Source organism: Bradyrhizobium sp. 153 (assembly GCF_023073835.1).
GTDB lineage: Bacteria > Pseudomonadota > Alphaproteobacteria > Rhizobiales > Xanthobacteraceae > Bradyrhizobium.
The window spans coordinates 1-113,827 of record NZ_JADPKH010000074.1 but is presented as its reverse complement, the minus strand read 5'-3'; the positions used below and the strand labels follow the sequence as shown (position 1 = coordinate 113,827).

Below are 113,827 nucleotides of genomic sequence, written 5' to 3'. Positions count from 1 at the left end.
GTCGCATCGGGGCAGGGGCCTCGGCAAGGCGCTGCTGGTCTATCTCGCGAAGGAATGCGTCGACAACGGCTGGTCGCGCCTGCAATGGGCGGTGCTCGACTGGAATGCGCCGTCGATCGCGTTCTACAAATCGCTCGGTGCCGTCATGATGGACGACTGGACGCTGTGTCGCGTCACCGGGCCAGCGTTGACACGGCTTGCCGGGAGCGCGACCTGATGGAGATCGTCTTCGTCGTCGCGATCGCCGAGAACGGAATCATCGGCGCGGGCAACACCATGCCGTGGCGACTGAAATCCGACATGGCGCGCTTCAAGGCGCTCACGATCGGCAAGCCCGTGATCATGGGCCGCAAGACCTTCGAATCCCTGCCCCGGCCGCTGCCGAACCGCACCAACATCGTGATCACGCGCGATGCGGGTTATCGCGCCATCGGAGCCATCGTCACGACATCGGCGGCTGATGCGGACGCGGTTGCGCGGGGCGACGCCCTGCGGCGTTCGGTCACTGAGATCGCGGTGATCGGCGGCGCCGAGATCTTTCGGCAATGGATCGATCGCGCCGATCGGCTCGAAATCACCGAAGTGCATGCGCGGCCCCAAGGCGACACGTATTTCGACATCGACAAGGCCGAGTGGGACGAGGTGGCGCGCATCCGTCATCCTGCCGGCCCCGACGACAGCGCCGACTTCTCCTATGTGACATATCGTCGGCGGGCGGGCCATTAACCGCATTCGCCAATGTTTACATTGACTTTTTCGCGCCCGAGCATAGCTCGGAGGACGGTCAGGGCTGCGTTGTAAGGGACCTGCCTGTCCCCTATAAAGCCGGACCGGACAAAGCGGGCGGGGGCAATGCCACCCTGCCGAGGAGAGCGTCGAATGCCGTGGAAGAATCAGGGCGGTGGCCCATGGGGCTCGGGTCCAAAGGGACCATGGGGCTCCGGCCCGCAACCGGTCGGGCCGAGGCCGCCGGATCTGGAAGACCTCCTGCGGCGCGGCCAGGACCGCCTCCAGCAGATCATGCCGGGCGGCTATTTTTCCGGCGTCGGCATCACGCTGATCATCCTGCTCATCGTCGCGTTCTGGCTGCTGTCGGGCTTCTTCCGCGTGCAGTCCGAAGAGCGCGGCGTCGTGCTGCGCTTCGGCAAGCATGTCCGCACCGTCGATCCGGGCCTGAATTACCACCTGCCCTATCCGATCGAGACCGTGCTGCTGCCGAAGGCGCTGCGCGTCTCCACGACTTCCATCGGCATGACGGTGATCGAGGATCCGGCGCGGCGCGGCCGCTCCATTCGCGACGTGCCGGAAGAGAGCCTGATGCTGACCGGTGACGAGAACATCGTCGACGTCGACTTCACCGTGCTCTGGCGCATCAAGCCCGACGCCGGCGGCGTGGGCGATTTTCTGTTCAACATCCAGAACCCCGAAGGCACCGTGAAAGCGGTCGCCGAGAGCGCGATGCGTGAGGTCATTGGCCGTTCGCAGATCCAGCCGATCCTGACCGGTGCCCGCAATACGATCGAGCAGGGGGTGCAGGAACTGATCCAGAAGACTCTCGACAGCTATGGCGCAGGCATTCTCATCACCCAGGTGCAGATGCAGAAGGTCGATCCGCCGGCGCAGGTGATCGACGCCTTCCGTGACGTGCAAGCGGCGCGCGCCAATCTGGAGCAGCTGCAAAACGAAGCGCAGACCTACGCCAACCAAGTGGTGCCGCAGGCGCGCGGACGTGCAGCGCAGATCCTGCAGGCCGCCGAAGGCTACAAGGAGCAGGCGGTCGCCGAGGCCAAGGGCCAGAGCGCGCGCTTCCTGAAAGTGTACGACGAATACAAGAAGGCGCCCGACGTGACGCGTGAACGGATTTATCTGGAGACGATGGAGCGCGTGCTCGGCGGCGCCGAGAAGCTGGTCTATGACGGCGGCCCTGCGGGTCAGGGTGTCGTGCCCTATCTGCCGCTTCCCGAGTTGACGCCCAAGCGGCAGCCTACGACCGGTCCGCAGTCGAGCGGAGGCAACCGATGAGGTCTCCGGTTACAGGTTTCGTCTCGCTGCTCGGACTCCTGCTGGTCGTGATCGTCGGCTACATGTCGCTGTTCACGGTGCAGCAGACCGAGCAGACCATCGTGCTCCAGTTCGGCAAGCCCGTCGACGTCGTCACCGCACCCGGCCTGCATTTCAAGGCGCCGTGGAATTCGGTGATCAACATCGACAAGCGGATCCTCGACCTGGAGAACCCGTCGCAGGAAGCGATCGCCTCCGACCAGAAGCGGCTGGTGGTCGACGCTTTCGCGCGTTACCGCATCAAGGATGCGTTGCGCTTCTATCAGAGCGTCGGCTCGATCCAGGCCGCCAACATTCAGCTGACCACGCTCCTCAACGCGGCGCTGCGCCGCGTGCTCGGCGAGGTCACCTTCATCAACGTGGTTCGCGACGATCGCGAGAAGCTGATGCAGCGCATCCGCGACCAGCTCGACCGCGAGGCCGATGGCTACGGCATTCAGGTCGTCGACGTCCGGATCCGCCGTGCCGACCTGCCGGAGCAGAACAGCCAAGCGGTCTACCAGCGCATGAAGACCGAGCGCGAGCGGGAGGCCGCTGAGTTCCGTGCACAGGGTGGCCAGAAGGCCCAGGAGATCAAGTCCAAGGCCGATCGCGAGGCGACCATCATCGTCGCGGAGGCCAATTCGCAGGCTGAGCAGACCCGCGGTGCAGGCGATGCCGAGCGCAACCGCCTGTTTGCGGAAGCCTACAGCAAGGACGCCGATTTCTTCGCCTTCTACCGGTCGATGACGGCCTATGAGAACGGGCTGCGTTCGAACGATACCCGTTTCCTGCTGCGGCCAGACTCGGATTTCTTCCGGTACTTCAGTAACCCGTCCGGCAAGATGGCAACCGAGACGCCGGCGAAGCCGTAAGCTAGACAGGGCGGCCGGCTTGGCCGCCCTTGCCCAGACAAGAACAGCATAACGGGAGGTTCCATTCCGATGAGGTCCATTGCGTTTGCCGACTTCCTCATCGGCCTAGGCATCCTGTTCGTGCTGGAAGGCTTGATGTTCGCGGCCAGTCCCAACTGGATGCGCAAGGCCATGAAGAGTGCTATCGCCACGCCGGACAACATCCTGCGGGCTGTCGGAATCGGTTCGGCCGTGGCCGGCCTGATCCTGATCTGGGTGATGCGGCGCCCGGTTTAAGCATCATGCCAACGCCAAAGTGAAGGCAATCGACCGGTTTTTCGCCGTATTATCGGGGTGTTGAGACCCGTTAAGCTCTGCGCTTGCGCCGTCCCCCCGTTCGAGCGCAGGCTGGCGCCGAACCCTATTCTCTGGAGATCACAATGACCGCTGCCACCATTGCCCCGTCCCGCTTGCGCCATTGGGTGCGAACTGGGCTGGCCGCGCTCGCCATCGGTGCTTTCGGCGCGTTCGGCACGCCGGCCCATGCGCGTGGAGCGGACGGCATCGCCGACGTCGCCGAGAAGGTGATCGACGCGGTCGTCAACATCTCTACGTCGCAGACCGTCGAGGCCAAGGGCGGCGGCAGCAATACCATGCCGCAACTGCCGCCAGGTTCGCCGTTCGAGGAGTTCTTCGACGACTTCTTCAAGAACCGCAGGGGTCCCGGCGGTGGCAGCAAGGGCGGCGACAACAACCCGCCGCGCAAGACCAACTCGCTCGGCTCCGGCTTCATCATCGACACAGCAGGCGTGGTCGTTACCAACAACCATGTCATTGCCGATGCCGACGAGATCCATGTCATCCTCAACGACGGCACCAAGATCAAGGCCGAGCTGGTCGGCGTCGACAAGAAGACCGACCTCGCCGTGCTCAAGATCAAGCCTCCGAAGCCGCTGGTCGCGGTGAAGTTCGGCGACTCCGACAAGCTCCGGCTCGGCGACTGGGTGGTCGCGATCGGCAACCCCTTCAGTCTCGGTGGCACGGTCACGGCCGGTATCGTCTCGGCCAAGAACCGCGACATCTCCTCAGGGCCATATGACAGCTATATCCAGACCGACGCCTCCATCAACCGCGGCAATTCCGGCGGCCCGCTGTTCAACCTCGACGGCGACGTCATCGGCGTCAACACGCTGATCATCTCGCCCTCCGGCGGCTCCATTGGCATCGGCTTCGCCGTGCCGTCGAAGACGGTCGTTGGCGTCGTCGACCAGCTCCGGCAGTTCGGCGAGCTGCGCCGCGGCTGGTTAGGGGTGCGCATCCAGAGCGTCACCGACGAGATCGCCGAGAGCCTCAACATCAAGCCGGCGCGCGGCGCGCTGGTCGCCGGCGTGGACGACAAGGGTCCGGCGAAGCCCGCCGGCATCGAGCCTGGTGACGTCGTCGTCAAATTCGATGGCAAGGACGTCAAGGATCCGAAGGACCTGTCCCGCGTCGTCGCCGACACGGCGGTTGGCAAGGAGGTCGACGTGATCATCATCCGCAAAGGCCAGGAACAGGCCAAGAAGGTCACGCTCGGCCGGCTCCAGGATCCCGAGAAGGTGCAGGCCGCGGTGAAAACCGACGAGCCCGCACCCGAGAAGCCGGTGACGCAGAAGGCGCTCGGTCTCGATCTGGCAACGCTGAGCAAGGATCTACGCACGCGCTACAAGATCAAGGACACCGTCAAGGGCGTGGTCGTCACCAATGTCGAGGCCAATTCCGACGCCGCCGAGAAGCGGCTCTCCGCCGGTGACGTCATCGTCGAGGTGGCGCAGGAGGCGGTGTCGAGCGGCGCCGACATCCAGAAGCGGGTCGATCAGCTCAAGAAGGACGGCAAGAAGTCGGTGCTGCTGCTCGTCTCCAATGCCGACGGCGAGCTGCGCTTCGTGGCGTTGAGCGTGCAATAGGAAGGGCTGGTCGTCCTACCATTCATTGTCATTCCGGGTTCGATGCTTCGCATCACCCGGAATGACGCAGAGAACGTTACCCCTCCACGAACTCCTCGCGCCGATACCCTTGCGCATACAGCAGCGCGGTGAGATCGCCGTGATCAATCCGCGCTGCCGCGGCCGCGGCCACCGCCGGCTTGGCGTGATACGCCACACCGAGCCCCGCCGCCTGGATCATCCCAAGGTCATTGGCGCCGTCACCGACCACGATCGACTCGAGGTCGTCGAGATCAAACGATTCCATCAGATCCAACAGTGTCGCGAGTTTCGCGGCGCGGCCCAGGATCGGTTCCTTCACCTCGCCGGTGAACTTGCCGTCGCGCACGACGAGTTCGTTGGCGCGGTTTTCCTGGAAGCCGATCTTGGCGGCGACCGCGTTCGTGAACAGCGTGAAGCCGCCCGAGACGAGGCAGGTGTAGGCGCCGTGCGCGCGCATGGTCGCGACCAGCTCACGGCCGCCGGGGGTCAGCGTGATGCGTTTGGCCAGTACTTCGTCGACCGCGCTGGCGGGCAGATCCTTGAGCAGCGCAACGCGCTCGCGCAGCGCCGGCTCGAACTCGATCTCGCCGCGCATCGCGCGTTCGGTGATGGCGGCCACATGCGCCTTCACCCCGACCAAGTCGGCGAGTTCGTCGATGCATTCCTGGCCGATCATGGTGGAATCCATGTCGGCGAGAAAAAGCTTCTTGCGCCGGAAGCCGACTGGCTGCACGACGATGTCGATGGGCAGGTCGCCGCGAAGCTCGCGGAGCCGCTGTTCGATGGCGTGGCGGTCGCCTTCGAGGTTACTTTCGGCGCCGAAGGGAATGTCGACCGCAACCCCTTCGAACAACCAGTGCGCGGGAGCTGCTTGTGGCAGCACAGCGCGGGCGCCGTCGACGATGGTAGAGTCGAGCGCAGGATTGTCGGGATTGCAGATCAGCGTGGCGACGAGGGACATTTGAGGTTTTCGTGAGCGAGGGGCAAGTCAGCGGAAGGCGTGTTGGCAAGGCCGTGCTTATCGCAGGCCCGACCGCCAGCGGCAAGTCGGCGCTGGCGCTCGAGCTTGCGCTCGCCACCGGCGGCATCATCATCAACGCCGATTCCATGCAGGTTTACCGCGATCTGCGCATCATCACGGCACGGCCGACAGGGGCTGATGAGGCGCTCGTGCCGCATCGTCTCTATGGCCATGTCGATGCGGCCGTGAATTTCTCGGCCGGTGCCTGGGTGAGCGACGCGGCGAAGGCGCTCGAAGCGGCGATGGCCGAACGCCGCCTGCCGATCTTCGTCGGCGGCACCGGGCTCTATTTCAAGGCACTGACGGCGGGCCTCTCCGTAGTGCCGCCAATTCCTGCCGAGGTGCGCGAGGATGTGCGCGCGCGGCTGCAGCAGAACGGCGTCGAAGCGCTACACGCGGAACTCGCGCACCGCGATCCGCGTGCGGCCGAACGATTGAATCTGCGCGACCGCACCCGGATCGCGCGCGCGCTGGAAGTAGTCGAAGCGACCGGCCGTTCGCTGCTCGACTGGCACGGCGAAGGCCAGCCGCCGTTGCTGCCGAAGGACAATTTTCGCGCGGTGTTTCTCGCCCCCGCGCGCGACGAACTCTATGCCCGCATCGATGCGCGCTTCGATGCCATGTTGAGCGCCGGCGCGCTCAGGGAGGTCGAGCGGCTTGCCGCCAGACACCTCGATCCGCTGTTGCCGGCCACGAAGGCCCACGGCGTGCCGGCGCTGATCCGGCATCTGCGCGGCGAGCTCAGCCTGGAAGAAGCTGCCACAATCGGCCGCGCCGACACCCGCCACTACGCCAAGCGCCAGTTCACCTGGTTCCGGCATCAATTGCCTGAGTTCGAATGGGTGAAGCCGGAGGAGGCGAGGGGATGGCTCGCCGCGATCGTGGACGCGACACGGGATGCGAACTGACGAGCTTTTGTACCCGGTTCCCGAATTTACCGCTCGCCGAACCCGGGGAACACCGCTACACTGCCAAAATCGCGCGGGAACGGCCACATTGCCTTGACATCCGGGCTTTGGCCGCTATGTTTCGCGCAACCTTTGGGAAGCCGAGCGCCTGCCATGCGTAACATTATTACCAAACTCCTTATCGCCGTCGTACCCAGGCACACCGCCGGGGGTGGCTAGCTGCCATCCACAAGACAGGCGGTGTGCGTGGGCCCTCTTCGGGGCCTTTTTTATTTCCCGAACCCGACACGAACGAAGCCGCTGACAACAGCGCATCCGGAGCAAGCCAATGAGCGAGAAGAGCCACGATCCGAACCAGATGACCGGCGCCGCGATGATCGTCCGCGCGCTCATCGATCATGGCGTGACCGACATTTTTGGCTATCCCGGCGGCGCGGTGCTTCCCATCTATGACGAGATCTTCCAGCAGAGCGAGGTCCAGCACATCCTGGTCCGCCACGAGCAGGGCGCCGGCCATGCCGCCGAGGGCTATGCGCGCTCGACCGGCAAGCCGGGCGTCGCGCTGGTGACCTCCGGTCCCGGCGCCACGAACATGGTGACGCCGCTGACCGACGCGCTGATGGATTCGATCCCGCTGGTGTGCATCTCCGGCCAGGTGCCGACGCATCTGATTGGCAACGACGCCTTCCAGGAATGCGACACCGTCGGCATCACGCGCCCCTGCACCAAGCACAACTGGCTGGTGCGCGACGTCAACGATCTCGCCAAGGTGCTGCACGAGGCTTTCTACGTCGCGACCTCCGGCCGTCCGGGTCCGGTGCTGGTCGACGTTCCCAAGGACGTGCAGTTCGCGACCGGTACCTATCATCCGCCGCGCAAGTCCGACGTGCACCGCTCCTATGCGCCGCGCGTGAAGGGCGATGCCACGCAGATCCGCAAGGCGGTGGCGCTGCTCGCCAACGCCAAGCGTCCGGTGATCTACAGCGGCGGTGGCGTCATCAATTCCGGTCCCGAGGCGACCAAGCTCTTGCGCGAGCTGGTCGAGGTCACTGGTTTCCCGATCACCTCCACGCTGATGGGCCTCGGCGCCTATCCAGCTTCGGGCAAGAACTGGCTCGGCATGCTCGGCATGCACGGCACTTATGAAGCTAACATGACCATGCATGATTGCGACGTCATGCTGTGCGTCGGCGCGCGCTTCGACGACCGCATCACCGGTCGCGTCGATGCGTTCTCGCCGGGCTCGAAGAAGATCCATATCGACATCGACCCATCCTCGATCAACAAGAACATCCGGGTTGACGTGCCGATCATCGGCGATTGCGGCAACATCCTCGGCGACATCCTCCAGGTGTTCAAGGCAGAGGCGAAGAAGCCCGACATCAAATCGTGGTGGCAGCAGATCGCGCAGTGGCGTGCCCGTAATTCGCTGTATTACAAGAAGAGCAACGACGTCATCCTGCCGCAGCATGCGATCCAGAGCCTGTTCGAAGCGACGCGCGGCAAGGATACCTACATCACGACCGAGGTCGGCCAGCACCAGATGTGGGCCGCCCAGTTCTACGGCTTCGAGGAGCCGCATCGCTGGATGACGTCGGGCGGCCTCGGCACCATGGGCTACGGCCTGCCGGCCGCGATCGGCGTGCAGGTTGCCCACCCGGACAGCCTCGTCATCGACATCGCGGGCGATGCCTCGGTGCAGATGACGATGCAGGAGATGTCGACGGCCGTGCAGTACGAGCTGCCGATCAAGATCTTCATCCTGAACAACCAGTACATGGGCATGGTGCGGCAGTGGCAGCAGCTGCTGCATGGCAACCGCCTGTCGCATTCCTACTCGGAGGCGCTGCCGGATTTCGTCAAGCTCGCCGAAGCCTATGGCGGCATTGGCCTCCAGGTGCACAAGCCTGGCGATCTCGAGGGCGCCATCAACGAGATGATCGCGGTCAAGCGCCCGGTGCTGTTCGACTGCCGCGTCGCTGCGCTCGAAAACTGCTTCCCGATGATCCCCTCCGGCAAGGCGCACAACGAAATGCTGTTGCCGGAGCAGGCCAACGACGCGGCCACCGCAAAGGCATTCGCCGGCGGCAAGGCGCTGGTGTGAGCGCAATGGTCACAAGCTCCGCTGCCATCGCCCGGCTCGACCGGCCGATCCAGTACGCCGCTCCCTGTGTAGGGATCTCAGGCCGTGGCAATTACTGGCGGCCCGCCTTCGCGGACATGACGAAAAGGATTTGAGGGGACGACAATGAACCAGCCGGCATCCGCCTACTTCATCGAGGACCGTCACGATCCCAACGAGACGCACACGCTCGCCGTGCTCGTGCAGAACGAGCCCGGCGTGCTTGCGCGCGTCATCGGTCTGTTCTCGGGCCGCGGCTACAACATCGAGAGCCTCACGGTCTCGGAGACCGAGAGCCAGAAGCACCTCTCGCGCATCACCATCGTCACGACGGGCACGCCAATGGTGATCGAGCAGATCAAGCACCAGCTCGATCGCATGATTCCGGTCTATCGCGTCGTCGACATGACGCAGACCAAGCGCTCGATCGAGCGGGAGCTCGCGATGGTGAAGGTGCGCGGGCAGGGCGAGCACCGGGTCGAGGCGCTGAGGCTTGCGGATGCGTTCCGCGCCCGCGTGATCGACGCCACCACCGAGAGCTTCGTGTTCGAGATCACAGGCAATACGGACAAGATCAATCAGTATATCGACCTGATGCGCCCGCTCGGCCTCGTCGAGGTGTCGCGCACCGGCGTTGCCGCGATTGGTCGCGGGCCTGAAGGGATGTGAACCATGCTGGCGCGCGACTGGTACTATAATGAGCGGAACCGGATGGGGATCGAGCCCGCAGTGGCGTTGATCTATGACAGCCATGACGATGCCGACCTGCGGGCGCGCGCCGCGCTGAAAATGCTCGGGGTCCAGCGCGGCTGGCGCATCGCCGATATCGGCTGCGGTAACGGCGTGCTGGCCACCGAAGCGGCGCTAATGGGCGCCGAGGTCGATGCTATCGACATCTCGCCCGCGATGCTGGCGCTCGCCGAGATCTATGCACGTGACCGCAAGGCGCCGGTCCGCACCCAATCGGCCGGCCTGCTGAGCTTCTCCTACCATCCGGAATCCTACGATTTGATCGTCAGCGAGTTCACGCTGCACCATCTGCCGGACTTCTGGAAGGCGGTGGCGATGTCGCGGATCTATCGCGCGCTGAAGCCGGGCGCGAGCTTCTACCTGCGCGACATCGTCTACACTTCAATGCCGGACGCCATTGAGCGCGACGTCGAGCAATGGGCCGACTTCCAGATCAAGAACCACGACTTTTCGCGTGAAGGTGTCGTCGCGCACATGCGCGACGAATATTCCACCTTCGGCTGGGTGATGGAACGGATGCTGACCGACGTCGGCTTCAGGCTGGTCTCGGCCGACTATCACGCCCCGATGCACGGCACCTATCTGCTGCGGAAACCGAAAGCCGGCGAGCAAGGCTAGATCAGAACAATAACAGGGACTGCACGACAGGGCAGGACCGGGAACAACAATGAAGCCGGCCGACATCCTCATCGCCGTCCTGGTGGCGATCATCTGGGGGCTTGCCTTCGTGGCGAGCCGGATCGCGCTCGACGAGTTCTCGCCGGAGCTGATGACGGCAATGCGCTTCACCATTGCTGCAGTACCGTGCCTTTTCATTCCCAAGCCGAAGGTCGCCTGGCCGCTCCTGATCGCGATCAGCGTCACGCTGTTCCTCGGCCAGTTCCTGAGCCAGGCCTATGGCATCGCCCACGGCGTGCCGGTCGGCCTGGCCAGCGTGGTCGTGCAGAGCCAGGCGCTGTTCACGATCGGCTTCGCCGCTGTCGCATTCGGCGAACGCCCGACGCCGATGCAGACGCTCGGCATCGTCATCGCAGCAGCCGGCCTTTTGATGATCTGCGGGACCGTCGGCTACGATTTCAGCGTCGGCGCCTTCGGGGTGCTGATGATCGCGCCGGTCTGCTTTGCGGTCGGCAATCTGCTGCTGCGGGGCGCCCGTGGTGCGCCGATGTTCGACCTGTTCGCCTGGCTGTGCCTTACTGCCGCGGTGCCGCTGTTCGCGCTCGCGCTGGTCGTCAACGGGCCAACGCCGACCTGGCAGTCGCTGATCCACATGTCTCTGACAGGCCTGATCTGCCTGCTGGTGATCGGCGCCGTCTCCACCAGCATCGCCTACTGGCTGTGGGGACGATTGCTGCGCGATTATCCGGCGGCGCAGGTGGTGCCGTTCGCGCTGCTGGTGCCGTTCGTGGGATCGGCCGCCTCCAGCATCGTGTTCGGCGAGCGGTTCGGACCCCTGCGCCTCGCCGGCATGCTGACCGTGATCGGCGGTATCGCGGTGATGGTGCTGGCGCAGCGGCCCAAGGCATCGCCCAAAGAGCCGCTGCCGAAAGTCGCGTGAGGCGAACATGTCCCAGTCGCTGTTCTATGCCTTCCTCACCTTCATGGTCGTGATGTACTTCACGCCTGGGCCGAACAACATCATGCTGCTGTCCTCGGGCCTGACCTACGGCTTCCGGCGCACCATCCCCCACATCGTCGGGATCGTCATCGGCTTCGCCTTCATGGTCGCCGCGGTCGGCCTCGGGCTCGGCTCCGTGTTCCTGGCCTATCCGGTCCTTCAGACCATCTTGAAATATGCCGGTGCCGCCTACCTGATCTATCTCGCCGCCGCGATCGCCATGTCCGGGCCGACCAAGCCGGGCGACGGCGCCGCCCGCGGCCCGATGACCTTCTGGGGCGCGGCGATGTTCCAATGGATCAACGCCAAAGGCTGGGTGATCGTGATCGGCACCATTACCGCCTACGCGGCGATCGCCCAATTCCCGCTCAACATCGCAATCCAGACCCTGATCAGCCTGCTCGTAGGCACGGTCTCGACCGTGGTCTGGGCTCTGTTCGGCTCCGCATTGCGGCCGGTCCTGACCTCAGAGCGGCTGGTCCGTGCCTTCAATGTGCTGATGGCCGTCCTGCTGCTCGCTTCCCTCTACCCCGTCTTCATGGATGCATGATGCCGCAGATTTCCATGCAGAAACGGGTTTCCCAGCGGCCCTAAAATGCTCTAGACAGCCCCCGAAATCCGTCAATTCACCTTCGAAATATCTGACCATCGGCCGATTTCCGGCCCCGAACGAGGAAACGAACTATGCGTGTTTATTACGATCGCGACGCCGACCTGAACCTGATCAAGGGCAAGAAGGTCGCCATCGTCGGCTATGGCAGCCAGGGCCACGCCCATGCGCTGAACCTGAAGGACTCCGGCGTCAAGGAGGTAGCGATTGCGCTGCGCAAAGGGTCGGCCTCGGCCAAGAAGGCGGAGAACGCCGGCTTCAAGGTGATGGAAGTCGCCGAAGCCGCCAAATGGGCCGACCTCGTCATGATGCTGACCCCGGACGAGCTTCAGGGCGACATCTATCGCGAGCACCTGCACGACAACATGAAGAAGGGCGCCGCCCTCGTGTTCGCGCACGGCCTCAACGTCCACTTCAATTTGCTCGATCCGCGCGCCGACCTCGACGTGCTGATGATCGCGCCGAAGGGCCCCGGCCACACCGTGCGCTCGGAGTACCAGCGCGGCGGCGGCGTGCCCTGCCTGATTGCGATCGCCAAGGACGTCTCGGGCAACGCCCACGACCTCGGCCTGTCCTATGCCTCCGCGATCGGCGGCGGCCGCGCCGGCATCATCGAGACCACCTTCAAGGAAGAGTGCGAGACCGACCTGTTCGGCGAGCAGGTGGTGCTCTGCGGCGGCCTGGTCGAGTTGATCAAGGGCGGCTACGAGACCCTGGTCGAAGCCGGCTACGCCCCGGAGATGGCCTATTTCGAGTGCCTGCACGAAGTGAAGCTGATCGTCGACCTGATCTATGAAGGCGGCATCGCCAACATGAACTACTCGATCTCCAACACCGCCGAGTACGGGGAGTATGTCACCGGTCCGCGCATCATTACCGACGAGACCAAGAAGGAGATGCGGAAGGTTCTCGCCGACATCCAGGGCGGCAAGTTCGCGCGCGACTGGATGCTCGAGAACAAGGTCAACCAGACCTCCTTCAAGGCGACCCGCGCCAAGCTCGCCGCACACCCGATCGAAGAGGTCGGCGCGAAACTGCGCGACATGATGCCCTGGATCAAGAAGGGTGCGCTGGTCGACAAGAGCAAGAACTAAGCCGTTGTGCCCCGGACGCAGCGCAGCACCTTGGTGATGCCCTGCTGATCCGGGGCCAAGCGGCCTCTGGATCCCGGCTCCGCGACGCATTGCTTATGCGCTGCGCCTTGTCCGGGACACGCGAGCGAAAGCTTCGCTCGCCAAACAAATCTTTAAGCCTTCGCGACTATGTTCGAGCCAGATCGCAAACGCGATCTTTCTCTTCCTTCTCGCGCGAAGCATAGTTGCTTCATTCAAATTCTTCGCGAGTTGATGCGCTGCTTGAACGCCAAGAACTGACGCTTAAACCACATTCTTGATCTCGCGTCCCTTTTCAAAAATTTCTAGAACTCCCTGATCGTGAAAAGGGCTGCGTCGTCAGAGTGAAAGATTCGGCTCTTCATCCGCCTTTTCAAGGTGCCTTCGACCTCATGTCGCAACGTTCGCGCGCCGCTTCATCTTAACAACCGACACCTGCTGCGCGGACTTGCGCGCTGGGCGCCATTTGCACACAGGCACCTTCCTCCTGCATGATCACGGCAACCCGAGGTGGAAAGACCATGCGATCTGTCGTCGTTACCGGGGCGTCTACGGGCATCGGCTGGGCCGTTGCGAAATTCCTGATCGGGCGCGGCTATCGCGTGTTCGGCAGTGTCCGCAAGCAGGCCGACGCCGACCGGCTGCAAGGCGAGTTCGGTGCGAACTTTGCCCCGCTGCTGTTCGACGTCACCGACGAGGCAGCAGTCCTCGCCGCCGGGCGAAAAGTTCGCGGAGCGTTGGGCGGCGAGACGCTGGCCGGTCTCGTCAACAATGCCGGCATCGCGGTTGCCGGTCCCGTGCTCGAATTGTCGGCCGATGATTTCCGCCGCCAGATGGACGTCAACGTCATTGGCCCTGTCATCGCGACGCAGGCGTTCGGGCCGCTGCTCGGCGCAGACCCCTTGCTGAAGGGGCCGAAGGGCCGGATCGTGATGATCAGCTCGGTCGCTGGCAAGAGCGGCAATCCGCTGTCGGCGCCTTACAGCACCTCCAAGCACGCCATCGAGGGCCTGTCGGAGAGCCTGCGCCGCGAGCTGATGCTGTTCGGCATCGACGTCATCATCGTCGCCCCCGGCGCGGTGAAGACGCCGATCTGGAGCAAGGCCGAAGAGATCGACCTTTCCGTCTACCAGAACTCGCCCTATCTGCCGGCGCTGAACAAGGTGATGGCGTTCATGATGGACATCGGCGCCAAGGGCCTGCCCGCCGAGCGGATCGCCGAGATCGTGTTCGAGGCGCTGACGGCGCCAAGCCCGAAGGTGCGCTACCAGATCACGCCGGACCCGCTCCGCCACCTGATTGCGGCCGTGCTACCGAAACGGACGCTCGACCGCATCATCGCCAAGCGGCTCGGATTGCTGCCGCAGTGAGTTTGGGCGTTTTCAGCCCGCGGCGACGGTTTGCCTGCGCGGGTGGCGGGCCATCGCTATCATGCGCAACGTCAGCACGATCAGCAGCGGAACGAGGAATGCGGCGTAGAGCGGCATGGCCGGCACGCGCTTGCCGAACGACACCATGAACTGGAACCAGAGATAGTAGCCGCCCGCAACGTGCAGTATGCGCCAGGTGCGCAATCCGAGCAGCGCGGCGGTGCGGTCGAACGAGGTCGCACTCATCGCGATGATGAAGCCATAGCCGATGCCGCCAAAGATGTAGGAGGCGGCGGAGGTCGCCTGGGCAAAGCCGGCCGGATCCATCCTGGCGAACGCGACGATCGCCGCCGCGTGGATGGCGTGGGAGGCCGCGAAGCTCAAGCCGAGATAGCGGCGGTTACGGTGCTGCCAGCGCGTCCAGGCATTGGGCGAGAGCCGCGCCAGCGCCGCGGCACTGAAGGCGAGGCAGAACAGCAGCAGCGAACTTCGCGCCGTGAAGCGGATCACCATACGAACGCCCTCAACCTCGAACAGCCGCATCGAGGCGATCCACAGGCTCAGGGCGATCAGACTGAGCGTTAGGACGGCAAGCTGCCGCCAGCCTTCGAGCCAGCTTTGACGTTGTGACATGGCGATCTCCTCAAGGATGTAATCAATGATTACATATAGAGCAACAAAATCGTCAATAGTGTAATCGCTGCTTACATTCACGTTCGGGTGATGCTAGAAGACGCTATGCCCGCCCGTCAGACGTCCAAACCGCGTGCCCGCCGAACACCCGAAGCCCGGCCGTATCACCACGGCGACCTTCGCCGTGTGCTGATTGACGCTGCGCTGCAATTGGCGGCCGAAGGTGCGGAGGTCTCCGTCCGCGAGGCGGCGCGCCGGGCCGCGGTGTCGCCGGGCGCGCCGTTCCGGCACTTTCCGAACCGCGATGCCTTGATGGCGGCGGTGGCCGAGGAGGCGCAGCGGCGTTTCCGCGCTGAGATCGAGGCGGCGCTGGGCGAGGAGCCGCCCAAGGGTCCACTGGAGCGTTTTCGCGCCTTTGGACTCGCTTACTTGCGCTGGGCCATGCGCAATCCGGCTCATTTCGAGATCATCTCCACCGGGCGCTACTTCGCCCATGGCAGCTCGGCGGACCTGACCCGCGACAATACCGAGCTGATCGCGCTGTCGGAACGGATGCTGACTGATGCGGCCGAGCAGGGCCTGCTGAGGTCGGCGGATCTGAAGCGCATCCAGATCGCCAGTCGCGCGTTGGTCTACGGTTTTGCCCGGATGAATCTCGATGGCCACTTTCCGCGCTGGGGCATCGAGGACGGCCAGATCGAGCGGATGGCGGAGGGGGTGATCGACCTGTTCATCGCGGGGATCGCCCAACCCTGACGTTGAGCAGCTGCCTGCCGGCTGCGGCCCAACCCGTCTTTCGCCAACAATAAGCGATGTCGGATCGCCGGACGCGTTGCCTGACGTTGACCGTTCCGTTACAGTTTTATGACACGGCGCAGGCTTCCGGCTGCGCCGGGCGCCGCCAGCTGTCTCGATGCCGGCCAAGCGGCTTGGCATCACCGCGCCGGACCAAAAGTTGCGTGTCGTCGATGGCGTCCGCGCCCAATCCAGGTCCTTCTGCCACCACCGCCGTGCTTGCGAGCGTCGCCGCGCTCGGCATCTGGCGGCTGCTCGCGGTCACGGCGCCACATTTCGCAGCGCTGGCGCTGATGTACGAGACCGAGACCGATTTCGGCTCGCGCCTCTCCTTCGCCCTGGCCTGGGGCATCCTCAACTTCTTCTGGATCACGCTGCTGCGGCGCCCGGCGCTGTCGGGCGCGCTGTCCCTGACCATGGTCGTCGTGCTGGTGCTGCTGTCGCGCCTCAAGCACGAAGTCGTGCAGATGACAGTCAACTTCATCGATCTGATGATGATCGACCGCGACAGCGTTGCGTTCCTGTTCACGATCTTCCCGAATCTGCGCTGGTCGGTGATCCTGGCCGGCCTCGTCACGTTGCCGCTGATGTATGCGCTGTGGTGGCTTGATCCGTTCCGGATCCGCCGGCTGCCGGCGCTCGCCTGCAAGCTCGCCTGCGTTGCCGCATTGGTCGGCTATTCGCTTTATCATCCTGACCAGGCCTGGCGCGGCTATTACGACGACGGCTATCTCTCGAAATTCTTCCGCTCCGGCGTCACCGCGGTCGCCGACTTCGTGCAGTACGGTTTCATGGAATCCGCAGCCTCAACCAACGAGCGGCTCAACGTGCCGCTGGTGGACGCCTGCCATCCTGCGGGCCGCCGCCCTAATATCATCATGATCCATGATGAATCGAGCTTCGACATCCGCGCCGCGCAGGGCATCAAGGTGCCGCCGCGTTACGGCGACCATTTCACGTCTTGGGACGGCAAGCAGCGCACGTTCCTGGCCGAGAGCAATGGCGGGCCGAGCTGGTTCACCGAATACAACGTGCTTGCGGGGCTCTCGTCGCGTTCGTTCGGCCGCTTCGCCTATTTCGTGACGCGCATCGCCTCGAACCGCGTCGAACGCGGCCTGCCATTGGCACTGCGCCGTTGCGGCTACGACACCCTGTCGCTTTACCCCGCCCATGGCGGCTTCATGGGCGCGCGCAGCTTCCAGATGACGACCGGCATCGAACGTTTCCTCGATTCGGAGGATCTGGGCGCCAAGGACGTCGAGCCGGACTCCTTCTTCTACGACAAGGCGCTTCAGCTGATGGGGCAACAACCGCCGAACAAGCCGCTGTTCACCTTCATCTATCTCGGCGCCAATCATTTCCCCTGGGAGACGCGCTTCCGTCCTGATCTGCTGCCGAACTGGCGCGCGCCGGGCAACTTGCCGTCCATCGACGAATATCTGCGCCGCCAGGTGATGAGCGCCGAGCAGTACAAAGCTTTCGTCGCCGGTCTGAAGAAGAACTTTCCCGGCGAGCCTTTCCTGATCGTGCGCTACGGCGATCACCAGCCGGAATTCGCGCCGAACCTGCTTGAGCCCGGCCTCGACGAGGGCGCCCTCGGCAAGAAGCTCGACGCTTACGATCCGCGTCTCTACGCAACCTATTATGCGATCGACGCCGTCAATTTCGAGCCGGTGAAGAGCGATGCCGTGATGGACACGATCGACGGTCCCTATCTGCCGCTAGTGATCCAGGAAGCCGCCGGCATCCCGCTCGATCCGTCCTTCGCCGAGCAGAAGGAGATCATGCTCCGCTGCAAGGGCATCTTCTATGGCTGCAGGGATGGCGCCGAGGCGCGGCGGCTGAACCGGCTGCTGATCAACGCGGGGATGATCCGGGGGCTGTAGTGTCTTTCAGCTCTTTGCGAGGAGAGCGCCGGTGGAGCACACATGCCCCTCCAACGTCGTCCTGGCGAAGGCCCATGGGCGAAAGCCATGACGACGCTGAACCAGTCGCGCCAGCCTACCTATTGCTCACCTTCTCCCACAGCCACTTCGCCACTGCGTCGGGCGATGAATTCGCATCGTTGCCGCTCGCGCGCAGATTGGCTTCGCGCATCGTCGCGATGTCGATCCTGCCGAGCAGCGGCCTCAGCGCAGCCTGCAACCGCTCGTCACCGGCTCGCATGGGCGCGAGCAGCAGGATCGCATCGTAAGGCGGGATGGCGTGCCTGGGATCATCGAGCGCGACGAGATCGTATTTCGCGATCAGGCCGTCGCTGGTGTAGCCGGCGATCACGTCGACCTCGCCGCTCGCGACCGCCGCGTACATGAAGTCCGGCTGCATCTGGCGTTGGGTGCGGAACGAAAGCCCATAGGCCTTTTGCAGCGCGGCCCATTCGGGGCGCGAGAAGAACTCGTAGTCGCCGGCGATCGACATGGTCGATGCGTGCGCGGCGAGATCGGCGATGCTGCGGATGCCAAGCGCCTCGGCGCGCTTGCGCGGCATCACCAGCGCATACGCATTCTCGAAGCCGAGCTCGCCGAGCAAGGTGATGTTCTCTTTCGCGAGGGCTGTCTTCAGCTCTGCGAGCAATTCCGCGCGCGGCTTAATGTCGGTGCGATGCAACTGATTGGCCCAGAGTGTACCGGAATAATCGACATAGAGATCAATGTCGCCGGCCTTCAGTGCCTCGAAGATCACGCTGGAGCCGAGGCCGGATCGCGCCGTCGCCGACAGGTCAGCCGCCTGGAGGCGGTCCCTGAGCAGGGCCGACAACACATATTGCTCGGTGAAAGTCTTGGCGCCGATGACGTAGCTCTGGGACGAACGCCCCATCGTCGGCACCAGCGTTGCGGCGACCAGTGCCGCGATCCCGATCGCGCCGAGCCCGGTGCGCATGCGGCTGCGCTGGCGCAGGCCGGTCTCGAGCAGGCCGAGCAGTTGGTCGACGGCAAGCGCGAGCAGGGCCGAGGCCAGGCAGCCGAACAGCACGAACACCCAGTTCTGGGTCTGAAGCCCTGCGAAGATGTAGTTACCGAGGCTGGTCTGGCCGATCGGTGTCGATAGCGTCGCGGTGCCGATCACCCATACCGCGGCGGTGCGGATCCCCGCCATCATCACCGGCAGCGCCAGCGGCAGCTCGACCATCACCAGCGATTGTCGCGCGGTCATGCCGACACCTTTGGCGGCTTCGATCAACGCGGGATCGATGCCGTTGAGGCCGGTGATGCCGTTGCGCAGCACCGGCAGCATCGAATAGAGCGCGAGCGCCAGCACGGCCGGCAGGAAGCCGAAAGCGGAAAAGGAAAAGCCGAACCAGGCGAGCGTAACGGAGGCCAGCAGCAGCAGGAGCGGATAGAACAGCGCAAGAAGCGCAAGTCCAGGGACTGTCTGCACGATGCTGGCAAGCGCAAGCAGGATGCCCCGGGGCGCCGGGTGGTTGCGTGTGAGGAGTGCCAACGGCAGGCTCGCAATCAGGCCCAGCGCAAGCGCGGCGAGACTCACCCGCACATGGTTGCCGAGATAGTCGGGCAAATGCGACAGCGCCTCGCCCCAGCGCGGATCGGTGAAGAGGCTCATGCCGCACCGCTCGTTGGCAGCCGCGCATTCAATCGCTCGACCTGGCGCCGCGGCGTGCGCAACAATTCCAGCACGTAGGCGTCGCCGCTTTTCGACAGCTCTGCCGGCGTGCCCTGTGCGAGCAGCTTTCCAGCGCGCATCACCGCAATGCGGTCGGCGAGCAGAATGGCCTCCGTCATGTCATGCGTAATCATGACAGAGGTCAGGCCGAGCTTGCGGTGCAGGTCGCGAAAATCCTCGCCGAGCGCATCGCGGGTGAGGGGATCGAGCGCGCCGAACGGCTCGTCCATCAGCACGATCCGAGGTTTTGCCGCGAGCGCCCGCGCCACGCCGACGCGCTGGCGCTGGCCGCCGGAGAGCGCCTCCGGCAGCCGGTCGCGATGCGCGGCGCGGTCGAGCTGCACGAGCTCCAGCAGCTCGTCGACGCGCACGGCAATATCGGCAGCCGAGACGCCCAGCAGCTTTGGCGTGACACCGATATTGTCGGCAACGCTCAAATGCGGAAACAGCCCACCGGCCTGGAACACGTAGCCGATCCGCCGCCGCAGCGCGACCGGATCGACATTCTGCACGTCCTCGTTCTCCACCGTGATCGTGCCGCTGTCCGCCTCGATCAACCGGTTGGCGAGCCGCAGCAGGGTGGTCTTGCCGGAGCCCGAGCCACCCACGATGGCCAGAAACTCGCCCTCGGCGATATCGAGCGACACGTCGTCGACGGCTTTGAGCGGGCCGAAGCTCTTGGTGACACGTGCATAGCTGATCGCCAGCTTGGAGGGCATCGCGGGTAAGCTCGCTCTTACCTTCCCCTGCAGCGGGAGGGTGAAGGGGATAAGAGCTCCATGCGTAGCACGCTTGGCGCCTTGATTGAACTTGGTCGCGCGAGCGGCTAAGGCATCGGTCCAGGTTTGGAGGAAGCACATGACGACGCCCACGGCAGTGGCGCTGGAAGATGCCAAGGTCGCGTTCCACCTCCGGGACGGACGGGTCTATACGGCGGTGGAGAAAGCCCATCTCACGGTGGCGCAGGGCGAGTTCGTCGCCATTGTCGGCCCGACCGGCTGCGGGAAATCCACGCTGCTCAACGTCGCCGCCGGGCTGCTCAAGCCGGCAGCCGGCAGCGTCAGGATATTCGACCAGCCGCTCGCGGGGCTGAACCGGGATGCCGGCTACCTGTTCCAATCCGATGCACTGTTCCCGTGGAAGACCGCGCTCGACAATGTCGCGATCGGGCTCGAGATCAAGGGCACGCCGCGCTCCGAAGCGCTGCCGCGGGCGCAGCAATGGCTGACCTCCGTCGGCCTCGGTGCGTTCGCAGGCCGCTATCCACACATGCTCTCGGGCGGCCAGCGCAAGCGCGTGGCGCTGGCGCAGGTGCTGATCCGCGATCCAAAAATCCTGCTGATGGACGAGCCGTTCGGGCCGCTCGATGCGCAGACGCGCCAGGTCATGGGCAATCTGCTGCTCGATCTCTGGAATGCCGACCGCAAGGCTGTGCTGTTCGTCACCCACGATCTCGAAGAGGCGATCGCACTCGCCGATCGCGTCGTGATCATGTCGGCGGGGCCGTCCTCGCGCATCATCGGTGACTGGCGCGTGCGCTTGCCGCGCCCGCGCGACATTTTTGAGGTACGGCTCGATAAGGAGTTTCATTCACTGCATCGCGAGATCTGGGGCGTGCTCAAGGACGAGGTGATGAAGGGTTATATGCAATCCACGCAGGCGGCGGAGGCGGTCTGATGTCGCGCCCGATGCTGCTTGCGCTGCAAGTCCTGGTCGCGGTCGTCTGCATTGTGCTGTGGCAAGTGCTATCGACCGTCCCCGTCTTCGGCAAGATCCTGCTGCCGCCGTTCTTCTTCTCCAATCCGTTCGACGTGTTCAGCCAGATCGTGAAGTGGTTCGCGTCCGGCGTGATCTGGAAACATCTCGGAATCACGCTTGCGGAATCGATCCTGGCTTTCGTGATCGGCTCGACCGGGGGCGTGCTGGTCGGCTTCTGGTTTGCGCGCCAGCCACTGGTCGCAGCCGTGTTCGACCCTTACGTCAAGATGGTCAACGCGCTGCCGCGCGTCGTGCTGGCGCCGATCTTCGCGCTGTGGCTCGGCCTCGGTATCTGGTCCAAGGTCGCGCTCGGTGTGACGCTGGTCTTCTTCATCGTCTTCTTCAACGTCTATCAGGGCGTGAAGGAAGTCAGCCGCACCGTACTGGACAATGGCCGCATGCTCGGCATGAGCGAGCGCCAATTGATGCAGCACGTCTATTGGCCGTCGGCGCTGTCCTGGATGTTCTCCTCGCTGCATACGTCGGTCGGCTTCGCCGTGGTCGGCGCGGTCGTCGGCGAGTATCTCGGATCGGCGGCCGGGCTCGGCTATCTCATTCAGCAGGCCGAAGGCATCTTCGACGTCGCCGGCGTTTTCGCCGGCATGTTCGTGCTGTCGGCCTTCGTGATCCTGATCGACTTTGGCGTCACGCTGGTGGAGCGGCGGCTATTGGTTTGGCGGCCGACGGCGTCGGACGGTCGCGGCTAGGGCGCAAGGGGCCGCGCGTTGGCGCGAGCCCCGATCGCGAACGTTCAATCCAGCAGCTTGGTGTCGTCGGGTGCCTGCGGCGGCGTCTTGATCGCGATCGCCTTGACTTGGCCGCTGATCGGCTTGGTGCCGCCATGCGGCGTGCCCTTCGGGATGATCACGAGATCGCCGGGCTTCACCGTCACCTCCTTGTCGCCGAGCCAGATCGTCCCGGTGCCGTCCAGGATGTACTGAATCTCGTTGGTGTTGGGATGCATGTGCTTGGGCACGTTGCCGACCTGGGTCGAGACGGTGGCACCGTCCGCGCTCGCGAACATCTTGGAGCGGTAGCCGACAGCGTTTGCGGGCCCGAGCGCATCGCCCTCCATCTCGCCGGTATGGATGATCTGTGCGGTGATGTTTTCGGCGGCGAGCGCCGGCCGGAGCAGGTGGGTGGCGCCGCATCCGGCGGCAAAGGCGGCGGTGATCGACAGCCCGGCAGCAAGGCGATTCATGGATGATCCTCCCCATCAAGAATTGTTCTTGTTTGGGCATGCTATTGCGCCGCAGGGCCGATGGCCAGCCCACTTAGGCGGTGCTTCTCAAGCCAGCCCCGCTGCTCTATGGTGCCGCCGGCCGAACGGAGGAAACCAATGAAGAACACGATTGCCAGGCTCGCCGGCGCGCTGCTCGCGCTGACGCTCACCATCGGTCTTGCCGCGGCGCAAAGCAAGGTGACCATCGCGGTCGGCGGCGGCTCTTGCCTGTGCTACCTGCCCACCGTGCTGGCCAAGCAGCTCGGCGAATACGAGAAGGCCGGCGTCAGTGTCGAGCTGGTCGACCTCAAGGGCGGGTCGGACGCACTCAAAGCCGTGCTCGGCGGCAGCGCCGACGTCGTCTCCGGCTATTTCGACCATTGCGTCAATCTCGCCGCCAAGAAGCAGGAGCTTCAGGCCTTCGTGGTCTATGACCGCTATCCCGGTCTCGTGCTGGTGGTCGCGCCCTCTCGGACCAACGACATCAAGTCGGTCAAGGATCTCGCCGGCAAGAAGGTCGGCGTGAGCGCCCCTGGCTCCTCCACCGACTTCTTCCTGAAGTACATGCTCAAGAAGAACGGCCTCGATCCCGCCGGCACCGCCGTGATCGGCGTCGGCCTTGGCGCCACCGCGGTCGCAGCCATGGAGCAGGGCCAGATCGACGCGGCCGTGATGCTCGATCCGTCCGTCACCGTGCTTCAGGGCAACCACAAGGATTTACGCATTCTTTCCGACACCCGCACCCAGAAGGACACGCTCGAGACGTTCGGCGGCGAATATCCGGGCGGCGCGTTGTACTCGACGGCAGCCTGGGTCAACGGTCATGAGAAGGAGACACAGGCGCTTACGAATGCGATCCTGGCAACGCTCGCCTGGATCCATTCGCATTCGCCCGAGGAGATCATGGCGAAGATGCCGGAGGAGACTGTCGGCAAGAACAAGGATCTCTATCTCGCTGCGCTGAAGAACACGATCCCGATGTTTTCCGAAACCGGCAAGATGGACCCGAAGGGCGCGGAGGCCGTGCTTGCGGTGTTCAGCGTCGGTTCGCCCGAGGTGGCGAGCGCCAAGATCGACGTCAGCAAGACGTTCACCAACAAGTTCGTCGATCAGGCCAAGAAGACGACGGGGACTGCCAAATAAGTGACGCGAAGGCGTAGTGGTCAGGCGTCATGACGTCACCGGTCATTCATCGCGTCACGGCGCTTGATCTTGCGGTGCGGCCGGTCGTGTGGCCGTTCGCCGAGGAGCGTCGCGCCGAGATCGCGGCGCATTTTGCCGAGAAGCAGCGCGAGCGGCCGAAGATCTGGAACGGTCGCGTGCTGCTCGGGCGCGACGCCGTGTTCACGGACGGGCATTTCGCCGCGACCTATTTCGAGACCGATTTCGCCAGCTTCCTCGCCTGGCGCGACTGGGGCTTTCCTGATCCGGCCGTGTTCAACGGTTTTGGCATGGGCGCGCTGCGCACGTCCGACGGCGCCTTCGTCCTGGGCGAGATGGCGCAGCACACGGCCAATTCGGGCCGCATCTATTTCCCTTCGGGCACGCCCGACCTCGACGACATCAGGGACGGCGCTCTCGACATTCCCGGCAGCGTCGTCCGCGAGGTCGCAGAGGAGACGGGGCTGACCGCCGACGACTACGCGGCGGAGGCGGACTGGCACTGCGTGGTCTCCGGTCGTGTGATTGCGATGATTCAAGTCCTCAACCTGGACATGCCGGGCGAGGTGGCCCGCGCCCGGATCGAAGCCAATCTCGCGCGCGAGGCCGAGCCCGAACTGTCGGCCATTCATCTCGTGCGCGGGATGAGCGATCTCACGCCGTCCATGCCGCGATTTGTCACGGCCTTTATAGCGCAGCGGCTCGCCTCTCGCTGACGCGCGAGGCTTGACATCGCTTCGCTCAGCCCATGTGATGGGCGAAAAAGCAAGAGCAACAAGAATGCGATGCACAATCGTCCAGGGAGGTTCTGATGCGCCTGCGCATGGCTACCCGTTTGGTACGTGGGCTGTTGGTCGCGATTGCCGCGGCGGGCTTGGCGGTGTCCGCCCAGGCTCAGGAGAAGAAGATCAAGATCGGCGTCGTCTTCGATTTGACCGGACCTCTCGCCGGCGGCGGCTCCGAGCTCGGCTATATCGGCGCAAAGATCATCCTCGACCATTTCGCCAAGACCGGGGTCGAAGGTTACAAGGTCGAGGCGGTCTACGCCGACGCGCAAAGCAAGCCTGACATCGCCATCAACGAATCTGTCCGCCTGCTCGAGCAGGAGAAGGTCGACATGGTGCTCGGCTTCTTCTCCTCGGCGCAATGCGTACCGGTCGCCGCCCGCGTCGAGCAGCTCAAGAAGTTCATGTGGATCACGACCTGCATCTCGTCGGCCGTGTTCAACGACAAGGGTTACAAATACGTGTTCCGTCCGCAGGCGAGCGGCGACCAGTTCGGCATGATGACGATGGATTTCATCGCGCAGAACGCCAAGGAGAAGTTCGGCAAGGAGCCGAAGGACCTGCGCGTCGCCATCATTCACGAGGACGGGGCCTATGGGGTCGATGTCTCCAAGGGCAACGAGGCCGGTGCGAAGAAGGCCGGCTTCAACATCGTGCTGAAGGAGGGCTATTCGGCGACCGCACCGGACCTCTCCGCGCTGGTGACCAAGCTCAAGCGCGCCAAGCCCGACGTGATCTTCCACACGGGCTACAATCCCGACATTACGCTGCTGCTGCGCCAGGCCCGCGAGCAGGGCCTGAAGTTCGGCGCGTTGATGGGGCATGGCGCCGGTTATGGCGTCTACGAGAAGCTGAAGGAAGGCATGGGCGCGGACGCCGCGTACATCTTCAACACCGACCCGATATCGATCTGGCTCGCCAACCAGAAGACCATGGATCCGAAGCTCCCGCCCGTGATCAAGATGGTCGGCGACGAATTCGACAAGATCAGGCCGGGCGTCGCCATCCGCTCGGCCCATGTCGGCATCGGCGCGTCCAACACGTATGTATTCATGAGCGACGTGCTGCCGCGAGCGATCAAGAAGTATGGCGGTGTCGATCCCGACGCGCTGCGCAAGGCGGCGCTCGACACCGACATTCCCGAGGGCGGCACCATGCTCGGCTTCGGCGTGAAGTTCTACGGTGAGGGCACGCCGATGGCCGGGCAGAACGAACGCTCGTTTCCCGTGGTGATCCAGTACATCGACGACAAGTCCTCCGTGGTGTGGCCCAAGAGCCAGGCGCAGCGCGAGGCGGTGCTGCCGCTGCCGAAAGGCACCACCTACAGCAACCAGTAGCGGCGGAGTGCTTCGGTGTTGGAAGTCAGCGGGCTGGTGAAGCGGTTTGGCGGCTTCACAGCCGTCAACAACGTCTCGTTCAGGGTCGAACAGGGCGAGATCCTCGGCCTGATCGGACCCAACGGCTCGGGCAAGAGCACGATCTTCAACATGCTCTCGGGCACGCTGGCGCCGACCTCCGGTTCGATCTTGTTCGCCGGGAATGAGATCGCAGGCCTTGCGCCGCACCGGATTATCAACCGCGGCATCGGCCGCACCTTCCAGATTCCGCGGCCCTTCCGTCGACTGACCATCTTCGAGAATGTCGCGCTCGCCGGCTTCTACGGCCAGGGCCGCCACAGTCGAGTCAAGGCCGAGGAAGCGGCCGAGCGGTCGCTGGCGATGGTCGGCCTGCCGATTGATCGCCATGCCAGTGTCGATGGACTTGGCGCAGCCGGCCTGAAGAAGCTCGAGCTTGCGAAGGCGCTCGCCACCGCGCCAAAGCTGTTGCTGGCGGACGAAAGCCTCGGCGGCCTCGACGAGACCGAGATGGACCAGGCCGCCGACATGCTGCGCAACATCCGCGACGAGCTCGGCATCACCATCATCTGGGTCGAGCACATCATGGGCGTCTTGATGCGCGTGGTCGATCGCGTCATGGTACTCGATCACGGCGAGAAGATCTCGGAAGGCTTGCCGAGCGCGGTTGCGAGCGACCCGCGGGTGATCGAGGTCTATCTCGGGACTGATGCCGAGACCACGCAGGCCGCGGCCGCCGAAGCGCGCCGTCGCGCGGGAGGGCAATGATGCTGGAGCTCCGCGGCGTCAATGCCGGCTATGGCACGTTCCAGGCGCTGTTCGATGTCAATCTCGACGTCAAGGCCGGCGAAGCCGTCGGCGTCATCGGCCCCAACGGCGCCGGCAAGACCACCTTGATGCGCGTCATCTCCGGCTTGATCCGGCCCTCGCGCGGCTCGATCAAGATGGAAGGTGTTGATGTCGTGGCGACGCCGTCGCACAAGATCGTCAGTTTCGGCATTGCGCATGTGCCGGAGAACCGGCGGCTATTTCCGCAGCTCACGGTGGACGACAATCTCAAGATGGGCGCGTTCATGAGGGAGGCGCGCGCGCACTATGCCCAGCGGCTCGACGTCGTGTTCGAGCTGTTTCCGCGCCTGAAGGAGCGCCGCCACCAACTGGCCGGTACCATGTCCGGCGGCGAGCAGCAGATGTGCGCGATCGGCCGCGCGATGATGTCCAATCCGAAGCTTCTGCTGCTCGACGAGCCGTCGGCGGGCCTCGCGCCAGTCGTAGTGCAGCAGGTGTTCGAGCTGGTGAAGCGGATCCGTGCCAGCGGCCTGACCGTGCTGATCGTCGAGCAGAACGTGCAGCAGGTGCTGAAAGTGGTCGATCGCGCCTATCTGATCGAGGCGGGCACGATCCGCGCTTCCGGCACCTCGGCCGAGATGTTGGCGAGCGACACGGTCAAGGAAGCGTATCTCGGGGTGTGAGGGGGCATGCAGGCATTTCTGGACGTCTTCGACATTTATCTGCTGGAGGCCGTGATCAACGGCATCCTGCTCGGCGGCGTGCTGGCGCTGCTCGCGCTCGGCCTCAACCTGATCTTCGGCGTCATCGACGTGACCTGGATCTGCTATGCCGAGCTCGTGATGATCGGCATGTACGCCATGTATTTCATGGTGCAGTATTACGGCGTCAGCTATTTCATCGCTGCGCCCTTCACTATCCTGCTGGTTGCGCTCCTCGGCGCGGCGCTCCACTACCTCGTGATCGCGCCGCTGCTCACGGCGCCGCCGATCAATCAACTGCTCGCGACCGGCGGCGTGCTGTTCGTGCTCCAGAGCTTTGCCACCGTCGCCTTCGGCATCGACTTCCGCAATCTCGGCATCCGCCTACCGGTGCTCGCCTTCGGCGACATGAATTTCAGCTACGCACGGCTGCTGTCCTTCGTGGCGGCACTGGTCGGCATGGTTGCGGTCTACCTGTTCATGACGCGCACCTTCACCGGCACCGCGATCCGCGCCATCTCGCAGGACCGGCAGATCATGGCGCTGATGGGGGTCGACACCAAGCGGATCTATCTCATCACCTCGGCTCTTGGAGGTGCGCTGGCCGGGCTCGCTGCCTGCCTTCTGGTGCTGCAATATGACGTGCATCCCTTCGTCGGCCTCTCCTTCGGGCCGATCACGTTCCTGATCTGCGTGCTCGGCGGCTTAGGCAATTTCATCGGCGGCTTCATCGCGTCCTTCGTGTTCGCCGAGATCATCTCGCTCGGCGGCCTGTTCTCCGATCTCGAATGGGGCTACGTGCTCGCCTTCGCCTTCTTCATCGTCATGATGTTCATCCGGCCCGCAGGCCTCCTGGCGAGGCGCCGATGATGGGGCAGGGACGACTTGCAGCCTGGGGGATCGGTCTGGCGGCGCTGGTCGCGCTCCCTTTCGTCTATCGTGATCCCTATCACCTGCATATCCTGGTGCTGATCCTGATTTGGTCGTTCGCCTATACGTCCTGGTCGATGATGGGGCGGTTCGGCCTCGTCTCGCTCGGGCACGGCGGCTTCATGGGGATCGGCGCCTATGTCACCGCGCTGTTGTGGAATCACCTCGGCCTATCGCCATGGGTCGGCATTCCCGTCAGCATGGCCGCGGCCGGTGCGCTGGCGCTGATCGTCGGCTATCCCTGCTTCCGCTTCCGCATCACCGGGCATTATTTCGTGCTGGTGACGCTGGCGCTATCAGGCATCGTGCTCCAGGTGATCACCGCGACGCGCGATTATACCGGCGGCTCGCTCGGCTACACGCCGAACCGGGCGTCCGGCAACAGGCTGCTGGCGCTGCAATTCGACGACAAGACCACCTGGTATCTGATCGCGCTCGCGATCTGGCTTTTTGGCATCGTGGTCTGGCACTGGGTCGACCGCAGCATGGCTCGCCATGCGCTGGAGGCGATCTCAGAGGACGAGGATGCCGCCGCCGCGGCCGGCGTCGACGTCACCGCGGAGAAATTGAAGATCACGCTGCTCAGCGCGCTGATGACGGCGCTCGCCGGCGCGATCTACTGCCAGTACCAGATGTTCATCACGCCCGATACTGTCAGCGGCATCGCCGTGTCGCTCCAGATGGTGTTCGCGGCCATCGTCGGCGGCTTGTTCGTCTCGCTCGGCCCGACCGTCGGCGCCATCATCACCATCCTGCTTGCGGAGACCTTGCGCATCGGCTTCGGCACCAGGGCGGTCGGCTGGGACAATCTCGTCTATGGCGTGCTGCTCGTGCTTTTCATCATATTCCTTCCCAAGGGCATTCTTGGTAGCGTGCTCGACCGACTGAAGCCGCAACGCAAGGTGTCCCCGAACTCATGAACAAGAAGCCGTCCAGATCGATCGCCCAGGAGCTCGACCGTTACATTACGCCGTTCCGTTATGATGGATCCGGTAAGTTTCGCCTCAAGGACCACAAGACCGACGAGAAGGGCGATCTCGACAAGGAGAAGGCGCAGGAGATCCTGGAGGCCAACAAGACGCGGCTGATCGCGTTTCAGGAGACGCTCTATGCCCAGGACCGCTGGTCGCTTCTGATCGTATTCCAGGCCATGGACGCCGGCGGCAAGGACAGTGCGATCAAGGCGATCTTCGACGGCATCAATCCGCAGGGCTGCGAGGTCCATTCTTTCAAGGCGCCGAGCAGCAAGGAGCTCGATCACGACTTCCTGTGGCGCCACGTGGTCGCGCTGCCGGAGCGCGGCCGTATCGGCATCTTCAACCGCTCCCATTACGAGGAATGCCTGGTGACGCGGGTGCATCCGGAGATCCTCGCCAAGGAGAAGCTGCCGGCAAAGCTCGTCACCAAGAACATCTGGAAGGAGCGGTTCGAGGACATCTCCGCCTTCGAGCGCTATCTCTGCCGCAACGGCACCGTGGTGCTGAAGTTCTTCCTCAATGTCTCCAAGGAGGAGCAGCGCGAGCGCTTCCTCGACCGGCTGGAAGAGCCGGCCAAGCAGTGCTCGATGGACGATATCAAGGAGCGCGCGCTGTGGCCGCGCTACCAGGCCGTCTATCAGGACATTGTGCGGCACACGTCGACACCTCATGCGCCGTGGTACGTGGTGCCCGCCGACCACAAATGGTTCGCCCGCGTCGTGATCGGCTCCGTGATCAATGCTGCGCTCGAAAGATTGGACCTGAAATTTCCTCGTGTCGACAAGGCCTCGCTGCAGGAGTTCGACGAGGTGCGCAAGGAGCTGGAGAAAGAAGGAAAGGGAGGCAAGAAGCGGGCAAAGTGACAGCCACCGGCACCGCGGATCGCAAGAACGTCAACTTCGCGCTCCAGGGCGGCGGCGCGCACGGCGCCTTCGTCTGGGGCGTGCTCGACCAGGTGCTCGAGGACGGCAGGCTCGCGATCGAAGCGATCAGCGCCACCAGCGCCGGCGCGATGAATGCGGTGGCGCTGGCCTCCGGCATGGCAAACGGGGGCGCGGAGGCGGCGCGGCAGAGCCTGCACGCATTCTGGTACGAAGTCTCGCGCATGGACAGGGCGTACGATTTGCTCTCGCCGCTCAACCAGTGGATCCAGGCCCTGAAGCTGCCGCCGGAATATCATCCGGTCCACGCCGTCATCCACACGCTGACGCACACGCTGCCGCCGAACCTGCTCAATCCGTTCCACTTCAATCCGCTCCGCTCGCTGCTGCAGCGCGTGGTCGATTTCGACAGGCTCAATTCCTCGCCCGAGGCGCCGCAGCTTTTTCTCAACGCCACCAACGTCCGCACCGGCAAGATCAAGGTATTCCAGAGCCCGTTTCTCACCGCAGAAACCGTGCTCGCCTCGGCCTGCCTGCCGCCCTATTTTCAGGCCGTCGAGATCGACGGCGAGCATTATTGGGATGGCGGCTATCTCGGCAATCCCGCGATCTACCCGCTCATCTACCGCAAGGGCAGCCACGACGTTATCATCGTGCAGGTCACGGCGATCCGGCGCGACGCGCTGCCGACCAGTGCGGCTGACGTCCTCCACCGCATCAACGAGATCAGCTTCAATTCGTCGTTGATGCGAGAAATGCGCGCGATCGCCTTCGCCACGCGGCTGATCGACGACGGCGAGCTCGACAGCGACAGGCACAGCCGCATGTACATGCACTGGATCGGCAACGACCAGCTGATGTCGCAGCTCGGCACGGCCACGCAATTCCACCCGGAATGGAGCCTGTTGTGCCGCCTGCGCGACGAGGGCCGCGCGGCGGCGCAAAGCTGGCTGGCGCAAAACTTCGACCGGGTCGGGAAGTCCTCGTCGGTCGATCTGGCAGATATGTTTCTCTAGGCAAGCCGGCCATGGACAAAAACTGCGAAAACAACCCCATGCACAGTAGCCGGGGATAGTGGAATCAATGGCTTGCCGGTCACGTCGCGCGCTTGCGGATTTTACGAAGTCGGTTTGACACGTCGGGCAAAACAGGAGCATGATGTCACCATGCCCCGTTCAGGGAACTCGCGCCTTCAAATGTGATCCTTCAGATCATCGATCCCGCTTGACAGTTTTGTGTCTCGGGAGGAGCATCGCAGTGGTCGCAAACAAGCGACGCGCAACGTCCACCTCATGAGCAAGGGGAGGTCTATGACACCACCTCCGCAGATCCAGCCGCTAAGTGCGATGGAGCTCGTTCGGACTATCGCATAGCGGCGAAACCGCGAACGGCACGCCGGGTCAAGGTTTAGCGGGCTGCATCAGTGAGGCAAAGCCCCTACCTTCCCGGCGCTGTATTTTGCATCACGTCGATCATGGGCTGGCCGCGCCGAGGCCCGCCGCGACGTACGTATTGAAGTCCTGCCTTGTCCCTCCTCCCTCCCTGTCGTCATTCCGGGCCAATTCCCGGAATGGCGCAGGGCAGTCGCATGCGATCTCTTGGACCGGCCTGAGCAAGCGCCTCGTCCTTCGAGACGACCGCTCCGCGGTCTCCTCAGGATGAGGCTAATTGGCCTCGAGTCCCCGCCAAAGCGGGCGGCTCGAAGGATCGGCCGCAGGGATTCCGCTTCCCAGATGCGATAGCGTTGCGGAACAGCGGGAGAGCCCTTGCGCGCGCAGTGTTCTCATGACGTCTCAGCTGCGCTGAGCCCGCGCCATCTTCGATCCTGCATTGCGGCAAATGCCAAGAGAATGTCGCCTCGAAGGCCAACTTCCGACACAGGTCCGGGGCGAATAACGGTCATCCGACATGACGCATGTGCTTCGGTGGTGACGATTCCGACTCCGCCGGCGCATCTGTTTTATCCAAGGAATCTTCGTGTCGCATAAGTTCGCCCCGGCGCTCCTCGCTGCTCTCTTCCTCGCGATCTCATCTCTCTGCGGCGCCCGCGCCGAGACGCCGGCTGCGAGCAGTACGGCCGCGCTGTCGCCTGAGGAAGCCAAGCGCGCGCTGGAGACACTGCAGGACGACAAGAAGCGTGCGCACATGATCGACACGCTGCGCGCGATCGCGAATGCATCTGGTCAGCAGCCGGCACCGGCCGCGCCTGAGCAGAAATCGCCGATCCCGCTCTCGGCCGATGGCCTCGGTGCACAGCTCCTGCTCACCGTGTCGGAGGAGATCGGTTCGATATCGAGCGAGATCGCCAGCATGGCGCGGACGCTCACGCATTTTCCGGCGTTCTATTACTGGATCATGCGGACCGCGAACGATCCCGCCGCCTACAATCTTTTGATCGAGACCGCCTGGAAGCTGGCGCTGGTGCTCGGCTGCGCCCTTTCGGCCGAATGGGTGATGTTCCGCCTAATCCGGCGTCCGGTTGCGTTCCTGGAAGGACGCGTGCCGCAGACCGCGCGCCTGCCAGCACAGGCGCTGCCGATTGCCGATCCGCCGTCATCGGTGGCCGATGTCACCCCCGCGCCCGAACTGCACAGGCGCCGCCACAGTCTGGCGCGGGTCTGGCAGATCCTGCTGCGGGTGCCCTTCGTGCTGGGACGCCTCGTGCTCGAACTGCTGCCGGTGGTCGTCTTCGTGGGCATCGCCACCGCGCTGCTCGGGACCGAGATCGGCGAGCCCACGACAGTACGTCTCGTGATCCTCGCGGTCGTCAACGCCTATGCGTTCTCCCGCGGCCTCATCTGCGTGATCCGGGCGCTGGCGGGACCGTTCGGCCTGTTCCCGGTTCGGGCCGAGACCGCAGCCTACGTCGAGATCTGGGCGCGCCGCATCGTCGGCGTCGGCATATCCGGCATCGCCTTTGCCAATGTGGCCCTGCTGCTCGGCCTGCATCGTGCCGGCTATGCCGCGCTGCTGCGCATGGTGATGCTGGTCGTGCACCTCTTCATCGTCGTCATCATCCTGCAATGCCGCCGCCAGGTCGCCGAAGCGATCCGTGCGCCGGCCGACCGGCAGGGGATCGCGGCCCGTCTGCGCAATCGCATCGCCGGCGGCTGGCACTATCTTGCCATCGGGCTCGATCTTGCGCTGTGGGCCGTGTGGGCGCTCAACATCCGCAACGGCTATTCGCTGCTCTTGCAGTATTTCGTCGGGACGGTCGTGGTGGCGCTGATGACTCGCGTCGCCATCATGCTGACGCTGAGCCTGATCGACCGCGGCTTCCGGATCAGGCCGGAGATCCTTCAGCGCTTTCCCGGCCTCGAGATCCGTGCCAACCGCTATCTACCGCTGCTGCGCAAGATCGTATCTGGCGTGATCGCCTTCATCGGCTTCGTGGCGGTGCTCGAAGTCTGGGGCGTGGACGCGATCGTCTGGTTCTACGGCGGCCAGATCGGCAGCCGGCTGATCTCGGCCGTGATGACGATCGGCGTCGCAGTGTTCATCGCGGCCGCGATCTGGGAAGCCAGCAACGCGCTGCTGGACCGGCAGATCAATACGCTGTCCCGGGACGGACATTATGCCCGCGCCGCGCGTCTACGTACCTTCCAGCCGATGCTGCGGACGGCGCTGCTCTGCCTGATCGCCGCCGTCGTCGGCCTCACCACGCTGAGCGAAATCGGCGTCAACGTCGCCCCGCTGCTCGCGGGCGCCGGCATCGTCGGCATTGCCATCGGCTTCGGTTCGCAGAAGCTGGTGCAGGACCTCATCACGGGCCTGTTCCTGCTCCTGGAGAACACGGTGCAGGTCGGCGACAATGTCAGCGTGTCCGGGCTGTCAGGCGTGGTGGAGAATGTCTCGATCCGCACCATCCGCCTGCGCGCCGGCGATGGCGCCGTGCACATCGTGCCGTTCAGCGCGGTCACGACCATCACCAATGCCAGCCGTGGCGCCGGCAACGCTTCCGTCAGCGTCAACGTCGCCTACAAGGAAGATACCGACCGCGCCGGTCAGATTCTCAAGGACATCGTTGACGAGATGCGGCGCGAGCCGGAGTTCCGTGCGCTGATCCGTGGCGATCTCGAGCTCTGGGGCATCGACAAGGTCGATGGCGCAATGGTGTCGATCGTCGGCCAGATCCGCTGCACCGAGGCCGGCCGCTGGCCCGTCCAGCGTGAATTCAACCGCCGCATGAAGCTGCGCTTCCAGCAGAGCGGCATCGAGGTCGCCTCGGCGACCCAGACCATCTTGATGCAGATCGCGCCGCCGGCCGACAGCGCCGCCAATCTGACGCCCAGACGGGCGGCCGGATAGCGGCTCTATCATCTTCCGGCTTGCCTCCGCTCGCCCGGCAGCGTTCACTCCGGCATCAGCCCGCTGACGACAAGCGGGCGACAAAAGGGTGGGACGCCGCGGCGCTCGCGGCCGTCCAGAGGGCCGAGACCGAGAAACGGTGGCCGATCGTAAGGTCCGCCGACATCAAGGTTGAGTAGTGCTGCCGCCTCATAACACTTCCTCATCGTGACAGATCGTGAGGTATTCTCGTCATTCCGGGGCGCGACGAAGTCGCGAGCCCGGAATCCATTGGGCCGCAGAGACGGCCGCGGAATGGATTCCGGGTTCGCGCCGACGCGCGCCCGGGAATGACGAGGGGAGAGAGCAGGCTCTCAATTCGCATCATGAGGAGCAAGAGCTTGCGGCGTTAACCTTTGCGTCGCGCGCGACCTGCGATCTCGCGCGACGATCTCGCTGCGGTGCGAGATCACAATAGATGCCTCAGTCCCAACGTCCTTGATCTCGGGGGAGCGCTGGCCGACAATGTCCGCGGTTCAATAAGAAACTCCTTGGGGGAATTCGTGAATAGACCTGCCCGGGTCGCTGCCCAACCGACATCGTCCGATCAATCACACGGCATGACGCTGCTGCGCGATCCCCTGCTCAACAAGGGCACCGCCTTCACCGAATCCGAGCGCGACGCGCTGGGCCTGCGCGGCCTGCTGCCGCCTTGCGTGCTGACAATGGAGACGCAAGCTCAGCGCGTGCTGACCAATCTGCGCACGCTGCCGACCGATCTGGAGAAATACGTCGCTCTGAACGCGCTGCATGACCGCAATGAGGCGCTGTTCTTCCGCGTCGTCGTCGACAACATCGACGAGATCCAGCCGATCATCTATACCCCGACCGTCGGGCTCGCCTGCCAGAAATACGGCCTGATCTTCCAGCGGCCGCGCGGCATGTTCATCTCCTCGCGCGATCGCGGCCAGATCGCCGAGATCCTGAAGAACTGGCCCTATCCGGCCAGGCTGATCGTCGTCACTGACGGCGAGCGCATCCTGGGCCTCGGCGATCTCGGCGCCAACGGCATGGGGATTCCGGTCGGCAAGCTCTCGCTCTATTCGGCCTGCGCCGGTGTGCATCCCGAGCTGTGCCTGCCGATCGTGCTCGACGTCGGCACCAACAACGAAGAGCTCTTGAACGATCCCTATTATCTCGGCCTGCGCGAGCGGCGGCTGACGGGCGAGGCCTATGACAGCTTCGTCGACGAATTCATGCAGGCCGCGCGCAAGACATTCCCGGGCGTGCTGATCCAGTTCGAGGATTTCGCCAACCATTCGGCGTTCAAGCTGCTGCACAAATACCGGGATGAGGCCTGCGTCTTCAACGACGACATCCAGGGCACCGCGGCGGTGGCGCTCGCTGGTCTGTTCTCGGCTCTCCGCGTCTCCGCCGGCAAGCTCAGGGATCAGCGCATCCTGTTCCTCGGCGCTGGCGAGGCGGCGACCGGCATCGCCGATCTCGTGGTTTCCGCCATGATGGCGGAAGGGCTGGCGGAGGCCGAAGCGCTCCGGCGCAACTGGCTGGTGGATTCCCGCGGCCTCGTCGTCAGCGGCCGCGATGGCCTGTCCGGCCACAAGCTGCGCTATGCCCATGCCGGCCAGGCGCCGATCGCCGATTTCCTGACTGCGATCAAGACGCTGAAGCCGACGGCGATCATCGGTGTCGCCGCTGTCGGCGGTGCCTTCACCCCCGAGGTGCTAAAGGCGATGGCCGAACTCAACGAGCAGCCGATCGTGTTTGCGCTCTCCAATCCGACCTCGAAGGCCGAGTGCGCGGCGGAGGATGCCTACCGCTACACCGGGGGCCGCGCGCTGTTCGCCTGCGGCAGCCCGTACGATCCGGTGACGCTCAACGGCCGCACCTTCGTGCCGCGCCAGGGCAACAATTCCTACATCTTCCCCGGCGTCGGCCTCGGTGTCGTCGCCAGCCGCTCGCGCCTCGTCACCGACGAAATGTTCATGGCGGCCGCCCACACGCTCGCCGATTGCGTCGGCAAGGACGACCTCGCGCAAGGCAGCCTTTATCCGGCGCTGCCACGCATCCGCGAGGTCTCGGTCCGCATCGCCGCCGCCGTCGCAGACGTCGCCTTTCAGCGCGGCCTCGCTGACGGACCTGCGCCCAACGACGTGAAGGCCCTGGTGCAGTCGCAGATGTACGAGCCGCGTTACTAAGGTCGGCGGCATATCCGCGCGCGGACCCAAAACACTGGGTGCCTGCCACATTTAGCGTAGCGCCGGAGGTTTACGCACCGGCGTGCCGCTAACCCGCGCCTGTTCAGGACAAGGCCAGTGTGGTGGAATCGTCACAGCTGGCGCGAAACGGAGGCGGCCTCAGGCCTGCTTTTGTTCCGACAAGGTTCTGCCCTCATTGCCCACCGAAAATCGGGGCCGTTCGGAGGGCGTACCATGTCTCGCATTGCACGTGCCGAAGCTGCCCGGATTTCCTTCGCAACCTCGTGCCGGCTGCTGCTCGCGATCGGCGGCGCCGCCTCGCTCGCCGCCTGCGCGCAATCGCCGGTCAGCCGCCAGAAGGCCGATCTCGCCGGCACCAGCCGGCAGGCCGCGGTGGAGCGCCCGCACAGGGTGGCGGCGCTGCATCCAAGGCCGATCATGAGGTCGCGCGGCTCCGACGGTGACGCAAAGCAGACCGCCTCGCATGGCGTTGCCAGCTTCTATTCGGATACGGAGACCGCGAGCGGCGAGAAGTTCGACAAGAACGAATTGACCGCGGCGCATCCGAGCCTGCCGTTCGGCACCAAGCTGCGGGTGACCGATACCTCCTCCGGCCGCTTCGTGACCGTCAGGGTCAACGATCGCGGGCCCTATGTTCGCGGACGCGTGGTCGATATCTCCCCTTCCGCGGCCGAGGCGCTCGGCATGGTCGACAAAGGCATCACCAATGTCCGCCTCGACGTCGTGCAATGAGCCTCAAGCCGCTCGCAGTGCTTAACCGGCTGTTAGTTGCTCTGTCGCACCATACCTGTCCAGCAATCCGGGGCTTTGGGGGAGGCGGCGCTTGAACACGATCCAGTATCTCGAAGATCAGGCCGCGCGCGCTGAGCGGCTGGCCAAACGGATCACGGATGCGCTGACGATCGAAAAACTCCTGACCTTCGCGGGCGAGCGCCGCCGCGAGATCGAGGTGATCGGCGGCAAGCACCGGCGCGTTTAGCATCCGCCGTTCCATGCTCTGATTGCATCCGCCCTCGCCGCGAGGCGCGGAACTTCTGCTTTTTCCCGACGTCATCTCGGTGATGCAAGAGGAGGAGGAGATCATGGGTTTTGGACGAGGTGCTTTGCTTTGGTTGCTTGGCGTACCGCTGCCGATCGTTCTGCTGCTGGCATTGTTCTGGCACCACTAAGCGTGTCACGCCGATAAGCGTGTCACACGAAAAGCGCCGCGCAAGCGGCGCTTTTTTTGCCCGCGCAATCGGAGAAGCGGGCTCAGGAATGGCTTTCGACGAAGTCGCTGAGATAATCCGGCAGCTCTACACCGTCGATGTCGCAGCGCGCGCGGATCTCGCCGGCGACATCGGTCGAAATGTCCTTCATCCAATGCTCGAGCGTGTTGAATGAAATCACCTTGATCGGGTCGTTGAAGCATCCGGCGACAAGCTCGCCGATGGTGGCTTCGAGATCGCTGCGCTCGATGCGGATTTCAGTCGCCTCGTCGCGGCGATCGATCACCACGAACAGGGTCTGGTCTGCGCCGTAGGGCACGACGGGGGATGACACGCCGGCGTCAAGCATCTTGAGGCGCTCATGTCTTTGCTTCCGATCCCTGACAACGGGAAAAACCGGAAGAAGGTTCCTGCTCGCGTGCTTGTGAAGGCCTCAGAGAAATTCCCTTAAGCGCGAGAGCTCGATGACGTGCTCGGGCGAAAGGATTTCAGTGACGAGCGGTGGTTGCGCCACGGTGCGAATCTCATAGAGGTGCCGAGTCGTCGCCGGCTTCTGCATGAAGGCCGAGATGCACTCGTCGAGCGTGCCTTCACTCACCTGGTAGGATTCTCTGTCCAGCCTTCGCTGGTTTGCAAGCGACGGCCATTTATGCAGCACCGCAAGCGCGCCGAAATCGACCTTTGAATCCCCGACCACGTCCCCCATCGTCCTGCCTCACGCAAAAGACGACCCCAGCACACGGGGTCGCGTGCCGGGGCCTACACACTTGTCGCTGCATCTCAATGCCACGAACAACCAACGCGGCAACCGGGAAAAGGTTCCCGGCGGCCTGTCCCTATTCAGCTCGCGGCGGCCGCGATTTTGTGCCCCGGGCTGTCCTGGCCCCGGCTGCTCTCGTCGCCGCGGCTGACCTCCGGCGGAAGTCCCGCGAAGCGCCGCAGGGCTCCGGCCATTTGCAGCCGGCCGGGCACGCCGGTGATCACCACATCGACCATCGCGAACGACGAGTGGAAATGGCCGCGCGCCCGAAGCTGCTCGACCGGGACGCCCGCGGCGGCCATCGCCTCGGCATAGGCGACGCCCTCGTCGCGCAACGGGTCGAACTCGCAGGTGACGACGAAGGCCGGCGGTAATCCCTCGAGCTTGCCGCGGAGCGGCGAGACGCGCGGGTCGGTGCGGTCGGCCGGCGAGCAATAGAGGTCCCAGAACCAGTACATCAGCGAGCGCGTCAGGAAGTAGCCGGTCGCATTGTCGTTGTAAGAGGGCCGATCGAAGGTGCAGTCGGTGACCGGGCAGACCAGGAGCTGGCCGGCGATCTCGGGTCCGCCACGGTCGCGTGCGAGCTGGCAGGTGACGGCGGCGATGTTGCCGCCGGCGCTCCAGCCTGCAACCAGCACCGGCCCCGGCATGCCGCCGAACTCGGCGGCATGCTCGGCGATCCAGCGCGTCGCCGCATAGCCGTCCTCGGCCGCGGTGGGGAAGCGGTGCTCCGGCGCATGGCGATAGCCGACGCTGACGAAGATCATGCCGGTCCGCCGCACCATGTCGCGGCAGAACGGCTCGTCCGACTGCTCGTCGCCGAGCACCCAGCCGCCGCCGTGGAAGTAGACCACGACCGGATGCGGGCCCGGGGTTGCCGGCTTGTAGACACGGTAAGCCAGCGCGCCGTCGGTAACTGGGAGGGTGCCGTCGACGATGTCGCCGATCGGCCGCCCCGCAGGCCGGCCCTCGTTGAACTCGTTGACGAAGGCGCGGGCGCCGAGCGCGCCCATCGACTCGATCGGCGGCAGGTTCAGCGACGTCAGCAGGTTCAGCACCAGCCGCACGTCCGGCTGCAGGCGCACCACCTCGCCGTCATTGCACTGCGTCGCGACGTTGGGGCCGGTGAGCCTGAAGCCGAGCATGCCGCGGCTGACCACCTCGTCGCAGATACTGCGATAGGGGCCGACGCCGCCGGTATAGGGCATCAGGCCCTGGACCTTGCCGGGTACGTTGGCGCCCGTGTACCAGGTGTTGGCGAGGCGATGCAGCGTCAGCATCGAACAATCGGCCATGTGCCGGCCCCAGGCGGCCTGCGCCGTTTCGGTCGGCTCGATCGTGGTGAAGCCGGCATCGCGCAGCTCCGCAAGGCGATCGACGACCCAGTCGACATGCTGCTCGATCGACACCGCCATGTTCGACAGCACCGACGGGCTGCCGGGGCCGGTGATCATGAAGAAGTTCGGGAAGCCCTCGACCGTGAGGCCGAGATAGGTCTGCGGTCCCTGCGCCCAGACGTCCGAGAGCGATCGGCCGCCCCGTCCCGTGATCGGATGCACGGCACGGATCGCGCCGGTCATGGCGTCGAAACCGGTCGCGAACACGATGACGTCGAGGTCGACGCTGCGCTTGGCAGTCGTGATGCCGGTTGCGGTGATCGCCTTGATCGGCTCCTGGCGCAGATTGATCAGCGTGACGTTCGGCCGGTTGAAGGTCGCGTAGTAATTGGTATCGAGGCAGGGACGCTTGGCGCCGAACGGATGATCGTGCGGCATCAGGGCCGCCGCGGTCTCGGGGTCCTTGACCGCGGCGCTGATCTTTTCACGGATCAGGTCCTGGACGATCTTGTTGCCGTCGACATCGACGGCCTGGTCGGCCCAGAGCTGGGTCAGGATATAGACGAGGTCGCCCTTGCCCCATGCCTCTTCAAAGCGCGCGCGACGCTCGGCGTCGCTGAGCTGCCAGCTCACCGCGGTCTGCTGAGGATAAGGCACACCGGCCATCGATTGGCGTGCCTGCTCGCGATAGGCCGCGCGGTCGCTTTGCAGCAGGCTCATGCGGTCCGAGAGCGCCGGGCCGTTATGCGCGGGCAGCGCGAAATTTGGCGTGCGCTGGAACACGGTCAGATGCGCGGCCTGTTCGGCGATCAGCGGGATCGATTGGATGGCGGACGAGCCCGTGCCGATCACGGCAACGCGCTTGCCGGCGAGATCGACCCCGTCATGCGGCCACCGTCCGGTGAAATAGACTTCGCCCTCAAAATCCTTGACGCCGTCGATCTCGGGCGGCTTTGGCGCCGAAAGGCAGCCGGTGGCCATGATGTAGTGGCGGCAGGAGACCGGCGCGCCGTTATCGGTGGTGAGCTGCCAGCGCCCTGTCGCTTCATCCCATGTGGCTGCGCTGACCTTGGTGTTGAAGCGGATGTCGCGCCTAAGGTCATAGCGGTCGGCGACGAAGCCGAGATAGCGCAGGATCTCGGGCTGGGTCGCGTATTTCTCGGACCAGGTCCAGGCCGTCTCGAGCTCCGGATCGAAGGTGTAGCTGTAATCGATGGTTTGGATGTCGCAGCGGGCGCCCGGGTAGCGGTTCCAGTACCAGGTGCCGCCGACGTCGCCGGCCTCATCAAGGGCGATCGCCTTGAAGCCGGCCTTGCGCAGGCGATGAAGGAGATAGAGGCCGGCAAACCCGGCGCCGACCACGGCGACATCGACCTGTTGGGCTGCTCCACTCGCCGCCCTGGATTCACGTGCGGCGACCCTTGCGTCAGGCATGGCATTCCTCCCGTGTATTTTGTTTTGCCGGCAGGCTATCGCTGCAGGTTCGGCTTGTCATCAGGACAAGTGCAATCTTCGGTAGTCGTTTGCGGCGTCATCGTGGCCGCGCGAGGCTTGTGGCGATACACGCATCGCGATGCACAATCGCCGGGATTGTCCGGGCTAATCAGACTACATCCTTCTGTGTATGCTTGCGCTTACTAGCCACGCATACTGACCGGGCGTCATGATAGAGTTGAGTGATCGAACCAAAGCGAACATGGACGTCGTCCTGGAGGAGACGTGCCGCCAACTGCCGCATGGCGGCGATCACGACAGCCGCAGGTTCATCGCCGAGCGCCTGATCGAGGCGGCGCAGTCGGGACATTCCACGCTTGGCGAGCTCGGCATCGTCGCCCGCCGCGCGCTGGCGGAGCTCCTGGCCAAGGGGAGTTAGACGCGGCGAGAGACTTGCCTCGCTGACGGTCAGGGACATAACCTGCCGGGAACCCTTTCTCGCATCGAGATATCTAGAAGATGCGGTCCTTGCTCGCGCTTGTTGCGGCTTCCGCAGTTCTGGGCTGCGCCGGCCTGGCCTTGGCCCAGCCGGTCGGACAGTTTCCGTTCGCGCTGACGCGCGAAGGACAGATGCTTGGCGCCGTGGAAGGTGAGGTGGCCTCCTTCAAGGGGCTTGCTTACGCGGCGCCGCCGGTCGGTCCGCTGCGCTGGCGCCCACCGCAGCCGACGGCCGAGAGCTCGGAGATGCGCACCGCTTACGACTACGGCGCGCCTTGTCTTCAACCGTCGCTGCCTGGCGCGAGCGAGGATTGCCTCACGCTGAACGTGTTTCGTCCCTTCGGAGTCGATGGTCCGTTACCGGTGATGATGTTCATCCATGGCGGCGCCTTCGTCACGGGGACCGCGAACGATCCGCTGTTCGACGGCGCCAGGCTGGTGCAGGCCGGCCTCATCGTCGTCACCGTGAATTATCGCCTCGGTGTGCTCGGCTGGCTTGCGCATCCCGCGCTGTCGGAAAGCGGCTCCGGCAATTACGGTCTGATGGACCAGATCGCGGCGCTGCATTGGGTGCACGACAATATCGCGGCGTTCGGCGGCGATCCAAACAACGTCACCCTGTTCGGTAATGGCGCAGGCGCGACGTCGATCGCGCTGCTGATGCTGTGCCGGCAGACGCGCGGGTTATTCCACAAAGCCATTCTGCAATCGCTACCCGGTCGTGCGCGCCTTCGCTTGGCGCAAGAGGCGGAGGCTGTCGGTCGTCAGCTCGTCGCGGCGCTAGGAGAGCGGACGGACTTGCGCGACGTTGCGCCGAGCCGCCTGCTTGGCGCCGGAAAACAGCTGCTGGACAAATCACCGCGCAGCTTTGCGCCGATGCTGGATGGAAGCCTGGTGACTGAGGACGTCGCCGCGGGCTTTGCAGCGGGACATCAAAGCCGCATTCCCCTGATCATCGGCTCGAACGACGATGAGACCGGTTTCGACAGCGAACTCAGTGTTGAGGAGGAGCTGGCGTCGGCAGGCGTCACAAGCGATGACCTGCGCAGTCTTTATCCGGATCTTGCGAGGTCATCGGGCGCGGCAAGATTCTTCACCGACAAGGACTTCTCCGAGCCGGTGAGGCTGCTTGCGCGCCTGCATGCCGCAAGCGGCGCGCCGACCTTCCGCTATCGTTTTAGCTATGTGCCTGAAGCGCAGCGCGCAAATCCTGATCATGGGCACGGACGCGAGTTGCAGTTCATCTTCGGTGTCGAAGGCGTGCCCGGTGCAGGAATCTTCTCGCGAGCAGACCGCGAGGTCGCGAGCCGCATCCGCGGCTATTGGATCAATTTTGCGAAAGACGGCGATCCCAATGGCCTCGGTTTGCCCCATTGGGACGCGGCCGCCGACCGTGATCGCCTGCTGCTGATCGCGGACGATCGCATCGCGAGCGGAGACGACCCCTTCGCGGAGCGTCTCGATCGGCTCGCAGGTGAGGGCAGGAAATGAGTGGGATTTATGCCGCGAGCTCGACGCGCGGCGCCGGGCTCAGTCGGTCTTCCTCCAGATAGTCCATCGCGCCATCCTTCTCGACGGCATAGAACTGCTGGCCGTCCCGTGACTTGTAGGCGGCGCGAACGACGCCGCGGCGGCCCTTGTCACTGTTGACGACGTCCCCCAGCGCAAACTTCCTCATCTCACGTCTCACTTGTCTTCAGGCCGACTGCTTCGGCCACGGCGGGATTTTGGAAGGCAAATCGTTAACGGCTTGCTAACCATCCCGGTTTGCCTATGCTCGCCGCGAACTGCGCGGGCAGCTCGCACGCGCCTGTTGCTAGCGAGACGACCTGATGACGCGATTTCCGACCCTGTTCCTGTCGCATGGTGGTGGCCCCTGGCCGTTCATGGAGGACAGACGGGTGCAATATGCGAAGACCGCCGCGGAGTTCGGCCGATTACCGCAAGTGTTGCCGAAAAGGCCGAAGGCCGTGCTCGTCATCACTGGCCATTGGGAGGCCGACGCCTTCACCGTGTCGACCTCGGCGCATCCGCCGATGGTGTACGACTATTACGGTTTCCCCGAGCATACCTATCACCTCAAATATCCGGCGCCGGGCCAGCCCGAGCTCGCAGCCGAAGTGAAGGCGTTGGTGACGCGCGCCGGGCTCGATTGCCGCGAGGATCCCGATCAGGGCTTTGACCACGGCACTTTCGTGCCGCTCGGCCTGATGTATCCGAACGCCGACATGCCGATCGTATTGCTGTCGCTGAAGTCGAGCTACGATCCGGCCGAGCATATCAGGGTCGGGCAGGCGATCTCCTCGCTGCGCGACGACGGTGTCCTGATCGTCGGCAGCGGACTGACCTATCACAACATGCGCGGCTTCAATCAACCGGAGTCCAAGCCGGTCTCGTACGCCTTCGAGGCCTATCTGAACGAGGCCATCAGCAATCCGGACGCGACACGGCGCAACGCCATGCTCGTCGACTGGGAGAACGCGCCCAGCGCGCGCCTCGCGCATCCGCGCGAGGACCATCTGTTGCCGCTGATGGTCGCGGCGGGCGCCGCCGGCAGCGACATTGGCCGCCGCGTCTTCGTCGACGAGGTCGCGGGCGTAGCGATGGCGTCGTATGTGTTTGGTGGGTGATCTTCCTTCTCCGACAAGGGAGAGGGGGCATCCTCACCCGTATTTCAGCTTCATGAACAGGATGCCGCCGGCGAGCACCACGGTAATCGCGTTGGCGGCGACTAGCGGGGCATCGCCGGAGAGCAGGCCGTAGACGAGCCAGAGCACAAGGCCCAGCACCATGACCAGGAACATGCCGAGCGAGATGTCGCGCGCCGAGCGCGTCTTCCAGACCTTGATGAACTGCGGCGCATAGGCGACGGTGGTGCAGGTGGCGGCGGCAAAGCCGAGCAGCTTGATCGCGAAGGGGTCCATGCCGGCTCTATAGCATGGATTCGGCAATGCTCACGCGCGGGCCGCCATGAGGTCGCGGTAGAGCGCGGCATAGTCGCCGGCGCGGTTGCGCCAGGAGACGTCGGTCGCAAGGCCGCTCAATTGCAGCCGGCGCCAGGTCAGCTTGTCGTGGAAGACGGTGTTGGCCTTGCGCAGCGTGCCGGCGAGGGCGTCCGCCGTGACGGGGCCGAACTTGAAACCGGTGGCATCATGGCCGGATGCGTCGGCCTCGCCGATGTCGACGATGGTATCCTCGAGGCCGCCGACGCGCGACACAATCGGGACGGCGCCATAGCGCAGCGCGCAGAGTTGGGTCAAGCCGCACGGCTCGAAGCGCGACGGCACGATCAGCGCGTCCGAGCCGGCCTGGATCAGATGCGCCAGGATCTCGTCGTAGCCGATCACGACTCCGATCCGGCCGGGATTGGCGCGAGCGGCGGCCTGGTAGCGGTCCTGCAGATCGCGATCGCCGCTGCCGAGCAGCGCGAGCTGCATGCCTTCACCCAATATGATTGGAATGGCCTCGAGCAGGAGATCGAGCCCCTTCTGCCAGGACAGCCGGCTGATGACGCCGAGCAACGGCGCCTCGTCGGAGGAATCGAGATTGAACTGCTGCTGAAGCGCCGCCTTGTTTGCAGCCCGGAACGTGAGGTCTTCCGCGCCGAAGCGGTAGGCAATGTGCGGATCGGTTTGCGGATTCCACACCGAGATGTCGATGCCGTTGAGAATGCCGCTGAGCACGCTCGCGCGTGCGCGAAGCAGGCCGCCGAACCCCATGCCGCCTTCGTCGCTCTGGATCTCCCGCGCGTAGGTCGGCGACACCGTGGTGATGCGATCGGCAAATTGCAGGCCCGCCTTCAAAAAGCTGATGCCGCCGAAATATTCGATTTCGTTGACGTTCAAGGAGTGCCAGGGCAGGCCGATCGCGCCAATCAGCTCGGGAGCAAACTTGCCCTGATAGGCCATGTTGTGAATGGTCATCACGGTGCCGGGCCGCGGCCGGTTGTCATAATGCAGATAGGCCGGCGCGAGCCCCGCCTGCCAGTCATGGGCGTGCATGATGTCGGGCACGAAAGCCGGAACCAGGCCGTGGCCGATATCGGCGGCGACGCGCGAGAGCGCGGCGAAGCGCACGCCGTTGTCCGGCCAGTCGACGCCTTCGCTGGTGACGTAAGGATTTCCCGGCCGCGCATAGAGATGCGGCACGTCGAGCACGAACAGATCGAGGCCGTCGTGCGAGGCTGCGAGCAGGCGTCCAGGCCCGCCGAAATAATCCGGCCAGCGCCGGATTTCCTCCGCTCCGGCGAGCAGCCGCGTCACGTCGGGATAGCCGGGCATCAGGGTGCGCATCTCGACGCCATGCGCCTTCAGCGCAACCGGCAGCGCGCCAGCGACGTCCGCGAGGCCGCCGGTCTTGACGATGGGATAGACTTCAGAAGCGACCGCGAGGACGCGAACAGGCGTCATTTATTGAGCCCATCGATCATCGGCTGGGTGATCAGCGAGATGCCCTGCTCGGTGGTGCGGAAGCGCTTGGCGTCGAACTCGGGATCTTCACCGACGACGAGGCCCTCGGGGATTTCGACGCCACGGTCGATCACGACGTTCTTCAAGCGAGCGCCGCGCCCAACATTCACGTAGGGCATGATCACGGCATTCTCGACATTGGCGTAGGAGTTGATCCGGACACCGGTGAACAGCAGCGAGCGGCGCAGCGAGGCGCCGGAGATGATGCAGCCGCCCGAGACGAGCGAGCTCACGGCCTGGCCGCGCCGGCTCTCCTCGTCGTGGACGAACTTGGCCGGCGGTGTGATCTCGGCATAGGACCAGATCGGCCAGGCGCGGTCGAACAGGTCGAGTTCCGGTACGACATCGGTGAGATCGATATTGGCGGACCAATAGGCGTCGACGGTACCGACGTCACGCCAATAGGCGCCGTTGTGGCTGCTGGAGCGCACGCAGGAGGTCGAGAACTGGTGCGCGAATGCGCGGCCGTTCTTGACGAGGTATGGAATGATGTCCTTGCCGAAATCGTGGTTCGAGTCCGGGTCCTCGGCGTCGCGCCTGAGCTGGTCGAACAGGAATTTCGCATTGAACACGTAGATGCCCATGCTGGCGAGCGAGACGTCCGGCTTGCCTGGCATCGGCGGCGGGTCTTTCGGCTTCTCCAGGAAGGACTGGATCCAGCCCTTCTCGTCGATATGCATGATGCCGAAGCCCGATGATTCCGCGCGCGGCATCTCGAGGCAGCCCACCGTGACGTCGGCGCCGCTCTCGACGTGCTCGCGCAGCATCACCTCGTAGTCCATCTTGTAGATGTGGTCGCCGGCCAGCACGACGATGAAGCGGCAGGCGTGAGATTCGATGATGTCGATGTTCTGGTAGACCGCGTCCGCCGTTCCGACATACCACATGTTCTCGGAAACGCGCTGGCTCGCCGGGAGAATGTCAAAACTCTCATTGCGCTCGGGGCGGAAGAAGTTCCAGCCCATCTGAAGGTGCCGGATCAGGCTGTGCGCCTTGTATTGGGTGGCGACCGCAATACGGCGGATGCCGGAGTTCACCGCGTTCGACAGCGCGAAGTCGATGATGCGGGACTTGCCGCCAAAATAGACCGCCGGCTTGGCGCGCCGGTCGGTCAGCTCCAAAAGCCGGCTGCCGCGTCCACCAGCGAGGACGAACGCCAGCGCCTGGCGGGCAAGCGGTTCACTACCGACGGCACTCATGTCATCCTCCCGCGCTCTGGCGCTTGCCGAGGCCTTTTGTCGCGAGAAGCCCCGCGGTCCCGCGCCCATTGGAACCGATAGTAACGGCACGAATAGTAAATCGGGAAGTAGGTTGTTAGTTGCGAGCGCGGCAAGCTTAATGCTTTGGCTTGATGCCGTTCTTGGCCACCGAACTCCGGCGTCGCGCCGGTGTCACATGGCGACCGAGCAGGCGCGCTGGCCCGCCAGCGGCCGTCTCGCAGCGAGACGTGAAGGGCACTTGTGCGCCGCACGCAAATTCGAGGCTTTGACTAGGCGCAAGGATGTTCGATCATGGCGATGCGATCCATTTCCAAGCGAAACGTCAGATAGGGAGTAAGACGATGAGGATCTGGAAAACGGCAATTGCCTGTTCGCTGGCCGGCGTGGTCATGGCCGGCCAAATCGAGCAGGCCGCGGCGGGTCCGATGCCGACCAACGTCGCGAGCATGAAGGCTGCCGTCGGCGATGATGTCACGCAGGTACATTGGCGCGGCGGTGGCTGGGGATGGGGTCTCGGCGGCCTCGCGGCCGGTGCGATCATCGGCGGCGCCATCGCCGCCAGCACCGCGCCTTACGGCTATGGCTACTATGGCGGCCCGTATTACGGCGGTTATGGCTATCCGGGGTACGGCTATGGTTATGCCCCGGCTTATTACGGCTATGGGCCGGCCTACGCTTATCCGCGATACTATCGGCCGTATCGTCCGTACTACGGCTATCGTTACGGCTACTACCGGCCATATCGGGTCTTTCACCGGCCTTACTATCGCGGATATTGGTAAGGTTTTGCGCGGCTAGAGCGCGAGCCACACGATCATGCTCATACAGGCGAATTGCATGAGCACGATCGCGGCGAGATGCAGCGGGCCGGCCTCGAGGCGAAGCCTGCGCATCCCGCCGGGTGCGTTTAGTTCGATCCTGCGGCCGCAGCCGTGAAGCTGCGGTCGACGGCTTTGCCGACGTCGAGCTTTTTCGGCAGGATGCCATAGCGCGTCGAGCGGTCGGAGGCATCCTGCACCTCCTTCACGACGTTCTCGTCGATCACGATCGGGCTGGTGCGCTGCGCGGTGTAGGCCGAGAGCAGCACGTCTTCCGGCAGCTTGGTCAGCTCGGCCGTGTTCCTGGCATACTCGGAAAGGTGATCAAGCGACCATAGCCGCGCCTTGTTCAGCCGCTGCACAAGATCCTGCACCGCCGCGCGCTTGGTGGCGATGGCGTTGTCGGAAGCGACGATGAAGGTGATGGTTGGGGTCAGGCCTTCGCCGTCGGCGATCACGCGGGCTTTGTCCTTCAGCGTCGCGAAGGAGACGTAGGGCTCCCACACCGCCCATGCATCGATCGAGCCGGCGAGCAGCGCGATCTTGGCGTCGACCGGTCCGAGCGGCGCGAAGGTCGCATCCTCCAGCTTGATCTGCGCCTTCTCCAGCGTCGCGTCGATCAGGAACTGACCCCAACCGCCGCGCGTGCCGGCGAGCCGTTTGCCCCTGAGGTCGGCGGCCGACTTGATTGGAGAATCCTGGCGCACCAGGATGGCCTGCGTCTTGGCGTCTGACCTCGTCCCGCCGATCGCTTTGATCGGCGCGCCGGCCGCATAGACCGACAGGAACGAGAGATCGCCGGTATAGCCGACGTCGAGCGCACCGGCGTTGAGCGCTTCCAGGATCGGCGCGGCCGCGGGGAATTCCGACCACTCGATTCTATAGGGCAGGTCTTTCGTGTAACCGGAGATTTCGAGCAGCGACCGGTTGCCGCCTTTCTGGTCGCCGACGCGCAGCACGACGGTGTCGGCCGCGAACGATGCGGCGGCCGTCGACAAGGTGAGGGCGGCGGCAAGCAGCGATGCCGCGAGACGGCGGGTGATGGGGTGATGATGGGAGTTGATGCGCATGTGGCCTGTCTTGTTGCTTTGCTCACGACGCGTGAGCGAGCGATGCAGCGAGGTCATGAAGTCTAGGGCCGCGCGGAGCGCAGTCAATGAAATGGCTATCCGTATTGCAAAGGCGACAGGCAAGGACGTTTTAGCAAAGTGATGCTTTCGAGAAAGTGCGGTGTGCGCGGCCGAAATTGCGTAGGAAAGAAGCAGGGAGCGGGAAGCCCGGCGCTCTGCCAAAGGATGCAGCGGCGAAAATCCTTTCATCGTTCGCGAGGGTGGCGATGGAGAGAATGACTTCGCTTCGTCGAACATTCGAAATTCCATTTCATTGACGATGCGGCGACTGCGCCGCATGATTTGCGCATCGCATCAACGCGGCGCGTGAAGCGCCCGCGAAAAGATTTTCTCTCAAACGCAGCTCCGCACGGAACATGCGCAACGCGAGCCGTTGCGCATGTAGCGGAGCCGTGCCAGCGCAGGAGTGGGACCGATGAGCAATGACGACAAGCGCGGTGGATCGAGTCTCGACCGGCGCCATCTGCTCCAGGCGGGGCTTGCGGCAGCCTTTGCTGCGCCGTTCGGCGCTCTTGGTGCGGCACACGCCTTTGCGCCGCGCGGGTTCGCGCCCGGCGTCGACTTCTCGGAATTTCCATTGTGCCAGACAGCATCGAATGCACCTGCGCTTACTGGCGCTCCGCGCAAGCTGAAACTGTCGTGGAATGCCGGCGCCGTCTGCCTCGCGCCCGTGCCGGTCGCCATCGAGCACGGTTTCTTCCAGAAGCACAATCTCGACGTCGAGCTCGTCAACTATTCCGGCTCGACCGACCAGTTGCTCGAGGCGATCGCGACCGGAAAGAGCGACGCCGGCCTCGGCATGGCGCTGCGCTGGCTGAAGCCGCTGGAGCAGGGGTTTGACGTCAAGATCGCCGCCGGCACCCATGGCGGCTGCATGCGGGTGCTGTCGCGCCGCGATTCCGGCGTCGCGAAGCTCGCCGATCTCAAGGGCAAGATCGTCGCGGTCGGCGACCTCGCCGGCCCCGACAAGAATTTCTTCTCGATCCAGCTCGCCAAGCTCGGCATCGATCCGATCAAGGACGTCGATTGGCGCGCCTATCCCGGCAATTTGCTCAATGTCGCTGTGGAGAAGGGCGAGGTGCAGGCCTTCCTGTCCTCCGATCCGCTCGCCTATCTCTGGCTCAAGGATACTCAGTACAAGGAAGTCGCTTCCAATCTCGACGGCGAGTATCGCGAAAAGAGCTGCTGCATCCTCGGCCTGCGCGGCAGCCTGGTGCGCGAGGAGCCGCAGATCGCCCGGGCCATCACGCAAGCGCTGCTCGATGCCGCGATGTTCACCGCGCAGAATGCGACGATTGCCGCACAATCATTCCAGCCCTACGCACCGAAGGCGGCCACCCTCGCCGACATCGAGGGCATGGTGCGCTACCACACCCACCATCATCATCCGGTCGGCGACGTGCTCAAGCGCGAGCTCAAGGCCTATGCCGATGATCTGAAGAGCGTGCAGGTCTTCAAGCCGAGCACCGACACGGCCAAATTCGCGGAGCGCATCTATGTCGACGTATTCGCTGTCTGACGGCCTCGCCTCCGGCGCGCCGCGCCTCTCTCGCGCGCCACTGCTTGCGAATTGGCTCCGGGAGACCGGCGTCGGCGTGCTCGCAAGCATCGCCTGGATCGGCTTTGGCCTGTCCTGTCTGTGGTGGCAGGATGTCGGCGACTGGTCACGCACGCATTCGGTCGGCATTGCAGCCTTCATCGTCGCTGCGGTTGCCTTGTTCGGAACGCTGGGTGCCGATTATCTCGGCTCCGCAGGCCGCGGCTTGCGCAAACGCGCGCCCTGGCTGGTGGCGCTCGGCGCGTTCCTGACCTTGTGGGAGGTCGCAACGGCAAAATTTGCTTGGCTGCCGCTGCCGTTCTTTCCGCCGCCGCAATCGATCGTCGAGGTCTATACCGATGATCTGCCAAAGCTGCTCGACAGTGTCTTTGCCTCCGTAAAACTGCAGCTCGGCGGTTATCTGGTCGGCGCCACGATCGGTTTCCTGACCGGCGTCTCGATCGGCTGGTCGCGCGCAGTTGGTTATTGGGTACATCCGGTGCTGCGCTTCATCGGTCCGTTGCCGGCGACTGCGTGGCTGCCGATTGCCTTCTTCACGTTCCCGTCGAGCTGGAGCGCCTCGACCTTCCTGATCGCGCTGGCGACCGGCTTTCCGGTCACCGTCTTGACCTGGTCCGGCGTCGCCGGCGTCAGCAACGCCTATTACGACGTCGCGCGGACCTTGGGGGCCAAGCCGTCCTTCCTGGTGCTGAAGGTCGCGATTCCGGCGGCACTCCCGCACGTGTTCGTCGGGCTGTTCATGGGGCTCGGCGCGTCCTTCGCGGTGCTCGTCGTCGCCGAGATGATCGGTGTCAAGGCCGGGCTAGGCTGGTACCTGCAATGGGCGCAGGGCTGGGCCGCCTATGCCAACATGTATGCGGCACTGATCGTGATGTCGCTGCTCTGCTCCGGCGCGATTACGCTGCTGTTCTCGATCCGCGACCGCCTGCTAGTTTGGCAGAAGGGGACCGTAAAATGGTAGCTCTGGCTCAAGCGATCGCGCGTCCGGCTGCCGGCGCTGCGCTCGACATCGAGCAGGTCAGCCACGCCTTCGACATCGACGGCGCCGAGCTGCCCGTTCTCAGCGACGTCAGCATCTCTGTCGAGCCCGGCGAGTTTGTCGCGCTGCTCGGTCCCTCCGGTTGCGGCAAGTCGACCTTGCTGCGGCTTGTCGCCGGCCTCGATAAGCCGAGGTCCGGAACGCTGCGCGAGGACGAGAGCCGCATCAACAGTCCACATCCCTCGCGCGTGGTCGTGTTCCAGGATCCGACCCTGTTTCCCTGGCGGTCGGTCTGGGACAACGTCGCCCTGGGCCTCGAGGCCCAGGGCATTTTGAAGAGCCAGCGTTACCGCGTCGACGATGCTCTCGATCTCGTCGGGCTGTCGTCTTTCCGCAACGCTTATCCGCACCAGCTCTCCGGCGGCATGGCGCAGCGCGTCGCGCTGGCGCGGGCGCTGGTCAACGATCCCAAGATCCTGGTTCTCGACGAGCCACTGGGAAAACTCGACTCGCTGACCCGCATCACCATGCAGGCCGAGCTTGTCTCGCTGTGGCAGCGCAAGGGCTTTACCACGCTGCTGGTGACGCACGATGCCGAGGAAGCCTTGGTGCTCGCCAACCGCGTCATCGTCTTCAGTGACCGCCCGGCACGGGTCAAGGCCGACATCCGTGTCGACCGGCCCTATCCGCGCCACCGCGGCGATCCCTATCTGGCCGATCTGCGCCGCCAGATTCTCGGTCTGCTGGGGTTGGACGCGACATGGTGACTCCCGTAGCCAAAGGGCGCATAGCCCCCACCGAGCCCGATTACATCGCGCGTGCTGAAGACCTGGCAGCAGGCTTTGCCGCACGCGCCGCCGAGCATGACCGCAATGGCAGCTTCCCTTTCGAGAATTTTCGCGAGCTCTCCGAAGCGGGCCTGTTGTCGCTCACGGTTCCTGCGGCTCAGGGTGGGGCCGGCGCCGGCGCACGATACGCCGCGCGCGTGATCGGCATCATCGGCAAGGCCGATCCGTCGACGGCGCTGGTGCTGTCAATGCATTACATCAATCATCTCGTCATGTCGCGGAGCCCGACCTGGCCGGCGCGGCTGTCACGCAAGCTTGCGCGCGAAAGCGTCGAGGGCCTGGCGCTGATCAACGCGCTGCGCGTCGAGCCGGAGCTCGGCTCGCCCGCGCGCGGCGGTCTGCCGGCGACGATCGCGCGGCGCACCGAAACCGGCTGGCGCCTCTCCGGCCACAAGATCTATTCGACGGGATCGCCGATCCTGAAATGGTACCTGGTCTGGGCCCGGACCGACGAGGCGGAGCCGCGGGTCGGGCAGTTCCTGGTGCCGGCGGGCCTGCCGGGCACGCGCATCGTCGAGACCTGGGACCACCACGGCCTTCGTGCCAGCGGCAGCCATGACGTCATCTTCGACGATGTCGTGATCCCGCTCGATGCCGAGGTCGATCTCCGCAAGCCGGCGGATTGGCGCACGCCCGACGTGACGCAGGCGACCATCCATACGGTGTTCGTTGCCGCGATCTATGACGGCGTCGCCCGCGCCGCGCGCGACTGGCTGATCACGTTCCTGAAGCAGCGCGTTCCCGCCGGCCTCGGCGCGCCGCTCGCGAGCTTGCCGCGGGCGCAGGAGATTGTCGGTGCCATCGAGGCGCGGCTCGCGGTCAATGCACGGCTGATCGAGTCTTTTGCGCGTGATTTCGATGACGGCGTCCAGCTCTCGGCGAGCGAGTCCAACGTCATCAAGCTTACCGTCACCAACAATGCCGTCGCGGCGGTCGAGGACGCGCTGTCGATCTCCGGCAATCACGGCCTCAGCCGCACCAATCCGCTGGAGCGTCACTATCGCGACGTGCTGTGCGGGCGCGTGCACACACCGCAGGACGATTCCACGCGCACCGGTCTCGGTCGCGCCGCATTGGGCCTCTAGCTTTCGGGAAAAATCAGGGAGACGGTCATGTCGATCGAGTTCATCGGCTTCATCAGCAACAACAATTCGTCCGAGACCATCGTCCGCGAAGGGCCGGTGCTCAATCCGACCCACATCGAGACGGTGGCGAAAGCGCATGAGAATGCCGGCTTCGATCGTGCGCTGCTGGCGTTTCATTCGACCTCGCCCGATGCGCTCCAGGTCGCGCAGCACGTCCTCGGGGTCACCGATCGCCTGAACGTGTTGATCGCGCAGCGGCCCGGCTTCACCGCCCCGACGCTGCTGGCGCGGCAGTTCGCGGCGCTCGACCAATTCTCGCGCGGCCGCGTCGCGATCCATGTCATCACCGGGGGCAATGCCACCGAGCTGCGGCAGGACGGCAACACGCTCGACGACAAGGACGAGCGTTACGCTCGTACTTCCGAATTCCTCGACGTCCTCAAGCTGGAATGGACCAGCGACAAGCCGTTCACCTACAGGGGCAAGTACTACCAGGTCGAGAACGCCTTTTCGCAAGTGAAGCCGTATCGCCCGGAAGGCATCCGCGTCTATTTCGGCGGTGCTTCCGATGCGGCGATCGACGTTGCCGGCAAGCACGCCGACACATTCGCGCTGTGGGGTGAATCCTATGCGCAGGTACGCGACGTCACTTCCCGCGTCCACAACGCGGCGGTCCGGCACGGGCGGCCGACGCCGCGTTTCAGCCTGTCAGTGCGGCCCATCATTGCGTCGACCGAGAAACAGGCCTGGGAGAAGGCGGAAGACATTCTGGCGCGCGCGACCGCGCTTCAGGACAAGACCGGCTACCGCAAGCCCGCCGACGGCCACGCCACGGCCGGCGCGCGGCGCCTGCTCGCACTCGCCGACCAGGGCAGCCGCATCGACAAGCGGCTCTGGACCGAGATCGCGAAGCTCACCGGCGCCAACAGCAACACCACCGCGCTGGTCGGTACGCCCGAGCAGGTCGCGGAAGTCTTTGGCGACTATTACGACCTCGGTATCAGCCATTTCCTGATTCGCGGCTTCGATCCGCTGATCGACGCCATTGAATATGGGCGCGAGCTGATCCCGCTGACGCGTGAACTGATTACGAAGCGTCAGGCTGTTCGCGGCGAGGCCGCGGAATGATCCGTCTCATGTTAGCCGGTGCGCTGCTGTTGCAAGATCTTGTGTTTCGGACACGGCGGCGTACGAGGCACGAGATCTCACGCATTGCTCAAGCGTCCGTGAAATGAGAATGCGCCCTTCTACGCGAAAGCCGCTCTCGAAACGTTCCTTCTGCATTTCGCGTCCCCGACAACATCCCCATTGCTATTTGCGCCCGCTCCCTTGCGCCACGCCGGTTCCCGCCAAGATGCTTTAGACGACCACATCGGGAGACCGGCCATGGGCCTACAAGAAACAAAAATCGAATCGCTTCCCTTCGTCACAGCCGAACTCAACTATCTCGCGCCGGTCTTAGGCAAGCCGCGTACCTACGCCTTCGATCCGCCGCCGGGCGAGCCGAAGAGCACGGCGCTTGCCGAGCCGCATCAGGTCCCGATCTTTGATGCGCGGCTGATTGCGCAGAATTTCTCGCTTGATCGCGAAGGCTTCGCGCTGGTGCGTCATCCGACCCGCGTGAAGGATTTCTACAACGAGGAGGAGGTCAGGGCGGTCTATTATCCCGCCGTGGAGGCATTCCTGCGCGCGACGCTGAAGGCCGATCGTGTCTTCATCTTCGACCACACCGTGCGCAAGCGCATCGAGGGCGCCGCCGACATTCGTGGCGGTGGCCCGCGCCAGCCAGCGACACGCGTGCATGTCGACCAGACCGCCGTCTCCGGCGCCAACCGCGTGCGCGAGCATCTGCCTGACGAAGCCGAAGAGTTGCTGAAGGGTCGCGTGCAGGTGATCAATCTGTGGCGGCCGATCCGCGGCCCCTTGCGCGATTCACCGCTGGCAATGGCCGACGGCACGACGGTTGCGCCCGACGATCTCGTCGCTTCCGATTTAATCTATCCCAACCGTCGCGGCGAGACCTATTCGGTAAGGTACAATCCGAACCACCGCTGGTTCTATTTCCCCGAGATGACCTCAGACGAGGCGCTGCTGCTCAAGTGCTATGATTCCGCAATCGACGGCCGCACGCGGTTCGGGCCGCACACTGCCTTCGTCGATCCGACCACGCCGCCAGATGCCGCGCCGCGCGAGAGCATCGAGGTGCGCACGCTGGTGTTCCACAATAGTAACAAAGTGTGATGGTGCTGCCGGGCGTTGCCCGGCAGTGTTTCCGGAACTTTGGGGAACAAAGCCACGTTTGCAGCGCCGGGCAGGGCAAGCGGGAGGGTGCCGTGCAAGCGCAGACGACGCTATTGGTATCTCTGGCCAGCTTTTTGCTTTTTGCCTTTTCTGCTGCCCACGCCGAAAGCGGGCTTGCTTCGTACTATGGATACGCAAAGGCCGGCAGAGGTGGCGAGCTGACATGCGCGCACCGGACGCGTCCTTTCGGCGCCGTGCTGAGAGTGTCCTATAGCGGACGAACGATCCAGTGCCGCGTCAACGATCGTGGCCCGTTCATCCGCGGCCGCATCGTCGATCTCTCGGTGCCGGCCGCCCGGGCGCTCGGCATGATGAGCGCCGGCGTGGTGCGGGTCTCGGTGGATTAGGCCGGCCAGCGGGCTATAGTGCCTCCCAAAGCAAGGGTGAGGGGCGCCATGGCCAGGATCAGAGTCGGACTCGTCGGCTGCGGCTTCGTGTCGGAGCTGCACATGTATGCGTTCCAGCGCGTCTATGGCGTGGACGTCGAGGTCGCGGCGGTGGCCGCGCGCGGCGATCACGTGGTCGAGTTTGCGACCCGCCACCATATCCCGCGGGTTTACCGCAGCTTCGCGGAGGTGATTGCGGACCGTGAGCTCGATGTCGTCGACATCTGCACCCCGCCCAATCTCCATGCCGAGATGATCATCGCCGCCATGCAGGCGGGCAAGCACGTCATTTGTGAAAAGCCGTTCGCCGGCTATTTCGGCCGCGAGGGCGACCAACAGCCGATCGGCAAGCGCGTGCCGAAGGCGCTGATGTACGAGCGCGTGCTCGAGGAGATGGACGCGACGGGGGCCGCGATCGAGCGTAGCGGCAAATTGTTCATGTATGCCGAGGACTGGATCTACGCGCCCGCGGTGACCAAGGCCGCCGAGATAATCAGGGCTACCGGCGACAAGATCCTGTTCATGAAGGGCGAGGAGAGCCATTCCGGCTCACACGCTGCACATGCCGCGCAATGGGCGATGACGGGTGGCGGCTCGCTGATCCGCATGGGCTGTCACCCGCTCTCGGCCGTGCTCTACCTCAAGCAGGTCGAGGCGAAAGCGCGCGGCGAGACCATCCGCGTCGCCAGCGTCACTTGCGATGTCGGCAACGTCACCGCTGGCCTCAGGCCCGAAGAACGCACCTATATCAAGGCCAATCCGGTCGATGTCGAGGATTGGGGCACGCTGACGGCGACCTTCTCCGACGGCACCAAGGCGACGGTGTTCTCCGGCGACATGATCATGGGCGGTGTGCGCAACCTGATCGAGACCCACACGAGCGGCGGCTCACTGTTCGCCAACATCACCCCGAACACGCATCTGATGAGCTACCAAACCAGCGAGGAGAAGCTCGCCAGCGTCTACATCACCGAAAAGGTCGACCGGAAAACCGGCTGGCAATATGTCTGCCTCGAGGAGGAATGGACGCGCGGCTATTTGCAGGAGATCCAGGACTTCATGGAATGCGCCGCGACCGGACGGCAGCCGCTGTCGGACCTCGCGCTGGCGTACGAGACGATCAAGGTGAATTACGCGGGCTATTGGTCGGCGGAGGAGGGGAGAAGGGTGGTGTTGTAAGGGCATAGCTCTCTTACCCTCCTCTCGAGGGAGGGCAATCGCATATGGGAAGCGGCTTCCATGCGGCGCATCCTTCGAGACGCCCGCTTTGGCGGGCTCCTCAGGATGAGGGCGGAGTATGCGGCAGCAGTTTCAACGGGCCCTATGCCAATTAGCCTGATCCTGAGGAGACCGCGGAGCGGTCGTCTCGAACGACGAGGCGTTTGCTCGGGCCACTCCAAGAATTCATATGCGATAGCCTTACCGTCCAGGGGAGGTTGCCACGCGAGCGCAACCGCCTCACGCCCCGTAGGTCGAGCCCTTCGGTAGCGGGAAGACCGGCTCCCGCGTGCGGATGTTCGTCGGCCACACCACCGAGATGTGCTCGCCGGCGTTCTGCATCACGACCGGGGTCGAGCGCTCGTTCTGGCCGGACAGCGGCGTGCCCGGCCGGAAGAATTTAACGCCATAGCCCTGGATGGTGCCGCCAGCGGGGATGTCGACGTCGAGCGCTGCCTTGCGGATGGCCTCCGGGTCGAAGCTGCCGTATTTCTCTTTGGCGACCGGCAGCACGTTGTTGAGCAGCACCCAGGTCTGGTTGAAACCCATCGAGCAGTGCGGCGGCACGTCGGTCGCGCCGGTCTTGGCCTGGTAGCGCGAAACCATGGTCTTGATCAGGTCGCCCATGCCCGGCGCGAGCTTGGCGGGATCGAGCAACTGCGCCGGCACTGGATCGATGTTGCAGAAATTGTCGATGTCGGCACCGAAAGTCGCGCGCAGCTTGTCGAGCTGGCTGTAGCCGGCGCCGGCGCCGAACAGCATCTTGAAGCGCAAACCACTCTCGCGGGCCTGGCGCAGGAACAGGGTGATGTCGGGGTTGTAGCCGGCATGCGAGATCACGTCGGCCTTGGCGCGCTTGATTTTTGTCACCAGCACCGAAAGATCGGGCGCGGAGGCCGAATACCCTTCGCGCAGCACGACCTGAATGCCGGCCTCCTTGGCATAGGCCTCGTCGGCGGAGGCAACGCCGACGCCATAGGGGCCGTCCTCGTGGATTAACGCGACCTTGACCTCCTTCGGATCGATGCCGAGCTTGGCTTTCGCATGCTCGGTGATGAAGCTTGCAAAGGCCTGGCCGTACTGGTCGGAATGGATCTGGGCGCGAAACACGTATTGCAGGTTCTTGTCCTTGAACACGGCGGTCGAGACCGCGGTCGTGATCCAGAGGATCTTCTTCTGCTGCTCCACCTTCGCCGCCATCGGCACCGCGTGCGCGCTGGAATAGACGCCGTTGATGATGTCGATCTTTTCCTGGCTGATCAGCCGCTCGGCCTCGTTGATCGCGACGTCCGCCTTGCTCTGGGAGTCGGCGGCGACCGGCACGATCCTGGTCTTGCCGCCGATGCCGCCCTTCTCGTTGACGAGGTCGATGGCGATCTGCGCGCCGACCGAGGAGGCGACCGAGCCGCCGGCGGCAAAGGGGCCGGTGAGGTCGTAAATCAAGCCGATGCGCAAATTCTCGGCTTGCGCCTGGGCCCGTGTCCAATCGAGGCTGAGTGCGGCGGCGGCAGCCGCCGATGTCTTCAGCAGCTGCCTGCGTGAAGTCGGCATCCTATCCTCCCTCAAAACCGTCTTATGTTTGGTTTTTTTCGAAGTATTGGGAGCAGGATGGCGAAAGTCAACATCGTCCAAGGTCGATAGGCGTCGGCCGCGACACAACGCACCTGCGAAAGATAAAGGAAAAGCCCACCGCTCCGCGCAGGAGCGATGGGCTTGCATGGGCGCGGATCAATTACTGCGACAGCTTCACGAAGCTCGGAAACTTCATCTTGCCTTCCGCGATCTTCTCGGGCCAGACCACGACCTGCTCGGAGTCCTGCCACTGGAAGACGAGGCCGGTGACAGTGCCGGGGCCTGACTTGATACCGTGGGTGAACTCGTCGTTCTTGCCGTAGAACTGGATGCGGCCGATCGTGCCCTCGTAGTCGGTCTTCTCGAGCTCGGCGACCATCTTGTCGGGATCGGTCGAGCCGGCGCGCTTGATGGCTTCCGTGATGAAGTAGACCTCGTCATAGGCGGTGTAGCCTGTATAGGCCGGCGGTGCGCCGAACTTGGCCTTGAAGGCAGCCGCGAACGGCTTCGTCTTGGGGGTGACGGCGACGTCGGGTGTCGCAACCGCCAGCGACGGTATGCCGTCGGCCGCGCCATTGGTGTCCTTCCAGAAGGTCGGGCTCAGCGCCTGCGCGCTGATGCCGAACATCGGGATCGGCACCTGCTGGTTCTTCCACTGCACCGTCGGCTGCACGCCGACATGGGAGATGCCGGTGACGATCACGTCGGGCTTCTTGCTCTCGATGTTGTTGAAGATCGGCGTGAAGTCGGTGGTGTCAGGCGAGAAGCGGACGTGCTCGACGACCTTCAGGCCAGCCTTCGGCAGGCAGGCCTCGTAGCCGACGTCGAGCGGCTTGGTCCAGGCGGCGTCCTCGCTCATGATCGCTACGGTCTTGAACTTGAGCTTGTCGACGAGCAGGTCCTTGGCTGCGTCGCAGACGAGCTGGGCCTGCGCGGCCGAGGTCAGATAGCCGTGGAAGGTGTACTTGTTCTTCTCGTAATCGTTGTGGATCGCCTTGGTGATCTCGTTCGAGGCCGCGCCTGGCGTGATCAGCGGCATCTTCAGCCGCGCCGCCCAGGGCTCGAGCGCCAGCACGACCTCGCTGATATAGCTCGCGATGACGGCGGAGACCTTGTCCTCGCTGACGGCGCGCTGGAAAGCGCGAACGGAATCCGCCGACGAGCTCTTGTTGTCGTAGGTCACGATCTCGATCTTGCGGCCGAGCACGCCGCCCTTGGCGTTGATCTCGTCGGCGGCAATCTGCGCGCCGCCTGGCGTTGCCGCGCCCGCGATCGACTGCACTTCGGCGATGACGCCGATCTTGATCGGATCGGTCGACTGCGCGTAGGCCGGAGCGGCAAGGCACAAGGCCAATGCGGAGGCGAGAAGGCTGCTGCCGAGAACTAATGGTCGCATGGTCGTTTCCCTTTCTATGTTTTTGTTGATGTTGACAGACTTAAAGAAAATCGGCCCCGGCCTCGCTCGCGAAGCGGCCGGGATCGCCTTCCCACACGATCCTTGCATGCTCCAGCACATAGACGCGGTCGGCATGTGGCAGCGCGAAGGTCACGTTCTGCTCGCCGAGCAACACCGTGATCGATGTGGTTTGCCGCAGCTTGGTCAGCGCCTTGGAGAGTTGCTCGAGGATGACGGGGGCAAGGCCCAGCGTCGGCTCGTCCAGGATCAGGATCTGTGGCTGCATCATCAGGGCGCGGCCGATCGCGAGCATCTGCTGCTCGCCGCCGGAGAGCGTCTGTGCCATCTGACTCTGGCGTTCCTTCAGGATCGGGAACAGCTCGAACAGCCAGGCGAGCTGTGCGGCGCGCTTCTCGTCGGAAAGATGCTGGCCGCCGAGATCGAGATTTTCGCGCACGCTCATCTCGCCGAACAGTTCGCGTGATTCCGGGCATTGCACGAGACCGCTGCGTGCGATCTTCGCCGGACTGGTGCCGCGGAGTTTCTCGCCGCCGCGCACGATCTCGCCGCTGTAGGGCAGAAAGCCGGAGATGGTGTTGAACAATGTGGTCTTGCCGGCGCCGTTGAGGCCGACGATCGAGACGAACTCGCCCTCGTGGACATGGATCGAGACGTTCTCCAGCGCCTGCGCCTTGCCGTAGAACACGCTGACATTCTCGACCTGGAGCAGCGGCACCTTATCCTTGAAGCTGGTCTCGGGCCGCGCATGGGTCTCGATCGCGCCGCCGAGATAGACCCGGCGCACGGTCTCGTTCCTCATGACCTCGTCGGCCTTGCCGGTGACGATCTCCTCGCCGAGATACATCGCGAGCACGCGATCGACGAGGGCTGCGACGCTCTTGACGTTGTGGTCGACCAGCATCACCGCACGGCCTTCGTCGCGAAAGCTGCGGATCAGGTCGGAGAACATCTCGACCTCGGCGCGCGTCAGCCCGGCGAAGGGCTCGTCGACCAGCACGACCTTTGGGTCACGTGCGATGGCCTTGGCGAGTTCGAGCCGGCGCAGATCGGCAAACGGCAGGGTCGGCGGGCGGCGGTTCATCACATTTCCGAGCCCAACGCGCTCGGCGATCCATTTGGCGCGCTCGATCAGCGCCTTGTCGGGGAACAGCATGAACAGGCTGTCCGGCAGCAGCGCGACCAGGATGTTCTCCAGCACGGTTTGCCGGTTCAGCGGCCGCGAGTGCTGGAACACCATGCCAAATCCCTTGCGCGCGATCTTGTGCGCGGGCAGGCCGGCGACGTTCTCGCCCTCGAAGATCACTTCGCCGGACGTCGGGCGCTCGATGCCCATCACGGTCTTCATCGCGGTCGACTTGCCCGAGCCGTTCGGCCCGATCAGGCCAAAAATCTCGCCGCCATTGACCTCGAAGCCGAGGCTCTTGACTGCGGTCAATCCGCCGAAGCGCTTAGTCAGGCCGCGGACTTCGAGCACGGCCCTGTTTGGAAGCCTCATATCCATCACGAGCGCGCCTCGCGCGAGAGGGCCGCTCCGAGGAAGCCGCCAGGGAAGAACAGCACGACGAGGAGCGCCACCGCCGAGACGATGAAGGTCGCGAGCTCACCGGTCGGCCGCAAGAACTCGCCGGCGACGATCAGGAAGATCGCGCCCAGCGCAGCGCCCAGCACGGTGCGCCGGCCGCCGAGCACGGCGGAGACGATCACGTTGACGCCGACCGCGACGTCGACGACGGTGCCGACCGAGGCGGTGCCGAAGTAGAATACCAGCAGCGCGCCTGACAGCCCCGAGAAGAACGCGCTGACGATGAAGGCGGCGAGCTTGTGCTTGACGATGTTGAAGCCGAGCGCGCCGGCCTGCACCGGGTCCTGGCCGCTGGCCTGGAGCACGAGGCCGATCGGCGATTGCGACAGGCCGTAGAGGATTGCGGCCGAGATCGTCATGAAGCCGAGCGCGATCCAGTAATTCACGCCGGCGTTGATAGAGATGACGTCGGGAATGGTCAGCCCGATCTCGCCGCCGGTGAGGTCGGCGAACACCACCACGAAATTCTGCAGCATCAACACCGCGACCAACGTGGTCAGGCCGAAATAGGGCCCGCGCACGCGCAGGGCCGGCAACGCCAGCACGAGACCGGCGATGACGGAGGCGAATGCGCCGAGCACGATGCAGAGATAAACCGACCACCCAAACTGGGCATTGAGGATGCCGGCGGTGTAGGCGCCGACGCCGATCAGGAAGGTCGGCCCGAAATTGACCTCGCCGGCAAAGCCGAACAAGAGGTCCCAGGCCATCGCGAACACACCGAAATAGAATGCGACGGTGAGCAGGCCCAGCACATAGCCAGAGACGTAGAGCGGCAGCGTTGCCGCGATGACGACGAGCGCGAGCGAGACGAAGAAGAGGCGAGAGGTGAAGAAGGTGGCCATCTCAGCGCCTCCCCAGAAGGCCCTGTGGCCGGATGTACATCACAAACACGAGCAGCAGCAGCGCCGGGATGGTGCGATAGGCCGGCGAGATCAGATAGGCGGTCAGGGTCTCGAGATAGCCGACCACGAAGGCCGCGATCAGCGAGCCGGAGACGCTGCCGAGGCCGCCGAGCACGACGATGGAGAACGCGCTCGCGGTCAGCGGACCGACGCTGTAGGAGCTGACGCCCAGAAACATGCCCAGCAGCACGCCGGCGATGCCGGCGAGGATACCGTAGATCGCCCACACCACGATGTAGATGTTGGTGAGCTCGAGGCCGAGCAGCGTGACGCCGCGCGGGTTCATCGAGGCGGCCAGCACGGCCTTGCCGGTGCGGGTGCGGTTCACCAGGAGCCACAACAGAGCGATGACCAGGCAGCAGACGATCGCCGTGAAAATCTCGTTGCGCGGCGTGCGGACGCCGAGGATCTCGACCACGCCCTCGACGATCGGCAGCACGGTCTTGGCGTTGTTGGTGAAGAAATAGGCGATCAGCTCCTGGATCATGATGCCCCACAGCAGCGTTCCCGTGAGGACGAAGATCTCCTTCTCCTCGTTCGGAATGCGGCGCGAATCCTGGATCGGCTTCACCACCGCGAAATAGGTGGCAAATGCCGTGATGAGGGCGACGCCGACGCCGATCAGCGCGCCGGCATAGGTGCCGACGCTGAGAATGCTGGCGGCGGCCCAGGCCGCCACCGCTGCCGCCACCATGATAGCGCCGTGGGAGAGGTTGAGCACGCCGGAGACGCCGAATATCAGCGTGAAGCCGGTGGCACCGAGAGCGTAGAGAGCGCTGATGGCAAAGCCATCGATCAAAATCTGGAATGCTCGCATTGATGATTGGCCGGGCAACCTGGCTGCCACTTGAGAAAAAGGTGCTGCGTGCACCGCATGCGGAAGGCTCTCCGGCCAAGGCCCGGATGCCGTTCCGATCAATTCGAGGTGGACTTGATGGAGCTCGGGAGACTGACGTCACTCCTGACGGCGTCGTCCGGCGCGCCGATCACGGCGGCGTCGAGCGAACTCGCAACGCAACAGAGAGTCTATTCTTCATGTTGTTTTTCTCCCTTGAACAGCCTCTTGTGAGCTATTGGGGCGCGACTATACCGGCGAGGGCATTCTCGGCAAGTGAAACTGCATTCAGGATTGTGGGAGGCGGGTTAAAGTCCATTGCTGCGTAAATAGAGTGCAGCGCGACTCGGGCAAGTCAGGCATGCAGATTCGGTCGAGGCCCATGCATGTACGCCGCCAGCATGCCCCATCCGTTCAACGTGCGTGCAGCAGCGACGGATCGAGCGGGCCGAGGCGGGCGGGATCGAATGGCGAAAGGTCGATCTGCGTCGTGCCCTCGGCGATCAGCTGCGCCAACGCCTCGCCGGTCGCGGGTGCATTGAGGATGCCCCAGACATTATGTCCAGTCGCAACGTAGAGACCCTCGCTCTGCGGCACCTTGCCAATCAGCGGCAGACCATCCTGCGTCACCGGGCGGAAGCAGGCCTGCCGCGCGATGATCTTCTCGGGCCGGAACAGCGGCGAGAGCCGCTCGCTCATCGCCTGCAGGCGCGCGATCGCGTCCTGGTCGGGCGTCACGGCGGCGGGATCGAGCGGCAACGGCGCGATGTCGGAAAGCGCCGTGATATGCGTGCTGCCGTCGGCACGGGGGAAAACCTCGATGGACACGGCGACGCCATTGTCCTCATGCTCAAGAAACAGCGCATCGGCTGGCACATCCCCGCCGGTGTCGTACACGATGCTCGGGCTGCGCTGGCCATAGATGGCGGGCAGGTTCATCCATTGCGCCGCGAGCAGCGACCACGGCCCCATCGCGATGACGACGGCGTCCGCCTCGATGACGCTGCCCTCGACCTGGACGCCGCTCGCTGTGATGCCATCCGCATCGCGCACGATGCCGCTGATCCGGCCGCGACGAAGTTGCACGCCCTGCGTGAGCGCCGCATCCATGAGGAACGAGGTGAATTTGCGAGGGTGAACGATCGCGGTCGTCGCGGTCGTGCCGATGGTTTGCGCGATGGCGACGCCGTTGGCGAGCCAGCCAAGTGCCGAGGGCAGATTTCGCCGGGCGTCACCATCGGGGACAACGAGGCCGCTATAGGCGGTCATGGGGCGGTAGCCCCAATCGCCCGCGATCTCCCCGGGCAGTTGCGCATGAAGTGCGAAGCTGCGCCGCGCCAGTGCGTCGAGCGGCGTGCCGGTGCACCAGTCGCGTGCGAGGAAGCCGCCGGCCTTGCCGGACGCTGCGGCCGCGATCTCTGTCCGTTCCACCACAATGACGTCGATGCCGCGGCGACGAAGAAACCAGGCGGTGCAGGCGCCGATCACGCCACCGCCGCAGATCACAACACGCATGGTTTTTTTCCTCGCGCGCCGAAGGATTATCAAAAGAATTGGCGCCGGCGAGGAACGCCGGCGCAGCGTCGCATTGAGCTTGTGTCGCTCAGCCTGGTCCTGCGCCCTGCGTTGCCGTGTAGACCGCGTAGAGCGACTGGCTCGCCGCCATGAACAGCCGGTTGCGCTTTGGGCCGCCGAAGCAGACGTTGCCGCACACCTCCGGCAGGCGGATGCGGCCGAGCAGCTTGCCCTCCGGCGACCACACCGTCACGCCGCTATAGCCGACGGCGCGCCCGGCATTGCTGGAGGCCCAGACATTGCCGTTGACATCGCAGCGCAGGCCATCCGGCCCGCACTTCACGCCGTCGATCACGCAATCGCTGAACTTTCTAGGGTTGGAGAGCTTGTTGTCGCTGCCGACGTCGAACACGAAGATCTCGCCCTTGCCGCCCGGTCCGGTGTCGCCCGGTCCCTTGCCGGTCGAGGCGATGTAGAGCTTCTTGTAGTCTGGTGAGAAGCACAGGCCGTTCGGATCTGGCACCTGGTCTTCGGTGACGACGAGATCGATGCGGCCCGACGGGTCGATGCGATAGCAGTTGGTCGGGAGCTCGCGCTTGCCCGGCACGAAGCCGGCGGGCTGTCCGATCCGCGGATTGAGCTTGCCGCCGGCATTGCTCGGGCCGCCCGCGACGTCGGGCTCGCCTTCGTAGAGCTGGCCGCCATAGGGCGGATCGGTGAACCAATAGCTGCCGTCGGGGTGTGCGACGATGTCGTTCGGCGAATTCAGCTTCTTGCCCTGATAGGAGTCCGCGAGCACCGTGGCGGTGCCGTCATGCTCGTAACGCGTCACCCGGCGCGTCAGGTGCTCGCAGGAGAGCTGGCGGCCCTGAAAGTCGAACGAGTTGCCGTTGGAATTGTTTGAGGGCGTGCGGAACACGCTGACGCGGCCGTCATCCTCGCTCCAGCGCATCTGCCGGTTATTGGGAATGTCGCTCCACAAGAGATACCGTCCCTGCGCGCTCCAGGCCGGGCCTTCGGCCCACAGCACGCCAGTATAGAGACGCTTGATCGCGGTGTTGGGCTGCGCGAGATCGTTGAAGGAGGGATCGACGGCGATGATGTCGGGGTCCCAGAAATATGTGGTCGGCGCGCCCTGGGGACCGAAATCGCGCGGCGGGGTGGTGATCGTCGTCGGCGGTGCGGCGGGGCCGGTCTGGGCCAGGGCGCAGCCGGCTCCGGCCATTGTGGCGGCGGCGCCGAGCGCAAGCCCTTGTACAACTCCTTGGACGAGTGTTCGTCGTGAAAGCGCAGCATCCTGGTCACGCTGCCCTTCGTCACGAGCCTCTTGGCGTGTCATCGCGTCCTCCCGATCATGTTCGCTGACCGGTTGATCCGGCCGAGCGGGCGGAGGTTAGTGCGGTCCGCTGCCGGTTGCGAGGGGTGGAATCGAAACCGCTGCGCGATGGCGGGTCGCAATTTCGTCACCTTCAAATGCGTTTGGATTGCAGGCGCTAACGGGGATAAAGCCGGAGTTCATTGTGCAAGTTGTCGTCCTGGTCATCCTGCTCGCGATCGCATTTGCGGCCGGCTACTTCACGCGGGACTACGTCTCCCGCAAAAGGCGGGCGGAGGCGCGCCGCTGGCGTGAGTATACCGAGCCGGACTGGCTTCCTGCCAACGCGCCGGCGAACACCAACGAGATCACGAATGCCGGCACCGCTGTGGTCGCGACCGGCGAACTCGGTCAGATGCTGAACCGCTGGGAGAACAGGGCCCGCGCCCGCCGCACCGGCACGGGATAGTCGGCGCGCCTTGCGCTCGTCGCGGGCTGCAATCTCTCCTATTTAGGTCAGTTCCACTGACTATCTTTTAGGCGTTGCAGTTGCAGGCGTTTCTCGTTTAGAAACGGGCGGATCGAGCCCCTCCCGGCAATCAACCATCAACGGTTTTGACCGAGTATTGAGGGCTCAAAGGGTCTGGCAATGCTGATTCGCGGCCAAATCGATGGGATTTCGGGGGAGGTGGCCGTGGCCGCCGCCACGATCCCGGCCGCGCTGCTGCCCACCCTCCTTCTTGGCGGGCTTCTTCTTAGCTGCCCCTGAGGGCCGGCTGGGCGCCACGCGCCTGGGCGCTCAGGGGTTGTACGAGATCACCGGACACCTCAAGCGCCCAGACCACTGAACGGCGCAAAAGCTCAAAAGGAAATCTAGAATGGCCACCGTGAACAAGTCCGACAAGGACCGCGTCATCATTTTCGACACCACGCTGCGCGACGGCGAGCAATGTCCCGGCGCCACCATGACCTTCGAGGAGAAGCTCGAAGTCGCCGAACTGCTGGACGATATGGGCGTGGACGTCATCGAGGCCGGCTTTCCGATCACCTCCGAAGGCGACTTCCAGGCCGTCAGCGAGATCGCCCGCCGCTCCAAGAATTCGGTCATCGCCGGCCTGTCACGCGCCCACCCGGCCGACATCGACCGCTGCGCCGAGGCGGTGAAATTTGCCAAGCGCGGCCGCGTCCACACCGTGATCGCGACCTCGCCGCTGCACATGCGGGTGAAGCTGAACAAGACCCCGGAACAAGTAATCGAGACCTCGGTCGCGATGGTCGCGCGCGCCCGCAACCAGATCGACGACGTCGAATGGTCGGCCGAGGACGGCACCCGCAGCGAGATGGACTTTCTGTGCCGCATCGTCGAGGCCGTGATCAAGGCCGGCGCCACCACGGTGAACATCCCCGATACCGTCGGCTACACGGTGCCGGAGGAATACACCCACTTCATGAAGACGCTGATCGAGCGTGTGCCGAATTCAGATAAGGCTGTGTTCTCCGTGCACTGCCACAACGACCTCGGCATGGCGGTCGCCAACTCGCTGGCCGGCATCGTCGGCGGCGCGCGTCAGGTCGAGTGCACCATCAACGGTATCGGCGAGCGCGCCGGCAACGCCGCGCTGGAAGAGATTGTGATGGCGATCAACGTGCGCAACGACAAATTCCCGTACTGGAACAAGATCGACACGACGCAGCTCACCCGCGCCTCGAAGGTGGTGTCGGCGGCGACCTCGTTCCCGGTGCAGTACAACAAGGCTATCGTCGGCCGGAATGCGTTCGCGCATGAGAGCGGCATCCATCAGGACGGCGTGCTGAAGGACGCGTCCACCTACGAGATCATGCGGCCGGAGATGGTCGGCCTCAAGCAGTCCTCCCTGGTGCTCGGCAAGCATTCCGGCCGCCACGCCTTCGTGCACAAGCTGGAGGAGATGGGCTACAAGCTCGGCCCCAATCAGCTGGAAGATGCTTTCACGCGGATGAAGGCGCTGGCCGACCGCAAGAAGGACATCTACGACGAGGACATCGAGGCGTTGGTTGACGAGGAGATGGCAGCCTCGCACGACCGCATCAAGCTGACCTCGCTGACCGTGATCGCCGGCACCCACGGTCCGCAGCGCGCCACCATGAAGCTCGACGTCGACGGCCAGATCAAGATCGAGGAAGCCGAGGGCAACGGTCCGGTCGACGCAGTGTTCAACTGCATCAAGCGCCTGGTGCCGCACGAGGCCAAGCTCGAACTGTACCAGGTTCACGCGGTGACCGAAGGCACCGACGCGCAAGCTGAAGTCTCGGTGCGGCTGTCGCAGGACGGCCGCTCGATGACGGCGCGCGCTGCGGATCCGGATACGCTGGTCGCCTCCGCAAAGGCCTATCTCGGCGCGCTGAACAAGATCGTCATGAAGCGCCAGCGTGACACGGTGACGACGGCAGCGGCGAGCTGACAAGCGAAGCCTTGTCATTGGCGAGCGATGCGCGTGGGCTTCACCTCTCCCGCTCGCGCTTGCGGGAGAGGTCGGCGCGTAGCGTCCGGTGAGGGTTCTCTTCCTCTGGGGAGCCTCTACGTGGAAGCACCCTCTGCCAACTGTCTCCCGCAAGTGGGAAAAGGGCGCGCAGCGGTGCTCGTGGCATTCACCACGAATACCTGCCCTGCTAACGGCCAATAGCCGCATGGCGCGCCGCCCTGTATTGATGCAGCCGGCATGAGGACGGTCGCCCGCGCGCCGGGCGGCCCAAATAACATCAGGGAGAGATTATGCGCACCTTCGCGATCGCGGCCTCCGTCGCGGCATTGGCCTTAGGCCTTGTCGGCCCCGCCAGCGCCGACCCGATCATCATCAAATTCAGCCACGTCGTCGCCACCGACACGCCGAAGGGCAAAGGGGCGGAGAAATTCAAGGAGCTCGCCGAGAAGTACACCGGCGGCAAGGTCAAGGTCGAAGTCTATCCGAACTCGACGCTCTACAAGGACAAGGAAGAGCTCGAGGCGCTCCAGCTCGGCAGCGTGCAGATGCTGGCGCCGTCCAACTCGAAATTCGGCCCACTCGGCATCCGTGAATTCGAGGTATTCGATCTGCCTTACATCCTTCCCGATCTGAAGACGCTGCGGAAGGTGACGGAGGGCCCGCTCGGCGCGAAGTTGCTCAAGCTCCTGGACGCCAAGGGCATCACCGGACTTGCCTATTGGGATAATGGCTTCAAGCAGATGAGCGCCAACAAGAAGCTGGTCTCGCCTGCCGACTATCAGGGCGTGAAATTCCGCATCCAGTCCTCGCGCGTGCTCCAGGCCCAGTTCAAGGCGCTCGGCTCGCTGCCGCAGGTGATGGCGTTCTCGGAAGTCTACCAGGCACTCCAGACCGGCGTCGTCGACGGCCAGGAGAACACCTGGTCGAACATCTATACCCAGAAGATGCACGAGGTCCAGAAGTACATCACTGAGACCAATCACGGTTACATCGGTTACGTCGTGATCGTGAACAAGAAGTTCTGGGACGATTTGCCGGCCGACATCCGCGACCAGCTTTCCAAGGCAATGAAGGAAGCGACCGCCTTCAGCAACGCGCAGTCGCAGAAGGAGAACGACGACGCGCTCGCCGAGATCAAGAAGAGCGGCAAGAGCGAGATCATCAAGCTCACGCCCGAGCAGGACGAGGCGATGCGCAAGGCGATGGAGCCGGTCTACAAGGACGCCGCAGGCCGCGTCGGCCAGGCGCTGATCGACGAGTTCCAGAAGGAAGCCAAGAGCACGACGAACTGATCTCGATGCACGATGAACGGGGCTTCCGTGCCAGCTGCACGGAAGCCTTTTTGTTGCAAACGATTTCCGATCGTGGCTGGCGGTAAATCAGCCGTTACGTAGTCCTAAGAACACCGCTTCCTGTCCAAGTTGTAAGTTGCGCGTCGGCGGCGCCGCCCTCATCCTCAGGGCATCCTTCCAGAGGAGGTCCGTATGAGGAAATTCACCATCGCTGCCATCGCCGTGCTCAGCGTCGCCGGCTCGGGCGCGGTCTATGCTCAATATCATCGCCCGTGGATGGAGCGCTTCCATCACATGCGCATGAACCCCGAGGACCGCGCCGCCTTCATCGACGCACGGATCGCCGCCGTCCACGCCGGCCTGAAGCTCAATGCCGATCAGGAGAAGCTGTGGCCGCCGGTCGAGGCCGCGGTGCGCGATTTCGCCAAGCTGCGCATCGACCGCGCCAATGCGCGGATGAATGCCGGCCCCGGCGATACCGACAGGCCGGAGGATCCGATCGCCCGCCTGCGCCAGCGCGCCGAGGACATGGGCGCCAGCTCCGCGGCCCTGAAGAAGATCGCCGATGCCGCCGATCCGCTCTACAAGACGCTGGACGAGGGCCAGAAGCGCCGCCTCGCGGTGCTGACCCGCCACCGCGGCCCATTCGGCGGCGGCGAAGACGGCCTGCCCCGTCACTTCATGGAACACCGCATGGACCGCATGATGGAGCGTGGCATGGGGCACTTCCACCGTGACCGTTTCGACCGCGACGGCGGTCCGGACGGGGACCGCGAGGGGCGGCTCTGAGCAGGGCCGGATTGTCCCGCGATTAACCCTGGCGAAGCCGCTGGAATCCAGCGGCTTTTCGCTATTTTGGACTTGTGGACGAAGCCTTGGAAAACTTGCGGCCGATCGCTTGCCATACCCGGATCGCTTTGCTAAACGACCGGCCTCGCAAGGCCTTACCGCCTTTCGGGCGCATAGCTCAGTTGGTAGAGCAGCTGACTCTTAATCAGCGGGTCCCAGGTTCGAGCCCTGGTGCGCCCACCATATAAAACAAGCACTTAGCAGCAGACGTGACGCGGTAAGGTGGCTTCATTTTACAGGTCATTTTACAGTTTTGTTCTCGCTTCGAGCTTCAGCACCGCAGCTTCGGCGAGCTGAATATCGCGACCCAAGTAATGCGCGTCGAGAATGGCTTCGACGTCCTTCAACGAGTGGCCCGTGACTGCAGCGATCTGCGGCACGCTGGCGCCAGCAATCGCCAACCGAACCACGGCCGTGCCGCGCAGGTCATGAAAGGTGAGACCACTAATGCCGGCGCGCTCGCAGGCCTTTGACCACGAGGTGCGAAATCCGTCGGACGTCCAGGGCCGGCCCAGCGTGTTCGTCAGGATGAGCGGCCCCCGACGGTCGGTAGCATCAAGCAGGGCTCGCAGCGGGGTGCCGGCCGGCATGGCGACGCGCCGGCCCCCTTTCGATTGACGCAGCCGAATGTAGGGGCTCTCGTACGCTGACCAGGGCAGGCGCAACAGGTCGCCCTGCCGTTGACCTCAGATTGTGGGTCACTAATAGGTAGTCGCAACGGACCTGATATTGCACTGATAAACATCAACTGGAATTTAAAGTTTGGGGCTTCAGCATCAGTGCCACGGGCATCTTCGCCATTATGGCCACGGTGCTCATCATCGCGCTTATCGTGGTTCTTCCGCGGGCTCTGCAGGTCGTCATGGCCAAACCGAAATGGGGTAAGCACACCCACTGCTACCTATGCAGCAAGCTGCTCAAGGAGCCGGTGACGCCTGACCACGTTCCGCCCAAGCTCTTCTTTCCGGCCGAGCTGCGGAAGAAGTACGGGATGACCGATCTGCTCACCATCCCCGTGCACCATGCCTGCAACCAGATGTGGCGGATGGATGAGGAGTACTTCGTTCACACGCTGTTGCCGCTGGCCAGAGGCTCAGAAGCGGGTGATGCAGCCCATGCCCAGACCTTCAAGAAATACCAGGGGGGACGCAACGTCCCGCTGGTCAACATGGTCATGGACGAATTCAAGCATGTCGTGAAAGGTATCCATCTGCCAGCGAACCGCGTCGCGAAGATGATCGACGCCGATCGCTTCCATGACGCGCTCTACAAGATCATCCGTGGGCTTCACTACCATCACAGCGGTGAGATACTGCCGTCGATCTGGAGCATTACGTACACAGTGACGCCGCCCTACGAAGATCCGCCGGAGGAGTTCAAGACGTTCGCCCAGGGCAGGGCGTCGATGGGCAAATACCCGGGTATCTTCGCCTCCGCATTCCATAAATTTACAGAGGTGAACAACCTGCACTTTTGGGCGTTCTTGTTGTGGGACGGCGTTATTTTAACAGCCGCCTTCCACGACCCCGCTTTTGAGTGCGACCATTGCCAGTTCGTAGGACCGCGACTTCCCGAGAGCATGCCGGGCACGATCCGGGTCTGAGTCCCATCTGATAAAGACCTAATAATTTCGCGCTGTCTCCACCAACCGGAGACAACTCCCGTGAACTCAATTCCTGAACTCGAAATCTCTTCTTCCCAGCTCAAGATCGCCGCCAGGGGCCGTCTTGCCATCTCGGTCGCCTTCCTGACCGTCCTCGTCTTCGCCGTACCGACCTACTTAATTCATTGCTCGCGTTTCGTTCTTATGGCTCAGTCTGAGGATGCGGCCATGGGACTTGACGGAATCCGTCACGAAATCAGCTATATGCGGCGCCAAATCACCCGCCAGCAGAAGGAAATCCTGACCCTCCAGCGGGCCGGGATATCGACCGCGTCGGCCGAAGCCCTCCTGTCCCGGATGCAGGCCAAGGTCGATGGCCTTTGCGAGCAACGCGACCGGCTCGTCGGCGAGGAAAAACTGAAGCGGCCGTCTTATCCCTCGGGCAAGCAGCTCAAGGGTACCCGGGCTGATCGACGGTTGTGATGGACAACCTTCGGCGGTTTCCGGCCCCGTGGACCATGCTCGCAGCTGCTCGCGGAGAATCGCATGGCCCGCCTTGCGCTTACAGAAGCGCTAACGGGTCTGGCAAACCGATCCGCATTCGACACCGCTCTGGCAGAGCGTTTGGTATCAGGCGCCGCGATCGTTGCGATGATTGATCTTGACCGATTCAAACCGGTCAACGACACATACGGTCACGACGTCGGCGACGAGTTACTAAAATCAGTAGCTACTCGTATCGACGCCGAACTTCATGGTGGACATCTTGTGGCAAGACTTGGCGGCGACGAGTTCGGCGTATTGTTCGACGCGGAACTCAACATCGCCGACGCGACACGCGCAGCGGAGCGTATCGTGCGCACACTCGAAACACCGTTCGCAATCGCGGCCGATAGCATCGGGATAGGCGCGAGCATCGGATTAGCCGCGGCAGTTAACGGTGACGATGCACGCACGCTCAAGCGTCGCGCGGATGACCGTCTCTACAGCGTTAAACGCAGCGGGCGTGGACACGTTTTGTCGGATACCCCAGCTGCTGTAGCCGCATAGTTTGGTTTTCTTTTCTGGTACTAGGGACAACTCGTTCGATGTCCGGCTTGGGCGACAACCGGCGGTCGGCAAGCGCCGCGGCGTGTCCGCTCTAACTCAGACAGCTGACGTGCTGGCAACGGACCGCTGTTCGGCTCAGGGGCCATTAGGCGACATGGCAACCGCGACGGCGGAGGTCCGCGAAGGGGCCCTAAGCGGTCATTCGGACTTAGGGCCGGTGGCAATTCCGTTGTCGCGCGGCAGTGTAATGATGAACTCGGCAAAGACACCAGGCTCAGTCTCGACGTCGATCCGGCCTCCGTGTTGCTTGACGATGATGTCATGGGTCATTGAGAGTCCGAGCCCCGTTCCTTCCCCTGTCGGCTTTGTAGTGAAGAAAGGATTGAACATCTTTTCGCGTACTTCAGACAGGATGCCTGTGCCGTTGTCGCGAATACGGATTTCGACTGTCTTGCCGAGGTTCCTCGTGGAAGCGCTGAGGACTGGTTCAAAGCTCTCGTCGCCCGTTTCGAGCTTGCGCCTAGTCGCGGCATAGAAGCCGTTGGAAATCAGGTTGAGCAGCGCCCGTGTGATCTCCTGCGGATACAGCTCGACCGCACCAGCGCGCGGGTCCAGGTTCCGCCGCAACGTGATGGTGAAGCCCGACTTCTCTGGTCGCGCGCCGTGATAGGCGAGGTTAAGGCTGTCCTCGACGATGGCATTGATGTCGACTCGCCGATGCTCGCCGGAGCCTTCGCGCGAATGCAACAGCATGTTTTTGACGATGGAATCGGCACGCTTGCCATGCTGGACGACCTTTTGCAAATTGTCCTTCAGAAGGCCGGTGAGCTCATCGACTTCGCCGCGAATTCCTTCGGCGAGCGTGGTCGAGGCGAGGATGTCGTTCAACTCGTCCGTCAACTCGGCCGACAGCGCGGCAAAATTGTTGACGAAGTTGAGCGGGTTCTTGATCTCGTGCGCGATGCCGGCGGTAAGCTGACCGAGCGAAGCGAGCTTTTCGGTCTGGATCAGGCGATCTTGCGCCGCGCGGAGTTCATCGAGCGAAGCGGCAAGTTCCTTGGTGCGGGACTGCACTTCGTCGAATAGGCGCACATTCTCGATCGCGATGACGGCCTGGTCGGCGAAGCTGGTCACGAGCTCGACCTGCTTTTCGCTGAACGGCCGGACGGCGCGACGTGCGAGGACAATGGCGCCGATCGGGCTGCCTTCGCGCAGCAAGGGCACACCAAGGAAGCTGCGCGGATTGCCGCTGAGCTCCTGGCCTTCAAAGGAGTAGTCCGGGTCTTCGAGCACATCGGTGACATGGACCACCTTGTCGCCGAGCAAAGTCCGGCCCGTGATCGTGCGCTTGTCCGGCCGGACCGGGAGATCTTTCACATATTCGGCGAATTTGGTGGGGAAGCCGTAGGAGCCCGCCCGGAAGTAAATATTGCCAGTCTTGCGGGTGATCGCCGCCATATCGGCTTCGCATAGTCGTGCCGCCGATTCGACCAGCGTATCGAGCACGGCCTGCAGGTCGAACGCGGAGCGGCTGATTACCTTGAGCACGTCGGCGGTCGCCGTCTGCTGTTGCAGCGCCTCGGTCAAATCCTCGGTGCGATGGCGCAATTCGCCGAGCAGCCGCGCGTTCTCGATGGCGATCACGGCCTGCGCCGCAAACTGCTTCAGCAAGGTGATCTGCTTCTCGGAGAACGGCCGGTTCTCCTGCCTGAAGATCATGACGTTGCCGACCACGCGCTCGTCCTTGAGCAACGGCACCGCAAGCAGGCAGCGCGCACCGCCGAGATCGACCAGCGCGCGACGGTTCGGCTCTCCGCTGCGATAGGCCTCGGACTCAGCAAGGTCGGTGATTTCGACGAATGGCTCTCCCTTCAACAGCCGTGCAGGCGCGGGGGCCGGACCATAATCGAGCGGCTGTTTGCGCCGGAACGCATCGTAAGCGGGGGGCAGGCCGTAAGTGGCCGCCGTGTGGAATTGCGCTCCATCGTAGGTGTTGAGCACGCCGAAATTGGCGCCGCAGAGCTGCATTGCCTTGCTCAGCATCGCGTCGAATACCGGCGCGAGATCGCCGGCCGATCGGCTGATGACGCTCAGCACCTCAGATGTCGCGGTCTGCTGCTCCAGCGATTCGGTCAGCTCATGCGTCCGCGCCTGAACTTCCTCGAACAGCCGAACGTTGCCGATCGCAATCACCGCCTGGTCGGCGAAGGTCTGGAGCAGTGCGATCTGCTTGTCGCTGAACGGGTGCACCTCCTTGCGGCGGAGCACAATGGCGCCGATGCTCTCCTTTTCCCGCAGTAGCGGCACGCTCAAAATGCTGCGGTGGCCCATCCGGATCGACAGCTCGCGCCCGTCGGAGAAATCCGCGTGCTTCTCGTCGCGAAGATCCTCGATATGCACGGTCTTCTGGTCGATGAAGGCGCGGCCCGCGGTCCAGCGGCGGTTGATCGGCCATTTCTCCAGCCCGATCGGGATCGGGCCATGATGGGCGCTGAAGCGGAGATCGTCGCCATCTCTCAGCACCACGGCCGCATCATAGGCATCGCACAGTTCGCAGGCGCATTCGACAATGGCTTTGAGAGCCGGGGCGACCTCGGTCGGCGACGATGCGATCACCTTCAGGATGTTGGAGCTGCCGGTCTGGTAGGTCAGGGCCTCCGTGAGATCGCGCGTCTTGGCCTGCACCTCGTGGAGCAGCCGCGTGTTCTCGATGGCGATCACCGCTTGTGCCGCAAAATTTTCCAGCAACTCGACCTGCTTGTCGCTGAACTCTTGCACGTCCTTGCGGTAGACGGCAAAGGCGCCGACAAGCTCGCTCTCCTTGAGCATCGGCACAATCAGAACGGTGCGGGCTGCGGCGACCTTGTAGATCAGATCGTCGGGATGCTCGGTGGCAATATCGGCAATGTGAACCAGCGCCTTGGTCTCGACGAGGCGCCCCAGCGAAGGCGCCCCATCAAACGGCGCGATGAAGTGTGGCGGCGTTTCCTGGTCGGGCGCATACGATTGCGGCACGTTTTGAGCGGCCATTCGCGCCACCCGCCGCAACCTGTCGCCTTTGTATAGGAGCAGCGTCCCAAAACTGGCGCGGCAGATGCCCACGGCCTTTTCCAGCATGGCCTCGAACACCGGCCCAAGCTCGCCAGGCGAACTGGATATGACTTGCAGCACCTCCACCGTCGCGGTCTGCCGCTCGTTTGCATGTTTCAGCTCGTGGGTGAGAGTGCGAACTTGCTTTCGCAGGTCGGCAATGGATGGGGCCTTAGTCGATGCTTTGCGAACCTTGGGCCTATTCGCGCGCCGACCCTTGATCGGACGTTCGCTTCCACTGCGTCGCCACATTTCGCTCGCCCCGAGGGGGTCAGAACAGGACAGGGCCCAACCCTATACAAATCCCGGGTTTCGCACCATGGGCCGAAGTCAGCTCCGGGTCACAGCCGGCCTTGGGACCATTTAGCGGAGTGGACGAAGGTCTCTTCAGGTTGAAAGGCAATCATGATGCCCGGCGGCCCCGCGACGGAAGGGGTTCCTTTTTGCTCGCCGCTGGTGTTTCCTCTGCACCGCGGAGAACGGGCATGCAGGGATCGCTGGGGGAAAAGATCGGTGAAGGCGCCTTCTCCGAAGCCTACGCCTGGGCGCCCGGTCAGGTCGTGAAGCTGTTCAAGGCCGGCGTCTCTCATCTGCTCGGCCGGCACGAGCTGCGCATGATCCGCGCCGTGCGCGCCGCCGGCCTCCCGGTGCCGGAGGTGTTCGGCGAGGTGACACTGGACGGGCGCTTCGGCATCGTGCTGGAGCGCCTCGACGGACCGACCCTGTGGCATCTCTCGCGAACCGGCGCGGTGACGTTCGAACAGGCGGGCGCGATCATCGCGGCTCTTGCCATGTCCGTTCACAAGACGCCACCGTCGGCGGAGCTCCTCTCCATGCGCTACTATATGGAAAACGAGTTGCGACGCGACGATGGGAAGATTCCGAAGCACATCGCTACCAATGTCCTCGCGCTGGTCGATCGCCTGCCGCCCGGCGACGGGCTTTGCCATTGTGACCTCAGCCCCGGCAACGTGATCATGACGGCGGAAGGCCCAAAACTCGTCGACTGGTCCTTCGCGATGCGCGGGCCGGCCGCCCTCGACCTCGGGTTCTTGCATGTCATCCTGTCCGAACTCGCGCCGGAAATCGCCGACAATCCGGAGCGTCCGCGCGCGACCAATGCGGCGGCGCAATGCGAATATGCGCGGCTGGCGGGCATGTCTCTCGCGGAGCTGACGGCGGCAATGGAGCCGTATCTGCCCATCGTCCGCACCTTCGTCGTCCTTGGCAAACGTGGTGCCTTCCTTGCGGGAGCGGCTGATCCAGCGCATCGAAGCGGGGCTGCGCTCGGGAGACTGAACCGTCTTGGTCGCGCGCGCGAGCCGACGTGGCCTGTCGAAGCGAGGCGTCAGGTGTCTCCTTTGGGTCAGCCGGATTGGTTTGTCGCTCTGCCGGCCACTTCCGGTTTACCCAAAAATCCGGACGTGCCGCTACATCGCGTCAAGTGAAGCGATGGGCCAATTCCGGACTCATGCATCGCAACAAAATTGCGGCGTGTTCGATCAGTTCGTCGGGTACAAGCCGCGCGGCCTATTCCGGCAACCCCGCTTTGCGAAGACCCTCAATCAACAGCTTCGCGTTTGATTGTCCGCCGCGAGCGATAAAAGCGGATATTGTGAAAGCGGGGTCAACCTCAAGCAGACGCGTCGCGGCCTCATGCGCATCAGCGTCGCGTCCGAGATGAGCGAAAGCGGACGCGAGACATCGGCAAGCTGGCGAAAGGAACGGGTTCTGTCGAATGCCCTTCCTCCCTGCGACGATGGCCTCTTCAAAGCGACGAAGTTCAATCAACGCCATCCCCATCCCACCAAACATCAGGTGTAGAAGCGGGTCTACCGGGCTCAGGCGCATGGCATGTTCAAAGCTCCGGATCGCTTCCTCTGGTAGCCCGGAAGTTTTGTAGACCCAGCCTCTGGCGTACCATGCGTGAAATGAATTGGGGTTGAGCGCGACAGCCCGGTCTGCCATTTCGACGGCACCTTCACCATCGCCGACCATGTACGCCGAAATCAGGGAAGCCCACGCGAATTTGTCTGGATCACCGTCGTCAATGCTCAACGCCAAGCGAAGTAGCCGCACGGCTTCCTCGCGGTCGAATTGAGGATCGATAGCGTATCCCCAAAGGATGTTGTTCATGTGCCAGACACCTGCCAGAGCAGCGACTACGCCGAACTGCGGGTCCAGCTCCAAAGCGCGATGAGCCAGCCTTATCGCCTCGGCCGACCCTTCGCGGCTCGTTAGGTAGGCCAGCGGCATAGCACGGAGATAAAAATCATAGGCAGTGAGGTTCTCCGGTCGCCGCCGGGTGGCTATTGCAATTTCTGTTTGAAGCAATCTTGGCTGAATGGCTGAGACAACGGCGGCCGTTACTTCGTCCTGCAGGGCGAAAACGTCAGTCAAATCACGCTCGAACCTGTCCGCCCAAATATGCGTGCCCGTCACGGCATCAATCAACTGCCCCGTGATGCGAACTTTCCCCGATGCCTTGCGCACAGACCCCTCAAGGGCATAGCGCACGCCAAGCCTCCGTCCGACCTCCTTGATAACGACGGCTTTGCCTTTGAACGCAAAGCTCGAATTGCGAGCAATTACGAACAACGATTTGAAACGCGAGAGGGCGGTGATGATCTCCTCAACCATTCCGTCCGCGAAGTATTCCTGTTCGGGGTCGCCGCTCATGTTCTCGAACGGCAGCACGACGATGGAGGGCTTGTCTGGGAGTGGAGGGGCAGCACTTAGGCTCTCGGTCAGCGCGCTATATGTTCCCGCGAGCACAGCGTAAGCGCGGATCGGCTTGGAGATGTTTTTGAGCTTCTGCTCACCGCGATGCTCGAAGCGAATATCCAGCTTGCCTTCAACTTCGCTGTAGACCTTTTCGGAAATCAGGACGCCGCCTGGGTCGGCGGCCCCCTCCAGCCGGACAGCAATGTTGATCCCGTCGCCGTAGAGTTCACCGTCCTGCCCAACGATAACGTCACCAAGATTGAGCCCCATGCGTAACCTTAGGGGACTACTGCCTGAGGCGAGATGATCCTGTATCTCGACCGCGCACCTCATGGCGGCTAAGGGACTCGCGAACTCGACGAGCGCGCCATCACCCGTTGTCTTGATAAGTCGTCCTTCGTGGCGGGAGAGGCTAGGCTCGATCAGTTCTCGCTTGAGCCGCTCGAACTCGGCGTATGTTGCTTCCTCAGCGCGTTGCATCAATGCTGAGTAACCGACGACATCGGCGGCCAAGATCGCCGCTAGTCGCCTTTGAACTCGCTGCTCGGTCACAGCGCCCTCCGAACGACCAGACTAACCATGCCGCCGCGACAAGGACGAGCCTAGCACTTTGTTGCGAACCTGTGAGCGGAAATTGCAGGGAAGCCCAAATTGCAGCATGCGTCAACCGGGAGGTCCGAGAATGGGATGGACCGGCCGTGCTCCCGCCCAACCAGCGAGCATGCTTGTGGGGCAGTCAGGAGAAGGAGCCACGCCATGCCGCGCAAGTTTGACACCGCAGTCGTTACCATTGGTATCGATCCGGGCAAGAACATACTGCACCTAGTTGGCCTCGATGCCCGAGGAGAAATCGTGCTGCGCGAGAAGGTAGCGCGCGCCAAAATTGTGTCGCGGCTGGCGAATATGCCGCCATGCTTGGTCGGGATAGAGGCAGGCATGGGAACGCACTATGTGACCCGCGATCTGCTCGCCCTCGACCACGACGTGAGGCAAGTGCCGCCGGTCTACGCCAAGCCTTTCCGGCAAACCCACAAGAATGATTTTCGAGATGCGCATGCGGTCGCTGAAGCCGTGCAACGCCCCACGACGCGGTGCGTACCGCCGAAAACCGATGAGCAGCTCGATCTGCAGGCGTTGCATCGCGTGCGCTATCGCCTGGTAGGACAACGAACCGCGATCATCAATCAGATCCGCTGCTTTCTCCTAGAGCACGGCATCACGGTGAGGCAACGGGTCCACTGGTTGCGCCACGCATTGCCGGACATCCTTGCCGAACGCACAGATGTCCTGTCACCGCGGATGGTTCGCATCCTAGAGGATCTGGCTCAAGACTGGCGCCGCCTCGACGATCGCATCGAGGCTGTGACTGACGAAATTGATGTGCTCTCCAAGAACACGGAACCCTGTCGGCACTTGATGACAATACCGGGCATAGGCCCGATCATCTCGAGCGCCATCGTCGCTGCGATCGCTGATGGAGCTGCCTACACACGCGGCCGAGATTTTGCTGCTTGGCTGGGTTTAGTCCCCAAGCAGATCTCCACAGGTGATCGAACGATTCTCGGACGCATCACCAAACGCGGCAATCGCTACCTTCGCATGCTGTTCCTGCAGGCCGCCCGCGTCGTTCTGCTTCGGCCAAGGAATTGGATGCAGCACAGCTTTGGACCTTGGCTTGCCCCCGCGGCTCAACGGTTGCACCATAACGTGCTGGCTACAGCTCTAGCTAACAAGCTGGCCCGCATCGCATGGAGCGTGCTTGTAGAACATCGTGTGTACGACACGCGTCTCGGCGCGGCAGCGGTATGATATGAGCGCTATAAGCTTGCTCTGGTTCACCAAAGGGATGACCGCCACTCTTCTCCGCCACCGTCGCTCGCCGATTAAGGCGAGCGAGCGACGGTGGCTCCGAAGGGATGACTTCAGTTAATCGTTGAGCCGCTTGGTAGTACCCGCCGAGGTCTGCGAGTTAAATTTGAGGAAGATGGAGGAACGGTCTCGCCGTCGGTTCGTGATCTGGTGACCCAACTGGCCTTTGAGGGCCTATCCGAGAATGAGATCGGACGCGCGCGGATATCCATGATGGCCAGGAGCAATCTGCTCCACGCGAGGGCCGGATACAGAAGCGCAAGACCAGTCACCGCCACTCTGCAGATTTAGCTTGCAACGCACGGCCGGTCCATACATCACCAGCAGAAGTGCCCTGTTCCATCAGAGCATGTCAGCTTCATGGTCAGAAGCCGACGTAGCTTGGTTCAGGCCAGGCGACCGGTGCGGGATCTCCCTTTACGCCGCGTTCGACAATTTGGAGCGCGCCGTCCTGAAGCGGCCGCTGCAGCTTAAGCACCTCGTCCACAGGCGCGGTCATCCAGGTCTCGACCTCATCAGGCGGCGTCAGGATAACTGCCATCGTCCTCGGGTGAATAGTACTGACCTCGGCGTTGGGCTCCGTCGCGGGAATACGCGCGTTTCACGAGGTCTTTAGCTCAAGCCAATCCGATTCAGCCGCAGCGCGCAGCTTGGCGAGTCCGAGCCTTCGCCGGGGATCTCCTGGCATGGCTTGCTGTCCTGGGGCCTAGCGGTCGCCGTCCGGACCGACTCGGATATCCTCGGCAACATCGGAATTCCATGAGAGATCTGATGCTGATCGCCGGCTGCTTCAAGTTCGCGCTGATGCGCGGGACCCGGTTTCGGCACCGGAGCGCCAAGCTGAACAGCTTTCAGCTAGAGACGAAGCCGTCCTCGGGATGGCGCCGAGGATGGACTCGGATTCCGAGAGAGGCCGCCGCCTTTGGCTATCCTCGCGAGCGCTAGTTCTGAATAGCGGGTCGTGAGACCTTTGGCTATCCGCGACAGGCGCCGTGGTTCAACGGCGGGCGACGGTCTCTCAAGGGTCAATGGGGTACGCCTAGTATCGGTCCCTACCTTCCGGCTAATCTCCGAAACTGAGCTCGGTCGAGCGCCGAACTACACGATCCGCAAGCTTGAGAGGGTCGGGCCCGTCCGCAATCCGCATCGCGCAGAATCTCAAGCCTGGGGCAGCGGTCGCGGCAGCCTCATCCGGTCTGGCTGGCCGCCGACGACGGCGACAACGCCGCCGCCATGGCTTCGGCCAGGAACGGAGCTACAAGCCAGGAACGGAGCCTTCGTCGTCCGGTTGATTTCTGAAGACAACACCCAGGAGGTCAACATGGCCATGGAAGATCGCGAGACCCTCAGTCTCATCGGAAGCGACAAGGTCGAAGGCACGAACGTGTACGGGGCCGACGGCGATAAGGTCGGCTACATCGAGCGCGTCATGATCGACAAGGTCAGCGGCAAGGTATCGTATGCGGTGCTCAGCTTCGGCGGCCTGCTTGGCATCGGCGACGATCACTATCCGCTGCCCTGGCAGGCGCTGAAATACGATACCAACCTCGGCGGCTACGTCACCGGCATCACGCAGGAACAGCTTCGCGGCGCCCCCAAATACGCCGACGAGAGCAGCTGGAATTGGGACGCGGGAACGACACGCGCGGTCAACGACTACTACGGCGTGCCGGTCGCCTAGCGCCAAGTCGTTGCGCCGTCGGCGCTCTGCTGACTAAGATCGGCCCCGATGGTCGGGGCCGATGGCGTCCAGCTTGTCAGGGGCGTGATGCGCAGCGGAGTCTCGAGACCGAGCGCCGCGGTTACAGCGCTGAGGGCAGGCGTTCAGCACGCTTTCAGATACGCCCGTTCAGCGCTGCCCCAAGCCGTTCCTTCCCACTATCGAGCCGGGAAAAAGAGGCAATCATCCTGCTGTGCTCTGGAACCTTGCCATTATTCGCGGGTTCACGCAGGCCGCATCAGGCGGCCAGGAGATTCTCATGAAGAAGCTGATTCTGACGTGCGCGGCCGCCGCACTGATCTCGACGGGCGCGATGGCGCAGTCCACCGTCGTCACCACGACCACGGGCACCGGTCATGCCGCCGCGGTGCAAATCGAGCCGGAATACCGCACCCAGATCCGCACATACGTGACCGAACACAAGGTCCGTCCGGTGCAGACCCGTGAGAAGATCGTGGTCGGTCAGCCGGTGCCGCGCGAAGTCGAACTCGAGGCCGTGCCGGCCGATTGGGGCCCGTCGCTCACCAAGTACCGCTATGTCTACTCCGGCGAACGCGTGATGCTGGTCGACCCGTCGACGCGCACCGTGGTCCAAGAGGTGGACTAGCTCTCCTGAGGCGGGAGGCTGATTCAGCGGCCCGCCTCATACCTGTCTAGCCTAGAATCTGTCTTCTCATCGCGAATGGCGGTCCATGCCGATCATCCGGTACTTCGTCGTCGTCGGCGGCTTGCTGCTGGCGCTGCTCTTCGCTGCGGGCCGGTACCTGCCGGCTCCCATCGAGCATGCGGGCGCGACCGACCCCGACAGGACGACCATCCGGATCAGCTCGGCGAGGAGCCTTCCGGAGAAGATCGTATTCGACACGCGTCCGCGCATCGACGAGCCGAAGATCGCGCAGGCCGAGCCGATCCCTGAACCGCAGGAGCAAGTGCGCGAAGCCATGGTCGCCATTCCCGCAGCACCTCCCGCGCAGATCAGACGAGAACCGCCCGCCCGCACCGCCACCGTTCCGCATCCGAAGCGGTCGGCGAAGCTGTCCAAAAGGGTGCCGCCCGACCGACATCTCGCCTTCGAGCGGCACGACCCATTCTCCGGCGGATGGTGGTGAACGGGATATCTTCAGACGATGCCAAGGAAAAGGCCGCGCCATGCTCGAGCGCGGCCTTGCGGTCGGATTGGTCGGCCTCACCAGTGGTGATGATGCCAGCGGTGCCGCACGACCGGATAGGCTCCGCGGTAGTCGGCGTAGGCAGGCCGCACAACACGTCGGTACCGATAGCCGTAGGAGACGGGCGCCGTGTAGTAGGTGGTGGTGTAGCCGCCGCCCCAACGATACGGCTCGTCGTACCCGTAGTCGACGGCGTAGGGCCCGCCGTAATAGCCTGCTCCATAGTAGGCCGGGCCGCCGTAGTAGCCATAGCCGGGTCCCGCAGCGTATGCGGAGGAGGCAAGCCCGCCGATCACGGCACCCGCAACCAGGCCGCCGGCTATGCCCGGGCCCCAACCGCCCCAGCCACCTCGCCAGTGAGCCTCGGCAGGAGACGTCGTGGCCACCGAGGCCAGACCAAGAGCGCCCACCATCAGCGCCGACATTGCGATCTTCTTCATCGAGTATCCTTTCATATTGCTCGCGCCCTGCCGGACAACGGGAAAAAGCGGCAAATGTTTCTGCTGCACCCGGCGGCGAGCGGGCAATGGATGCTCGGCGCCGGGGCAGCGTCGCTCGAAACTTCGAGCCTGAAACAAGGCATCGGCGCAGGACCGGTTCGGCCCGATGCTGCGTCGCGACAATCTCCGGGAGTTTACCCCCCGCGTTGACGCGATGGAGCTCCGTTAACAATGTTGAATCGCCGTAGCTGTTTTTTGCGGTAAGCTACACCTCTTGCCTTTGGGGGGTTCCCATGTTCGATCCGGCCACGACGGCGCTTTTGCGCGCCGTACTCGACGAGGTCTGTGAAGACGTTTCGCGTTTCGAAACCGGCGCTCGCACCTACGTCGCTTCAAGGATTCTGGAAGCCGCCGCCAAGGGCGACATCGCGCCGGAAAGCCTGAAGCAGATCGGTCGCGAGGCGCTTCACGACGCGCCGACAATCTCGGGATAAACGGGAGCGGGGGCGTGAACTTCCAGGTCACCGTGCTCAAGATCCTGGTGAGTTATCCCGATGGATTCGCCGTCATGGCGGACCTCAAGCGCGACATGGCGATCCTGGCGACGAGCGGTCGCGACTGGGCCGAGCGGACCAAACGGCTCGCCGCACGCGTGCCGGATCTCAACATCTTCTCGCAGGCGCTGGTCGAGCGTCTGAACGGCGGATGGCGGATCACAGAGAAGGGCCGGACGGTACTCGACTTCATGGAGAACAGGTCTTCCGGGCCGCAGACGGAACGGGATGCTCCGGTCGAACAACTCTCAACCGCAGAGCCCGCGTCCAGACTTCTCGCCTCCACAAGAGCTGGCCGAAGTCAACGCCTGCAGCGCCGTCGGGCGGCGCGTGCGCGAGCGCGCGCGAAAGCGTCCTGACCTCCTCTCTTCGTCTACAGTCGGGAAAACCGGAAACTTTCCGGAGTGCCTTGAGTTGGCCGCGACTGGACCGGTCTCCGGAGAGTGAGCATGGTTGACGAAGCCGTCTTGAAGAACGCCACGGAGACCGCCTGGACGGTGTATCGGGCGCGGCATCCCGAAGTCGACGCTCATGACAGCCGACGCTGCCTGCTGCAGCGCCATCTGCACAGGAGATGGGAAGAGCGCGAGAGCAATACCGAAGAGCTCGCCAGCTTCGGGATCGCCTACCTGCAACGGCTTCCCCGAGACGAATGTTGAGGAGCATGAAAATGCTCGTCGCACGCGTAGCCCGCGGAAGCACAAGACCAAGCTGGACGTTGCTCGCGATCTCGTTCCTCATCTCCGCGGTCATCGTGATCGGCTTGCGGATCGTTCTGGGGGACTAGCTCGATGCGGATCGCCCAGCTTGCGCCGTTGGCCGAGAGTGTTCCTCCCAAGCTTTACGGCGGCACTGAGCGGGTGATCGCCTGGCTGGTGGACGAGCTGGTCGATCTCGGACACGACGTCACGCTGTTCGCCAGCGGGGACTCAAAGACGAAGGGAAAGCTCCACGCGGTGTGGCCGCGCGCGCTGCGCCTGGGGCGGAGGGGGGCTGATCCGAATGCCGCCTGCGCGCTGCAGATCGAGGCCATCGCCGAGCGCGCGAGCGAATTCGACGTGATCCACTCCCATATCGACTGGCTGCCCCTGCCGGTCCTGAGCCGGACCGGAGTGCCGTTTCTGACGACCACGCATGGCCGACTCGACCTTCCGGGTCTATCCGACGTGATCGGGGGTTTTCCGGAAGCTTCTTTCGTCTCCATCTCCGACAGCCAGCGCCGTCCGCTTCCGGACGCAAACTGGATCGCGACGATTCCGCACGGGCTGCCCAGGCATCTGCTTCAGCCCTCCTACGAACCCGGTTCGTACTTGGCCTTTCTCGGCCGGTTGACGGCGGAGAAGGGGCCGGAAGAGGCCATACGCATCGCACGCGCTGCGCGGATGCCGCTACGGATCGCCGCCAAGATCCCTCGCGCGGAGACGGCCTACTTCAAGAAGAAGCTCGAGCCCGAGATCGATGGTGAGAACATCCAGCTGGTCGGCGAGGTGGACGAAGTCCGCAAGCAGCCGTTCCTCGCCGGCGCCGCCGCTCTGCTGTTTCCGATCGATTGGCCTGAGCCTTTCGGGTTGGTCGTGATCGAGGCGATGGCGTGCGGGACGCCCGTGATCGCGTACCGCTCGGGATCGGTGCCGGAAGTTGTGGAGGACGGCGTCACCGGCTTCATTGTGGACGACGAGGAGCAGGCGATCGAAGCGATCAAGGAAGTCGTCCGGCTCGACAGAAGAGAGGTCCGAGCCCGGTTCGAAGAGCGTTTCGCCGCGAGCCGGATGGCGCGGGAGTATGAAGACCGGTATCGCGAGTTGATCGCTCGCGGAGGGCTCCACACGTGAGGGACTTTCCAGAACTCCGACCACACTAAGGACTCGCGAGGGGAGCGCTTCGACGACGGCCGGAACGTCTGCAGACGGTGCCCGTTGTCGCCGATCAGGAGAACGCCCATGAAGATCCTTTCCGCGACAGCAGCTTTAGTCCTTCAGGCGACGTCGGCTCTCGCGGACGAAGCACCTCCTTCGCAGCCGAAGATCCAGCAAGTCCGCGACTCGGTGACGGACACGGCAGACTGTTCGAAGCAGGTGTGGCCACATTTCTCTGATGCCTGCCTGCGCTCCCAAGGTAAGGGCGTTTCCGTCCGGCTCGTGACGACCGAACGTCGATAGGGGACGGGATCTAGTGGGATCGAATCCTACCGTCAGCCCCGTGTTCCGAAATCAGGAACAAGTGGCAATTCCAGGCGTTGGGGCCGGCACCTAACGGGTGCGGCTCACGTTGGAGGAGATATCGATGAAAAGCTTTCTTGCCGTTGCTCTGCTCGGCACTGCGGTGATCGGCGGCGCTGCGTTCGCCCAATCCGCTCAGCCCGATCGCGCCGCCCCGGCGGCAACCGCCCAACCGGCCGATGCAAAGATGGCGCTGAAGGGCAATTGGCGCGCCTCGAAGCTAATGGGGCTGAACGTCTACAACGAAGCCAACGAGAAGCTCGGTGACATCAACGAACTGCTCGTTGACAAGAGCGGCAAGATCAACGCGGTGGTGATCGGCATCGGTGGCTTTCTCGGCATGGGCGAACACGACATCGCCGTCTCGATGGACAAGCTGAAGTTCGTTGAAGAGCCTGTCCGGACGAGCTCGACCAGCACCTCGACCAGCTCGCGCGACACCACCACGACCGGCGCGGCTTCGACCAACACCACGAACCGCAACGACTGGGTCCCAGACCACGCCGTCATGAGCGGCAACAAGGAGCAGCTCAAGGCGCTCCCGCAGTTCAAGTATTCGGATTACAACTGACGGACAGAACGTTCTTCGAGATTGGGGGTCTCCATCCGGAGGCCCTTTTTCTTCACAGCACCGGTTTTCTTTCACAGCACCCGGTGAAACTGGCCGAAAAGAAAAGGCCCGCCCCGTTTGCGGGCGAGCCATTCATGCGAGCTTACGTTCGCTCAGTGCATGTGAACTAACCAATAGCCGACGCCGCCAACAACGAGCACGGCAGGTACGGCCCACAAAATCAATACAGGCATCTGCTCCTCCATTTGCTGTCCGAACGTTCTCGCCAGCCCGGCTGGGCTTGGCGATACCGTTTACTGTTCGGTGCAGACCTTGGTGGTCTTCACGGCGGACTCGGCTTCCGTCTTGGTCTTGTAGACGCCGTCGCCCACGACCGTCGTGGTGGTCGTCGTCGGTTTGGTGTCAACGACCGTACATTTCTTAGTGGTCGCGTCTCGAACGATGTAGAACTCGGCGGCGCTGGCGGCCTGCGTGCCGAGGGCGAAGGCGGCGAGCGCGCCGCACACGATCAGCTTCTTCATGTGTCCTCCTCAATGCCTCGTAAGTAGTCATTGCCAACGAGCCCGCGCTTCTGAAGTTCTGGTTGTGCCTGCCGGCAGCCCTGCGCCATTTCGGGACAGCAGCAATACGGAAGCGCCCGGCGAAAGTTACCAAGTTTTCCCGGGAAGGAACTGCGTGTCTCAGCCGACGTTGTTAGACGTCGCATTTAGGAGGTTTTGGATGAACAAGCGTTTATTCTTGGCTACGACCGCTGCAGTCGCGATCGCGACTTCGGCCTTCGCTCAATCCTCGTCGAGCTCAAATCCGTCGGCGACGCAGCGCCAGCAGGATTCCACCTCGACGGCGCCATCGTCCTCGACGTCGACCCCGTCTTCGAATTCGTCTTCGGGATCCGCGCAGACCAGTCCTGCGACGAATTCAGCCCAGACCCAGTCTGCGCCGTCGTCCAATTCCGGTACCGGGACCAACACCACGCAGGCGCCGGCCGCGAAGAATTCGGCGAACCAGGCCCAGACCAATCAGCCGTCCAACCAGACCACGGCGCCTTCCAACCAGGCGCAGACCAATCCGCCTTCGAACAACATGAACAACCAGACGCAGAGCGCCAACCCGCCGTCCTCAAGCAGCAATCAGGCGCAGTCGCCGATGGGTAGCGGTTCGATCAACACCGCCCAGCAGCCCACCAATCAGCAGAACACGGCAGATCGTTCGTCGAACACCAACGCGAACACGTCGGTGAACATCAACGACCAGCAGCGGACCCGCATCAGCGCGTCGATCTCGCACCTGAACGTGCAGCCGCTGACCAACGTGAACTTCTCTCTGTCGGTGGGCACGGTCGTTCCGCGCGACGTCCGCCTGCAGCCGCTGCCGGCCGAGGTCGTCGAGATCGTGCCGCAGTACCGCGGTTACCACTTCGTGCTGGTGAAGGACGAGATCGTGATCGTCGAGCCGTCGACCTACAAGATCGTCGCGACCCTGCCGTACTCCGGTCGCTCGACGGCGGCCGCGCCGGCGCGCACGGAGCAGCGCAAAGCGACGTTCAGCGATCGTGATCGCGAAGTCATCCGCAAGCACGCCAAGGCGCGTCCCGTCGAGCGCGAGCGGCAAACGACCGGCAGCACGGTCCGGACCGAGATCCGTCGAGGTGAGCGCGTGCCGGAAGGCGTGGAGATCGAAGCGTTTCCGGAAGAGGTCTATCGGGACGCGCCGACCCTGCGCGAGTACCGGTACATCAACCGCGACAGCCACACGTACATCGTCGAACCCCATGAGCGTCGAGTCATCGAAGAGATCGATTGATCTCGCAGCCAAAGGAGAACACCCATGAAGACCATGATTCTAGGAGCGCTCGCGGCGACCATTATGGCGTCGTCCGCAGGTGCCGCCCCTCTTGCGCCCGCTGCTGTCGCGTCGACGGAGATGGCCAACGTCGACCAGGTTCGCCTGGTCTGCAACGAGTACGGCCGCTGCTATCGCACCCGCGGTCCACGCTATGTCCAGCGCTACTACGGCGGGGACGACGGCTATGTGGTCCGCCGGAGCTACGGCTCCTATGGCGGGCCCGGCTACTATGATCACGGCTACGGCTACTACGGCGGTGGCCCGAGCATCGGGTTCAGCTTCGGCACCCGGAGCTGGTGAACCAGGAAAGGGCCGCTCTCCGAGCGGCCCTTTCGAATTCGGTTCGTTCCTTGGTGATGAGACGTCCGCTGTTGCGAAGCTCCATGACCAGAAGGAAGCGCTGAGGGCGCGGCTACAAGCCGACCTAGTCCGAACGAGCGCGCCGAAATCCAAGCGCTATGGCCAAGATCGAGACCGCGCTGAAGCTGCTCGGCGGCGAGAGTTCGGCCCTGTCGGCGCAGACGAATAGCCCTTTCTGAGCAAGGTGAGAAGTGCGGGGGTTCACGGAAGCCACCGTCTCGCGGCAGTCGCCAGCCGAAGGCCCCAGCCCTGGGGGGCTAGGGGGCTATGAGCTGGGGCCAGTACGGGGTTCGCCCCTTGGGGCAGGGGCGTCGGGAAAACCTTGCACTCGGGCTATCGTTCCTCCGCGCCTCTAAGAATCGTGTCTCCCTGAAAGTCCGTTGCGGCCCGTCGCGCGTGCTCTCTTTCCTTCGGCACCCTGCGGAGACCAAAATTGGCTACTAAGGCACAATTCTCTGTCAGCAGATCGGTGCTACGCTGGGTCCAGCGGGGGACACCAAGTGGCCATCTCCCGGATACTTCAAAACTCGCCTCTCGGACCTGAAGAGATTGCGCGGCTTTCGAGGGCCTACGAACAGGCTCTGCGCATGATTGGCGTACAGGATCGCAACGACCCTCTCACCGAACTGATTGCCAAGAAGGTAATCGAAATCGGTCAGACCGGCCTCAAAGACCCCGCTGAGATCTGCGCTCGGGCCGTCGAGGAATTGGCCCACCGAAAGGATAATTCCGCAAGAAGGTCGTGGTGCGCCGAAGCAACGACCCGACGTCGGTCCAGCTACGGCTGGCGCGGGTAAGGCTCGGTCGCGAGTAGACCGGCTAACCCGGCGACGGCCCCTTTTCGTCGCCGAGCTCCCTGATCATCCTGACGATCTCTCCCGGATGGAAGGGCTTCCTCACGATGCGGCTGCCCGGGACGGGGCGTGGTGTGGCGGGCGAGAAGCCTGTCGCGTAGATGACCGGCAGTTCCGGATCCTGCTCTCGGCAGCGCTCCGCGATCTGCCACCCATCGACTTGTCCGGGCAGCCTAACGTCTGTGACCAGCACGTCGGCGACGTGCCGCTTGCACCAGGCCAGCGCCTCCTCACCAGTGCTCGCGTGGATCACGTGATATCCTGCCTCCCGCAGTGCTTCGACCACGAATTCGCGGATCAGAGGATCGTCCTCGACGAGAAGTACACTCACTGGTGGCTCATAAGGGATGGCATCCGGTACGCAGTCGAACGGCCCAACGGGTCGGTCGTTCCCGAAGGGGAGGGAAGAGAGCCCGGAATGATTGGAGTCCGTGCCGGAGGGGAACCGGGACGACAAGCGCGCCTGCTTTCGTGCAGCGGCACCGACTGGACGATAGCGCTCCTCTTGGAGGCTGAAGCAGCGCTGAAGAACCGCCAGAACCAGTGAAGGAGTAGAAAAGTGGCGGAGACTGTGTGGCTATCTCTTTTTGCAACCTTTAAGTTGCCGCACTGGCTCATGATCGTAGGAGCGCTGCTAGTAGCGATCGGCTGCATTGGCGCCCTCGTCAAGGAGGAAAATAGAGGAAGTGATTCCTCTCCAGACCAGCCGATCGATACTCCGCGCCCGCAGGTGCCGCCCCCACCAAATCGCCTTAGTTTGGGAGAAGAGAAGCAGGTGCGAAGGCCGCCAGCGTGAACCGGCGGGCCGTCACAATCCTTGGCACGGTCATTGCCAGGCTAAGTGCAACTGGGATTTCATTGATAATGAAACGCTGCCGGCGGTGCCGTTGCTCGATATGCGTCCGCTCCGGTTTTTGTCAGGCGCGTTGCAGTTCCCGGGGGAGCGGCCGTTCGGACGGATCGCGGCCGAGCTTGGATTGAAGCTCGACGAGGTCGGTGAAGACGTCGCCCTGGCGGCGCAGTTCGTCAGCGATCATGGGGTTCTGGCTGGCAATGGTGGAGATCGCCGTGCCGCGCGCGCCGCGGCGCCGCACCGCCGCGACCATGGAACGGAAGTCGCTGTCACCGGAGAACAGGACTATCTCGTCGATGTGCTCGGCGAGCTCCATTGCGTTCACCGCGAGCTCGATGTCCATCTTGCGACTCGCCTTTGGTGTAGAACTACTGGGTTCTGAATCGCGCTACTGTAAAGGTCGAATTAGCGGCATCGCACATTCATGAGGGATCGCGTCGTCACTTCTTCGGAACGAGGTTCGACAACATCATCACCAACTCAGCTTGGCGATTGTCCCTGTCTTCATAAAAACATACTTTAATTGATTGCGCAGGGTCTGCTTAGAAAGTCCTCGCTCTGCCGCAAAACTGTCCAAGTTCTTGCCGCTCCCAAGAGCTACTGCCAGCCGCGATTCTGCGTCCGTTAGCTCGAAGACCTCGCGCAGAGTCTTCATACCCGCTGACTGCTGCAGGTCAGTGTCGGAGATAACTAATACTGCGTGGAAGAGAGAAAGGGGAGAGTCAGTTAGACCAGAAAGCCTCATTGGGTAGATGACGAGTCGGCCACCTGAAACTTTTTGCAGAACTATGGGTGCGCTAGTGAAGGCTTCAAGGCTCCAGAACATAGCTCTGATGGCGTTATGTAGGAGTTCATTTGATTTCGGGTCCTGGCAGCGAATGCGCCCTGCTGAAATCTGCAGATCCATTCCGATTAATCGCTCCGCAGCTGAATTGACCCGAACCACCTGGCCCGATCGGTCCAGCAGCAGTGCCGCGCGATCAGAGAAATCGAAGGCGTTTAGCGCGGATTCGCCTTTTGCCATGCCTAGCGCTGCGGATGTCTGAACGACCGAATCCAAGCTGTTGGCCAGATTGGAAAGAGCTCGTAGTTCACTTGCGGAGTAGGTGTCTTGGTCCGGAGTCCTTTGCAGACTCAAATTCCATACCAGATCCCCCCGGCCAATCCTGACGCCTGCCCAACCGCTGAGATTACAGGCCCGAAGGAATTCCTGATAGAATGGCGAACGCTTGCGTTCGTCTAATGGCATGCAGTCGTCGTCCGTTGCCACCCCATTCGCCAGGAACGTGGCCTTCCCGCGGTAGCGCTCATCGCGGGTTTGCCATCCATCCTTGACGTAAACATTTGCGCTACGTTCCATTGAAGGAGTTGCAGCAACGATTGGCAATGCTCCGACGACTGGTAACAGTACCGCACCATACGAGCCGGTGCATTCCGCCGCTGTCTCCAATGCGTATGTCCAGAGAGAGGGATCGATCGCGGCGGCGGCCAAAACGCCGCTTAGTCGGTGCAGATCAATCGGTTCCATCTACCATTCCGACGTTCCTGGAATGTGCCGCAGCACCTCGAAAAGCATAGCCCAATTGGGCCATGCTGCCTCAGGAGTTTTGCATTATCAAGGGGTTGGCCGCCGTGTGGTCCCCACTTTCGCAAGGTAGCAAAATGACCATCATGGAAGTTGGCCAGCCTCCTACAGGCCATGTCGCGATTGCACCTCTAGGCATTGTGGCAATGCGGGCTGGTCCGCTGTTCACGGCGTCCGTAAGAAAAAAGACTTCCGCCTTTCATTGAGCGCGTATCGTGAACAATTACGTACACAACTCCTGTCGACCAAGTGTTCTGCCAACCTTTGATATCGACGTTCAACGCAAGGGACGACGCTGGGGATGGTTTATTCGGACAAGCGCAGGGGAGTGCTTACTCAATGGCCGAGAGCGCAGTCGTGCCGAGGCGAGATATAAGGCTGCGCGAGCGCTGTTTCAGCTGTTGGCTTCTCTACCGTACCAGAAAAGCACTCAAAGAACCCTCACGCGCCCAGAGACCAAATAAGCGCTCTTTTGCAAAAGACACGAGAAAAGCAACGTCGAAGAAGAAATGCAAATACAACCTAGGTGCGTTGCGGAGCGTATACCGGGCCGGCAGCGTCTGCCCATCAGGTGCATTGCGGGCCCACCACGGAGACGGGGCTAGCTTTCAAATCCAGCTATTTTCCACGTATGGACCGAACAGGAGTAGATTCGTGGCGCTGGCAATCCATGATTGGGAGGGCATTCATGCCTAACCTCGGCCTACGGATCAGTCCACCCACTGTTGCAACTATTAGCGATTGCCCCCAACGCAAGATGGAGTCGATCCGCACGACCATGTGGCGACTTCGTGCGAACTTCAGAATGTTCCAGTCGGCCCACGCTTCGCCGAGAACGAGGCGGCGAGTCGGACGGCAAGTTGGTCGGCGTACTGCTGATCATGCTCGGCATGCTCTCGATATTAAGCTCGAGCCGCTCGCTTCGGCGCGCGGTCATTTTGCGCTTCAGAAGACCAGGGCCACGGTCATAGCAGCCTCGGGATCACACGAGCAGTCTCAGTCCTCGAGCACACTATCATTTCCCTTGAGGCCTGGGGTGGTCTCACGCTCTAGGACCGCGTGCGGGCGATAGCGCGACTCGCGCTCACGGAGTGCGGGCCTTTCAGACGGATTCCGACCAACCTTACCTTTGAGTTCCGTAAGATCGGTGAACACGTCGGCCTGACGGCGCAGCTCGTCGGCGATCATTGTCGGCTGACCCGCGATGGTGGACACCACGGTAACGCGGACTCCGCGCCGCTGCACTGCTGCAACCAGTGAGCGGAAGTCTCCATCACCCGAGAACAGCACCATCTCGTCCATGTGCCCTGCGAGCTCCATGGCATCAACTGCAAGCTCGATGTCCATGTTGCCCTTGACCTTGCGGCGGCCAGAAGCGTCGATGAACTCCTTGGTGGCCTTGGTGACGACGCTATAGCCGTTGTAGTCCAGCCAGTCGATCAGCGGGCGGATCGACGAGAATTCCTGATCCTCGATAACGGCCGTGTAGTAAAACGCTTTCAGCAGCGTCCCGCGACTTTGAAACTCACTCAGCAGCCGCTTGTAATCGATATCGAAGTTGAGCGACTTGGCAGTGGCGTAGAGATTGGCTCCATCGATGAAGAGCGCAATCTTGCTAGGAGATGACATGACGGATGGTCTCTGGGCCAAGTGCCATGCTGCGGGCTCGTTCATGTGATCCCGCCAACCAGACGACACTTCAAATTTTCATCGAAGCTTGATCTCACAAGACTATACCGTATTCCTTTAACCTTCAAACAGATTTGTCAGACGCTGGATTAATTCGCAAGCATCGTCCGAAGGTGCAAGCCGCAGGTATTGGTGAAGCATGTGCGCCCGGGCGATTTGGTCAGCGCTATCGACTGTCCTCGTCCGCGAGTTCTTTTCGCAGTGCAATCGTGAGCACGACCAACTCTTGCGCTTCCGTAGGGGACTAGCACGCGCCCGAGATATCATTCGCGGCCTCTCACGTATGGACTACGGCCGCTGCGATTCCTCGCTGTCAACTCTTGGCGAGTTCGGATGAACTGGCTGTGCCAGAGGTCGAGGGGCAAAACGGCACCCAACTATGGGGTGTCTTTGGGCCATGAATGATATATCCTCTGTCATCCAGAGGCGGAGTCGGAGTGGAAATTGGTGGCTTGAGCGACTGTATTGCGCATCGCGCCGTTTCGAAGGACTTTTACTCTGCGGCCGATTTCAAAATGCCGCTTTAGTTCGAGCAGTGATTCGAGATCCAGGTATTCATAGACACGAACTAGTCGTCCATCTGAAATGGAGGCGGGTTTGTCGAAGTTCATTGAGAAGGTAAAGGATATAGCTTCGCGGGAGAGCGTAACTACGACGACGTTTGCTTGTCTCTACGACCTCCTCTTACATCACGGACGACAGGCGCCCGACCGATACGCAATATTGGCTCCCGGGTGCCTCCCAATGACATATGGTGCATTGTCGTTGCTGACCCATGATGTCGTGCGCGGGTTGCGCAGTGCGGGAGTGAGCCGAACCGACAGGGTCGCGGTGGTCTTGCCAAACGGACCCGAAGCTGCCGTGGCGATGGTGACGCTTGCCGTAGGTGCCGTATGTGTGCCACTCAGCCCAGACTTCACCTATGATGAATACAAGCGTTACTTCGCTGATCTGGACGTGGCAGCGCTATTGGCCCACGCTGATCCGACCTCGGCCTGCCGTCGCGCCGCGAGTTCGTTGGGTATACGCATCATCGACGTTGTGACTCGTCCGGGCGAGGGGGCTGGCGCATTCCATATTGTTAGTCAGAGAGAACCGCCTAATGATCAGTTAGCGTCCTCTTCCGACGATGCGTTCATTCTTTTGACGTCCGGCAGCACGTCGCGGCCGAAGATGGTGCCTCTGACCCACGCAAGCGTCTGTCTCTCAGCCCGCAACGTCGGTGTGAATCTAGAACTTGGACCGCGAGACCGCCTTCTGAGCGTATTACCTCTCTTCCACGGGCACGGTTTGATCTCGGGTGTTCTGGCCGGCTTGACGGCCGGCTCCAGCGTGGTTTGCACGCCCGGCTTTGATCCAACAGCGTTCTTTGGCTGGCTTCGAAAGTTTCGACCAACCTGGTACACGGCCGTACCCGCAGTCCATCAGGCGATTTTGCGCGAGGCAATTCTGCACAAACAAGCCGCGCGCCGATCCTCCCTGAGGCTCATTCGCTCGGCCTCAACATCTCTTGCGCGCGACGCGCTTAGCGAATTGGAGGCCTTATTTGGCGTCCCGGTAATCGATACCTACGGCATGACCGAGGCCGCAACTCAAATTACGGCAAATCCATTACACCGGCGAAAGCTGGGTTCAGTCGGTCGGCCGGCAGGACCTGAGATCGCGATTGTCGATAGTGAGGGGCGACGATTGCCGGCGGGCAAACGTGGAGAAATCGAGCTGCAGGGTCCCACGATAACCAGACGGTACCACAACGATGCCGCAGCAACCGCGTCCGCATTTCGCAAAAACTGGTTTCGAACTGGCGACATCGGGTACTTTGACGAAGAGGGCTATCTCTTCATCGTCGGTCGGATCAAAGAGATTATCCACAAGGGAGGACAGAAAGTGGCGCCCGCCGAAGTGGAGGAGGCGTTGCTGAGCCATCCAGATGTGATCGACGCCGCCGTTTTCCCGGTACCTCATGAGAGGCTTGGGGCCGAGGTGGCTGCCGCCGTAGTCTTAAGTCGCGACGCCGAGGTTAGTGCGCAGAAGCTGCGAGACTTCGCCCGCAAACTTCTGAGTGGATTCAAGGTTCCGGGCGTCATCCATATCGTCTCGGAAATACCTAAGGGCGCGGGGGGAAAGATAAATCGAGGTCAACTTGCGGCCGCGTTATCGGCAATTCAGCCGAGTACCGACCAGCGTGGAGCAGACATGGTCGCCCCACGTTCGGAATTGGAGTGTCAACTCGCGGGAATCTGGGCAGAAATCCTGGGTAGCGACCAGGTCGAAATAGACCAAGATATCTTTGCCCTAGGCATCGATTCACTTGCCATGGCGCAAATGATCCTGCGTCTGGAAGAGCGTTTCGGGGTTCAAGTGTCCTTCGAGGATATCTTCAGCGCGCCGACCGTTACTGCGCTGGCGAACCGCGTTGAGACATTACGAAAGGGTTCAGGGGAGACGATCCGGCGCATTCCCACTATAGAAGCGGCGGATTGCGCAAAAGCAGATGGCCCACAACCCGTGTCGATTGTGCAAGAGCGTATGTTGCGAGTCGAACGCAAACTCCCCGGACTGCCGCAGTTTAATCTGCCTTTCGCCTATCGGCTGCAAGGAGCACTTGATGTTCCCGCGCTAAGGCAGAGCCTTGGCAGCATGGTGCGCCGGCATGCTTGCCTGCGCACGGCATTTCATTGGCGGAATGAGGCGCCCACCGCCGTCGTGGCGCCGGACGTCGATGTCGAATGGATCTTGAGCATGAAGAACTTGGCAATGCGATCGGGTCCCCGAAGTGCTCGAGCAAAGGAACTCCAGCTCACAAGAGCGAAGCTGGAAGTTCAGCAAGCCACCTTGGAACCGATCGACATGACGCGAGCGCCATTATTTCGCGCGCACCTCTTTAGGCTCGACACGAACGACCATATCCTGCTTTTTGTCGTGCATGACATCATCGTCGACGGGTGGTCGATGGTGGTCTTTATGGAGGAGCTTTCCGAACTCTATTCCGCCTCGGTGAGTGGCAGGAAATCGAAGCTGCCCGAGCCTGAGCTTCAGTTTTCCGAGTTTGCGCGTTGGCAACGTCAGTGGTGCACTGGCATTGCGGCAGATAAACAGTACGCATATTGGAAGGAGCGTCTGAACAAAGTCTCACTCCTATTTAACCCCCCCAAGATCAACGTTGTTGGCGAACTGACGGCGCGCATTATCGAAAGACCATTTCAGCTGTCCGATGAGTTGGTTGTACGCCTGCGAGACTTCTGCCGTAGCCAAGGTGTAACCCTGTTCATGACCTTGCTGGCGGTATTCAAGACGCTCTTGGTGCTGCGAAGCGGATGCAGCGATATCTGCGTGGCTACGCTGATGGCAAATCGCGGGCAGCTCGCGAGGGAAAGCGTAATCGGACCGTTTGCAAACACCACGCTGCTACGGACGCAAATTGACGCGAGTCTAACCTTTGTCGACGCGGTCCATCGCGTACGCGAGACGGTAGTTGCAGCGCACGCAATGCAGGAGCTCCCCTTTGATGTCATTGCCGCACGATTAGCGAAGGAAACGGACCTGAGACCGGCAACACTCGTGCGAATCTATTTCGTTCTTCAGGTTGCGTTTCGCCGGTCACCCAAGTTGCGGGATTTGACGGCGCAACCGTTCACTTTTCAAAAAGCGCGTACTGCAATGCCGATCGATTGCGCCTGGCTTTCGATGGCTCTCCAAGAGAGCCCGACGGGTATCAAAGGAATTTGCGCGCTTAAAAAGGATTTGTTCGCCCCAAACGCCGACCGGGACTGGATTGCGGATTACCTGGCTGTCGTAGCCAAAGCAGTAGCAAACCCTGACAGGGAGCTTGGCAGACTGTGTGATTTTTGAATGCGCGCTGCCGTTCTGGCCGTCGCGATTGGCACTCCTGGCCAACTTCGATGCCGGTAGTAAAGAGCTCGGGCGGCTCAGGCTTGATTATCCACTGGAGAGCGTCGACACTCAGTCGTGGGAGGTTGAGTGTGCTAGTTGATTGAACTTGATAGAGAGAGGCGAAGCAATGTGTGCTTTTCTTATAGATTTGGTCGATCTGGACAATCTAACCGAAGCCAAACGGAAGGCTCTGGTGAAAGGTCTGCAGCGAGAAAGAAAAGCTCTCCAATCGCAACTAGAAGAAGCGAGTCGAGCGCTTAAGGAACTCGATCGCTCGATCAAAGTCGCCGAGCGAAAATCGAAACGTCGCTGAACAGGCTGCCTTTTCGTACTTCGAGTGTTTCATCGCCTCCAGCATGGCACGACGGGCTACCGTTAGCCGCCGTGGTGGTCGGGACGAAACGAGCGACTTTCCAATTCGTCGGATAGATCACCTTCTGGCGGCCGCGAAAAGCCGGGTGGTCATGTACGTCATTTTCAATATTGGCGAGCGTTACTCGTGACAACCGCGCCATATCGGCTCGATATCAGAAACTCGACGTTCCCACCTTCGAGCGGCGAACGGTACGAGTTGCAAATGGGGCGCCACAGCCGGATGCTCGCCCCCTTCTTCATAGCATTCGCAGCGTCTTCTGCGAAAGGAAGAGTGCTTGACGTGGGCTGCGGAACTGGCCACCTCGCCGTGGAGCTTGCAAGGAACCCCGGGTTCACGTCCATCGAGGCGCTCGATCTTTCGGATTCCTATATTGCCTACGCCAAGGCAAGGGAAGCAGACCCCCGCATTAATTTCCAGACGGCAGATGCGTGCAACATTCCGTTTGCCGATAACACCTTTGATCTCACACTATCGATGCTGGTGCTAGCGTTCATCCCGGAGCCGCAACGCGCGATACGCGAAATGGTGCGCGTGACGAGACCCGGCGGAACGGTTTCAGCCTGCATGTGGGACTTGCGCGGTGGTCTCGTCTTCGGCCGCATGTTTTGGGACACGGCAGCCGTCCTCGATGCGAAAGCGGCATATTTGCGCGCCAAGGCCTTGTCTCGGCCCATTACTCGTCAAGGAGGTATCGCAGGTGAATTGAAGCACGCAGGGCTCCAAAATGTGCAGGAAACCGCGCTCACAATCACGATGAACTTTGTCAACTTTGATGATTTTTGGACTCCCTTAGACGGTGGCGACGGTATGTTCGCGACTTATGTGGCGGCGTTCGACGTGAGTAAAAGACAATTCAAGAAGGCGCTGCGTCTTGCCTATCTCGACGGATCTCCCGATGGTCCTCGCACTTATTTCGCAAGTGCTTGGGCTGCGCGCGGTACGTGCCCGCGGTACGCCGAAGATTGCGCGGAAGTGGTTTAACGCTCTGAGGTCGCGTCGGCAAGCCGCCGACGAGCGATGATCGAGGCGGCATGAAGCGCGCCCACCCCAACCGTGATGACACGATCGCAATGGCCGCGGGCATGATGCCGAGCGCACCCGCGGTCGGCGCCAGCCCGCAGGCGACCGAGCTCGCAACCTGCACCCCGCCGCAGAGCAAAAGCGCGGGCTGGATTCCTTCGGCGCAGAACGTCTGCGATGCCAGCGATCCCGGCGGCCTGATAGGCTGGAGATGGCACCATGTGAGCTATGGTGCGATCCAACCTCAAAGACGGCTTTCGATCACGCAGGCGGCACGTCCAGCATGCGTTGTACCTGCTCAAATTCAGGTACTTCGTGGCCGATTCTTTGGCTGGACAGTGCAAGAAGCAGCTCGCGCGCAGCGCGATCTCGGTCTGTTGCTCGATAGAGCCGTGCCAGCGAGATCGTGGCGAGAAGCTCAAAAGTTCTTGTTTTTTGAATCCGGGCAATTTCAATTGCTTTTATGAGAGCTCTTTCTGCCTCAGCATTGTGGGACCCTCCACCACGTAACAAAAACTTGGCCCGGATTCGATGCATCTCTGAATCAAACCAGCGCTCGCCGCTCCGGTGAGTCTCTGCGAGTTGCTCGTCGAGGAGCTTGAGCCCGATGTCCGTCCGACCAGATTGCGTCTCTAACTCTGAGAGCAATGTCTGAATCAATGGCTCGAGCAGACGATACTGCAACCTCCTCAACATCGACAGGCCATCACGGACTCCGGCCTCACCATCGGGATCACCTCCGTGCCAGCGGGACCAGCCGAAGAAGAATGTGCTGTCTGCTATGCGTACGGGAACACTATGTTCGCGGGCGAGGTCCAGAATGGTCTTGGCATGCGACCTGACGTCGATCTCATTGCGCCGCATACTCGCGAGGATGCACGCAACGTGATGCGACACCATAACGCTCGGAACGTGCCCAATCTCTTTAGAAAGGGTAAGGGCCTGCTGCATGATGCGCTCAGCCTGACGGACCTCCCCCATCGGCCAAAGCACCGTGGCGAGGCGCGACATGGCGATTACGCCGGGATCGTAACCAAACACCTCGGCAAGAGCAGAGTCTCTATTGCGATCGTACACGTCTACGGCTCTCTCGAGATGCATGCGTGCGGCGGGGTAATCGCCCCGGAACCATTGCGTCACTCCGAACACGCAGTGCGCCACGCCGACTTCGCCAGGCGTCGAAACACTTTGCACGTCGGATAAAAATGCCTCGGCAACCTCCTCCATGGGTGCAAGATCCGCGCGCGAAAAGCTTCCCGCCCACATGCCAAAGTAAGCGGGGAATCTTGCGGAAATTTCTTCGACTGAAGCCGCTAGTGCTCGTGCTTCGGCAAAAACCGTGACTGTCTCGGTTAGACCGGTCCCTCGACCATGAAACAGGGCGTAAGCGTAGGCGGTATGGACCCGCAGTCGCCGCAATCGAAGCTCGGGCTGTCATGCAACGCCGCGTACAACTTCAATGATTTTCTGTAGTGATCGATTGCTTCGCTATAAGCTGAGCGGCGCGTCGCGAATTCTCCCGCTTTTCCCCACCATTCAGCGGCAACTTCATTGAGCCCTGCGTTTGAAAAATGGTGGGCTATGACCTCCGGTTGGGTGTCGATGGCCGTTGGGAAATGATCGCGCAAGGCTTCGGCAATGTTCTGGTGGATAGTTTGCCGCCGCCCCTTGAGCAGGCTCTCATATGCAGCATCTTGGATGAGCGCGTGTTTGAAGATGTAGATCGCGTCCGGCATCTCGCCGCGGCGAAAGATAAGCTGTGCTTGCTCTAGCTGGAAGAGACCGTTTCTCAACGTCGCATCATCGTGCCTGGTCAAAGCGCGCAGTAACGAGTAAGAAAATTCGCGTCCGATCGCAGCACCCAGCTGGGCAATCTCCTTCACAGCTGCAAGGTGGTCGAGCCTTGCCATGAGCGAGTCGCGCAAAGTTGTTGGTATGGCCAATGGGGCGATACCCTTGCCACTTTCGGCCGGCATACCGCCCTCGAGTACTGCCTTAGTTAATTCTTCGATAAACAACGGATTCCCGTCAGTCTTGGCGACGATCTGATCAACGACCTCAGGCGCCAGTAGAGCTCCGGCAGATACCTGTGAGATGATTTCTTCCACGTGGGAGCGCTCTAGACGAGCGAGAGTCAAGGCCGTGACGTTCGATAGACCTTCCCACGGCGCATGAAATTCCGGCCTCGACGTGAGAACGGCAAGAATCTGCAGATGACGTAGACGATCTACAGCTAGGTCAATCAACTCCATTGAGCTGGCATCGGCCCATTGAGCGTCCTCAAAGATCCAAAGAAGAGGCGTCTTTTCCGATAGAAACTCCAGGTGATCTAAAAGCGCTGCGAAGGTCTGCCGTCGCTGCTGTTTTGGTGTCAACTTGAAGGCCGGATAGTGCCCGGTGGTGGGAATGGAAAGCAGCGCTGCGATTAGTGGAACTGCTCTTGTCGCCTTCGCGCTGGTCGCGAAGGCTTGGCCAATTTTGTCCAGTCGTTCAGAGATGGTATCGCGCGATTGGATCCCGGCGGCGCGCTCGATTTGAACGATGAAGGGACGAAGCGCGCTGTCGGTGTGCTGAGGCGAGCAAAAATGGCGCAGGGACGTGTGCGGCTCTCCTGCGAGCTCTTCCAGCAACGCTGCGGTGAGGCGTGATTTGCCGATTCCGGCTTCACCAGAAAGCAGCACCACCTGTCCTTCGCCGCTCTTGGCCCGTGTCCAGGATTGCAGGAGCTGTTGAAGCTCTTCCTGCCGTCCAACCAGGGAATTCAGGGTGCCCGGATGCATCGCCTCGAAGCGGCTCTCGACAGCACTTGCACACACGACCGCGAACGCCCGTACCGTCCCCGGGATACCCTTGAGTTCTCGTGACCCAAGATCCTGCAGCTCAAAGAGATTACCAAGAAGCCGACGGGTGCTTTCAGCGATGACCAGTGTGTTGGGCGCGGCGAGTGTTTGGAGGCGTGCCGCTAGGTTTGGCGTCTCGCCGATAATCTCGTGCCTCTGCTCTTGGCCTGACCCGACAATATCCCCGACTACTACCGTTCCAGTGGCGGCGCCAATCCGCACCAGCAAGCGCGCTGGTGCTGGTAGCAATGCAAGTGCATCAATCAATGCGAGGGCGGCCCGCACTGCACGCTCAGCGTCATCCTCATGAGCCTGCGGGTAGCCGAAATAGATCAATGCGCCATCACCCAGATATCTGGCGACAAACCCTCCAAAGCGGCGCACGTTCTCGGCGACGCAGCGCTGATAAGCCGAAATTATCTCCCGAAGGTCCTCAGGGTCCATGCGGGCGGAGAGCGCCGTCGAGTCCACGAGGTCCGAGAACATCACAGTGATCTGGCGGCGCTCGGCGGTATCTTGGGCCGCTTCTTTGGCTAGCCGAGGAGCGCCAGATAGCGGCGTTGGGATGCTCGCTTCACCGCGCAAGGCCGCGATCGCGTCGAGCAGCTTTCGGCGGTTTCCTACTGATCCGACACCGAGATCCTTCAAGTCCTCGGCCGTCAGACTCGGCAGGACCGTGTCGTCGATCTCATTCTGGCGGAATGTCGCCTCATATTGCTCGAGGCCGAGTCTCCGCAACCAACCTTTGACGTCCATGATGCGCCCAGGTCTGCCTCAAGCTGGATGATCTCTCAATGGAGACCACCTGTCTAGTATAGCTTGGCCCAGACCCGATAGGTCAGGAGAGATCCATCCAGCTCTGAGACCGTCCATTGAGGCTGTTGGAGCTCGGTTAGCCAGGATTCGGTGTCACAAGCAGCAGCTGGGCACTGCACACCGAAGTACGGCCGACAATTGGACGTCGAGGCGGTCATCTGATCAGGAATGCGCGGCCATAGTGCTGGGGGCCGTGGCCCCGCCTTACAGCTGAACGTGCGCAAACTGGCATCGACCACCGTCTCAGGGTACCACTCGTAAAAGGTCACGAAGGTGGCGCCGTAACACCGGTAATTGCAAGGCAACCGGCAGCGCCTCTCGTGCCAACCGGCGGACTCTTCTGAAGCACACCAACGAAGGCATCCTGGACGCCGCTTATGAAGAGGCCGGTCCGACCGATGGCCCACCGATGCTGGCGGCGCCCGGCTATCGCGTGCTGGTGCCCTATTTGCGTGGTTACGGCCCGACGCGCTTTCTTTCCAACGAGACTTTCCGGAACGGCCCAACCATCGGCGCTTGCGATCGACCTTACCGCCTTCATGATGCGCTGACGATCGACAAAGCGATTCTCGCCGGCTTCGATTGGGGCGCGCGTTCAGCCGACATCGTTGCGCCGTTTGGCCCGACCGCGTCAAAGCACTCGCCGCCGTTTGCAGGTACCTGATTTCCCGGAGAGCGGATCACGCGCCGCACGACGCGTTGTCGGCGAGCTTCACGGTCACTAGCGCCCGTCGACTGCAACAAGCGCGAAGTCTGCAGCTAGTGTGGAAGCCGACGTGCCACGCCAACCCCCAATCCTTGGAGTTGCCCGCGAGACGATCCTCCATCTCACACGCTCGCCGCCGCTTCCCTATTTCCTAGCGCTTAACATACATGAATCCCAAGTCGGCAATTCGGCTAAGATTGAATTTTCCCTTCAGGGGCATTTCATGTTCGACTCGGCAACCACCGCGCTTTTGCGCGCGGTCCTCGAGGGAGTCTGCGAAAGCGTCTCGCACTACGAGATTGAAGCACGGACTCACGTGGCTTCGAAGATCCTGGAAGCCGCGACCAAGGGAGAAGTCTCTCCGGAGGAGCTCAGGCAAGTTGGCCGCGACGTCCTCTCCCGCGCGCCCACGATGTGGCGCTGAGCGGTCGAGGCGGGCGTGAATGTCCAGGTGACCGTCCTCAAGATCCTGGTGAGCTATCCGGAGGCTTCGCCGTGATGGAGGACCTCAGTGCGACATGGCCATTTTGGCGACCAGCGGACGCGACTGGGCGGACCGGACCAGGCGGCTCGCGGCACGGTCCCGGATCTCGACATCTGGTCACAAGCGTTGGTCGAACGCATCAGCGGCGGCTGCTAGATCACGTCCAAGGGACGGACAGTGCTCGAATTCATGGAAGCCCGCTCCGCTGCGAACTTCCACGCGCTTTCAGTTGAGCAGACGATCGTGTCTTCGCCGACGCCCGTTCCTCCGCTGCGACAGCCCGCCGATCGGGCCAAGCGGCGCCGCGAACGACGTGAACGTCGTCGCGTGGCGCGCGAAAGGGCGAGGGCAATCGCCACAAAGTTCATCGACACGCTACTCTACAGTCAGTCTTCGAAGGCCGCGATGTTCCAGTATTCACTCGATCTGTTGCGTCAGCGCTATGTCGTCGAGAAAAGACCGCTCGAGGCCAGCGTCGAGCAGATCTTGCGGGCCGACACCCGCGCGGGAGCTCGCGCCATCCTGGCTGCAATCGATAAACGGCGCTTCGAAAACAGGTCCGAAGGGCAGCGGCTCCGCAAGATGCTCCGCTTCGAGACCTCTCTTTGGGAAAGTGGCCAACCTGCCGTGGCAGGCGTGGACGAGGCCGGAATGAGCCCTCTCGCCGGGCCCGTCTCCGCTGGCGCCGTGATCCTGAAGCCCGGCACGCGGATCGTCGGAATCGACGACTCGAAAAAACTCGACGCCGCGGCACGCGAAGAACTCGCGAAAGAGATCAAGGAAAAGGCAGAGTGTTGGTGTGTGGCGTTCGTCGAGGTCGAGGAGATCGACGCGATCAATATCTATTGGGCGGGTATCCATTCCATCCCCGAGCTCGACCACATGCACTGGGGCGTGCTGATGGCCCGCAAGGGCGGTGTCCCTCCCGAACGGGTCCTGAACGCGATGACGCTTCCGGAGATCACGCGCTACCTCCGCCAGAGGCGGCGCTCGCTCGCCCGGGCCGCCTGATGCCGCAGGGACACGATCTCTCGCTCGAGGGAAGGGTAGTGGCTGTCGCCGCCCACCGCGGGCACCACTTCAGCAAACCGACCCGGGACTGCATTGCGTTGGTGGAAGGCCATGGCGTGGAAGGAGACGCCCACGCCGGGGCGTTCGTCCGGCACCGCTTTCTCGCCCGCCGACGACCCCGCCTGCCCAATCTCAGGCAGGTCCACCTGATCCCCTCCGAGCTGTTCGCGTACCTCGGCAAAGCTGGCTTCTCAATCGCAGCGGGAGACCTCGGCGAGAACGTCACCACTGCCGGCCTGGATCTGGAGCGAATGCCGCTCGGCACTTTCATCGAACTGGGGCCCACGGCCATCGTCGAGTTGACCGGTCTCCGGACGCCCTGTGTCCTCATCGACCGCTTCCAAGCGGGCCTTAAACGGCACGTGCTCTCGTCGGCGGAAACGGGCCCTCCATTCAAATCCGGGGTGCTGGGCGTGGTTCGAGCCGGCGGACTGGTCGCGGCGGGCGATGCCGCGCAGGTTCGGCTTCCGTCCTGCTCGCTTCGGGCCTTGCCCGCTATGTAGAAGGACCCGGCCATGGCCCGAAAATCGACCCTGCCTTATCGCCTGCAGCCCATGCTGGCCACGCTGACCGATTCACCGTTCGACGATCCCAATTGGGTCTTCGAGGACAAATTCGATGGTTTCCGCATGGTCGCGGAAATCCGGCGTGGTCGGGTCGCGCTCTACAGCCGCAACGGGAAGATCATCAGCCGCTCCTACGTCGAGGTCGCGAAAGCACTTGAGGACGTGAAGGCGGACGCCGTGATCGATGGCGAGCTCGTCGCGATCGGGAAGGGACGGTGCATCCCATTTCCAGTTGCTTCAAAACGCCCTTCGCCACAAGGCCAAGCTTTTGTACTGCGCGTTCGACCTTATGTTCGCAGACGGCGAGGACCTGCGCGCGCTGCCGCTCCTCGAGCGCAAGCAGCGGCTTAAGGCCGTCCTGCCCCGCCACAAGCTGATCGCGTTCAGCAACCACCGCAAAGGCAAGGGAACGAAGTTCTTCGCAGAAGCCGAGCGGAGACATCTCGAAGGCATCATGGCCAAGCGCGCCGACAGCCCATACGCGTCCGGACGCCGGACCGCCGATTGGCTGAAGGTGAAGACCGCGCAGCGGCAGGAGGTCGTGATCGCCGGCTTCACGGCGCCGAGGCGAACCCGGCCCTTCTTCGGCGCCCTCGTGCTGGCGGTACGCGAAGATGAGGCATGGCGGTACATCGGCCACGTCGGCACCGGCTTCAGCCACCAGGTTCTTGAAGAGCTTCACGGCAAACTCATGAGGCTCAAAACAGCCAAGTCGCCCTTTCTTGCCAAGGTGAAGGATGAGCAAGTCACGACCTGGGTGCGCCCTTCGCTGGTTGCGGAAGTGAAGTTTGCGGAGTGGACCAGCAAAGGCGAGCTGCGCCAGCCGGTCTATCTCGGCCTGCGGTCCGACAAGAACGCCAAGGACGTCGTTCGCGAAAAGAAGTGGTCGCGAACATGACGCCGCGAGGGTACGCCCTGATCAGCCGGCGTCGCGCTCGGATGCCGAAGGCCACGGCGGCAGCGGCGGCAACCCGAGAGCCTTGCGTACAGGTCCGAACGATCTCCGGTGAGCTGCGCATGCGCCAAGCCTGGCGAGCGCCTCATAATGCGCCGGCACCGGGTAACCCTTGTGATCCGCGAATCCGTAGCCGGGGTGACGCACGTCGAGGGACGCGATGCCAAGACCTTGGTAGAGCCGCAGCACCTTCTCCGGACGAAGGCCGGGCACAGCGAGCATCTCGAGCACACCAGCGGGTATCTCCTTCCGCAGCTTTTCGAGGCTCGGATGGCTGCCCGTCTTGTGGAGCTTGGTGACGATGTCGGCGATCGCATCACCGACCCCGGGGATCTCCGTCAATCGGTCTTCGGCGACGAGCACGTCGAGAGGGACGGCAAGAGCCGCCAGGCTGTCGGCGGCTCTCGAATAGGCCTTCGACGGATAGGGGTTGCCGCCTCGCAGTGCGGTGCGCTGCGCGTACTCTCGCAGGAGACCTGCCACACCGCGAGCGTCGAGCGAAGGCATTCAACGAGCCTCCCGCTCCATGCCTTGCGGCGTCGCGGGAGCAAGGCGACCGCTTGGCCTGTCACTTGGCCGCCCATCGAGAGAGCTCTCGAGCTTCTGAGCTGTGCGGAAGTCCTCAAGGTGCTGGATATTTGGACCGTAGGCCGCTTCCTTCTTGAGGAGGTTGTAGATCCGGCCGACCACCAGCTGCAGATGCTTCGTCCTCCGCCTCGGCATTGATCTCGCCTTGCAAAGAGCTCGGACAGCGTAAGCCCGAAAGTAATCGAAAGCGTCTGACATTTGTCGATAACGTCTGGTCTCGCCTATAGTTCGGTTGCCGGCCATCACCCCCTGCTGGGGAGCCCGCCCCCCAAAAGTGTAGGGCGTATCCCTCCAGAACTGATGCTGCACCTTTGCACGACCGACTTGGCCCTTACTCGACGTCGGCCGACGGAAACGGCTCCACAAACGCCTAGGAACGAAACGCAGATGTGTGGCTTGGTCGCGAAAGGAGCCGCGCCATGAAACACTCCGGCATTGCAGTTGTCTTAGCTCTCGTCATCCCCTGCGCAGCGTTCGCTCAAGGTGGGGGCGGTGGAGGTGGCAGCGGTGGTGGCGGTGGCGGCGCGTCTGCCGGTGGAGGCGCTGGCGGTGCGTCGTCCTCTGCAGGTGCAGGTGGTTCGACTGCGGCATCTCCGTCCGCTACAGGAGCAGCGGGCGCTGCGAACTCAGGCGGGACCGTAAGCCCATCGGCTACTGCTCCAAATGCAAATACAAATCCAACCACCGGCACCACCAATGCGATAACCGGGATCTCCAACGGTCCGGCCGGCGCTCAATCCGGGGGCGATCAGGGGGCGGTCAACGGAAACAGCACCAACGCAGCAAGCCCTGGCACCAATGCTGCCGGAACCGCAACTTCATCAGGAACGCCTGCGACCAATACACAGGGAGCCGCCGCGGGCGGCATCGGTCGGCCGACGACCACCGATCAACACGATAGTGACGCCAAGATCGATCAGGAGAACAGCAAAGCCGACCAGACCGTCAAAAAGATATGCAAAAACTGCTGAACCAACGACGACAAAGGTGATGGACACAACCTTGAGATCGGGCGCGCCGATCGGAGGAACAGAGTGCAGCAGAGGAGCTTTCCCAATCTCCCGCCAGAATAGGATAAGAATAGAATGACCGAGAAATTTGATCCCGCCCCGCCGGACAAACACGCGCAAGATCCCAAGCGGAACATCCGCCGTGACAAGGCGAAGGATGACGAGTTGCAGAAGGGGTTGAAGGACAGTTTCCCGGCGCCTGACCCCGTCAGCAGCACTCAGGCATCCGAGGCGACCCCGGACTGACGCCGGGCTCGAATGCGATTGAAGGTCGACCTCGCGCCGTTGGGCCAACCCGGCGGTGGGCTTTTTGTGAGTTGCGTAGAGTGGCGAAGCGTACCAAGGCGCCTCGGTCTAAAGAGCCAGAGGCCCCTACCATGCCGGGGTTCATCGGACCCCAGTTGGCGACCCTGAAGATGAAGGCGCCTTCGGGATCTCGATGGATTAACGAAGTCAAATACGACGGCTACCGCATCCAGCTCCGGATCGACGGTGACGATCGCCAGGCTTACACCCGCAACGGCTACATTGGATCAGCAAGTTTTCGAGGATTGCCGCCGCCTTCGAAATCGACGGTCAGGCCATCGTCGACGGCGAACTCGTCGTCATCCACGAAGGCCGCACCAATTTTTCCGAACTGCAGGCAGACCTCGGCAGAGGCGATCAGGACCGCCTGATCTACTTCGCGTTCGATCTGCTGTGGCTCGACGGCAAGAATTTGCGCAAGGAGCCGCAGATCGAACGGAAGAAGCTTCTCAAAGATCTGATCGAGAACCACAGGCTCGAGGATCCCATTTTTTTAGCGAGCACCACGAAGGGGACGGGCAAGCTAGTGAAGCCAGCCTTCTCGACGGCAGAGATGTGCACGAATACGTCCTTACCGCCGTCCTCCGGCGCGATGAATCCATAGCCCTTGGTCGGGTTAAACCACTTCACGGTACCGATTGCCACGCTCGTGTCTCCACAAATGAACGGGTGCAATTTGCCAGAAATTGCTGAAAAAAAAGCCCCGCCAGCGAGCGGCTCTGGTGCTTGGTTGCGGTTGCGCTTCGTGTACGATCGGCGCCATCGGCGGCGGTTTTCCAGGTCGGCGCTACCGCTTGAAGGAAAGCCTTTGGTTAAGCCGATGTCGTTCATAGTGGCGGCCATAAGCAATATTTACATCGGGAGTATTGTTGTGAATTTGGACCTCCGACACGAGCTCGAAGACCTGATGGGCGACATTCAAAAACGCCAGCGGCACATTGAAGACCAAATGTTTCTGATCAGCATTCTGGACCGTGACGGTCATAACACCGTTGAGCAGCAAGCTGCGGTGAAGTTCGACGCAAGCAGCTCGCCTTGCAAATGGAACGGCAGACAAAGCTCCTTCAGAAGGCCACCCCGCGGTGAGTCGCCCGTCGTTCTCTGGCTGCGGAATGAGGAAAACCCGCCAGCCGATGCCAACGGCTTCCCGCCGCCAACGCGTGCTAAGCGAACGATCTGCGGAACGATTCCGCCTCGTCTCCGCCACGAGATCGACCAACACCGGCGAGCCAAAGGCTTGGCGCCAATCCTTCTCCTCATCCCGGTTGCGCCGATTAGAATGCTACCGCAGACGCACTGGCCCACATCTCGTCAATTAACCCGCCCATCCGCTCATCGCTTGAGACCCGACTCAAGGCAAAAACAATGAGTGCCGTATTCGAGCTGCTTTCTAGACTGCAGCTGCCACACTGGCTGATCGTCGCGGGAAGCATCTTGATTATCACGAGCGCGCTCGGTCTCCTCATAGCCCGTCGGAAATCATGAAACACGAAGTCCCGCTTGAGCAAGGAGTCGCAGTCAAACAGCTGCGGCGCGCAGCCAAACGTAGCCGTCTGAGCCAATCGACCTCAGTAGTGCTTCATGGGCGGGAGACAGACGCAAATCGCGAGTTTGCACCAGATCACGGCTCTGACGGTATCGTATGGTTTCTTATTGCCCTCAGCATGTTCATTGTCGCCCATGCAATCTGCGTGAGGATTGGCGCCATCTGAAGCGCCCCTGAAACAGGCTGCCCGGATCTCACGGCAGCAAAGGTGGTTCAGCCGCAGAGAAGGGGTGCGCAAGGTTGCTCCTTTGGGAGGCGCCCTCTTCAGCAGCCGGCGAGATTGTTTGGACCAAAACGGCGCCACTCCCATGAAGGCCCGCTGCGCCCTCTTCATCTGGCACAAAATGGAGGAAAGCTCCTGGTGAAGGCCTCACCCCCGCGGCATTGACCAAGGTGTGGCGCCTTCCCTCTCAAGGCCGGCAAGCTGTAGCGGCTTGCGCCTCTTGCATCCGCGCGGAATCAATCCACCATGGGCACCAAGTCGCGAGAGGTCATTTGGGGCGGCCGGATCATGGGCGCGAGTATCCGTGCCCAGGGAGCCCGAGAGCGCGCCCAGGAGGCCGTTCGCGAGGCTGACCGGGCGGAAGCTGAGGCGTGGTCCGTGCGCATGGAGGGCTACGGCGGTCCTGCCCAACCATCTCCGGCGATCGGCCAATGCCCCACGGCGGACTCGGCTGGCTGGAGGTCGAGTGCGCCCGCTGTAAGATGCGCGCCAGCCTGCCGCTTGACGCCATCCGCCGACCTCGAGATACGCCGCTCTGGAAACTCGAAGCGTCACTCAAGTGCCGGTCGTGCCGCACGCCTCGGTACGCGCCACCTGCCCGCATGATCAAACTTACCGAGACAAGGCAGGTCACGCCCTATAAGTGGGTTCATCCGACCGAAGAGCGATATAGCAGCATGACGAGATTTGCGACCGCGCATCAAGTTCGCGCTCAAGCGCGGCTGGCTCGCGGGCCGAAGTCCGGCCTGATTCGGACGGATCATGGGGCGCCGCACGCAGGAACGAGGAACAAAGCCCGCCGTATGAGCTTGTGAGTCTCGCCTGCTCGCCGCGGAGCTGGCGGAGTGGCCCCGGCCTACCCCCAAAAGCTCCCCCTGAGCCGGGGCCGCCTCTCCGGACTGAAGTATCGGAGTACGCGTATGCGTCTGTCGCCTTCGATCGTGCCGCTCGATCGTCTCGACCGCGAGATCTCGTCTTGGAGCACTTCGGCGCGCGGGCGGGGTGCGCTTGGCGGGAGACGGACGAGCAGGACACGGACGAGAAACGGTCCTGCGGGACCTGCTCTCAGGCCAATACGCCTATCCCCTCAAGATTGTGCTCTTCAATGCCATTGAGGGCTGGTCCAGGGACGCGACAGAGGACATTGCGAATGCGCTCGCCGACCGAGCCGCCCGCGAACGGCTGGACCTCTCACCCGCACTGGAGGCTTTCGTCCAATCGAACTCCTCGCGTCCTTTTGGCATGCAACTCGCATTGCCGCTGCGCGGCGTTGCTTAACTGCGCGCGTAGCTCAAGTGCCCTAGCCTAGGTACCTTCGTCATGAGGTTCTGCGCGCGTTGCGACAATATACGATGGGTGACCGCGCCTGCCCCTGTGGTGCTCCTGGGGAGCCCTGTCCGGTCTGCAACAGGACGGAGCGGGGCAATCCGGATGACGTGCCCGACATGCCGGATGGATACATCGTTGATACCAAGCGCCGCGCATAAACGGCCAGCCCAACATGAATAAGGAACCTTAGGCTTTTGCGGTTCCATTGCGCGAAATGATTCGCGCCGCCCGTCAATTTAAATTAAATGTGTTTCCACCGGGGCTGGCAGGATATTTCACTTAAATCGTTTTTACCCGGTTTATTTTGTCGTCCGTGAAGAACCCTGAATTCAGGCTGGATTGATTTGGGGTCGGGCGAAGAGGATGGCCAGGATTTGCCACAACGAGAGCCTGAGCCAGCAGATC

101 protein-coding genes, 1 tRNA gene and 12 pseudogenes (1 of these 114 cut by a window edge) are annotated in these 113,827 nt (G+C 62.8%); 77 read left to right on the top strand and 37 right to left on the bottom strand.

The genetic code is table 11. The annotated features are described in order from the left end of the window. The 6 genes from IVA91_RS17230 to IVA91_RS17205 all read left to right on the top strand — a co-directional run. Window positions 1-217: the 3' end of a GNAT family N-acetyltransferase gene (locus IVA91_RS17230; protein WP_247278530.1), read on the top strand. 269 nt of this gene lie to the left of the window's left edge; only the last 217 of its 486 coding nucleotides appear in the window; the start codon falls outside the window, past its left edge; it ends in the stop codon at window positions 215-217. Next, window positions 217-726: a dihydrofolate reductase gene (locus IVA91_RS17225; RefSeq protein ID WP_247278531.1), complete on the top strand. Its 510-nt coding sequence runs from the start codon at window positions 217-219 to the stop codon at window positions 724-726. The genes IVA91_RS17230 and IVA91_RS17225 overlap by 1 nt, the downstream gene beginning before the upstream one ends. 153 nt (window positions 727-879) lie before the next feature. Beyond that, entirely contained in the window at window positions 880-2,022 is a 1,143-nt protein-coding gene (gene hflK / locus IVA91_RS17220) for an FtsH protease activity modulator HflK (protein WP_247278532.1), read from the top strand. Beyond that, window positions 2,019-2,915, top strand: a complete 897-nt coding sequence (locus tag IVA91_RS17215) for a protease modulator HflC (protein WP_247278533.1) — start codon at window positions 2,019-2,021, stop codon at window positions 2,913-2,915. The genes hflK and IVA91_RS17215 overlap by 4 nt, the downstream gene beginning before the upstream one ends. A gap of 69 nt (window positions 2,916-2,984) precedes the next feature. After that, window positions 2,985-3,191, top strand: a complete 207-nt coding sequence (locus IVA91_RS17210) for a DUF2065 domain-containing protein (protein ID WP_027560516.1) — start codon at window positions 2,985-2,987, stop codon at window positions 3,189-3,191. A 143-nt stretch (window positions 3,192-3,334) separates the two neighbouring features. Beyond that, a complete protein-coding gene (locus IVA91_RS17205; protein WP_247278534.1) occupies window positions 3,335-4,840 on the top strand; it encodes a Do family serine endopeptidase in 1,506 nt (501 codons plus the stop codon). Between the two features lie 76 nt (window positions 4,841-4,916). On the opposite strand, the gene serB is transcribed toward IVA91_RS17205, so the two are convergent. Next, complete coding sequence (gene serB, locus IVA91_RS17200; RefSeq protein WP_247278535.1) at window positions 4,917-5,822, bottom strand: phosphoserine phosphatase SerB; 906 nt, start codon at window positions 5,820-5,822, stop codon at window positions 4,917-4,919. A gap of 11 nt (window positions 5,823-5,833) precedes the next feature. Here serB and miaA point away from each other — a divergent pair, with 11 nt between their 5' ends. The 8 genes from miaA to IVA91_RS17160 all read left to right on the top strand — a co-directional run bounded on the left by miaA (window position 5,834) and on the right by IVA91_RS17160 (window position 14,372). Next, window positions 5,834-6,790 (top strand): tRNA (adenosine(37)-N6)-dimethylallyltransferase MiaA, encoded by a 957-nt coding sequence (miaA, locus tag IVA91_RS17195; RefSeq protein WP_247278536.1) that lies wholly within the window; start codon window positions 5,834-5,836, stop codon window positions 6,788-6,790. Window positions 6,791-7,118: 328 nt separating this feature from the next. Then, a complete protein-coding gene (locus IVA91_RS17190; protein WP_247278537.1) occupies window positions 7,119-8,894 on the top strand; it encodes an acetolactate synthase 3 large subunit in 1,776 nt (591 codons plus the stop codon). 144 nt (window positions 8,895-9,038) lie between these two features. Further along, window positions 9,039-9,581, top strand: coding sequence for an acetolactate synthase small subunit (gene ilvN, locus IVA91_RS17185; RefSeq protein WP_247278538.1), 543 nt, complete (start codon window positions 9,039-9,041; stop codon window positions 9,579-9,581). A 3-nt stretch (window positions 9,582-9,584) separates the two neighbouring features. After that, the gene (locus IVA91_RS17180; protein WP_247459035.1) at window positions 9,585-10,280 is read left to right on the top strand and encodes a class I SAM-dependent methyltransferase; all 696 of its coding nucleotides are present in this window, start codon (window positions 9,585-9,587) and stop codon (window positions 10,278-10,280) included. Between the two features lie 49 nt (window positions 10,281-10,329). Next, window positions 10,330-11,220, top strand: coding sequence for an EamA family transporter (locus IVA91_RS17175; protein ID WP_247278540.1), 891 nt, complete (start codon window positions 10,330-10,332; stop codon window positions 11,218-11,220). Between the two features lie 7 nt (window positions 11,221-11,227). Then, window positions 11,228-11,830, top strand: a complete 603-nt coding sequence (locus IVA91_RS17170) for a LysE family translocator (RefSeq protein WP_247278541.1) — start codon at window positions 11,228-11,230, stop codon at window positions 11,828-11,830. A gap of 134 nt (window positions 11,831-11,964) precedes the next feature. Then, window positions 11,965-12,984 carry a ketol-acid reductoisomerase gene (gene ilvC, locus IVA91_RS17165; protein ID WP_035700280.1) on the top strand — a complete coding sequence of 340 codons (1,020 nt, stop codon included), beginning with the start codon at window positions 11,965-11,967 and terminating at the stop codon, window positions 12,982-12,984. A gap of 539 nt (window positions 12,985-13,523) precedes the next feature. Further along, a complete protein-coding gene (locus IVA91_RS17160; RefSeq protein ID WP_247278542.1) occupies window positions 13,524-14,372 on the top strand; it encodes an SDR family oxidoreductase in 849 nt (282 codons plus the stop codon). Between the two features lie 12 nt (window positions 14,373-14,384). Here the strand turns inward: IVA91_RS17160 and IVA91_RS17155 are convergent, their stop codons facing one another. After that, on the bottom strand, window positions 14,385-15,005 hold the full coding sequence (locus tag IVA91_RS17155) for a hypothetical protein (RefSeq protein WP_247278543.1): 621 nt from the start codon (window positions 15,003-15,005) through the stop codon (window positions 14,385-14,387). Between the two features lie 105 nt (window positions 15,006-15,110). On the opposite strand from IVA91_RS17155, the gene IVA91_RS17150 reads away from it, so the two are divergent. Then, window positions 15,111-15,761, top strand: a complete 651-nt coding sequence (locus IVA91_RS17150; protein WP_247278544.1) for a TetR/AcrR family transcriptional regulator — start codon at window positions 15,111-15,113, stop codon at window positions 15,759-15,761. 212 nt (window positions 15,762-15,973) lie between these two features. Beyond that, window positions 15,974-17,686 carry a sulfatase-like hydrolase/transferase gene (locus IVA91_RS17145; protein ID WP_247278545.1) on the top strand — a complete coding sequence of 571 codons (1,713 nt, stop codon included), beginning with the start codon at window positions 15,974-15,976 and terminating at the stop codon, window positions 17,684-17,686. 115 nt (window positions 17,687-17,801) lie between these two features. Here IVA91_RS17145 and IVA91_RS17140 read toward each other — a convergent pair whose 3' ends face one another. Next, window positions 17,802-19,361 (bottom strand): glycine betaine ABC transporter substrate-binding protein, encoded by a 1,560-nt coding sequence (locus IVA91_RS17140; RefSeq protein ID WP_247278546.1) that lies wholly within the window; start codon window positions 19,359-19,361, stop codon window positions 17,802-17,804. Next, window positions 19,358-20,140 carry an ABC transporter ATP-binding protein gene (locus tag IVA91_RS17135; RefSeq protein ID WP_247278547.1) on the bottom strand — a complete coding sequence of 261 codons (783 nt, stop codon included), beginning with the start codon at window positions 20,138-20,140 and terminating at the stop codon, window positions 19,358-19,360. Before IVA91_RS17135 ends, IVA91_RS17140 begins: the two co-directional genes overlap by 4 nt. Window positions 20,141-20,279: 139 nt before the next feature. Between IVA91_RS17135 and IVA91_RS17130 the strand changes: the two genes are divergently transcribed. Together IVA91_RS17130 and IVA91_RS17125 are read left to right on the top strand one after the other, a co-directional pair. Further along, complete coding sequence (locus IVA91_RS17130; protein ID WP_247278548.1) at window positions 20,280-21,098, top strand: ABC transporter ATP-binding protein; 819 nt, start codon at window positions 20,280-20,282, stop codon at window positions 21,096-21,098. Beyond that, window positions 21,098-21,886 (top strand): ABC transporter permease, encoded by a 789-nt coding sequence (locus IVA91_RS17125; RefSeq protein ID WP_247278549.1) that lies wholly within the window; start codon window positions 21,098-21,100, stop codon window positions 21,884-21,886. The genes IVA91_RS17130 and IVA91_RS17125 overlap by 1 nt, the downstream gene beginning before the upstream one ends. A 44-nt stretch (window positions 21,887-21,930) precedes the next feature. Here the strand turns inward: IVA91_RS17125 and IVA91_RS17120 are convergent, their stop codons facing one another. Beyond that, window positions 21,931-22,380 (bottom strand): cupin domain-containing protein, encoded by a 450-nt coding sequence (locus IVA91_RS17120; RefSeq protein ID WP_247278550.1) that lies wholly within the window; start codon window positions 22,378-22,380, stop codon window positions 21,931-21,933. A gap of 138 nt (window positions 22,381-22,518) precedes the next feature. Between IVA91_RS17120 and IVA91_RS17115 the strand changes: the two genes are divergently transcribed. The 13 genes and pseudogenes from IVA91_RS17115 to IVA91_RS17055 all read left to right on the top strand — a co-directional run bounded on the left by IVA91_RS17115 (window position 22,519) and on the right by IVA91_RS17055 (window position 37,483). Continuing rightward, window positions 22,519-23,544 carry an ABC transporter substrate-binding protein gene (locus IVA91_RS17115; RefSeq protein ID WP_247278551.1) on the top strand — a complete coding sequence of 342 codons (1,026 nt, stop codon included), beginning with the start codon at window positions 22,519-22,521 and terminating at the stop codon, window positions 23,542-23,544. A gap of 29 nt (window positions 23,545-23,573) precedes the next feature. Next, entirely contained in the window at window positions 23,574-24,278 is a 705-nt protein-coding gene (locus IVA91_RS17110; RefSeq protein ID WP_247278552.1) for an NUDIX hydrolase, read from the top strand. Window positions 24,279-24,373: 95 nt separating this feature from the next. Then, window positions 24,374-25,684 carry an ABC transporter substrate-binding protein gene (locus IVA91_RS17105; protein WP_247278553.1) on the top strand — a complete coding sequence of 437 codons (1,311 nt, stop codon included), beginning with the start codon at window positions 24,374-24,376 and terminating at the stop codon, window positions 25,682-25,684. A gap of 15 nt (window positions 25,685-25,699) precedes the next feature. Then, window positions 25,700-26,470, top strand: coding sequence for an ABC transporter ATP-binding protein (locus IVA91_RS17100; RefSeq protein WP_247278554.1), 771 nt, complete (start codon window positions 25,700-25,702; stop codon window positions 26,468-26,470). Beyond that, window positions 26,470-27,174: an ABC transporter ATP-binding protein gene (locus IVA91_RS17095; RefSeq protein ID WP_247278608.1), complete on the top strand. Its 705-nt coding sequence runs from the start codon at window positions 26,470-26,472 to the stop codon at window positions 27,172-27,174. The genes IVA91_RS17100 and IVA91_RS17095 overlap by 1 nt, the downstream gene beginning before the upstream one ends. A 6-nt stretch (window positions 27,175-27,180) precedes the next feature. Further along, window positions 27,181-28,062 (top strand): branched-chain amino acid ABC transporter permease, encoded by an 882-nt coding sequence (locus tag IVA91_RS17090; RefSeq protein WP_247278555.1) that lies wholly within the window; start codon window positions 27,181-27,183, stop codon window positions 28,060-28,062. After that, window positions 28,059-29,106: pseudogene (locus IVA91_RS17085) on the top strand (branched-chain amino acid ABC transporter permease). The gene IVA91_RS17090 and the pseudogene IVA91_RS17085 overlap by 4 nt, the downstream one beginning before the upstream one ends. Beyond that, window positions 29,039-29,962 carry a polyphosphate kinase 2 family protein gene (locus IVA91_RS17080; protein WP_247459034.1) on the top strand — a complete coding sequence of 308 codons (924 nt, stop codon included), beginning with the start codon at window positions 29,039-29,041 and terminating at the stop codon, window positions 29,960-29,962. Before IVA91_RS17085 ends, IVA91_RS17080 begins: the two are co-directional and overlap by 68 nt. After that, window positions 29,959-30,996 carry a patatin-like phospholipase family protein gene (locus tag IVA91_RS17075; protein WP_247278558.1) on the top strand — a complete coding sequence of 346 codons (1,038 nt, stop codon included), beginning with the start codon at window positions 29,959-29,961 and terminating at the stop codon, window positions 30,994-30,996. Before IVA91_RS17080 ends, IVA91_RS17075 begins: the two co-directional genes overlap by 4 nt. A 961-nt stretch (window positions 30,997-31,957) precedes the next feature. Then, window positions 31,958-34,288 carry a mechanosensitive ion channel domain-containing protein gene (locus IVA91_RS17070; RefSeq protein WP_247278559.1) on the top strand — a complete coding sequence of 777 codons (2,331 nt, stop codon included), beginning with the start codon at window positions 31,958-31,960 and terminating at the stop codon, window positions 34,286-34,288. Between the two features lie 542 nt (window positions 34,289-34,830). After that, complete coding sequence (locus tag IVA91_RS17065; RefSeq protein WP_346015503.1) at window positions 34,831-36,483, top strand: NAD-dependent malic enzyme; 1,653 nt, start codon at window positions 34,831-34,833, stop codon at window positions 36,481-36,483. Window positions 36,484-36,717: 234 nt separating this feature from the next. After that, window positions 36,718-37,236 (top strand): septal ring lytic transglycosylase RlpA family protein, encoded by a 519-nt coding sequence (locus IVA91_RS17060; RefSeq protein ID WP_247278560.1) that lies wholly within the window; start codon window positions 36,718-36,720, stop codon window positions 37,234-37,236. 91 nt (window positions 37,237-37,327) lie between these two features. After that, window positions 37,328-37,483 (top strand): hypothetical protein, encoded by a 156-nt coding sequence (locus IVA91_RS17055; protein ID WP_247278561.1) that lies wholly within the window; start codon window positions 37,328-37,330, stop codon window positions 37,481-37,483. 272 nt (window positions 37,484-37,755) lie between these two features. Here the strand turns inward: IVA91_RS17055 and IVA91_RS17050 are convergent, their stop codons facing one another. The 3 genes from IVA91_RS17050 to IVA91_RS17040 form a co-directional block, all read right to left on the bottom strand. Further along, window positions 37,756-38,061 carry a hypothetical protein gene (locus tag IVA91_RS17050; RefSeq protein WP_247278562.1) on the bottom strand — a complete coding sequence of 102 codons (306 nt, stop codon included), beginning with the start codon at window positions 38,059-38,061 and terminating at the stop codon, window positions 37,756-37,758. Between the two features lie 84 nt (window positions 38,062-38,145). Continuing rightward, window positions 38,146-38,418, bottom strand: a complete 273-nt coding sequence (locus tag IVA91_RS17045; protein ID WP_247278563.1) for a hypothetical protein — start codon at window positions 38,416-38,418, stop codon at window positions 38,146-38,148. Between the two features lie 134 nt (window positions 38,419-38,552). Next, a complete protein-coding gene (locus tag IVA91_RS17040; protein ID WP_247278564.1) occupies window positions 38,553-41,243 on the bottom strand; it encodes an alpha/beta hydrolase fold domain-containing protein in 2,691 nt (896 codons plus the stop codon). Window positions 41,244-41,505: 262 nt separating this feature from the next. Between IVA91_RS17040 and IVA91_RS17035 the strand changes: the two genes are divergently transcribed. Both IVA91_RS17035 and IVA91_RS17030 read left to right on the top strand, forming a co-directional pair. Beyond that, window positions 41,506-41,682, top strand: a complete 177-nt coding sequence (locus IVA91_RS17035) for a hypothetical protein (protein WP_247278565.1) — start codon at window positions 41,506-41,508, stop codon at window positions 41,680-41,682. 80 nt (window positions 41,683-41,762) lie between these two features. Then, window positions 41,763-43,232 (top strand): carboxylesterase family protein, encoded by a 1,470-nt coding sequence (locus tag IVA91_RS17030; RefSeq protein WP_247278566.1) that lies wholly within the window; start codon window positions 41,763-41,765, stop codon window positions 43,230-43,232. Window positions 43,233-43,239: 7 nt separating this feature from the next. On the opposite strand, the gene IVA91_RS17025 is transcribed toward IVA91_RS17030, so the two are convergent. Beyond that, complete coding sequence (locus tag IVA91_RS17025; protein WP_247278567.1) at window positions 43,240-43,419, bottom strand: hypothetical protein; 180 nt, start codon at window positions 43,417-43,419, stop codon at window positions 43,240-43,242. 154 nt (window positions 43,420-43,573) lie between these two features. Between IVA91_RS17025 and IVA91_RS17020 the strand changes: the two genes are divergently transcribed. Beyond that, window positions 43,574-44,371, top strand: coding sequence for a class III extradiol ring-cleavage dioxygenase (locus IVA91_RS17020; protein ID WP_247278568.1), 798 nt, complete (start codon window positions 43,574-43,576; stop codon window positions 44,369-44,371). Window positions 44,372-44,404: 33 nt separating this feature from the next. On the opposite strand, the gene IVA91_RS17015 is transcribed toward IVA91_RS17020, so the two are convergent. Genes IVA91_RS17015 through glgC form a run of 3 tightly spaced genes read right to left on the bottom strand, consistent with a single transcriptional unit; the run spans window position 44,405 to window position 47,409 of the window. Continuing rightward, window positions 44,405-44,665: a SemiSWEET transporter gene (locus IVA91_RS17015; protein WP_247278569.1), complete on the bottom strand. Its 261-nt coding sequence runs from the start codon at window positions 44,663-44,665 to the stop codon at window positions 44,405-44,407. A gap of 30 nt (window positions 44,666-44,695) precedes the next feature. Continuing rightward, on the bottom strand, window positions 44,696-46,150 hold the full coding sequence (gene glgA, locus IVA91_RS17010; RefSeq protein ID WP_247278570.1) for a glycogen synthase GlgA: 1,455 nt from the start codon (window positions 46,148-46,150) through the stop codon (window positions 44,696-44,698). Next, complete coding sequence (glgC, locus tag IVA91_RS17005) at window positions 46,147-47,409, bottom strand: glucose-1-phosphate adenylyltransferase (RefSeq protein WP_247278571.1); 1,263 nt, start codon at window positions 47,407-47,409, stop codon at window positions 46,147-46,149. Before glgC ends, glgA begins: the two co-directional genes overlap by 4 nt. 362 nt (window positions 47,410-47,771) lie before the next feature. On the opposite strand from glgC, the gene IVA91_RS17000 reads away from it, so the two are divergent. Next, on the top strand, window positions 47,772-48,212 hold the full coding sequence (locus IVA91_RS17000; RefSeq protein WP_247278572.1) for a hypothetical protein: 441 nt from the start codon (window positions 47,772-47,774) through the stop codon (window positions 48,210-48,212). 125 nt (window positions 48,213-48,337) lie between these two features. Here the strand turns inward: IVA91_RS17000 and IVA91_RS16995 are convergent, their stop codons facing one another. Next, on the bottom strand, window positions 48,338-49,318 hold the full coding sequence (locus IVA91_RS16995) for an ABC transporter substrate-binding protein (RefSeq protein WP_247278573.1): 981 nt from the start codon (window positions 49,316-49,318) through the stop codon (window positions 48,338-48,340). 475 nt (window positions 49,319-49,793) lie between these two features. Between IVA91_RS16995 and IVA91_RS16990 the strand changes: the two genes are divergently transcribed. The 8 genes from IVA91_RS16990 to IVA91_RS16955 all read left to right on the top strand — a co-directional run bounded on the left by IVA91_RS16990 (window position 49,794) and on the right by IVA91_RS16955 (window position 57,714). Beyond that, entirely contained in the window at window positions 49,794-50,897 is a 1,104-nt protein-coding gene (locus tag IVA91_RS16990; RefSeq protein WP_247278574.1) for an ABC transporter substrate-binding protein, read from the top strand. Then, window positions 50,875-51,897, top strand: a complete 1,023-nt coding sequence (locus IVA91_RS16985) for an ABC transporter permease subunit (RefSeq protein ID WP_247459033.1) — start codon at window positions 50,875-50,877, stop codon at window positions 51,895-51,897. The genes IVA91_RS16990 and IVA91_RS16985 overlap by 23 nt, the downstream gene beginning before the upstream one ends. Then, window positions 51,891-52,682: an ABC transporter ATP-binding protein gene (locus IVA91_RS16980; protein WP_247449999.1), complete on the top strand. Its 792-nt coding sequence runs from the start codon at window positions 51,891-51,893 to the stop codon at window positions 52,680-52,682. Before IVA91_RS16985 ends, IVA91_RS16980 begins: the two co-directional genes overlap by 7 nt. After that, window positions 52,676-53,848, top strand: coding sequence for an acyl-CoA dehydrogenase family protein (locus tag IVA91_RS16975; RefSeq protein ID WP_247450001.1), 1,173 nt, complete (start codon window positions 52,676-52,678; stop codon window positions 53,846-53,848). Before IVA91_RS16980 ends, IVA91_RS16975 begins: the two co-directional genes overlap by 7 nt. 27 nt (window positions 53,849-53,875) lie before the next feature. Beyond that, window positions 53,876-54,976, top strand: coding sequence for an LLM class flavin-dependent oxidoreductase (locus IVA91_RS16970; protein ID WP_247450003.1), 1,101 nt, complete (start codon window positions 53,876-53,878; stop codon window positions 54,974-54,976). Between the two features lie 258 nt (window positions 54,977-55,234). Next, window positions 55,235-56,089, top strand: coding sequence for a CmcJ/NvfI family oxidoreductase (locus IVA91_RS16965; RefSeq protein WP_247278579.1), 855 nt, complete (start codon window positions 55,235-55,237; stop codon window positions 56,087-56,089). Between the two features lie 92 nt (window positions 56,090-56,181). Then, on the top strand, window positions 56,182-56,496 hold the full coding sequence (locus IVA91_RS16960; protein WP_247278610.1) for a septal ring lytic transglycosylase RlpA family protein: 315 nt from the start codon (window positions 56,182-56,184) through the stop codon (window positions 56,494-56,496). Window positions 56,497-56,544: 48 nt separating this feature from the next. Continuing rightward, window positions 56,545-57,714 carry a Gfo/Idh/MocA family oxidoreductase gene (locus IVA91_RS16955; protein WP_247278580.1) on the top strand — a complete coding sequence of 390 codons (1,170 nt, stop codon included), beginning with the start codon at window positions 56,545-56,547 and terminating at the stop codon, window positions 57,712-57,714. Window positions 57,715-57,993: 279 nt separating this feature from the next. Here IVA91_RS16955 and IVA91_RS16950 read toward each other — a convergent pair whose 3' ends face one another. From IVA91_RS16950 to IVA91_RS16920, 7 genes are all read right to left on the bottom strand, one after another. Then, the gene (locus IVA91_RS16950; protein WP_247278581.1) at window positions 57,994-59,304 is read right to left on the bottom strand and encodes an ABC transporter substrate-binding protein; all 1,311 of its coding nucleotides are present in this window, start codon (window positions 59,302-59,304) and stop codon (window positions 57,994-57,996) included. 181 nt (window positions 59,305-59,485) lie between these two features. Then, entirely contained in the window at window positions 59,486-60,721 is a 1,236-nt protein-coding gene (locus IVA91_RS16945; protein WP_247459032.1) for an ABC transporter substrate-binding protein, read from the bottom strand. A gap of 40 nt (window positions 60,722-60,761) precedes the next feature. Then, complete coding sequence (locus IVA91_RS16940) at window positions 60,762-62,243, bottom strand: ATP-binding cassette domain-containing protein (RefSeq protein WP_247278583.1); 1,482 nt, start codon at window positions 62,241-62,243, stop codon at window positions 60,762-60,764. Continuing rightward, window positions 62,243-63,169: a branched-chain amino acid ABC transporter permease gene (locus IVA91_RS16935; protein WP_247278584.1), complete on the bottom strand. Its 927-nt coding sequence runs from the start codon at window positions 63,167-63,169 to the stop codon at window positions 62,243-62,245. The genes IVA91_RS16940 and IVA91_RS16935 overlap by 1 nt, the downstream gene beginning before the upstream one ends. A gap of 1 nt (window position 63,170) precedes the next feature. Continuing rightward, on the bottom strand, window positions 63,171-64,046 hold the full coding sequence (locus tag IVA91_RS16930; RefSeq protein WP_247278585.1) for a branched-chain amino acid ABC transporter permease: 876 nt from the start codon (window positions 64,044-64,046) through the stop codon (window positions 63,171-63,173). Window positions 64,047-64,478: 432 nt separating this feature from the next. Further along, window positions 64,479-65,579, bottom strand: a complete 1,101-nt coding sequence (locus IVA91_RS16925) for an FAD-dependent oxidoreductase (RefSeq protein WP_247278586.1) — start codon at window positions 65,577-65,579, stop codon at window positions 64,479-64,481. An 88-nt stretch (window positions 65,580-65,667) separates the two neighbouring features. Then, on the bottom strand, window positions 65,668-66,918 hold the full coding sequence (locus tag IVA91_RS16920; RefSeq protein WP_247278587.1) for an SMP-30/gluconolactonase/LRE family protein: 1,251 nt from the start codon (window positions 66,916-66,918) through the stop codon (window positions 65,668-65,670). Window positions 66,919-67,096: 178 nt separating this feature from the next. Between IVA91_RS16920 and IVA91_RS16915 the strand changes: the two genes are divergently transcribed. The 5 genes from IVA91_RS16915 to IVA91_RS16895 all read left to right on the top strand — a co-directional run bounded on the left by IVA91_RS16915 (window position 67,097) and on the right by IVA91_RS16895 (window position 71,680). Then, on the top strand, window positions 67,097-67,363 hold the full coding sequence (locus IVA91_RS16915; RefSeq protein WP_247278611.1) for a hypothetical protein: 267 nt from the start codon (window positions 67,097-67,099) through the stop codon (window positions 67,361-67,363). Window positions 67,364-67,772: 409 nt separating this feature from the next. Beyond that, on the top strand, window positions 67,773-69,335 hold the full coding sequence (locus IVA91_RS16910) for a 2-isopropylmalate synthase (protein WP_247278588.1): 1,563 nt from the start codon (window positions 67,773-67,775) through the stop codon (window positions 69,333-69,335). A gap of 311 nt (window positions 69,336-69,646) precedes the next feature. After that, entirely contained in the window at window positions 69,647-70,648 is a 1,002-nt protein-coding gene (locus tag IVA91_RS16905; protein WP_247278589.1) for a TRAP transporter substrate-binding protein, read from the top strand. A 192-nt stretch (window positions 70,649-70,840) separates the two neighbouring features. Then, window positions 70,841-71,437 (top strand): Spy/CpxP family protein refolding chaperone, encoded by a 597-nt coding sequence (locus tag IVA91_RS16900; RefSeq protein WP_247278590.1) that lies wholly within the window; start codon window positions 70,841-70,843, stop codon window positions 71,435-71,437. 167 nt (window positions 71,438-71,604) lie between these two features. Beyond that, window positions 71,605-71,680 (top strand) — tRNA-Lys (locus IVA91_RS16895). 62 nt (window positions 71,681-71,742) lie between these two features. Here the strand turns inward: IVA91_RS16895 and IVA91_RS16890 are convergent. After that, window positions 71,743-72,171, bottom strand: a pseudogene (locus tag IVA91_RS16890) (tyrosine-type recombinase/integrase); the annotation flags it as partial. A gap of 128 nt (window positions 72,172-72,299) precedes the next feature. On the opposite strand from IVA91_RS16890, the gene IVA91_RS16885 reads away from it, so the two are divergent. The 3 genes from IVA91_RS16885 (at window position 72,300) to IVA91_RS16875 (ending at window position 74,150) form a co-directional block, all read left to right on the top strand. Further along, window positions 72,300-73,100, top strand: coding sequence for a hypothetical protein (locus IVA91_RS16885; RefSeq protein ID WP_247414894.1), 801 nt, complete (start codon window positions 72,300-72,302; stop codon window positions 73,098-73,100). Window positions 73,101-73,160: 60 nt separating this feature from the next. Further along, window positions 73,161-73,583 carry a hypothetical protein gene (locus tag IVA91_RS16880; protein WP_247414892.1) on the top strand — a complete coding sequence of 141 codons (423 nt, stop codon included), beginning with the start codon at window positions 73,161-73,163 and terminating at the stop codon, window positions 73,581-73,583. 63 nt (window positions 73,584-73,646) lie between these two features. Then, window positions 73,647-74,150 (top strand): GGDEF domain-containing protein, encoded by a 504-nt coding sequence (locus IVA91_RS16875; protein ID WP_247459031.1) that lies wholly within the window; start codon window positions 73,647-73,649, stop codon window positions 74,148-74,150. Window positions 74,151-74,348: 198 nt separating this feature from the next. Here IVA91_RS16875 and IVA91_RS16870 read toward each other — a convergent pair whose 3' ends face one another. Next, window positions 74,349-77,360 carry a GAF domain-containing protein gene (locus IVA91_RS16870; RefSeq protein ID WP_346015505.1) on the bottom strand — a complete coding sequence of 1,004 codons (3,012 nt, stop codon included), beginning with the start codon at window positions 77,358-77,360 and terminating at the stop codon, window positions 74,349-74,351. A 251-nt stretch (window positions 77,361-77,611) separates the two neighbouring features. On the opposite strand from IVA91_RS16870, the gene IVA91_RS16865 reads away from it, so the two are divergent. Then, window positions 77,612-78,688 carry an aminoglycoside phosphotransferase family protein gene (locus IVA91_RS16865; protein ID WP_247414888.1) on the top strand — a complete coding sequence of 359 codons (1,077 nt, stop codon included), beginning with the start codon at window positions 77,612-77,614 and terminating at the stop codon, window positions 78,686-78,688. Window positions 78,689-78,770: 82 nt separating this feature from the next. On the opposite strand, the gene IVA91_RS16860 is transcribed toward IVA91_RS16865, so the two are convergent. Next, on the bottom strand, window positions 78,771-80,516 hold the full coding sequence (locus tag IVA91_RS16860; protein WP_247459029.1) for an adenylate/guanylate cyclase domain-containing protein: 1,746 nt from the start codon (window positions 80,514-80,516) through the stop codon (window positions 78,771-78,773). A 204-nt stretch (window positions 80,517-80,720) separates the two neighbouring features. Here IVA91_RS16860 and IVA91_RS16855 point away from each other — a divergent pair, with 204 nt between their 5' ends. Continuing rightward, window positions 80,721-81,773 carry an IS110 family transposase gene (locus tag IVA91_RS16855; RefSeq protein ID WP_247414884.1) on the top strand — a complete coding sequence of 351 codons (1,053 nt, stop codon included), beginning with the start codon at window positions 80,721-80,723 and terminating at the stop codon, window positions 81,771-81,773. A 424-nt stretch (window positions 81,774-82,197) separates the two neighbouring features. On the opposite strand, the pseudogene IVA91_RS16850 reads toward IVA91_RS16855, so the two are convergent. Then, window positions 82,198-82,416: pseudogene (locus tag IVA91_RS16850) on the bottom strand (hypothetical protein); the annotation flags it as partial. Between the two features lie 738 nt (window positions 82,417-83,154). On the opposite strand from IVA91_RS16850, the gene IVA91_RS16845 reads away from it, so the two are divergent. From IVA91_RS16845 to IVA91_RS16835, 3 genes are all read left to right on the top strand, one after another. After that, the gene (locus IVA91_RS16845; protein ID WP_247414882.1) at window positions 83,155-83,514 is read left to right on the top strand and encodes a PRC-barrel domain-containing protein; all 360 of its coding nucleotides are present in this window, start codon (window positions 83,155-83,157) and stop codon (window positions 83,512-83,514) included. A gap of 298 nt (window positions 83,515-83,812) precedes the next feature. Next, entirely contained in the window at window positions 83,813-84,160 is a 348-nt protein-coding gene (locus IVA91_RS16840; RefSeq protein ID WP_247414881.1) for a DUF1236 domain-containing protein, read from the top strand. A gap of 85 nt (window positions 84,161-84,245) precedes the next feature. Continuing rightward, complete coding sequence (locus tag IVA91_RS16835; RefSeq protein ID WP_247459028.1) at window positions 84,246-84,662, top strand: hypothetical protein; 417 nt, start codon at window positions 84,246-84,248, stop codon at window positions 84,660-84,662. 77 nt (window positions 84,663-84,739) lie between these two features. Here the strand turns inward: IVA91_RS16835 and IVA91_RS16830 are convergent, their stop codons facing one another. Further along, entirely contained in the window at window positions 84,740-85,162 is a 423-nt protein-coding gene (locus IVA91_RS16830; RefSeq protein ID WP_247459027.1) for a hypothetical protein, read from the bottom strand. A gap of 293 nt (window positions 85,163-85,455) precedes the next feature. Here IVA91_RS16830 and IVA91_RS16825 point away from each other — a divergent pair, with 293 nt between their 5' ends. The 6 genes from IVA91_RS16825 (at window position 85,456) to IVA91_RS16800 (ending at window position 88,506) form a co-directional block, all read left to right on the top strand. Next, on the top strand, window positions 85,456-85,656 hold the full coding sequence (locus IVA91_RS16825; RefSeq protein ID WP_247414877.1) for a hypothetical protein: 201 nt from the start codon (window positions 85,456-85,458) through the stop codon (window positions 85,654-85,656). 14 nt (window positions 85,657-85,670) lie between these two features. Next, window positions 85,671-86,075, top strand: a complete 405-nt coding sequence (locus IVA91_RS16820; RefSeq protein ID WP_247414876.1) for a hypothetical protein — start codon at window positions 85,671-85,673, stop codon at window positions 86,073-86,075. Between the two features lie 90 nt (window positions 86,076-86,165). Then, entirely contained in the window at window positions 86,166-86,375 is a 210-nt protein-coding gene (locus IVA91_RS16815; protein WP_247414874.1) for a hypothetical protein, read from the top strand. A gap of 132 nt (window positions 86,376-86,507) precedes the next feature. Further along, window positions 86,508-87,548, top strand: coding sequence for a glycosyltransferase family 4 protein (locus IVA91_RS16810; protein ID WP_247414872.1), 1,041 nt, complete (start codon window positions 86,508-86,510; stop codon window positions 87,546-87,548). A 108-nt stretch (window positions 87,549-87,656) separates the two neighbouring features. Continuing rightward, a complete protein-coding gene (locus IVA91_RS16805; RefSeq protein ID WP_247414870.1) occupies window positions 87,657-87,875 on the top strand; it encodes a hypothetical protein in 219 nt (72 codons plus the stop codon). Between the two features lie 124 nt (window positions 87,876-87,999). Then, the gene (locus tag IVA91_RS16800; RefSeq protein ID WP_247414868.1) at window positions 88,000-88,506 is read left to right on the top strand and encodes a PRC-barrel domain-containing protein; all 507 of its coding nucleotides are present in this window, start codon (window positions 88,000-88,002) and stop codon (window positions 88,504-88,506) included. 293 nt (window positions 88,507-88,799) lie between these two features. Here IVA91_RS16800 and IVA91_RS16795 read toward each other — a convergent pair whose 3' ends face one another. Further along, on the bottom strand, window positions 88,800-89,027 hold the full coding sequence (locus tag IVA91_RS16795) for a hypothetical protein (RefSeq protein ID WP_038383553.1): 228 nt from the start codon (window positions 89,025-89,027) through the stop codon (window positions 88,800-88,802). Window positions 89,028-89,226: 199 nt separating this feature from the next. On the opposite strand from IVA91_RS16795, the gene IVA91_RS16790 reads away from it, so the two are divergent. Together IVA91_RS16790 and IVA91_RS16785 are read left to right on the top strand one after the other, a co-directional pair. Then, the gene (locus IVA91_RS16790; protein ID WP_247414901.1) at window positions 89,227-90,309 is read left to right on the top strand and encodes a DUF1236 domain-containing protein; all 1,083 of its coding nucleotides are present in this window, start codon (window positions 89,227-89,229) and stop codon (window positions 90,307-90,309) included. A 24-nt stretch (window positions 90,310-90,333) separates the two neighbouring features. After that, window positions 90,334-90,651, top strand: a complete 318-nt coding sequence (locus IVA91_RS16785) for a hypothetical protein (protein WP_247414866.1) — start codon at window positions 90,334-90,336, stop codon at window positions 90,649-90,651. A gap of 879 nt (window positions 90,652-91,530) precedes the next feature. On the opposite strand, the gene IVA91_RS36825 is transcribed toward IVA91_RS16785, so the two are convergent. The 4 genes and pseudogenes from IVA91_RS36825 to IVA91_RS16765 form a co-directional block, all read right to left on the bottom strand. Beyond that, the gene (locus IVA91_RS36825; RefSeq protein ID WP_247414864.1) at window positions 91,531-91,896 is read right to left on the bottom strand and encodes a response regulator; all 366 of its coding nucleotides are present in this window, start codon (window positions 91,894-91,896) and stop codon (window positions 91,531-91,533) included. A 604-nt stretch (window positions 91,897-92,500) separates the two neighbouring features. After that, a pseudogene (locus tag IVA91_RS16775) lies at window positions 92,501-92,761 on the bottom strand (NYN domain-containing protein); the annotation flags it as partial. 129 nt (window positions 92,762-92,890) lie between these two features. After that, window positions 92,891-93,946 carry a PAS domain-containing protein gene (locus IVA91_RS16770; protein WP_247459026.1) on the bottom strand — a complete coding sequence of 352 codons (1,056 nt, stop codon included), beginning with the start codon at window positions 93,944-93,946 and terminating at the stop codon, window positions 92,891-92,893. Between the two features lie 1,053 nt (window positions 93,947-94,999). Then, window positions 95,000-95,632, bottom strand: coding sequence for an NYN domain-containing protein (locus tag IVA91_RS16765; protein WP_247276771.1), 633 nt, complete (start codon window positions 95,630-95,632; stop codon window positions 95,000-95,002). Between the two features lie 645 nt (window positions 95,633-96,277). Here IVA91_RS16765 and IVA91_RS16760 point away from each other — a divergent pair. The 3 genes from IVA91_RS16760 (at window position 96,278) to IVA91_RS16750 (ending at window position 100,943) form a co-directional block, all read left to right on the top strand. Next, the gene (locus tag IVA91_RS16760) at window positions 96,278-99,544 is read left to right on the top strand and encodes an AMP-binding protein (protein ID WP_256464564.1); all 3,267 of its coding nucleotides are present in this window, start codon (window positions 96,278-96,280) and stop codon (window positions 99,542-99,544) included. A gap of 169 nt (window positions 99,545-99,713) precedes the next feature. Continuing rightward, window positions 99,714-99,899, top strand: a complete 186-nt coding sequence (locus IVA91_RS16755; protein WP_247276755.1) for a hypothetical protein — start codon at window positions 99,714-99,716, stop codon at window positions 99,897-99,899. 264 nt (window positions 99,900-100,163) lie between these two features. Next, the gene (locus tag IVA91_RS16750; protein ID WP_247414860.1) at window positions 100,164-100,943 is read left to right on the top strand and encodes a class I SAM-dependent methyltransferase; all 780 of its coding nucleotides are present in this window, start codon (window positions 100,164-100,166) and stop codon (window positions 100,941-100,943) included. A gap of 300 nt (window positions 100,944-101,243) precedes the next feature. On the opposite strand, the gene IVA91_RS16745 is transcribed toward IVA91_RS16750, so the two are convergent. Continuing rightward, on the bottom strand, window positions 101,244-102,209 hold the full coding sequence (locus IVA91_RS16745) for a hypothetical protein (RefSeq protein WP_247459025.1): 966 nt from the start codon (window positions 102,207-102,209) through the stop codon (window positions 101,244-101,246). Between the two features lie 125 nt (window positions 102,210-102,334). Then, on the bottom strand, window positions 102,335-104,578 hold the full coding sequence (locus tag IVA91_RS16740) for an adenylate/guanylate cyclase domain-containing protein (RefSeq protein WP_247459024.1): 2,244 nt from the start codon (window positions 104,576-104,578) through the stop codon (window positions 102,335-102,337). A 469-nt stretch (window positions 104,579-105,047) separates the two neighbouring features. On the opposite strand from IVA91_RS16740, the gene IVA91_RS16735 reads away from it, so the two are divergent. The 6 genes and pseudogenes from IVA91_RS16735 to ligD all read left to right on the top strand — a co-directional run bounded on the left by IVA91_RS16735 (window position 105,048) and on the right by ligD (window position 108,363). Then, a complete protein-coding gene (locus IVA91_RS16735; protein WP_247276758.1) occupies window positions 105,048-105,302 on the top strand; it encodes an alpha/beta hydrolase in 255 nt (84 codons plus the stop codon). 265 nt (window positions 105,303-105,567) lie between these two features. Next, the gene (locus IVA91_RS16730) at window positions 105,568-105,768 is read left to right on the top strand and encodes a hypothetical protein (protein ID WP_247414855.1); all 201 of its coding nucleotides are present in this window, start codon (window positions 105,568-105,570) and stop codon (window positions 105,766-105,768) included. A gap of 15 nt (window positions 105,769-105,783) precedes the next feature. Then, a pseudogene (locus IVA91_RS16725) lies at window positions 105,784-106,188 on the top strand (hypothetical protein); the annotation flags it as partial. Window positions 106,189-106,233: 45 nt separating this feature from the next. Beyond that, window positions 106,234-106,839, top strand: a complete 606-nt coding sequence (locus IVA91_RS16720) for a hypothetical protein (protein ID WP_346015504.1) — start codon at window positions 106,234-106,236, stop codon at window positions 106,837-106,839. Beyond that, entirely contained in the window at window positions 106,839-107,402 is a 564-nt protein-coding gene (locus IVA91_RS16715; RefSeq protein WP_247414853.1) for an MOSC domain-containing protein, read from the top strand. The genes IVA91_RS16720 and IVA91_RS16715 overlap by 1 nt, the downstream gene beginning before the upstream one ends. Before the next feature lie 12 nt (window positions 107,403-107,414). Continuing rightward, window positions 107,415-108,363: pseudogene (gene ligD / locus IVA91_RS16710) on the top strand (non-homologous end-joining DNA ligase). Window positions 108,364-108,384: 21 nt separating this feature from the next. Here ligD and IVA91_RS16705 read toward each other — a convergent pair. The 3 genes and pseudogenes from IVA91_RS16705 to IVA91_RS16695 form a co-directional block, all read right to left on the bottom strand. Further along, a pseudogene (locus IVA91_RS16705) lies at window positions 108,385-108,576 on the bottom strand (ribonuclease HII); the annotation flags it as partial. A 3-nt stretch (window positions 108,577-108,579) separates the two neighbouring features. Then, window positions 108,580-108,927: pseudogene (locus tag IVA91_RS16700) on the bottom strand (DNA polymerase/3'-5' exonuclease PolX); the annotation flags it as partial. Between the two features lie 902 nt (window positions 108,928-109,829). Beyond that, window positions 109,830-110,006 (bottom strand): hypothetical protein, encoded by a 177-nt coding sequence (locus tag IVA91_RS16695; protein WP_247276764.1) that lies wholly within the window; start codon window positions 110,004-110,006, stop codon window positions 109,830-109,832. An 87-nt stretch (window positions 110,007-110,093) separates the two neighbouring features. On the opposite strand from IVA91_RS16695, the gene IVA91_RS16690 reads away from it, so the two are divergent. Together IVA91_RS16690 and IVA91_RS37145 are read left to right on the top strand one after the other, a co-directional pair. Then, window positions 110,094-110,264, top strand: a complete 171-nt coding sequence (locus tag IVA91_RS16690) for a hypothetical protein (protein ID WP_247459023.1) — start codon at window positions 110,094-110,096, stop codon at window positions 110,262-110,264. Between the two features lie 286 nt (window positions 110,265-110,550). After that, a pseudogene (locus IVA91_RS37145) lies at window positions 110,551-110,736 on the top strand (ATP-dependent DNA ligase); the annotation flags it as partial. A gap of 107 nt (window positions 110,737-110,843) precedes the next feature. Here the strand turns inward: IVA91_RS37145 and IVA91_RS16680 are convergent. Next, window positions 110,844-110,969, bottom strand: a pseudogene (locus IVA91_RS16680) (cold-shock protein); the annotation flags it as partial. A gap of 142 nt (window positions 110,970-111,111) precedes the next feature. Next, window positions 111,112-111,543 (bottom strand): hypothetical protein, encoded by a 432-nt coding sequence (locus IVA91_RS16675; protein WP_247276769.1) that lies wholly within the window; start codon window positions 111,541-111,543, stop codon window positions 111,112-111,114. A gap of 796 nt (window positions 111,544-112,339) precedes the next feature. Here IVA91_RS16675 and IVA91_RS16670 point away from each other — a divergent pair. Both IVA91_RS16670 and IVA91_RS16665 read left to right on the top strand, forming a co-directional pair. Continuing rightward, a pseudogene (locus IVA91_RS16670) lies at window positions 112,340-112,761 on the top strand (hypothetical protein); the annotation flags it as partial. Between the two features lie 252 nt (window positions 112,762-113,013). After that, window positions 113,014-113,371, top strand: a pseudogene (locus tag IVA91_RS16665) (hypothetical protein). Window positions 113,372-113,827: the final 456 nt, after the last annotated feature.

Bases quoted from the DNA above. Each gene is read 5' to 3' on its own strand.
- IVA91_RS16755 (WP_247276755.1), top strand. From the start codon at position 99,714: ATGTGTGCTTTTCTTATAGATTTGGTCGATCTGGACAATCTAACCGAA.
- IVA91_RS16715 (WP_247414853.1), top strand. From the start codon at position 106,839: ATGCCGCAGGGACACGATCTCTCGCTCGAGGGAAGGGTAGTGGCTGTC.
- IVA91_RS16835 (WP_247459028.1), top strand. From the start codon at position 84,246: ATGCCGATCATCCGGTACTTCGTCGTCGTCGGCGGCTTGCTGCTGGCG.
- IVA91_RS17060 (WP_247278560.1), top strand. From the start codon at position 36,718: ATGTCTCGCATTGCACGTGCCGAAGCTGCCCGGATTTCCTTCGCAACC.
- IVA91_RS17160 (WP_247278542.1), top strand. From the start codon at position 13,524: ATGCGATCTGTCGTCGTTACCGGGGCGTCTACGGGCATCGGCTGGGCC.
- glgA (WP_247278570.1), bottom strand. From the start codon at position 46,150: ATGACGCCTGTTCGCGTCCTCGCGGTCGCTTCTGAAGTCTATCCCATC.
- IVA91_RS17145 (WP_247278545.1), top strand. From the start codon at position 15,974: ATGGCGTCCGCGCCCAATCCAGGTCCTTCTGCCACCACCGCCGTGCTT.
- IVA91_RS17150 (WP_247278544.1), top strand. From the start codon at position 15,111: ATGCCCGCCCGTCAGACGTCCAAACCGCGTGCCCGCCGAACACCCGAA.
- IVA91_RS17035 (WP_247278565.1), top strand. From the start codon at position 41,506: ATGGACGTCGTCCTGGAGGAGACGTGCCGCCAACTGCCGCATGGCGGC.
- IVA91_RS17020 (WP_247278568.1), top strand. From the start codon at position 43,574: ATGACGCGATTTCCGACCCTGTTCCTGTCGCATGGTGGTGGCCCCTGG.
- IVA91_RS16760 (WP_256464564.1), top strand. From the start codon at position 96,278: ATGGAGGCGGGTTTGTCGAAGTTCATTGAGAAGGTAAAGGATATAGCT.
- IVA91_RS17210 (WP_027560516.1), top strand. From the start codon at position 2,985: ATGAGGTCCATTGCGTTTGCCGACTTCCTCATCGGCCTAGGCATCCTG.
- IVA91_RS16910 (WP_247278588.1), top strand. From the start codon at position 67,773: ATGGCCACCGTGAACAAGTCCGACAAGGACCGCGTCATCATTTTCGAC.
- IVA91_RS16790 (WP_247414901.1), top strand. From the start codon at position 89,227: ATGAACAAGCGTTTATTCTTGGCTACGACCGCTGCAGTCGCGATCGCG.
- IVA91_RS16875 (WP_247459031.1), top strand. From the start codon at position 73,647: ATGGCCCGCCTTGCGCTTACAGAAGCGCTAACGGGTCTGGCAAACCGA.
- IVA91_RS16805 (WP_247414870.1), top strand. From the start codon at position 87,657: ATGAAGATCCTTTCCGCGACAGCAGCTTTAGTCCTTCAGGCGACGTCG.
- IVA91_RS16690 (WP_247459023.1), top strand. From the start codon at position 110,094: ATGACCGAGAAATTTGATCCCGCCCCGCCGGACAAACACGCGCAAGAT.
- ilvN (WP_247278538.1), top strand. From the start codon at position 9,039: ATGAACCAGCCGGCATCCGCCTACTTCATCGAGGACCGTCACGATCCC.
- IVA91_RS16785 (WP_247414866.1), top strand. From the start codon at position 90,334: ATGAAGACCATGATTCTAGGAGCGCTCGCGGCGACCATTATGGCGTCG.
- IVA91_RS16825 (WP_247414877.1), top strand. From the start codon at position 85,456: ATGTTCGATCCGGCCACGACGGCGCTTTTGCGCGCCGTACTCGACGAG.
- serB (WP_247278535.1), bottom strand. From the start codon at position 5,822: ATGTCCCTCGTCGCCACGCTGATCTGCAATCCCGACAATCCTGCGCTC.
- IVA91_RS17110 (WP_247278552.1), top strand. From the start codon at position 23,574: ATGACGTCACCGGTCATTCATCGCGTCACGGCGCTTGATCTTGCGGTG.
- IVA91_RS17225 (WP_247278531.1), top strand. From the start codon at position 217: ATGGAGATCGTCTTCGTCGTCGCGATCGCCGAGAACGGAATCATCGGC.
- IVA91_RS17205 (WP_247278534.1), top strand. From the start codon at position 3,335: ATGACCGCTGCCACCATTGCCCCGTCCCGCTTGCGCCATTGGGTGCGA.
- IVA91_RS16980 (WP_247449999.1), top strand. From the start codon at position 51,891: ATGGTAGCTCTGGCTCAAGCGATCGCGCGTCCGGCTGCCGGCGCTGCG.
- IVA91_RS16885 (WP_247414894.1), top strand. From the start codon at position 72,300: ATGGCCACGGTGCTCATCATCGCGCTTATCGTGGTTCTTCCGCGGGCT.
- IVA91_RS17095 (WP_247278608.1), top strand. From the start codon at position 26,470: ATGCTGGAGCTCCGCGGCGTCAATGCCGGCTATGGCACGTTCCAGGCG.
- IVA91_RS17050 (WP_247278562.1), bottom strand. From the start codon at position 38,061: ATGCTTGACGCCGGCGTGTCATCCCCCGTCGTGCCCTACGGCGCAGAC.
- IVA91_RS16800 (WP_247414868.1), top strand. From the start codon at position 88,000: ATGAAAAGCTTTCTTGCCGTTGCTCTGCTCGGCACTGCGGTGATCGGC.
- IVA91_RS16965 (WP_247278579.1), top strand. From the start codon at position 55,235: ATGGGCCTACAAGAAACAAAAATCGAATCGCTTCCCTTCGTCACAGCC.
- IVA91_RS17080 (WP_247459034.1), top strand. From the start codon at position 29,039: ATGAACAAGAAGCCGTCCAGATCGATCGCCCAGGAGCTCGACCGTTAC.
- IVA91_RS17180 (WP_247459035.1), top strand. From the start codon at position 9,585: ATGCTGGCGCGCGACTGGTACTATAATGAGCGGAACCGGATGGGGATC.
- IVA91_RS17025 (WP_247278567.1), bottom strand. From the start codon at position 43,419: ATGAGGAAGTTTGCGCTGGGGGACGTCGTCAACAGTGACAAGGGCCGC.
- IVA91_RS16970 (WP_247450003.1), top strand. From the start codon at position 53,876: ATGTCGATCGAGTTCATCGGCTTCATCAGCAACAACAATTCGTCCGAG.
- IVA91_RS16905 (WP_247278589.1), top strand. From the start codon at position 69,647: ATGCGCACCTTCGCGATCGCGGCCTCCGTCGCGGCATTGGCCTTAGGC.
- IVA91_RS16815 (WP_247414874.1), top strand. From the start codon at position 86,166: ATGGTTGACGAAGCCGTCTTGAAGAACGCCACGGAGACCGCCTGGACG.
- IVA91_RS17000 (WP_247278572.1), top strand. From the start codon at position 47,772: ATGAGGATCTGGAAAACGGCAATTGCCTGTTCGCTGGCCGGCGTGGTC.
- IVA91_RS16995 (WP_247278573.1), bottom strand. From the start codon at position 49,318: ATGCGCATCAACTCCCATCATCACCCCATCACCCGCCGTCTCGCGGCA.
- IVA91_RS16840 (WP_247414881.1), top strand. From the start codon at position 83,813: ATGAAGAAGCTGATTCTGACGTGCGCGGCCGCCGCACTGATCTCGACG.
- IVA91_RS16770 (WP_247459026.1), bottom strand. From the start codon at position 93,946: ATGGAACCGATTGATCTGCACCGACTAAGCGGCGTTTTGGCCGCCGCC.
- IVA91_RS17175 (WP_247278540.1), top strand. From the start codon at position 10,330: ATGAAGCCGGCCGACATCCTCATCGCCGTCCTGGTGGCGATCATCTGG.
- IVA91_RS17030 (WP_247278566.1), top strand. From the start codon at position 41,763: ATGCGGTCCTTGCTCGCGCTTGTTGCGGCTTCCGCAGTTCTGGGCTGC.
- IVA91_RS16740 (WP_247459024.1), bottom strand. From the start codon at position 104,578: ATGGACGTCAAAGGTTGGTTGCGGAGACTCGGCCTCGAGCAATATGAG.
- IVA91_RS17040 (WP_247278564.1), bottom strand. From the start codon at position 41,243: ATGCCTGACGCAAGGGTCGCCGCACGTGAATCCAGGGCGGCGAGTGGA.
- ilvC (WP_035700280.1), top strand. From the start codon at position 11,965: ATGCGTGTTTATTACGATCGCGACGCCGACCTGAACCTGATCAAGGGC.
- IVA91_RS16950 (WP_247278581.1), bottom strand. From the start codon at position 59,304: ATGCCGACTTCACGCAGGCAGCTGCTGAAGACATCGGCGGCTGCCGCC.
- IVA91_RS16855 (WP_247414884.1), top strand. From the start codon at position 80,721: ATGCCGCGCAAGTTTGACACCGCAGTCGTTACCATTGGTATCGATCCG.
- IVA91_RS17135 (WP_247278547.1), bottom strand. From the start codon at position 20,140: ATGCCCTCCAAGCTGGCGATCAGCTATGCACGTGTCACCAAGAGCTTC.
- IVA91_RS17105 (WP_247278553.1), top strand. From the start codon at position 24,374: ATGCGCCTGCGCATGGCTACCCGTTTGGTACGTGGGCTGTTGGTCGCG.
- IVA91_RS17190 (WP_247278537.1), top strand. From the start codon at position 7,119: ATGAGCGAGAAGAGCCACGATCCGAACCAGATGACCGGCGCCGCGATG.
- IVA91_RS16935 (WP_247278584.1), bottom strand. From the start codon at position 63,169: ATGGCCACCTTCTTCACCTCTCGCCTCTTCTTCGTCTCGCTCGCGCTC.
- IVA91_RS16920 (WP_247278587.1), bottom strand. From the start codon at position 66,918: ATGACACGCCAAGAGGCTCGTGACGAAGGGCAGCGTGACCAGGATGCT.
- IVA91_RS16845 (WP_247414882.1), top strand. From the start codon at position 83,155: ATGGCCATGGAAGATCGCGAGACCCTCAGTCTCATCGGAAGCGACAAG.
- hflK (WP_247278532.1), top strand. From the start codon at position 880: ATGCCGTGGAAGAATCAGGGCGGTGGCCCATGGGGCTCGGGTCCAAAG.
- IVA91_RS17170 (WP_247278541.1), top strand. From the start codon at position 11,228: ATGTCCCAGTCGCTGTTCTATGCCTTCCTCACCTTCATGGTCGTGATG.
- IVA91_RS17090 (WP_247278555.1), top strand. From the start codon at position 27,181: ATGCAGGCATTTCTGGACGTCTTCGACATTTATCTGCTGGAGGCCGTG.
- IVA91_RS16940 (WP_247278583.1), bottom strand. From the start codon at position 62,243: ATGGATATGAGGCTTCCAAACAGGGCCGTGCTCGAAGTCCGCGGCCTG.
- IVA91_RS17115 (WP_247278551.1), top strand. From the start codon at position 22,519: ATGAAGAACACGATTGCCAGGCTCGCCGGCGCGCTGCTCGCGCTGACG.
- glgC (WP_247278571.1), bottom strand. From the start codon at position 47,409: ATGAGTGCCGTCGGTAGTGAACCGCTTGCCCGCCAGGCGCTGGCGTTC.
- IVA91_RS16745 (WP_247459025.1), bottom strand. From the start codon at position 102,209: ATGGAGGAGGTTGCCGAGGCATTTTTATCCGACGTGCAAAGTGTTTCG.
- IVA91_RS16930 (WP_247278585.1), bottom strand. From the start codon at position 64,046: ATGCGAGCATTCCAGATTTTGATCGATGGCTTTGCCATCAGCGCTCTC.
- IVA91_RS17130 (WP_247278548.1), top strand. From the start codon at position 20,280: ATGACGACGCCCACGGCAGTGGCGCTGGAAGATGCCAAGGTCGCGTTC.
- IVA91_RS17045 (WP_247278563.1), bottom strand. From the start codon at position 38,418: ATGGGGGACGTGGTCGGGGATTCAAAGGTCGATTTCGGCGCGCTTGCG.
- IVA91_RS16955 (WP_247278580.1), top strand. From the start codon at position 56,545: ATGGCCAGGATCAGAGTCGGACTCGTCGGCTGCGGCTTCGTGTCGGAG.
- IVA91_RS16985 (WP_247459033.1), top strand. From the start codon at position 50,875: ATGTCGACGTATTCGCTGTCTGACGGCCTCGCCTCCGGCGCGCCGCGC.
- IVA91_RS16735 (WP_247276758.1), top strand. From the start codon at position 105,048: ATGCTGGCGGCGCCCGGCTATCGCGTGCTGGTGCCCTATTTGCGTGGT.
- IVA91_RS16750 (WP_247414860.1), top strand. From the start codon at position 100,164: ATGGGGCGCCACAGCCGGATGCTCGCCCCCTTCTTCATAGCATTCGCA.
- IVA91_RS16810 (WP_247414872.1), top strand. From the start codon at position 86,508: ATGCGGATCGCCCAGCTTGCGCCGTTGGCCGAGAGTGTTCCTCCCAAG.
- IVA91_RS16765 (WP_247276771.1), bottom strand. From the start codon at position 95,632: ATGTCATCTCCTAGCAAGATTGCGCTCTTCATCGATGGAGCCAATCTC.
- IVA91_RS16945 (WP_247459032.1), bottom strand. From the start codon at position 60,721: ATGCGACCATTAGTTCTCGGCAGCAGCCTTCTCGCCTCCGCATTGGCC.
- IVA91_RS17215 (WP_247278533.1), top strand. From the start codon at position 2,019: ATGAGGTCTCCGGTTACAGGTTTCGTCTCGCTGCTCGGACTCCTGCTG.
- IVA91_RS17015 (WP_247278569.1), bottom strand. From the start codon at position 44,665: ATGGACCCCTTCGCGATCAAGCTGCTCGGCTTTGCCGCCGCCACCTGC.
- IVA91_RS16830 (WP_247459027.1), bottom strand. From the start codon at position 85,162: ATGAAGAAGATCGCAATGTCGGCGCTGATGGTGGGCGCTCTTGGTCTG.
- IVA91_RS17140 (WP_247278546.1), bottom strand. From the start codon at position 19,361: ATGAGCCTCTTCACCGATCCGCGCTGGGGCGAGGCGCTGTCGCATTTG.
- IVA91_RS16975 (WP_247450001.1), top strand. From the start codon at position 52,676: ATGGTGACTCCCGTAGCCAAAGGGCGCATAGCCCCCACCGAGCCCGAT.
- IVA91_RS16900 (WP_247278590.1), top strand. From the start codon at position 70,841: ATGAGGAAATTCACCATCGCTGCCATCGCCGTGCTCAGCGTCGCCGGC.
- IVA91_RS16925 (WP_247278586.1), bottom strand. From the start codon at position 65,579: ATGCGTGTTGTGATCTGCGGCGGTGGCGTGATCGGCGCCTGCACCGCC.
- IVA91_RS17155 (WP_247278543.1), bottom strand. From the start codon at position 15,005: ATGTCACAACGTCAAAGCTGGCTCGAAGGCTGGCGGCAGCTTGCCGTC.
- IVA91_RS16730 (WP_247414855.1), top strand. From the start codon at position 105,568: ATGTTCGACTCGGCAACCACCGCGCTTTTGCGCGCGGTCCTCGAGGGA.
- IVA91_RS17120 (WP_247278550.1), bottom strand. From the start codon at position 22,380: ATGAATCGCCTTGCTGCCGGGCTGTCGATCACCGCCGCCTTTGCCGCC.
- IVA91_RS16795 (WP_038383553.1), bottom strand. From the start codon at position 89,027: ATGAAGAAGCTGATCGTGTGCGGCGCGCTCGCCGCCTTCGCCCTCGGC.
- IVA91_RS16990 (WP_247278574.1), top strand. From the start codon at position 49,794: ATGAGCAATGACGACAAGCGCGGTGGATCGAGTCTCGACCGGCGCCAT.
- IVA91_RS17125 (WP_247278549.1), top strand. From the start codon at position 21,098: ATGTCGCGCCCGATGCTGCTTGCGCTGCAAGTCCTGGTCGCGGTCGTC.
- IVA91_RS16720 (WP_346015504.1), top strand. From the start codon at position 106,234: ATGTTCCAGTATTCACTCGATCTGTTGCGTCAGCGCTATGTCGTCGAG.